Origin of the sequence: Chitinivibrio alkaliphilus ACht1 (genome assembly GCF_000474745.1) — a bacterium.
Classification (GTDB): Bacteria; Fibrobacterota; Chitinivibrionia; order Chitinivibrionales; family Chitinivibrionaceae; genus Chitinivibrio; species Chitinivibrio alkaliphilus.
Window position 1 is genome coordinate 57,672 of sequence record NZ_ASJR01000003.1, and the last position, 110,176, is coordinate 167,847.

General features: G+C 47.4%; 100 protein-coding genes and 1 pseudogene (1 of these 101 running past the window's edge). 62 read left to right on the forward strand and 39 right to left on the reverse strand.

Features of this window, described 5'->3' with window-relative positions:
- The 3 genes from CALK_RS02080 to CALK_RS02090 form a co-directional block, all read right to left on the reverse strand.
- Nucleotides 1-491 carry the beginning of a fatty acid desaturase gene (locus CALK_RS02080; RefSeq protein ID WP_052569159.1) on the reverse strand. Its footprint begins 553 nt before the window's first position, so 491 of the gene's 1,044 nt are visible here — the first part of the coding sequence; the start codon lies at nucleotides 489-491; its stop codon lies off the left edge, out of view.
- Nucleotides 492-602: 111 nt separating this feature from the next.
- On the reverse strand, nucleotides 603-1,115 hold the full coding sequence (locus tag CALK_RS11915) for a nucleoside 2-deoxyribosyltransferase (RefSeq protein ID WP_022635985.1): 513 nt from the start codon (nucleotides 1,113-1,115) through the stop codon (nucleotides 603-605).
- Nucleotides 1,112-2,452, reverse strand: a complete 1,341-nt coding sequence (locus CALK_RS02090) for a hypothetical protein (protein WP_162146689.1) — start codon at nucleotides 2,450-2,452, stop codon at nucleotides 1,112-1,114. Before CALK_RS02090 ends, CALK_RS11915 begins: the two co-directional genes overlap by 4 nt.
- Before the next feature lie 156 nt (nucleotides 2,453-2,608).
- Between CALK_RS02090 and CALK_RS02095 the strand changes: the two genes are divergently transcribed.
- The 4 genes from CALK_RS02095 (at nucleotide 2,609) to CALK_RS02110 (ending at nucleotide 8,939) form a co-directional block, all read left to right on the forward strand.
- On the forward strand, nucleotides 2,609-3,226 hold the full coding sequence (locus CALK_RS02095) for a TetR/AcrR family transcriptional regulator (RefSeq protein WP_022635988.1): 618 nt from the start codon (nucleotides 2,609-2,611) through the stop codon (nucleotides 3,224-3,226).
- A gap of 9 nt (nucleotides 3,227-3,235) precedes the next feature.
- Nucleotides 3,236-4,387: an efflux RND transporter periplasmic adaptor subunit gene (locus tag CALK_RS02100; RefSeq protein WP_022635989.1), complete on the forward strand. Its 1,152-nt coding sequence runs from the start codon at nucleotides 3,236-3,238 to the stop codon at nucleotides 4,385-4,387.
- Nucleotides 4,380-7,535, forward strand: a complete 3,156-nt coding sequence (locus tag CALK_RS02105; RefSeq protein WP_022635990.1) for an efflux RND transporter permease subunit — start codon at nucleotides 4,380-4,382, stop codon at nucleotides 7,533-7,535. Before CALK_RS02100 ends, CALK_RS02105 begins: the two co-directional genes overlap by 8 nt.
- Before the next feature lie 120 nt (nucleotides 7,536-7,655).
- Nucleotides 7,656-8,939, forward strand: a complete 1,284-nt coding sequence (locus tag CALK_RS02110) for an efflux transporter outer membrane subunit (RefSeq protein WP_022635991.1) — start codon at nucleotides 7,656-7,658, stop codon at nucleotides 8,937-8,939.
- A 36-nt stretch (nucleotides 8,940-8,975) separates the two neighbouring features.
- On the opposite strand, the gene serS is transcribed toward CALK_RS02110, so the two are convergent.
- Nucleotides 8,976-10,250 (reverse strand): serine--tRNA ligase, encoded by a 1,275-nt coding sequence (serS, locus tag CALK_RS02115; RefSeq protein WP_022635992.1) that lies wholly within the window; start codon nucleotides 10,248-10,250, stop codon nucleotides 8,976-8,978.
- 154 nt (nucleotides 10,251-10,404) lie between these two features.
- Between serS and htpG the strand changes: the two genes are divergently transcribed.
- The 5 genes from htpG (at nucleotide 10,405) to argC (ending at nucleotide 17,988) form a co-directional block, all read left to right on the forward strand.
- Nucleotides 10,405-12,285, forward strand: coding sequence for a molecular chaperone HtpG (gene htpG, locus CALK_RS02120; protein ID WP_022635993.1), 1,881 nt, complete (start codon nucleotides 10,405-10,407; stop codon nucleotides 12,283-12,285).
- A gap of 89 nt (nucleotides 12,286-12,374) precedes the next feature.
- Nucleotides 12,375-13,202, forward strand: coding sequence for a BUD32 family EKC/KEOPS complex subunit (locus CALK_RS02125; RefSeq protein ID WP_022635994.1), 828 nt, complete (start codon nucleotides 12,375-12,377; stop codon nucleotides 13,200-13,202).
- 120 nt (nucleotides 13,203-13,322) lie between these two features.
- The gene (locus tag CALK_RS02130; RefSeq protein WP_081697947.1) at nucleotides 13,323-14,447 is read left to right on the forward strand and encodes a FlgD immunoglobulin-like domain containing protein; all 1,125 of its coding nucleotides are present in this window, start codon (nucleotides 13,323-13,325) and stop codon (nucleotides 14,445-14,447) included.
- Between the two features lie 26 nt (nucleotides 14,448-14,473).
- Nucleotides 14,474-17,035, forward strand: a complete 2,562-nt coding sequence (locus CALK_RS02135) for a glycoside hydrolase family 2 protein (RefSeq protein ID WP_022635996.1) — start codon at nucleotides 14,474-14,476, stop codon at nucleotides 17,033-17,035.
- Nucleotides 17,032-17,988: an N-acetyl-gamma-glutamyl-phosphate reductase gene (argC, locus tag CALK_RS02140; protein ID WP_022635997.1), complete on the forward strand. Its 957-nt coding sequence runs from the start codon at nucleotides 17,032-17,034 to the stop codon at nucleotides 17,986-17,988. The genes CALK_RS02135 and argC overlap by 4 nt, the downstream gene beginning before the upstream one ends.
- On the opposite strand, the gene CALK_RS02145 is transcribed toward argC, so the two are convergent.
- Nucleotides 17,989-18,738 carry a right-handed parallel beta-helix repeat-containing protein gene (locus CALK_RS02145; protein WP_022635998.1) on the reverse strand — a complete coding sequence of 250 codons (750 nt, stop codon included), beginning with the start codon at nucleotides 18,736-18,738 and terminating at the stop codon, nucleotides 17,989-17,991.
- Between the two features lie 325 nt (nucleotides 18,739-19,063).
- Here CALK_RS02145 and CALK_RS02150 point away from each other — a divergent pair, with 325 nt between their 5' ends.
- From CALK_RS02150 to CALK_RS02175, 6 genes are all read left to right on the forward strand, one after another.
- Nucleotides 19,064-20,635, forward strand: coding sequence for a glycoside hydrolase family 19 protein (locus CALK_RS02150; RefSeq protein ID WP_022635999.1), 1,572 nt, complete (start codon nucleotides 19,064-19,066; stop codon nucleotides 20,633-20,635).
- Nucleotides 20,636-20,934: 299 nt separating this feature from the next.
- The gene (locus tag CALK_RS11920; protein ID WP_155851767.1) at nucleotides 20,935-24,369 is read left to right on the forward strand and encodes a S8 family serine peptidase; all 3,435 of its coding nucleotides are present in this window, start codon (nucleotides 20,935-20,937) and stop codon (nucleotides 24,367-24,369) included.
- 180 nt (nucleotides 24,370-24,549) lie between these two features.
- Complete coding sequence (locus CALK_RS02160; RefSeq protein ID WP_034636396.1) at nucleotides 24,550-25,017, forward strand: L,D-transpeptidase; 468 nt, start codon at nucleotides 24,550-24,552, stop codon at nucleotides 25,015-25,017.
- Nucleotides 25,001-26,374 carry a glutamate ligase domain-containing protein gene (locus CALK_RS02165; RefSeq protein ID WP_022636002.1) on the forward strand — a complete coding sequence of 458 codons (1,374 nt, stop codon included), beginning with the start codon at nucleotides 25,001-25,003 and terminating at the stop codon, nucleotides 26,372-26,374. Before CALK_RS02160 ends, CALK_RS02165 begins: the two co-directional genes overlap by 17 nt.
- Entirely contained in the window at nucleotides 26,364-26,882 is a 519-nt protein-coding gene (locus CALK_RS02170; protein WP_022636003.1) for a hypothetical protein, read from the forward strand. The genes CALK_RS02165 and CALK_RS02170 overlap by 11 nt, the downstream gene beginning before the upstream one ends.
- 17 nt (nucleotides 26,883-26,899) lie before the next feature.
- Nucleotides 26,900-27,640: a lipoyl protein ligase domain-containing protein gene (locus CALK_RS02175; protein ID WP_022636004.1), complete on the forward strand. Its 741-nt coding sequence runs from the start codon at nucleotides 26,900-26,902 to the stop codon at nucleotides 27,638-27,640.
- Here the strand turns inward: CALK_RS02175 and CALK_RS02180 are convergent, their stop codons facing one another.
- From CALK_RS02180 to CALK_RS02195, 4 genes are read right to left on the reverse strand one after another with little or no spacing between them, the layout of a single operon-like run.
- The gene (locus tag CALK_RS02180; protein ID WP_022636005.1) at nucleotides 27,641-28,270 is read right to left on the reverse strand and encodes a hypothetical protein; all 630 of its coding nucleotides are present in this window, start codon (nucleotides 28,268-28,270) and stop codon (nucleotides 27,641-27,643) included.
- Nucleotides 28,267-29,397, reverse strand: a complete 1,131-nt coding sequence (locus CALK_RS02185) for an aminotransferase class I/II-fold pyridoxal phosphate-dependent enzyme (RefSeq protein ID WP_022636006.1) — start codon at nucleotides 29,395-29,397, stop codon at nucleotides 28,267-28,269. Before CALK_RS02185 ends, CALK_RS02180 begins: the two co-directional genes overlap by 4 nt.
- Nucleotides 29,394-30,152 carry a methyltransferase domain-containing protein gene (locus tag CALK_RS02190; protein WP_022636007.1) on the reverse strand — a complete coding sequence of 253 codons (759 nt, stop codon included), beginning with the start codon at nucleotides 30,150-30,152 and terminating at the stop codon, nucleotides 29,394-29,396. The genes CALK_RS02185 and CALK_RS02190 overlap by 4 nt, the downstream gene beginning before the upstream one ends.
- Nucleotides 30,149-30,907 (reverse strand): hypothetical protein, encoded by a 759-nt coding sequence (locus CALK_RS02195; protein ID WP_204365295.1) that lies wholly within the window; start codon nucleotides 30,905-30,907, stop codon nucleotides 30,149-30,151. The genes CALK_RS02190 and CALK_RS02195 overlap by 4 nt, the downstream gene beginning before the upstream one ends.
- Before the next feature lie 98 nt (nucleotides 30,908-31,005).
- Here CALK_RS02195 and CALK_RS02200 point away from each other — a divergent pair, with 98 nt between their 5' ends.
- Genes CALK_RS02200 through CALK_RS02225 form a run of 6 tightly spaced genes read left to right on the forward strand, consistent with a single transcriptional unit; the run spans nucleotide 31,006 to nucleotide 39,487 of the window.
- On the forward strand, nucleotides 31,006-34,626 hold the full coding sequence (locus CALK_RS02200) for a tetratricopeptide repeat protein (RefSeq protein WP_022636009.1): 3,621 nt from the start codon (nucleotides 31,006-31,008) through the stop codon (nucleotides 34,624-34,626).
- Complete coding sequence (locus tag CALK_RS02205; protein WP_022636010.1) at nucleotides 34,627-35,322, forward strand: Crp/Fnr family transcriptional regulator; 696 nt, start codon at nucleotides 34,627-34,629, stop codon at nucleotides 35,320-35,322.
- Nucleotides 35,300-36,073: a PASTA domain-containing protein gene (locus CALK_RS02210; RefSeq protein WP_022636011.1), complete on the forward strand. Its 774-nt coding sequence runs from the start codon at nucleotides 35,300-35,302 to the stop codon at nucleotides 36,071-36,073. The genes CALK_RS02205 and CALK_RS02210 overlap by 23 nt, the downstream gene beginning before the upstream one ends.
- Entirely contained in the window at nucleotides 36,054-37,886 is a 1,833-nt protein-coding gene (locus CALK_RS02215) for a tetratricopeptide repeat protein (RefSeq protein ID WP_022636012.1), read from the forward strand. The genes CALK_RS02210 and CALK_RS02215 overlap by 20 nt, the downstream gene beginning before the upstream one ends.
- The gene (locus CALK_RS02220; protein ID WP_022636013.1) at nucleotides 37,883-38,452 is read left to right on the forward strand and encodes a hypothetical protein; all 570 of its coding nucleotides are present in this window, start codon (nucleotides 37,883-37,885) and stop codon (nucleotides 38,450-38,452) included. Before CALK_RS02215 ends, CALK_RS02220 begins: the two co-directional genes overlap by 4 nt.
- Nucleotides 38,453-38,467: 15 nt before the next feature.
- Nucleotides 38,468-39,487 (forward strand): PorV/PorQ family protein, encoded by a 1,020-nt coding sequence (locus CALK_RS02225; protein ID WP_022636014.1) that lies wholly within the window; start codon nucleotides 38,468-38,470, stop codon nucleotides 39,485-39,487.
- Here CALK_RS02225 and rodA read toward each other — a convergent pair.
- The 10 genes from rodA to CALK_RS02275 form a co-directional block, all read right to left on the reverse strand.
- Nucleotides 39,484-40,746: a rod shape-determining protein RodA gene (rodA, locus tag CALK_RS02230; RefSeq protein ID WP_022636015.1), complete on the reverse strand. Its 1,263-nt coding sequence runs from the start codon at nucleotides 40,744-40,746 to the stop codon at nucleotides 39,484-39,486. The two genes, CALK_RS02225 and rodA, sit on opposite strands and share 4 nt — an antisense overlap.
- Entirely contained in the window at nucleotides 40,743-42,902 is a 2,160-nt protein-coding gene (gene mrdA, locus CALK_RS02235) for a penicillin-binding protein 2 (protein ID WP_022636016.1), read from the reverse strand. Before mrdA ends, rodA begins: the two co-directional genes overlap by 4 nt.
- A gap of 4 nt (nucleotides 42,903-42,906) precedes the next feature.
- Nucleotides 42,907-43,380 (reverse strand): rod shape-determining protein MreD, encoded by a 474-nt coding sequence (gene mreD / locus CALK_RS11925; RefSeq protein WP_022636017.1) that lies wholly within the window; start codon nucleotides 43,378-43,380, stop codon nucleotides 42,907-42,909.
- Nucleotides 43,381-43,391: 11 nt separating this feature from the next.
- Nucleotides 43,392-44,222, reverse strand: coding sequence for a rod shape-determining protein MreC (gene mreC, locus CALK_RS02245; protein ID WP_022636018.1), 831 nt, complete (start codon nucleotides 44,220-44,222; stop codon nucleotides 43,392-43,394).
- 11 nt (nucleotides 44,223-44,233) lie between these two features.
- Nucleotides 44,234-45,271: a rod shape-determining protein gene (gene mreB / locus CALK_RS02250; RefSeq protein WP_022636019.1), complete on the reverse strand. Its 1,038-nt coding sequence runs from the start codon at nucleotides 45,269-45,271 to the stop codon at nucleotides 44,234-44,236.
- 136 nt (nucleotides 45,272-45,407) lie between these two features.
- Entirely contained in the window at nucleotides 45,408-45,779 is a 372-nt protein-coding gene (locus CALK_RS02255; protein WP_022636020.1) for a YraN family protein, read from the reverse strand.
- Nucleotides 45,776-46,813, reverse strand: a complete 1,038-nt coding sequence (locus CALK_RS02260) for a serine/threonine protein kinase (protein WP_022636021.1) — start codon at nucleotides 46,811-46,813, stop codon at nucleotides 45,776-45,778. The genes CALK_RS02255 and CALK_RS02260 overlap by 4 nt, the downstream gene beginning before the upstream one ends.
- A 2-nt stretch (nucleotides 46,814-46,815) precedes the next feature.
- The gene (gmk, locus tag CALK_RS02265; protein WP_022636022.1) at nucleotides 46,816-47,385 is read right to left on the reverse strand and encodes a guanylate kinase; all 570 of its coding nucleotides are present in this window, start codon (nucleotides 47,383-47,385) and stop codon (nucleotides 46,816-46,818) included.
- The gene (locus CALK_RS02270) at nucleotides 47,382-47,648 is read right to left on the reverse strand and encodes a Trp family transcriptional regulator (RefSeq protein WP_022636023.1); all 267 of its coding nucleotides are present in this window, start codon (nucleotides 47,646-47,648) and stop codon (nucleotides 47,382-47,384) included. Before CALK_RS02270 ends, gmk begins: the two co-directional genes overlap by 4 nt.
- Complete coding sequence (locus tag CALK_RS02275) at nucleotides 47,645-48,196, reverse strand: RNA methyltransferase (RefSeq protein ID WP_034636337.1); 552 nt, start codon at nucleotides 48,194-48,196, stop codon at nucleotides 47,645-47,647. Before CALK_RS02275 ends, CALK_RS02270 begins: the two co-directional genes overlap by 4 nt.
- Nucleotides 48,197-48,271: 75 nt before the next feature.
- On the opposite strand from CALK_RS02275, the gene CALK_RS02280 reads away from it, so the two are divergent.
- The 4 genes from CALK_RS02280 to CALK_RS02295 are packed head-to-tail and all read left to right on the forward strand — an operon-like array spanning nucleotide 48,272 to nucleotide 51,180.
- Nucleotides 48,272-49,078, forward strand: coding sequence for an apurinic/apyrimidinic endonuclease family protein (locus CALK_RS02280; protein ID WP_022636025.1), 807 nt, complete (start codon nucleotides 48,272-48,274; stop codon nucleotides 49,076-49,078).
- Between the two features lie 12 nt (nucleotides 49,079-49,090).
- Nucleotides 49,091-49,774: a tRNA (adenosine(37)-N6)-threonylcarbamoyltransferase complex dimerization subunit type 1 TsaB gene (tsaB, locus tag CALK_RS02285; RefSeq protein WP_022636026.1), complete on the forward strand. Its 684-nt coding sequence runs from the start codon at nucleotides 49,091-49,093 to the stop codon at nucleotides 49,772-49,774.
- Nucleotides 49,749-50,528 (forward strand): hypothetical protein, encoded by a 780-nt coding sequence (locus CALK_RS02290; RefSeq protein WP_022636027.1) that lies wholly within the window; start codon nucleotides 49,749-49,751, stop codon nucleotides 50,526-50,528. Before tsaB ends, CALK_RS02290 begins: the two co-directional genes overlap by 26 nt.
- Nucleotides 50,521-51,180, forward strand: a complete 660-nt coding sequence (locus CALK_RS02295) for an endonuclease III domain-containing protein (protein WP_022636028.1) — start codon at nucleotides 50,521-50,523, stop codon at nucleotides 51,178-51,180. The genes CALK_RS02290 and CALK_RS02295 overlap by 8 nt, the downstream gene beginning before the upstream one ends.
- Nucleotides 51,181-51,247: 67 nt before the next feature.
- On the opposite strand, the gene cobA is transcribed toward CALK_RS02295, so the two are convergent.
- Genes cobA through CALK_RS02325 form a run of 7 tightly spaced genes read right to left on the reverse strand, consistent with a single transcriptional unit; the run spans nucleotide 51,248 to nucleotide 58,030 of the window.
- On the reverse strand, nucleotides 51,248-53,194 hold the full coding sequence (gene cobA / locus CALK_RS11930; protein ID WP_022636029.1) for a uroporphyrinogen-III C-methyltransferase: 1,947 nt from the start codon (nucleotides 53,192-53,194) through the stop codon (nucleotides 51,248-51,250).
- Nucleotides 53,169-54,092 carry a glutamyl-tRNA reductase gene (locus CALK_RS02305; RefSeq protein ID WP_022636030.1) on the reverse strand — a complete coding sequence of 308 codons (924 nt, stop codon included), beginning with the start codon at nucleotides 54,090-54,092 and terminating at the stop codon, nucleotides 53,169-53,171. The genes cobA and CALK_RS02305 overlap by 26 nt, the downstream gene beginning before the upstream one ends.
- Nucleotides 54,085-54,537: a precorrin-2 dehydrogenase/sirohydrochlorin ferrochelatase family protein gene (locus CALK_RS02310; RefSeq protein WP_022636031.1), complete on the reverse strand. Its 453-nt coding sequence runs from the start codon at nucleotides 54,535-54,537 to the stop codon at nucleotides 54,085-54,087. The genes CALK_RS02305 and CALK_RS02310 overlap by 8 nt, the downstream gene beginning before the upstream one ends.
- An 8-nt stretch (nucleotides 54,538-54,545) precedes the next feature.
- Entirely contained in the window at nucleotides 54,546-56,129 is a 1,584-nt protein-coding gene (locus CALK_RS02315) for an elongation factor 1-alpha C-terminal domain-related protein (protein WP_239638438.1), read from the reverse strand.
- Complete coding sequence (locus CALK_RS13170) at nucleotides 56,062-56,382, reverse strand: GTP-binding protein (protein ID WP_022636033.1); 321 nt, start codon at nucleotides 56,380-56,382, stop codon at nucleotides 56,062-56,064. Before CALK_RS13170 ends, CALK_RS02315 begins: the two co-directional genes overlap by 68 nt.
- Nucleotides 56,383-56,406: 24 nt before the next feature.
- Nucleotides 56,407-57,315 carry a sulfate adenylyltransferase subunit CysD gene (gene cysD, locus CALK_RS02320; protein WP_022636034.1) on the reverse strand — a complete coding sequence of 303 codons (909 nt, stop codon included), beginning with the start codon at nucleotides 57,313-57,315 and terminating at the stop codon, nucleotides 56,407-56,409.
- Nucleotides 57,316-57,328: 13 nt separating this feature from the next.
- On the reverse strand, nucleotides 57,329-58,030 hold the full coding sequence (locus tag CALK_RS02325) for a phosphoadenylyl-sulfate reductase (protein ID WP_022636035.1): 702 nt from the start codon (nucleotides 58,028-58,030) through the stop codon (nucleotides 57,329-57,331).
- A 178-nt stretch (nucleotides 58,031-58,208) separates the two neighbouring features.
- Between CALK_RS02325 and CALK_RS02330 the strand changes: the two genes are divergently transcribed.
- Nucleotides 58,209-59,075: a hypothetical protein gene (locus CALK_RS02330; protein WP_022636036.1), complete on the forward strand. Its 867-nt coding sequence runs from the start codon at nucleotides 58,209-58,211 to the stop codon at nucleotides 59,073-59,075.
- Between the two features lie 40 nt (nucleotides 59,076-59,115).
- Here the strand turns inward: CALK_RS02330 and CALK_RS02335 are convergent, their stop codons facing one another.
- The 4 genes from CALK_RS02335 to CALK_RS02350 are packed head-to-tail and all read right to left on the reverse strand — an operon-like array spanning nucleotide 59,116 to nucleotide 62,260.
- Nucleotides 59,116-59,352, reverse strand: coding sequence for a hypothetical protein (locus CALK_RS02335; RefSeq protein WP_022636037.1), 237 nt, complete (start codon nucleotides 59,350-59,352; stop codon nucleotides 59,116-59,118).
- Nucleotides 59,353-59,365: 13 nt separating this feature from the next.
- Complete coding sequence (locus CALK_RS02340; RefSeq protein WP_022636038.1) at nucleotides 59,366-60,379, reverse strand: ATP-binding cassette domain-containing protein; 1,014 nt, start codon at nucleotides 60,377-60,379, stop codon at nucleotides 59,366-59,368.
- A complete protein-coding gene (locus tag CALK_RS02345; RefSeq protein ID WP_022636039.1) occupies nucleotides 60,366-61,073 on the reverse strand; it encodes a GTP-binding protein in 708 nt (235 codons plus the stop codon). The genes CALK_RS02340 and CALK_RS02345 overlap by 14 nt, the downstream gene beginning before the upstream one ends.
- On the reverse strand, nucleotides 61,070-62,260 hold the full coding sequence (locus CALK_RS02350; protein WP_022636040.1) for an ABC transporter substrate-binding protein: 1,191 nt from the start codon (nucleotides 62,258-62,260) through the stop codon (nucleotides 61,070-61,072). Before CALK_RS02350 ends, CALK_RS02345 begins: the two co-directional genes overlap by 4 nt.
- Before the next feature lie 127 nt (nucleotides 62,261-62,387).
- Here CALK_RS02350 and CALK_RS02355 point away from each other — a divergent pair, with 127 nt between their 5' ends.
- Entirely contained in the window at nucleotides 62,388-63,062 is a 675-nt protein-coding gene (locus CALK_RS02355) for a Crp/Fnr family transcriptional regulator (RefSeq protein ID WP_022636041.1), read from the forward strand.
- A gap of 15 nt (nucleotides 63,063-63,077) precedes the next feature.
- Here the strand turns inward: CALK_RS02355 and trxA are convergent, their stop codons facing one another.
- From trxA to CALK_RS02370, 3 genes are all read right to left on the reverse strand, one after another.
- Nucleotides 63,078-63,389, reverse strand: coding sequence for a thioredoxin (gene trxA, locus CALK_RS02360; protein WP_022636042.1), 312 nt, complete (start codon nucleotides 63,387-63,389; stop codon nucleotides 63,078-63,080).
- A 212-nt stretch (nucleotides 63,390-63,601) separates the two neighbouring features.
- Entirely contained in the window at nucleotides 63,602-66,271 is a 2,670-nt protein-coding gene (locus tag CALK_RS11935; RefSeq protein ID WP_022636043.1) for a S8 family serine peptidase, read from the reverse strand.
- Between the two features lie 135 nt (nucleotides 66,272-66,406).
- Nucleotides 66,407-67,105, reverse strand: a complete 699-nt coding sequence (locus CALK_RS02370) for a 6-phosphogluconolactonase (RefSeq protein WP_022636044.1) — start codon at nucleotides 67,103-67,105, stop codon at nucleotides 66,407-66,409.
- Between the two features lie 74 nt (nucleotides 67,106-67,179).
- Here CALK_RS02370 and gnd point away from each other — a divergent pair, with 74 nt between their 5' ends.
- The 11 genes and pseudogenes from gnd to CALK_RS02420 all read left to right on the forward strand — a co-directional run bounded on the left by gnd (nucleotide 67,180) and on the right by CALK_RS02420 (nucleotide 78,498).
- Nucleotides 67,180-68,637 (forward strand): decarboxylating NADP(+)-dependent phosphogluconate dehydrogenase, encoded by a 1,458-nt coding sequence (gene gnd / locus CALK_RS02375; RefSeq protein ID WP_022636045.1) that lies wholly within the window; start codon nucleotides 67,180-67,182, stop codon nucleotides 68,635-68,637.
- Nucleotides 68,638-68,646: 9 nt separating this feature from the next.
- Complete coding sequence (gene zwf / locus CALK_RS02380) at nucleotides 68,647-69,990, forward strand: glucose-6-phosphate dehydrogenase (RefSeq protein ID WP_022636046.1); 1,344 nt, start codon at nucleotides 68,647-68,649, stop codon at nucleotides 69,988-69,990.
- Nucleotides 69,991-70,002: 12 nt separating this feature from the next.
- Nucleotides 70,003-70,485, forward strand: a complete 483-nt coding sequence (locus CALK_RS11940; protein ID WP_022636047.1) for a thioredoxin family protein — start codon at nucleotides 70,003-70,005, stop codon at nucleotides 70,483-70,485.
- Entirely contained in the window at nucleotides 70,445-71,077 is a 633-nt protein-coding gene (locus CALK_RS11945) for a rhodanese-like domain-containing protein (protein ID WP_022636048.1), read from the forward strand. The genes CALK_RS11940 and CALK_RS11945 overlap by 41 nt, the downstream gene beginning before the upstream one ends.
- Nucleotides 71,077-72,219, forward strand: a complete 1,143-nt coding sequence (gene sfsA, locus CALK_RS02395) for a DNA/RNA nuclease SfsA (protein WP_022636049.1) — start codon at nucleotides 71,077-71,079, stop codon at nucleotides 72,217-72,219. Before CALK_RS11945 ends, sfsA begins: the two co-directional genes overlap by 1 nt.
- An 83-nt stretch (nucleotides 72,220-72,302) precedes the next feature.
- Entirely contained in the window at nucleotides 72,303-74,654 is a 2,352-nt protein-coding gene (locus tag CALK_RS02400; protein WP_022636050.1) for a T9SS type A sorting domain-containing protein, read from the forward strand.
- Between the two features lie 14 nt (nucleotides 74,655-74,668).
- Complete coding sequence (locus CALK_RS11950) at nucleotides 74,669-75,454, forward strand: glycosyltransferase family 2 protein (protein WP_420806136.1); 786 nt, start codon at nucleotides 74,669-74,671, stop codon at nucleotides 75,452-75,454.
- Nucleotides 75,451-76,254 carry an MBL fold metallo-hydrolase gene (locus CALK_RS02410; RefSeq protein ID WP_022636052.1) on the forward strand — a complete coding sequence of 268 codons (804 nt, stop codon included), beginning with the start codon at nucleotides 75,451-75,453 and terminating at the stop codon, nucleotides 76,252-76,254. The genes CALK_RS11950 and CALK_RS02410 overlap by 4 nt, the downstream gene beginning before the upstream one ends.
- On the forward strand, nucleotides 76,254-76,925 hold the full coding sequence (pyrE, locus tag CALK_RS02415) for an orotate phosphoribosyltransferase (RefSeq protein WP_022636053.1): 672 nt from the start codon (nucleotides 76,254-76,256) through the stop codon (nucleotides 76,923-76,925). Before CALK_RS02410 ends, pyrE begins: the two co-directional genes overlap by 1 nt.
- A 73-nt stretch (nucleotides 76,926-76,998) precedes the next feature.
- Nucleotides 76,999-77,193, forward strand: a pseudogene (locus CALK_RS13330) (cellulase N-terminal Ig-like domain-containing protein); the annotation flags it as partial.
- Nucleotides 77,194-77,223: 30 nt separating this feature from the next.
- Nucleotides 77,224-78,498: a glycoside hydrolase family 9 protein gene (locus CALK_RS02420; protein ID WP_275574361.1), complete on the forward strand. Its 1,275-nt coding sequence runs from the start codon at nucleotides 77,224-77,226 to the stop codon at nucleotides 78,496-78,498.
- On the opposite strand, the gene CALK_RS02425 is transcribed toward CALK_RS02420, so the two are convergent.
- The 3 genes from CALK_RS02425 to CALK_RS02435 form a co-directional block, all read right to left on the reverse strand.
- A complete protein-coding gene (locus tag CALK_RS02425; RefSeq protein ID WP_022636055.1) occupies nucleotides 78,482-79,618 on the reverse strand; it encodes a sensor histidine kinase in 1,137 nt (378 codons plus the stop codon). The two genes, CALK_RS02420 and CALK_RS02425, sit on opposite strands and share 17 nt — an antisense overlap.
- A gap of 203 nt (nucleotides 79,619-79,821) precedes the next feature.
- Nucleotides 79,822-80,670, reverse strand: coding sequence for an ATP phosphoribosyltransferase (hisG, locus tag CALK_RS02430; protein WP_022636056.1), 849 nt, complete (start codon nucleotides 80,668-80,670; stop codon nucleotides 79,822-79,824).
- 22 nt (nucleotides 80,671-80,692) lie between these two features.
- Nucleotides 80,693-80,956 carry a phosphoribosyl-ATP diphosphatase gene (locus tag CALK_RS02435; protein WP_022636057.1) on the reverse strand — a complete coding sequence of 88 codons (264 nt, stop codon included), beginning with the start codon at nucleotides 80,954-80,956 and terminating at the stop codon, nucleotides 80,693-80,695.
- Nucleotides 80,957-81,118: 162 nt separating this feature from the next.
- Between CALK_RS02435 and CALK_RS02440 the strand changes: the two genes are divergently transcribed.
- The 10 genes from CALK_RS02440 to CALK_RS02485 all read left to right on the forward strand — a co-directional run bounded on the left by CALK_RS02440 (nucleotide 81,119) and on the right by CALK_RS02485 (nucleotide 92,895).
- Nucleotides 81,119-81,514, forward strand: coding sequence for a toxin-antitoxin system YwqK family antitoxin (locus tag CALK_RS02440; protein ID WP_022636058.1), 396 nt, complete (start codon nucleotides 81,119-81,121; stop codon nucleotides 81,512-81,514).
- A gap of 18 nt (nucleotides 81,515-81,532) precedes the next feature.
- Nucleotides 81,533-82,423, forward strand: a complete 891-nt coding sequence (locus CALK_RS02445) for a homoserine O-acetyltransferase/O-succinyltransferase family protein (protein WP_022636059.1) — start codon at nucleotides 81,533-81,535, stop codon at nucleotides 82,421-82,423.
- Between the two features lie 9 nt (nucleotides 82,424-82,432).
- The gene (locus tag CALK_RS02450; protein ID WP_022636060.1) at nucleotides 82,433-83,872 is read left to right on the forward strand and encodes a UTP--glucose-1-phosphate uridylyltransferase; all 1,440 of its coding nucleotides are present in this window, start codon (nucleotides 82,433-82,435) and stop codon (nucleotides 83,870-83,872) included.
- Between the two features lie 79 nt (nucleotides 83,873-83,951).
- Nucleotides 83,952-86,063, forward strand: a complete 2,112-nt coding sequence (locus CALK_RS02455; RefSeq protein ID WP_162146690.1) for a RelA/SpoT family protein — start codon at nucleotides 83,952-83,954, stop codon at nucleotides 86,061-86,063.
- Between the two features lie 158 nt (nucleotides 86,064-86,221).
- Nucleotides 86,222-86,494 carry a co-chaperone GroES gene (locus tag CALK_RS02460; RefSeq protein WP_022636062.1) on the forward strand — a complete coding sequence of 91 codons (273 nt, stop codon included), beginning with the start codon at nucleotides 86,222-86,224 and terminating at the stop codon, nucleotides 86,492-86,494.
- Nucleotides 86,495-86,530: 36 nt separating this feature from the next.
- Complete coding sequence (gene groL / locus CALK_RS02465) at nucleotides 86,531-88,177, forward strand: chaperonin GroEL (RefSeq protein ID WP_022636063.1); 1,647 nt, start codon at nucleotides 86,531-86,533, stop codon at nucleotides 88,175-88,177.
- Between the two features lie 126 nt (nucleotides 88,178-88,303).
- Complete coding sequence (gene grpE / locus CALK_RS02470) at nucleotides 88,304-88,912, forward strand: nucleotide exchange factor GrpE (RefSeq protein ID WP_022636064.1); 609 nt, start codon at nucleotides 88,304-88,306, stop codon at nucleotides 88,910-88,912.
- 23 nt (nucleotides 88,913-88,935) lie between these two features.
- The gene (gene dnaK / locus CALK_RS02475; protein ID WP_022636065.1) at nucleotides 88,936-90,876 is read left to right on the forward strand and encodes a molecular chaperone DnaK; all 1,941 of its coding nucleotides are present in this window, start codon (nucleotides 88,936-88,938) and stop codon (nucleotides 90,874-90,876) included.
- Between the two features lie 100 nt (nucleotides 90,877-90,976).
- Nucleotides 90,977-92,134: a molecular chaperone DnaJ gene (gene dnaJ, locus CALK_RS02480; RefSeq protein ID WP_022636066.1), complete on the forward strand. Its 1,158-nt coding sequence runs from the start codon at nucleotides 90,977-90,979 to the stop codon at nucleotides 92,132-92,134.
- Between the two features lie 194 nt (nucleotides 92,135-92,328).
- Nucleotides 92,329-92,895 carry a hypothetical protein gene (locus tag CALK_RS02485; RefSeq protein WP_022636067.1) on the forward strand — a complete coding sequence of 189 codons (567 nt, stop codon included), beginning with the start codon at nucleotides 92,329-92,331 and terminating at the stop codon, nucleotides 92,893-92,895.
- Between the two features lie 160 nt (nucleotides 92,896-93,055).
- On the opposite strand, the gene CALK_RS02490 is transcribed toward CALK_RS02485, so the two are convergent.
- Entirely contained in the window at nucleotides 93,056-93,763 is a 708-nt protein-coding gene (locus CALK_RS02490; RefSeq protein WP_081697955.1) for an aminotransferase class III-fold pyridoxal phosphate-dependent enzyme, read from the reverse strand.
- Between CALK_RS02490 and CALK_RS02495 the strand changes: the two genes are divergently transcribed.
- The 13 genes from CALK_RS02495 to tpx all read left to right on the forward strand — a co-directional run bounded on the left by CALK_RS02495 (nucleotide 93,714) and on the right by tpx (nucleotide 106,331).
- Nucleotides 93,714-94,619: a mechanosensitive ion channel family protein gene (locus CALK_RS02495; protein WP_022636069.1), complete on the forward strand. Its 906-nt coding sequence runs from the start codon at nucleotides 93,714-93,716 to the stop codon at nucleotides 94,617-94,619. The two genes, CALK_RS02490 and CALK_RS02495, sit on opposite strands and share 50 nt — an antisense overlap.
- 153 nt (nucleotides 94,620-94,772) lie before the next feature.
- Nucleotides 94,773-95,654, forward strand: coding sequence for an RIO1 family regulatory kinase/ATPase domain-containing protein (locus CALK_RS02500; protein WP_022636070.1), 882 nt, complete (start codon nucleotides 94,773-94,775; stop codon nucleotides 95,652-95,654).
- A 272-nt stretch (nucleotides 95,655-95,926) separates the two neighbouring features.
- On the forward strand, nucleotides 95,927-96,106 hold the full coding sequence (locus CALK_RS02505; protein ID WP_022636071.1) for a hypothetical protein: 180 nt from the start codon (nucleotides 95,927-95,929) through the stop codon (nucleotides 96,104-96,106).
- Nucleotides 96,107-96,391: 285 nt separating this feature from the next.
- Complete coding sequence (locus CALK_RS12755) at nucleotides 96,392-96,583, forward strand: hypothetical protein (protein WP_022636072.1); 192 nt, start codon at nucleotides 96,392-96,394, stop codon at nucleotides 96,581-96,583.
- A complete protein-coding gene (locus CALK_RS02510) occupies nucleotides 96,534-96,977 on the forward strand; it encodes a nucleotidyltransferase family protein (protein ID WP_034636345.1) in 444 nt (147 codons plus the stop codon). Before CALK_RS12755 ends, CALK_RS02510 begins: the two co-directional genes overlap by 50 nt.
- 136 nt (nucleotides 96,978-97,113) lie before the next feature.
- A complete protein-coding gene (locus tag CALK_RS02515) occupies nucleotides 97,114-97,614 on the forward strand; it encodes a GNAT family N-acetyltransferase (protein WP_022636074.1) in 501 nt (166 codons plus the stop codon).
- A gap of 212 nt (nucleotides 97,615-97,826) precedes the next feature.
- Nucleotides 97,827-98,648 carry a TIGR02147 family protein gene (locus CALK_RS02520; RefSeq protein ID WP_022636075.1) on the forward strand — a complete coding sequence of 274 codons (822 nt, stop codon included), beginning with the start codon at nucleotides 97,827-97,829 and terminating at the stop codon, nucleotides 98,646-98,648.
- 4 nt (nucleotides 98,649-98,652) lie between these two features.
- Nucleotides 98,653-99,795, forward strand: a complete 1,143-nt coding sequence (locus CALK_RS02525; protein WP_022636076.1) for a hypothetical protein — start codon at nucleotides 98,653-98,655, stop codon at nucleotides 99,793-99,795.
- Nucleotides 99,796-99,901: 106 nt separating this feature from the next.
- Nucleotides 99,902-102,505: a cellulase N-terminal Ig-like domain-containing protein gene (locus CALK_RS02530; RefSeq protein WP_022636077.1), complete on the forward strand. Its 2,604-nt coding sequence runs from the start codon at nucleotides 99,902-99,904 to the stop codon at nucleotides 102,503-102,505.
- A gap of 182 nt (nucleotides 102,506-102,687) precedes the next feature.
- Nucleotides 102,688-103,845 (forward strand): Re/Si-specific NAD(P)(+) transhydrogenase subunit alpha, encoded by a 1,158-nt coding sequence (locus CALK_RS02535; RefSeq protein ID WP_022636078.1) that lies wholly within the window; start codon nucleotides 102,688-102,690, stop codon nucleotides 103,843-103,845.
- Nucleotides 103,846-103,870: 25 nt separating this feature from the next.
- Nucleotides 103,871-104,194 (forward strand): NAD(P) transhydrogenase subunit alpha part 2, encoded by a 324-nt coding sequence (locus CALK_RS02540; protein WP_034636444.1) that lies wholly within the window; start codon nucleotides 103,871-103,873, stop codon nucleotides 104,192-104,194.
- A complete protein-coding gene (locus CALK_RS02545) occupies nucleotides 104,191-105,645 on the forward strand; it encodes an NAD(P)(+) transhydrogenase (Re/Si-specific) subunit beta (protein ID WP_022636080.1) in 1,455 nt (484 codons plus the stop codon). The genes CALK_RS02540 and CALK_RS02545 overlap by 4 nt, the downstream gene beginning before the upstream one ends.
- A gap of 185 nt (nucleotides 105,646-105,830) precedes the next feature.
- Nucleotides 105,831-106,331: a thiol peroxidase gene (gene tpx, locus CALK_RS02550; protein ID WP_022636081.1), complete on the forward strand. Its 501-nt coding sequence runs from the start codon at nucleotides 105,831-105,833 to the stop codon at nucleotides 106,329-106,331.
- 31 nt (nucleotides 106,332-106,362) lie between these two features.
- Here tpx and CALK_RS02555 read toward each other — a convergent pair whose 3' ends face one another.
- Entirely contained in the window at nucleotides 106,363-108,039 is a 1,677-nt protein-coding gene (locus CALK_RS02555) for a hybrid sensor histidine kinase/response regulator (RefSeq protein WP_022636082.1), read from the reverse strand.
- 2 nt (nucleotides 108,040-108,041) lie between these two features.
- Entirely contained in the window at nucleotides 108,042-109,202 is a 1,161-nt protein-coding gene (ercA, locus tag CALK_RS02560; RefSeq protein ID WP_022636083.1) for an alcohol dehydrogenase-like regulatory protein ErcA, read from the reverse strand.
- A gap of 295 nt (nucleotides 109,203-109,497) precedes the next feature.
- Between ercA and CALK_RS02565 the strand changes: the two genes are divergently transcribed.
- Nucleotides 109,498-110,176, forward strand: a 679-nt coding sequence (locus tag CALK_RS02565; RefSeq protein WP_034636349.1) for a glycoside hydrolase family 5 protein, incomplete at its 3' end; no start/stop codon positions are given.

Consider the following 110,176-nt stretch of genomic DNA (forward strand, 5'->3'; position numbering starts at 1 on the left):
ATTTCCCATAGATAGTATGGACCTGCCCCAAGGGGAGACCAATAGATTCGGTGTAAGACTTTTTTTACCGGAGAGTAGGATCGATATTCTTGCGGTGATACGGGTTGCCAAATAAAGTCTGCCCCAATCTTTGCTGTATGTCCATGGTGTACACGGTTGTGACCGTATACCCACTGTCCAAAGGCATGGAGAGATGGTATCATTGCAAGCTGGCCTGCGAGGTAATTCTTTCGTTTTCCCTGCAAAAAAGAGCCGTGAGCGGCATCATGACCCAGCACAAACAAACCGCTGATGGTAAGCCCCGTAAGAATCCATAGGGGGATGAGCAGAGCAATGTTTTCGGTGTTCCATAAGAGCACCACCAGAAGAATATAGAGACTGATATCACGAAGAAGATACGCAATGCTTATGTGCTCTCGGGGTTTTGTCAGATGTGCAGGAACATGGGTACGTGCTTCACGTAGTTTACTATGTCTACTCGTTTCAGTCATAGATCCTCCAAGGGGGTTTTTATATAAAATATATAGAGCGGAATCCATAGTCTACTTTTTTGGTAGTCTATAAAAAAATGGCTCTGCTTTGAACTGCAGCTGTGGGCGGTGTCAGGAAAAAAAACGCTGGAGTATTTCAGAAAGGGCGCGTGGGAAATTGGTATAGAGATCTCCCTGTGATACCACGGTGTGGTTGGTGGCAGCTTGAGAGATCATGAGATTTGCCGGCAGGGAAAAATCTTCAATGAGAGCATCTTGTGCATCGCGGAGAGGGGAAGAAGAGCACCCCACAATCTCTTTCACGGTGTCTGCATAGGTGCCGGAACGGTTTGAGTAGGTATAGATATCCTTTTTCAAGGCTGCGGCTACGCCAATCTCAAAGGCGGTTCCGTCATCCACACAGGCTCCTCTGAATGGGGTGATGTCGGCAAGAATAAGGTCACATTGATAGAGGTGTGACATGTTCTCTGCAAAGATGCGTTTTGCCGTTGGTGAAGAAATGCTGCCGTCTCCGGGAATACGCGGATGGATGGAAAAGGAGGGGCAGAGCTCTTTGATTGTGACGACAAAGTTGTCATAGGAGGGGTGAAAGACCAAGGGACCGGCAAAATAGACTGATTTCATAATACCTCTTTTGGATATTTGATATGCGGCGAGGTACTCTTTTGGATTCGTTCATATTCTGCAAAAGCCTTTTCAGCACGACGATGAAATCCCGGTACGGCTTTTTGGGGAGAGATGTCGTATATTTCAGATCTCTGAATCCATCGGTATGTTTCATAGGTGAATGGATCGAGTTTTTCCTGAGAAACCGCGTTTTTTTGCACCCGGGCAAGAAACATCACTCCCGGAATTGTTTTTTGCTCCCGATCCATACTGAAGGAGTAGGTAGCCACGGGGGGGTATTCTCCGTGCAGGGGGACGAGGCTAATGCCGAAGTCGTCACGGTATCCTTCTTCAAGGGATTGCTCAATACTTTTATAGAGTTGTAGAGAGCTGCAACCAAAATCCCATTTTGCTTCTTGAATATTTTTTCCAATGAGCAGCTGGTTGTCTTCATTGATACAGAGTGCAACCAGATGAAGTTCCGAGAGTCGTTCAAGGGAAAGGGAAAAATCTGACTCTTGGGGGTTATTGTTCCTGTATTCAGCAATACCCTCTGCCAACTGAGTCAGCTCATCAGTTTTATGAAGATCTGAAAATACTTTTTCCAAGTCGGCAATATTGTTTTTTTGCGGAATATCATGGCAGAGAATTTTCTGTGCCAGGGGAGAGGTGAATTGTTCATCATAGAGAAACATCTTGTCGAGTCGGTTCCACTCTTCGTGGTACCATACAATCGGGTAGCGTCGGCCTTGCCAGACACCTTTTAAAGGTTCATAACTCACTATTTTCATATTATCTGCACAAAGAGCATTTTCCTTCTGACGCAACAAGAGCGCGGCAAGACTCGCTCCAACCACGAGCTTTCCTTGGTAGGCAAAGGTTGCCAGACGAAAGCCAATATCAATATGTGGTCCGAGAAAGTCCAGGGTTATTTCGCCCCGTTTTACGTTTTTTATCAGATAATTTTCTTCACGGGTGGTAGAGTTAAAATCTCGCTGTTCGCGCATGCGGGCGGCCCACATGACGCTTTTGACAGAGAGCACGCCGGCCGTGGTGCTGTGGGTATTGACAAAGGCAACAGATTTTTGTAAAATCGCATACACTTTTTGCGGTGCGTCATGGAGTAGCTCTTCATCGCGGAGGGGCAGATAAAATAAAATTTCATCTCCCACCATCTTCCAATCTCTGCACTGGGGAAAATATGCCTTTGTTTTCAGTCGGCAGTAATCAAAAAATTGATTAAACAAGGGAGGCCAGTGGGGGTCTTGTAGTTTGAATGCTGTGGAATTTACCAAATCAAAGGAGAAAAAGAGATAGGTTCCTCCAAGATTTTGATCAATGGGGTTCATCTGCACCACGCCTCCTTTATGAGTTCAAAGGGGTGCAAGTAAAATATATCGGTGGCGGAGTAAATAGACGGGGTTCTTTTTTTCTTGTGCATCAAGAATTTCTGCAGGTGCTGTTTTTTCCCAAAATATATTTTGATCATCTGTTTAACAGGTGATGGTCCTATGAAAAACATGACTGCTGCAGCTATCTTTAGGGCGGGGAAGGATCTTTTTCTGTGTCAAGGGTATGAAAAGACCACTGTTCGTGAGGTGGCAAAACGTGCCGGGGTGAACCCTGCCTTAATCAGTTACCACTTTGGATCTAAACGAAATCTCTTTAAACAAGTGTTAATAGAACAGTTTTATGATTTAAAACGGGATTTTCAGGATACCATTGTACAGGAAGATACAATTTACGGAAAACTTGAGGCCTTTATTCGGGTACATAATGCGCATTTGGAAAAAAATAGCGGTGGATACCGTTTTATGGTGCGTGAGTTGCATTTCTCCCAAGATATTATGGAGGAGTGTCTTCGTAATGATTTGCGGGATGAGTCAGATTTTTTTCATACCTACCTTGTTACAGAAATAGAACATGCCATGGAAGCGGGGCAGATACGTTCACTGTCCCCCATACATCTTCTTCTTCACATTATTAGTATGAACGTTTTTTACTTTATCACGGGGAAACGGATCTTAGCCCGTTTGTGTAAAGTTGATACCGATATCGATCAGTATGAGGGCCAACGAGTTGATGAGATTGTTGACCTGATACTCTGTAGTCTTCGACCAGAAAAATAAGGATTTCCTATGGAAAAAATACGTATTATTGTACAAAAATTGTGGAAAAATGCTATTCCCGTTCTGATTGTTCTTGGGGCAGTGGGTTTCTTTGTGCTCATGGTGGCAACGCGGAGAACACCGCCATCACGTGAAGAGCACCAGGAGTATCCTGAAGTTACGGTGCGTCGTTTTGAGAAAACACGCGATCCGATCCCGCTATCTACAGAGGGAGTCGTAGCGCCGAATCGGCGGGTTGATATTTCCCCCCGTGTGCCGGGAGAGATCTCCTATGTTGCTCCACAGTTGCGTACGGGAGAACCCCTTGAAAAGGGAGATGTCCTCTTTCGACTTGATCCGCGGGAGTATCACCTTGATCTTCGAGGAGCAGAGAGTCAGGTACAAACTGCCAAAACACAACTTGCCCGTGAGCAGGAAGAAGGGGAGATTGCCCGTGAGCAGTGGGAGCTTTTTCAAGAGCGTTATCCCGAGGCAGAAGCAGGAGGTTTGGCGCTTCGCCACCCTCAGATTGCTCAAGCTCAAGCGGATTTGAAAGCAGCAAAGGCAGCCCTTGATCGGGCTCGACTGAATCTTGAGTGGACCGTGATTCGTGCTCCTTTTCGGGGATTTGCCCAGGAGCTTCTCGTTCACGAGGGACAAGTTGTAAGCTCCACTCCAGTGGCAACTTTCTACGAGAGTGATACTGCTCGTGTTTCTGTTCGCCTCTCGTCTCGGCAGAAGGGGCTTCTCAACTTGAAGACAGGTGATTCTGTTGCAGTATACACGGATGATTCTGTTTTAGTGAATAGATCTGCCACGGTGGCAGGGTGGTCACGCTCCCTTGATCCCCGAAGCAGGTCTCTAACGGTTGATGTGGCTCTTCCCGATCCTTTGGGTATTGATGCCGAAGGCGAGATTCCCCTCGAATCATTTGTGCGGGTGGTTTTCTTTGCCGTGCAGGACGAAGGGTATTTCCGTATACCACGGGACGCACTTGTAGAGGGGAAGTATCTTCGTCGTGTGGTTGACTCAACCCTTGAGTTTGTTCCTGTTTCCGTAATACAGTGGGATAAAAATGACGCCCTTGTTCGAGGGGATTTTACCGAAAATGACCCGATTGTTGTTGGCTCTTTGGACTTTTCTCTTGAGGGCATGCGAGTAGAGGCGGTGGAGTATGAATAAATGGATTGACTGGATGGTAGAAAACCACGTCACCGTCAACTTACTCATGCTTCTTATTATTGTTGGCGGGGCCTTATCGTATCTCACTCTCCCTCGGAAAATATTCCCTGATGCGGAGATTCCTGTTGTTACTGTTACCGTTCCCTACCCCGGAGCTTCACCAGATCAAATTGAGCAATCTGTTTTGACGGTTTTTGAAGATGCCTTTGTAGGTATTTCCGGGGTACGACGCATTAGCAGTACTGCCTCAGAAGGCGTCGGTTCGATTTTTCTTGAAATAGAAGATAACGTTGAGAGTGATCAGGTGCGCACAGATGTTACTGCGGCCATCGATCGCATAGAAACGATACCCGAGGATAGCCGTGAACCTCGTATTTCGGTAATGGAGATAGAAATACCTGTTATGCAGCTGGGTATTTATGGTGATATGAGTGAGCAGGAGCTGGCTGCCTTTGGGGAACGGATGGTTCGTGATCTTCGTGGCCGTTCAGGCATATCCCGGGTTGATCTTTTTGGTGTGCGTGAGTATGAGATGAGTCTTGAAGTTACGCCACAGAAATTGGAGAAATACAATATCTCCTTTGAGGAGATTGAGCAGGCAGTACGTGGAGCAAGCCTTGATTTGCCCGGTGGGAAAATATCCTCATCCCACGGTGAAATAACGCTTCGAACACGTGATCTTTCCCAAACAGCCCGTGACTTTGAGCGTATTATCGTTCGTTCGTGGGATGACGGGTCACATGTACGGGTTGAAGATCTGGGTACGGTCATTGACGGGTTTGCCGATGTGAACCTGTATACCGGATTTAATGGTAAGGATGGTGCCTTTGTGGTGGTTTCCCGTGTGGGTGATCAAAGTGCTCTTGATATTGCTCAGGAAGTGAATTCTTATGTTGAAGAAACACGGGCTCGCCTTCCCGAGGGAGTTGAACTTATTGTATGGGAAGATTTTGCTGAAGTATTGCAAGATCGTCTTGGCTTGCTCTTAAAAAACGGTGGTTTGGGCTTTATCCTCGTGCTTCTTGTGCTTGGCATATTTCTTGATATTCGTCTCGCCTTTTGGGTTGCCGTTGGCATGGCGATCTCTTTTATGGGGGGATTATGGGCCATGACGCTATTCGGGGTCTCCATAAATGTTATTTCCCTCTTCGGTTTTATTATGGTCTTAGGGATTGTGGTGGATGATGCCATTGTTATCGGGGAGAATATCTTCCAAGAGCGAGAGCGAGGTACGCCGCCTGTCCTAGCTTCAAAACGAGGAACAAAAAGTATTGCCATTCCGGTAGTATTTGCCGTACTTACCACGGCGGCAACTTTTTCTCCGCTACTTGCCGTGGAAGGGGTTACGGGACGTATTATGTATTCGGTTCCTGTGGTGGTGATTTCGGTACTCCTTTTCTCTCTGTTTGAGTCCTTATTCATTCTTCCCGCCCATCTGTCTACTCTCCGTGAAGAGAGCACCCGCGGTATTTTTCGTATCTCGCAGGAGTTTAGTCGGAAGGCTGATCGAAACCTGCGTGGGTTTATAGAACGAATTTATGTGCCCCTTTTGCAAAAGTCAATGCGATGGCCTTCTCTGGTAATTGCCCTATCTGTAGCGATTCTTATATTTTTTATTGCCCTTATTGCAGGTGGGCGTGTTGCGGTGCAGCCAGGTATGGGAAACCGTGAAGGAGTGAGTTTACGCGTGTTTCTTACTATGCCCCAAGGAACCTCTTTGGAGGGAACCCGCGCAATGACAGACACCTTGCTTGGGCGGTTTGATATCCTGCGGGAGGAGTTTCAAGATTCTCATGATCGGTATGCCTCCTTCGACGAACACATCTTGGTAAGTATCGGAGAACAGCCCAGTCGCGGTTCCATGGGAGGGGATGATCCCACTATTGCGGAGATAAATATCTTGTTTCCAACGGGAGATGAGCGAGATTATTCTCTTGAGCCCTTGCAGAATCGATTTCGTGAAATAACAGCGGATATTCGTGGGTATGATGAGTTACAGTTTAGTACCGCCTTGGGAAGTGGGCAGGATGATATTAATATCAGCCTCTCCTTTCCCGATGATGACGCCTTGCTTTCAGCAGTGCATCGCCTTGAGGATACCCTGTCGCGATACGATGGTGTCTTTGATATCTCCAATAATTTTGAAGGTGGTGCGGAGGAACTCTCTTTGCGTCTTCGTTCTTCGGGACGATCCCTCGGGCTCACTCAAGCAGACCTTGCTCGACAAGTTCGTACCGCCTTTCATGGCTCAGAGGTACTTCGTGTTTTACGGGATGAACATGATATTCCCTTTATGATTCGGTATCCTGCTGATATACGCGGGGAAGTGGGAACCATCCATTCCATGAAAATATCGACGCCTGCGGGAGAGCGTGTGCCCATCACGGAAGTTGCTGATATTGTCCATGATCGTGGGTATAGTTTTATTAATCGGGTCAATCAGAACAGGGTTATTACCGTGACTGCTGCAGTGAATACCTCCGTCAGCAATCCCGGAACAATAACCCGTGAACTTGTGGGATATATTGAAGGAGACATGCAACAGACCTATCCCGGTTTAGAACATGTTATCGGCGGTCAACAGGAAGATAGTGACCGCAGCCTTGCCTCCCTTGCCATGGCCTTTATTGTCGCCATGTTTGTGGTGTATGCCTTATTAGCGATTCCCTTTAAATCGTATCTTGAGCCTTTTATTATTATGTGTGCCATACCTTTTGGAGCCATTGGGGCTTTTATTGGGCATATTGTCTTGGGGTATGATTTGCAGTTTATGAGTATTTTTGGTATTGTTGCCCTCTCCGGTGTGGTGGTAAATGATTCTCTTGTCTTTGTTGATTATGTGAATCGTCAGATGTGCCGTGGGTTGGATGTTCGTTCTGCAATTCTTGCTGCGGGACGAAACCGATTTCGTCCCATTCTCCTGACAACTCTTACCACCTTTGCTGGTTTGTTACCCATGCTTTTTGAAACAAGTTTTCAGGCGCAAATGCTTATTCCTATGGCAATTAGTCTTGGTGTGGGCATCCTCTTTGCTTCGGCCATAACGCTCTTTCTTGTGCCTGCATATCTTATCCTACTTGACTGGATCCGGACTCTTTTTTCCATACAACGTGTTTGCCTTGGGGAGGATACTCATGAAACGCATTAATAATCTTCTCTATGCCCTGCTGCTTTTTCCTTTTCATGTTCCTTAGCACCTCCGGCAGAAGAGGTTGACCACGGCTTTGATATACCTGATTCTGCGGTGTATTATGTTGAAGGTGACTACATGCTTCCCGTGGATGACCTCTTTGAAGAGCCGTGGTGGTATGCCTTTGAAGATGAGGCTCTTCGAGATCTTATAGATACGGTTTTGGCTCAAAATTTGAATATTGAGATTGCCCATAAAAATATGGAAATTCTTGGTCAGCGTCTTCGCGGGGTAGAATCGAATCTCTTTCCTCGAATAGAAGCTCAAACGGGATACCGACGGGGAAAGCAACCAGAGCCGACTTTTTCTCCCACTGAAGGGGTACAGACTGAATTGGATGATTTTGAAAACATATCTCTCGGGGTGGAACTATCATATCTTCTTGATGTGAGTGGACGAGTACGCCTTGGCAGACAAGCGTTTAGAGAGAATATTGCAGCCAGAGAAGCGGAGGTTCGTTCTCTCTACAGTGGGATCATTATGCAGACCATAATTCAATGGTATAGTTATGGAGCAGCCCTTGAGCAACTTGCCATAGCTCGGGATCAATATGCGTATGCTCAGGAGCAAAAGATCTTGCAAAAGCGAAGGTATATGGCTGGTTTGGGAGATCGGCTCTCCTTTGAACAGGCACGCAGTGCGTACTACGGTGCTGGGCAAACAGTGACAGATCTTACCCAAGATCGTGACCTTGCTGCCATGAATCTTGCCCTCTTGAGCGGAGATTATCCCCGCAGTGACCGTGAAAAGCCATCCCGTTCTTTTACTGCCGTGGAACTTCCTCCTGTCCCCGCGGTGGTGCCTTCCGATCTTCTGCGTCGTCGTCCTGATATTATTGCGGCAGAACACGAGCTTGAGCAAGCACGGTTAGAGGTTGGGGTGGCCCGCGCAGATCTTTTTCCCACGGTTACACTCAGCGCGTCATACTCACAGGCGACCGACGAGTGGGGTGATCTATTCTCTCTGGCAGATTTTACACGTTCCCTTGGGGGGCAGGTCGTGCAGACACTCTTTTCGGGGGGAGAAATACGGAGCTCAATTTCTGAACAAAAGCTCTCCTATGCTGCGTCAATACTTGAGTATCGGCAAGTAGCACTTGATGCATTTGGGGAAGTGGAAGAAAACTTGGCACGTCTACACACTGCTGAAGAAAATGCGACTCGCTTGGCAGAACAGGTTTCATCTCTTACGGAGATATATGGAGAAACGGCCCTTCGTTATATGCGGGGGGTGATTCCCTATGATGGGTATGTCGAGAGTAGAAATGCTGCGGTGGAACTTGAGATGGCCGAAGTAGGGATGACCTTACAACGTATTATTCTTCGCTTAGAACTAATGCACTCCATGGGAGGATTGTGGTAAGAAAGGACGGAGTAGATTCCGTCCTTTTGCGTATCCTTAGGCAGGTCGTATTCCTGTCGAACCGCCCATGTATGGCTGGAGTACTTCCGGTATACGTACTGCACCCTCTGCGGTTTGATAGGTTTCCAGCAAAGCAACGAGTATGCGCGCTGTTGCCAAGCCAGAGCCGTTGAGCGTATGAACATAGGTGGGTTTCTTTCCTCCAGCCGGTCGGTAGCGCATGTTCATGCGACGGGCTTGAAAATCTTCAAAATTACTCACCGATGATACCTCAAGCCATTGCTGTTCCCCTGGCGCCCAAACTTCCAGGTCGTAGCATTTGGCTGCTGCAAAGGATAGGTCTGCATCGCAGAGAGTGAGAATACGGTAGGTCAGCCCCAGTTTCTTTAGGAGTCGTTCCGCATCTGCGCGAAGCAGCTCTAACTCTTCATAGGAAGTTTCCGGCGTGGCGAGTTTCACCATTTCCACCTTGTCAAACTGATGTAAGCGAAGAAACCCCTTTGTATCTTTCCCGTAGGATCCAGCCTCGCGGCGAAAACAAGCTGTGTAGGCACACATCTTTTTTGGAAGATCCTGTGCGGCCAGTATTTCATCGCGATAAATGTTGGTAACAGGAACTTCCGCTGTGGGAATTGCATAGAGCCCGTCTTCGTCAACATGGTACATTTGATCTGCAGATTTGGGTAACTGCCCCGTTCCGAAGGCACTTTCTGCCGTAACTAAATACGGGGGCTGTACTTCTTCATACCCCGCAGTAATATGTTCATCAAGGAAAAAATTTAGCAAGGCACGATTAAGCCGTGCTCCTGCGCCGGTAAGTAAAGGAAACCCGGATCCGCTAATTTTAGCACCCCGTTTTAAGTCAAATAAACGGAGGGATTCCCCAATTTCAAGATGATCCTTGGGGGTAAAAGAGAAGGAAGGAAGCTCGCCATACACTTCAGAAATAGCATTGTCAGCTTCACTGGCTCCGTGTGGTACGGTTGTATGAGGCATATTTGGTACGCGGGACAGCTCTTCGCGCAGGGTCGACTCGAGGTTGTGCAAGGTTGCATCGTACTCTTTTATACGAGCCGCCACATCTTGCATGGTAGCAATACTTTCCGTGGCATCTTCACCCGCTTTCTTTTTGCGCCCAATCTCCTTAGAGGCCTCGTTTCGTTCTTTTTTGAGCTGTTCAGCTGAAAAAAGGGTTTCGCGAATCTCTGTATCGAGGGCAAGAATACGATCTATATCGGCCGCATCTTTCTTTGTTTCACAATTTTTCTTTACCGCTTCGTGGTGCTCGCGAATAAACTTGATATCAAGCATGGAGATTTCCTTATCTTGGTTATGGGTTACGTGAAAAAAATAATAAAAAGTACAATGGAGGTGTCCAAATATTCTCCAAAACCCCATGGGAGTTGTATCGGAGAGAAAAATAACGTATTTTTGGCACATTATACCATAAACGGAGGTGATTTTCATGGCTGAGAAGATGGAATTTAAGAGCGAAGCGAAACAGCTGTTAAACCTGGTAATTCACTCACTCTACAGCAATAAGGAGATATTCCTGCGGGAATTAATCTCCAATGCATCGGATGCGCTCGATAAATTGCGTTTCCTCTCTCTTACAGAGGAAGGGGTATCCGTAGATCCTGAATCGTTGCGCATAGAAGTTCGTTCTGACAAAGAAAATAAGCGTATTACCATTAGCGATAATGGTATTGGGATGGATCGGGATGATCTGATACAAAATATCGGAACTATTGCCAGTAGCGGCTCAAAGGCGTTTTTAGAAAAGCTGTCTGGGGATCAGAAAAATGATTCCAACCTTATTGGGCAGTTTGGGGTCGGTTTTTACTCAGCCTTTATGGTTGCAGGAAAAGTTGAGGTTGTATCAAAGAAAGTTGGTAATGATACAGCGTATCGCTGGAGTTCTGAGGGAGATACTACCTTTGAAATTGAAGAAGCGGGGCGTCTTGAGTCCGGTACAGACATCATTGTTCACCTTACCGACGAGTATGCTGATTATGCAGAGAATTGGAAATTGCGTTCGATAATCTCCAAGCATTCAAACTTTGTTGCCTTCCCCGTAATGCTTGAAAGCACAGATGAAGAGAAAAAGGGTGAGCTTGAGCAAATAAACGAAACAAAGCCTCTTTGGCTTAAGGATAGTAAAGAGGTTGAGGAAGCTGATTACGAAGACTTTTTCTCCTCTGCCTGCGGTGGGTTTGGAAAACCAATGAAAACCATTCATACCTCTGCCGAAGGGGTAATGTCATATAAGTCACTTCTTTTTATTCCCCAGTCACTTTCTCCCTTTGAGATGAATAATATTGAGCGGAAGCATGGAGTAAAGCTCTATGTTAAACGTGTATTTATCGATGACAACGTAAAGGATATCATTCCAGAGTACTTCCGCTTTGTTAAGGGTGTTGTTGATACGGATGATCTACCTTTGAATGTATCTCGGGAGATGATTCAGGAAAACCCTGTTGTGCGGAAAATCGGTAAGGCCTTGACAAATAAACTCTTCTCTGAAATTAAAAAGATGGCAAAAAAGAAGCCTGAGGAGTTTTCAAAGTTTTGGAACGAATTTGGACAAATCATCAAGGAAGGATTGCACACGGATTACGAAAACCGTGAAAAACTTCTTGAGATTGTGCGATTTAACTCTACCGCTGGTGATTCTGCAGAGTATCGTACCTCCTTTGACGAGTATGTGGAGCGCATGAAGGAGGGACAGAAGCATATTTACTACCTGTGTGGTGAAGATTACGAAAGCCTGTCAAACAGTCCTCATTTAGAGCTGTTTAAGCAAAAAGAGATTGAGGTGATGTTGCTTACGGATCCCATTGATCAGTTTGTCTTCCCCGGCCTTGGTACTGTCAAAGAAAAAGAGTTAAAGTCTGTTACGGCGGGAGATCTTGACTTGGGAGATCTTGACAAAGATGAAAAGGAAAAGGAAGAGCAGGAAGAAAAACGCCTGAAAAAATTTCTGGGTCGTGTAAAAAATATTCTTGATGACTCCGTTAGCGATGTTAAAGTAACCACTCGTCTTACAGATAGCCCCTCCTGCCTGGTTGCTGGTGAAGGAACCATGAATCCTCAGATGGAGCAGATGATGCGTGCCATGGGGCAGGAAGTTCCTGAGAGTAAACGTGTCCTTGAGCTTAATGGGACACACCCCATTGTAAATAGCTTGAATGAACTCTATAAGAATGATCCTCAGGGAGAGTCTCTGCAAGAGTGGGTGACCTTACTCTATGAGCAGGCTCTCATCGCAGAGGGAGGAAAGGTTCCTGATCAGGGAGCATACCTTCGTCGTGTAAATGGGCTCTTACAGGATGCATTGAAAAAATAAGCGTTCCAGAGTATATCCTCTCCGCTCCTTTACAAAAAGGGGCGGACTTTTTTTTGTATAGAAACAGCTATTCCACAGAAGGAGATGCCATGGAGGTGTACGACTCTTTTTTGAAAGAGCAGCTTTGCTCTCAGGAGATTGGGGTTGCGTCCTACGAGCTTAATCAGCGACGAGTTTGGGTGAAGCGAGCCTTAAAGCGGCACCCCTTCTGGGTGTATTTGCCCTTTTCCTTTCTTGGACACTTCCTGCGTGTGTCTGCCTTAACCCCTGTCTCCAATAGGGGGGGGCGTCATGCCATTGCCACGGAGGTACGCCGATTACGTCAACTGGGTGCAAAGGGCATTTCAGTGCCTACTATTCTTGCATCCTCTCCCGATGGCATTCTCCTTGCAGATGTGGGGCAAACTCGTGGTGGGGAGGTTCAAAATCTACGTACGGCCATGAAGAATGCCACCTCTGAGACCGAGATACTTGCGTGTATTGAATGTGGTGCCCGAGGGATTCGTTCCGTCCATGCACAGGGAGAAGTGCTGAGTGAGGCCTTTGCAAGAAACATTCTTCTTATAAACAAAGAAGACGTTTCCTTTATCGACTTTGAAACAGATCCACAGGAGTATCTATTCTTTGCTGATGCTGTTGTTCGTGATTGGACCTGTTTTGCCTTTTCCGTAATGCGTGGATTACAGCCTTTTCCAGAGGCGGAAGAGGCAGGGATGGAACTACTCTATTCAATTATTTCAGAAGAGCAGAAACAGGTATGTGCTACCATGGATAAACTTGGTAGAACACTTCCTGTGCTTCTTCGCTTCTTCCCCCTTGGTCTTTTGGGTACAGAGGGAGTTCGTATCGGGCGCCTTTCTACGTTCTTTTCATATTTTCATAGTCGGTATGGGGCTACACACTCTCTCGAGAAGTAGATACGAGCTGAGCAAAGAGGCGGGTTTTAGCCGGTTCCTTCGGTTTATACAAAAAAGATGCAAAAAATTGTGTATATTATATACTAGGTGAAGAATAACTACACCATTGGCAGAGGGGTTATGAGTTGTGGCACGATAAAAGGAATGTCTTCTATATGGGTATTGGTGTTTCTGCTTTTCTCCATTTCTCATGGGGAGAAATCAGCTCTTGTCGGTGATTTTACCGGCGATGGCCTTGTAGGGGCGGCAGATTTTTCTGTTCTCTATCGTGAGTGGCATACCTTTACTTCCACAGGACGACTTCGTTCAGGAGATGAATTAGCTCCGCTTCGTTCAGAAGCGACCCTGCCCTATACGCAAGAAGATGTGCGTGCCCAGGGACGGTTTGACAGCCTTGATATTGCGGTGTTTAAATCCATGTGGCAGTGGAGTACCCGCGAAATATCCTTTTCTCCACCTCCCACCTCGGGCGCTTCTTCACTCTCCATATCTCCTTTAAAAGATGGGCAGGGAGAACGTTTGTTTGTTGAATTATATGGAAAAGAACTTCCTCCTACAACGACAATACAGCTTTTTTATCCCGCAGAGGGTGCTTTGTCCTTGCGAAGCTGTATTTCTGCGGAACTTCTTGAGGGATCTCAGGCAACACCCCTTGTGTGGGAGAGTGTGTCCCGTGACGGAACGTTTGTACTCCTATCATCCCTTCGCATCGACACAACTTCGCCACTTTCCGGAACGGGAGATATAGCCGTCTTGGAGTTTGCGTTCCCCAAACAAGACGCCACCGAAGGAAGAGATTCCCTTTGGTATGCCCTGTATGACTCTACGGGAACTTCCTATGAATCAAACTGGCTTTGCGTCAAAGATCTATTTTCTTCGACCGCTGCATCTATGGATGTTCTGGTGGGGCCAAACCCTGCAAAAACTGCAGACACACCCTTTGGTGTACGTTTTGCGACGGATCCCCATATATCCTACGATGGAGGAGTTGTTTTTTCTTTTGTTCTTGGCGATAAAGCGCCGCCGCACACTGCCCATATCCGCATCTATGATGCTACGGGTACACGCCGTGTTTCCAGCAAGAATAGTCATAATACTGCAGGTATCCATAGTATATATTGGGATGGCCGTACTGCTTCGGGACGTCCCTTACCACCAGGGGCCTACAAGGCTATCATAACACTTTCCGGAGAGTTAGGGACGCACACCTTTGAACGGGTTGTGGGTATCCGCGAAACAAACTAACTGCTTTTTTACAAAGGTATGTATGTATGAATTATACAATTACGGACTGGCGTATTTCCATGCCCGGCGAGACAGGGTTTATTCCTGAAGATGTTGCATCTCTCTCCTTTGATGTTTCTCACTGGGTGCCTGCCAAAACCCCCGGAACAATTGTTGGCCATTTAAGTGAGGCCGGGGTATATGCAGATCCTTATATCGGAACGAATATGCAAAAACTGCCTGGGTATAAGGCGGATAAGACGACTCATTTTGCATTTCATGCCATGCCAAAAGATTCCCCCTTTCGTCACCCTGTGTGGTATCGAACAACCTTTGATGTGAGTGATGATAAGGCGCGGAACCGACGATATTTCTTACATTTCATGGGAATTAATTATCGTGCGGAGGTTTGGGTAAATGCAAAGCGAGTGGCAGGCACAGCATATCTATGCGGAAGTTATCGTCGGTATAAAATTGATGTGACGCGATATGTAAAACGATACGGAACGAACTGTCTTGCTGTTCAGGTATGGCCTCAGCGGCCTGATGATCTCGGTATTACCTTTATTGATTGGAGTCCTGTTCCACCGGATGATTCTGCCGGCATATGGCAGCCGGTTCATGTGGCTGAGAAAGGTCCCGCTACTTTGGAAGACCTTTTCCTTGACTATACCTTGTCAGATTCCTTTTCCGTGGCAAATCTATCGCCACGGGGGCGTATTCAGAACCATTCGTCCAAGCCATTTTATGGTCGAGTAGAGCTTCGTGTTGGAGCACATACTTTTCTCACAAAGCCCATTGAGCTTGCCCCGTATGAGGAGCTTTCTTTTTCTACAGATCTTTTTACTGTCCCCTGTGTGGTGGAACAACCTGAGTTGTGGTGGCCGTGGGATATGGGAGAGCCTGTGCAGTATCCGGTCTCCTGGGTGTTATATGAGACGCCGCAGGAAAAAGTAAGTGATGAGGCCGCCTTTTCTGTGGGATTTCGCCGTGTTACGGCACAGATAAATGATCATGGTGCTTTTCATATTACCGTCAACGGTGAAAAGGTGCAGATACGTGGAACAGCTTGGTCACCGGATTTGCTTCTTCGGCAGTCGAAAAAACAGGATGAGATTGATACGGCATATGTGCGGGCCATGAATTTGAATACAATACGCCTTGAAGGTAAACTTGGAAGTGATTATTTTTGGGAACAGTGCAATCTTCGTGGTATTCTCGTCTTGGCAGGCTGGGCATGCTGTACGCATTGGGAGCAGTGGGAGAAGTGGAAGCCCGATGACTACGGTGTAGCAGAGGCGTCCTTACGAGATCAGCTCCGCCGAATACGGAACCACCCTTCGTGTATTGCGTGGTTTTATGGGAGTGATTTTCCCCCCATACCTCCTGTGGAAAAACTCTATCTTCGGGTCTTGAATGAAGAGTATCCATCCTTGGTACATGTATCAAGTGCATCAGCCCATACATCTTCCCTCACGGGAGAAACAGGTGTCAAGATGTCTGGACCCTATGGATATGTCCCTCCCGCCTATTGGTACGATTCTGCTATGTCGGGGCATGCCGATTCCTTTAACACTGAAACTGGACCGGATGCGTCTTTCCCGCGGTATGAATCTGTTTGTAAGATGATACCCGATGCTTCTCAGCGCTATGTGGGATCCCCCGCGTGGAATCATCATGCGGGGCTTGCCTCCTTCATGGATACGGAGGTGATGAATTTGGCGATTGAGCGAAGATATGGGGTGTCACGGGAGGACTTACCCCGTTTCCTTGAGGCTGCACAATGGTGTGCCTATGAGGCATGGCGCGCTATGTATGAAGCATACAACCGGGAGTATCCTCGAGGTACGGGGGTGATTAGCTGGATGCAGAATGGTCATTGGCCCTCCCTTATTTGGCAGCTCTATGATTATTGGAACGTGCCGACGGGTGGTTTTTTTGGTGCTCAGAAAGCGTGTGAATTGCTTCATTGCCAATACTCCTATGATGATCACTCTATTTGGGCGGTAAACGCCGGACGATCATCCTTCCCTACTCTTACCTGTACTATCACGATATGTCGTGTTGACGGTACGATTTTTCATACAGAGAGTACGTCTTTCCATCTTGATTCATACGAACGGAAAGCCCTCTGTACCCCGCCGCTTCCTTCGGAAGAAGAGTTGTTTTTTCTCCACCTTACCATGACTGGTGAAGAGGGGGAATATTCCCGAAATGTCTACTGGCTTTCCACAGCTAAGGCAGATACATTTGTGCAGGAGCGAACCAAAGAGACGTGGTTTTACCAGCCTCTTGCCACGTGGAGTGACTTTTCTTCTCTGCAATCCCTTCCCCGTACGCAGGTTGTGGTTCGCCATCTTCCCGAAGAGAGAGCTGGTGGGGTGGTGCGTCTTACAAATAGCGGTTCGACTCCTGCCTTTGCAGTACAGCTTGATTTACAGACCCATGAAGGAGAACTTTTTGCTCCCCTTATTTGGAGTGATAATTTATTGACCCTGCTCCCCGGAGAGAGTCTCGAGGTTTCCTACCACTTCCTTGCAGATGATTGTCCCGAGGAGCCCGTATGCTTAGTTTTGAGTTCACCCAATAGTGAAAGCGAGATAGAATGAGAAAGCGAGTGTTTATTGATGGACAGGTCGGTACTACGGGCCTGCAGATACACGAACGGCTCAAAGAGCGTTCTGACATAGAAATTGTTGAGATAGATCATGAGCTGCGTAAATCTAAAACGGAGAAAGCGGCGATACTTAATTCGGTTGATCTTGCAATTCTCTGTCTTCCCGATGAACCCGCTCGTGAAGCCGTAGCGTTACTTGATTCTCATGCACACACGAAAATTATTGATGCATCCACAGCCCATCGTACTGCACCAGGCTGGACCTATGGCTTCCCAGAGCTTGATTCCTCTTTTCGTAATGCCCTTCGTGAGAGCAGGTTTATTTCAAATCCCGGTTGTCATGCAAGTGGTTTTATCGCCTTGATATATCCTCTTATTTCCGATGGCATTCTTGGTATAGAGCAGTGTCTAAGCCTTACTTCTCTTACAGGATATAGCGGTGGGGGAAAAGGATTAATTGCCGAATATGAAGAACAACGTTCGGAAAGTCATGCAGTTCCACCACGACCTTACGCCTTGAACCTGTCCCATAAGCATCTTCCTGAAATGCAAGGGCATACCGGGCTGATCCACGCGCCTCACTTTTTTCCTGTGGTGGGAGATTTTTATCGTGGCATGTTGGTATCGGTGCCACTGTTTCTCCGGGATTGCCACCGTTCTGTATCGGTGAAAAATATCCGAGAGATTTATCAGGAGTATTACGACCAAGAACCTTTTATGAAAGTGTATGAGGAGAACAGTGACTCTGTATTGGAAGCAGGGAAATTTCTTTCTCCCACGGCCTGTAATGAAACCAATACTATGGAGCTGTTTGTATATGGCAGTGAGGAGCAGGCCCTGCTCATGGCGCGGTTTGACAACCTTGGAAAAGGTGCCAGTGGTGCCGCTGTTCAAAATATGAATATTGCCCTTGGACTCGACGAACAGGTTGGCTTAATCTCGTAGCTATTCCTCAGGTGGTGAGAAGGTGATGCCATACTCGGGATGGCTACTGCTTTGGTAGTCACGTCGTCTTCGTCGCAAGGAGGTAATGCGGAGCTGTTCTGCGCGTATTCCTGCAGAGAACGATGTATCGGGAGCAGGGGATGCCACGGATCGCTCCACCTCCACGGTGCCCGGTGTGGCCACCATGCCTGTTGCAAAAAAGAGACTCGTGCTCACGGTGGGGGTTGCTTCTCCCGCAATATCCATGGCGCCCTGTGTATTTCGGATAAAGGAGAGGTTTTGGGCGGGAGGTGCCGTGCCAATATCTTCACCCTTAATGCCATGTCGCCCGTTATTCACAAAGGCGGTGTTGTGTACATGCGGCAGGTGATGAATGGAAATAATACCGGAAAGACGATTGTTTTCGATAATACAGTGGGATATTTCCACGCCTTCATGGTGTACCAAAATGCCATTGAGCCCACCCGTAATGGTGCTTCCGGAAATGGAGCTATTCCGATTCATGGTGAGAACAGGATCACGGTTTGTGCCGACAATTTCTGTGGTGTAGGGATTCTTACCTCGTACATGTATGGCCGGGGGAATTGTAATTGCTCCTCGGTAGGTTCCAGGGGCAAGATGCAGGGTATCGCCGGGGTTCATTTGCACAAACGCTTTTTCTAGGGATTCACCGGGGGATATATGATGGCCGGTGCCGGCTATGACCGTTGTGGCATATACGAGAAGGAATAGAATACTACCTTGTTTCATCGGGTGCTCCTGTGATATAGGTTCACATGTTCCTACAGGTAGTAATATATGTTTCTGTTTTGCTAAAATGACGACCAAGGGTGCTTTCCACATAATTGCTTTGAACTTTGTTTTTGCACTTCCGAGGCTTGTGAAAAAGAATCGGGAAAATGTGAATTTTCTCATTTTTATGGTAAAAACAGTAGCTGCTTTGTAAAAGCTTGTTCATTCTTCTCTTCTAATAATGAGTTGTGGTTTTCTTTTGGTTTGGGTATATATTATTTGTAGGTGATGGAGGGCTGTTCCACCATCTCAGATGACAATTTACCGTATTACTGGGGGGACTATGCGATATAGCCGCATTGTAGTGGGTGTTCTTTTTTGTGTATACACGACTGTACATGCCTTAAACATTATTGATAACGGAGATGGTACGTATTCCGTACGGAAGTCTGAGCTTCTTGCAGAAAAGCATGAGCAGATGGCTGACCCATTGTACGATGAAGTGAAAGAGACTGTCCGTACTATTCCAAACGAAGAGGTAGAACGCATAGAACCTGGTCGTACAGATAATCCGGCTAATGTTCGTCGCGTTGAGGAAATCGTCACGCCGGAGATTTGGGAGTATGTGTTTCCCCGACGGGCCGATGAGTACACTTATACCGGGTTTCTGCAAGCCGTTGGCAAGTTTCCCGCCTTTTGCGGCGACTATGATGATGGACGGGATGCCGAAGAGGTATGTCGTCGGGTGATTGCCACTTCCTTTGCCCATTTTGCCCAAGAAACCGGTATGGGCTGTGATTATACTGCGCGAGAAGAGGACTTACCCCGGTGGCGACAGGGGTTGTACTATGTCCGTGAAATGGATCATGAAGAGGGTGATGGTGGTTATAATTCGGAGTGTAGTGAGGATAATTGGCAAACTGAGAAATGGCCGTGTGGTGTGGATGAGTCGGGAAACTATCTGGGATATTTTGGACGGGGAGCAAAGCAGCTTTCGTATCATTACAACTATGGTCCTTTTTCAGAAGTGATGTTTGATGGCGATGCAACGGTGCTACTTGATAACCCCGGTCTCGTTGCAGATACATGGTTAAATCTGGCTTCGGCAATCTTTTTTTATGTCACCCCGCAGCCACCAAAACCGAGCATGCTTCATGTTGCTGATGGTACGTGGCAGCCCAACGAGGTGGATAAAGAGCAAGGGATAAAACCAGGCTTTGGTGCTACAATTAATGTTATTAACGGTGGGGTTGAGTGTGGCCATGGTGAGCGAGCACAGGCGGTAAACCGTATTCGGTATTATCGTGAATTTGCACCGCTCTTTGATGTTCCCATTGCAGAAGATGAGGAGCTTGGGTGTGAATCCCAAAAAGATTTTATCGTCGGTGGTGCCGGTGCCATGCTTATTCAATGGGAAGATGATTGGGAGTATCGAGAGGAGCGAGATATGGGAAACTTTCGATGCCAGCTGGTGGGATATCAGACACCGGAGTCTGCTTTGGTAGAAGGGGATTATCTGCGCTGTGTCATGCGGCATTACGGAGATATACTTACAATTATTGATGATGATGAGGTGCCTATTACGATTATCGATGATCGGGTGGAAGATGCCTATGGCAAACGAGGGATTGCCTTCCTGGAGAACCCTGTTTCTGTTGATCAGGGTGGTGCTTCCATTATGGTCGTGACAGAAGCTCCTGCAGAAATTCGTTTGGCAATTTATGATGCCACGGGAAACCTTCTTGATGAGCAGGATGATCCCCGTTCATATGCGGAGGCGGGATTGTTTCGATGGGATTTGCGAGATCATCGCGGGCGGTTGGTTCCGTCTGGGTCCTATGCGGTCATAGCAGAAATCTCTTTTGAAGATGGTCGTGTAGAACGATATAAGCGTGTCTTAGGTGTTCGTCGATAATCATCACATGCGTAGCGGGGGACGTGACAGTTCCCCTCCCTTCAAGAATCGGTTTAGCAAAGTCATGTTTGAATAGTTTGCAAAAATGATTCATACGAGGGGAAAAGAGAAGTCTTTGTACTGAATTATACGAAGATCTCAGGGGGGTGAACCATTTCTTTGAGGGGAGTTTTCTTGTTCACTGGCATAGGCAAACCCTTTCTTTTCACGATTTCTTCTTGTTCTTTTTTTATCAATTGCTCCTTTTCTCTAACGGGGCTATTTTAGAGGTATGTAGAACACAAATCTTTGGTGGGTTTATGAAGTATTTACACATGAGAGCATGGTTTCATGCTCTGAGTCGTCGCAGCTTTGTTTTTATTGCCCTGTTGGCTTTTAGTATCTTTGTTCAGTTGCAGGGGGCTCCCCGCAGAACTGCTGAAGTGCCACCGGTTGTACTCTCAGAAGTGTCAGATTCGGCCTATTACCCTGGGCGTATCCGCATTAAAGTGCGCGAAGAAGCACAAAAACTCCTCCAAAAAGAACCGCTTCGTACGGTGGATCACGGGGCGGTTCAAACGGGTATTGCCGATTTGGATGTCCTCAACGAGTCCTTTGCGGTATCACGATATAAGCAAACCTTCAGTGGCCTTGCTGAAGCAGCTGCCTTGCGGAGCCCTGCCGTGCGCGCACGCCATGAATTATGGGGGTTTTATCGTTGGTATGACCTCACTCTCAGCGATTCTGCATCGGTTATTTCAGCGGTAGAATCCTTTGCACAGCACCCCGATGTTCTAATTGCCGAGCCTGTCTATCGAATTGTACGGTATGGAGATGAGTCGCGCACCTGGCGTCCAAATGATCCAGAATTTACAAATCAATGGCATTACCACAACACGGGGCAAAATTTCGGTACTGTGGGAAGTGATATTTCGCTGAAAGAGGCATGGACCATAGAACGAGGGCATGCAGATGTTCTTGTTGCTATTATAGATGATGGGGTTGACCATAGCCATCCTGATTTACAGGGAAACATGTGGGATGGGATTGGAAAAAATTTTGCTGATGATCATACCGATGATATTATTCCCGGAAATCACGGTACCCATGTTGCGGGCACTGTGGCAGCTATGAATAATAATGGTATTGGTGTTGCAGGAATTGCCGGAGGTGATGAAACTGAGCGTGGAGTGACCCTCATGGGGTTACAAATTCTCGGGGGAGAGGAAGAAGCCTTTGGCGGTGGCGGGGTCGCCCCTGTTTTTGCAGCAGACAACGGTAGTGCCATATCTCAGAATAGCTGGGGATATGATGCGCCTGACGTATACAACCAAGCCGATCTCGATGCAATTGACTATTTTAATGAGCATGGTGGGGGAGCGGTGATGAATGGTGGTATTTCTATTTTTGCCGCCGGAAACGATGGCGAGAAGGCAGAGTATTATCCCGCAGCATATGAAGCAACTCTTTCTGTGGCAGCTACGAACAACAAGGATGAACGGGCCTCCTACTCAAACTATGGTGAAACCGTTGACATCTCTGCTCCCGGAGGTGGTTTTGGTCATCGTGTGATCAGTACGGTTGCCGGTGGCGGATACGGAGGAATGCAGGGAACTTCCATGGCCTGTCCCCATGTCTCTGGTGTTGCTGCACTTGTCCTTTCAGCTGCGCATCGTAATGGCGTAACCTTGGATTCAGAAGAGTTGCGCACAATTCTCTTGGAAACCACTGATCCGATTGATGATGAGAACCCTGACTTTATCGGAATGTTGGGAACAGGGCGTTTAAACGCGGCCGCAGCATTACATCGGCTTCAGGATGAGTATCTTCCTGATCTCATTGCTCCTGCTTTTTTTACTGCCTCTTCCCCTAATGTAGAGCGAGTTGAGCTTGCGTGGGAGAAGAATTCTGCGCAGCATGATGTGCTGATACTCCGCTCTGAAGACGCAGTGTTCGGTACTCCCGAAGATGCGTACTCCTATGCGCCCGGTGACTCCCTTGCTGGTGGTGGCGTTGTTGTGTATACTGGAGGTGGCACAGAGGTTGTTGATGAGGGGCTTCAAAAAGGAACAACCTATTACTACCGTGCATTTTCTGTAGATTCCGAGGGGGGGTACTCTCAAGCCTGGCAAAATGCTTCTGCCACAACATGGCATTTTACCGAAGCGGGAACAGCGGATGATCCTCGTATTATTGATAGTGAAGATAAATTGAAAGCCTTAAGTTCTTTTTCTCGCTACTGGGATGGTCACTATCGTCAAAAGGGTGATTTAGACGTGGCTGGAACGACAAAATGGAACGACGGTGCCGGCTTTATGCCCATTGGGAGTGAGGAGACACCCTTTACCGGAGCCTATCACGGTGGAGGTCATCGACTCGTAAATCTCACGATTGATGCCGGACAAGATTATGTTGGATTCTTTGGGTTTATCAAAGATGGGTATGTGGACAGTCTTGGTATTGTTGATGCCGATATTTCCGGTGGGAGCCAAACCGGGGCATTGGTCGGAAGTCTCCGTGGAGGAGAAATATACAGCTCTTTTACGACGGGGAACGTATCAGGTGCAATATTAACGGGTGGTTTTGTGGGAGGTGCCCACGATGGAAGTCGTATAGAAAACTCATATGCCAAAACCAGTGTGACGGGTTCTCAGTATGTGGGTGGGTTTATAGGCTCTGCACAAAAAGTAGAGTTGGAAAATGTCTTTTCCACCCAGAGTGTCGATGCAGATTTTGGAGCTGGAGGATTTGCCGGGACTGCTGGTAATGAGGCTATAGCTACTGCCGCATACTGGGATATGGAATCTTCCGCTGTGGCTACCTCAAACTTAGGTGAAGGAAAAACCACTGCGCAGATGACTGATTCTGAAACCTTTGACGAGTGGGATACAACCCAATGGATGCTGCCGGGAGAGACACACGAAGGCTACCCCTTTCTTCTGTGGGAGGATAAGAATACAATTCTTTTCACGGAGATTGAAGAAAAGGTGTTCGGCGATCTTCCCTTCATGCTTTCCGTATCTGCCAGTTCCGGTTTGCCCGTTTCTCTCTCCCTCTCTCGGGATGATGTTATCTCCCTTGACGGGACGGAAGTAACTATTTTGAATGCTGGGGAAGTAGATATTATTGCTACGCAGGAGGGGGATGATCTGTACGATCCTGCTGAGGAAGTTCGCCAAACCTTCACAGTACTTCCTGCACCGGTGAAAATCGAAATTCGTCATACCCAACAGACCTACGATGGGACGCCCCGTTCTGTATCGGTATACACCGAACCTGAAGATATTTCTCATAGTATACGGTACGACGGTGAAGAGAATGCTCCCTTTGAGAAGGGGACATACGAGGTTGTCGTAGAAGTGACGGAGAAAAACTATATTGGCGTGGATACTGCAGAGCTTCGTATTGAGGCAGAAACGGAGATTATCCATGTTGATACCATTGGGGACACACCGGGCAGAGCGGGACTATTTCCGGTGAAAAACCCCGCATCTCTTGCGGATGAACAGTTTAAATTTGCCCTCACTGCTCCTGAAGCAGTTACTGCCTCCATTCGTATTTTTGATGCCTTGGGTAATCTAATTGATACGCAGGAAGATCCTTCACCACAAGGATCGGGACATCTCTTTTCATGGGATATGACAAACCGTCGTGGTCAGCAAGTTGGTCCCGGAACCTATGTTATTATTGCCACCGTAGAAACAGAAACGGGGCAGGTACAACAGTTTCGTGAGGTTATTGGCCTACGGAAATAATGCGATCTATTGTTAGGGAGAGATTCTCTGTTGATACGGGGGGAGGCGATCTCCTCCCGTTTTCCTTTTCTGCCCCTTCTAAATGTAGGGCCCCCAACATATATTTATCAAAAACCGGTAGGTAGTATGGAACCCCATGAGAATACAAATTTGCATACCCCGTGTCGAAGTCACTCTCGTATGGTACTTCTGAGGCCGGCGTCCTTTTCAGGTGCTTTGTATGTTTCCGGCAGAAGAGTATTCTCCTTTTCCCTTTCCGCAGGTCGCGCAGGTCGTGGAGAAGAGGAGGGGTCGGGGAAAACTCCCCGGGGCTTGCATACCATTGCTGAGAAAATAGGCGCCCATGCACCGGAGGGGATGCGATTTGTCAGTCGCCTCCCTACGGGAGAAGTGATACATGATCGGGAAAGTCATGGTGGAGAAAACTATATTCTCACTCGAATCATTCGTCTTGCGGGATGTGAAGAGGGAAAAAACAGGGGCAACGGCGTGGATTCATTTGCACGATATATTTATATTCACGGCACTAATAAAGAGACCTTCGTGGGTAGCCGTCACTTTTCTCATGGATGTATTGTTATGAAAAATTGCGATATCATATCTCTGTTTGAACGTGTTGAGGAGGGGGAGTATGTCTATATTGATTGAGGGGGTATCCTGTTCTCGCCTTCATTTTGCGGGAATCTTTGGGGTAGGAATGAGTGCTCTTGCTCAGTATCTTGCACCGCAGCTTTCTATTAGCGGATCAGATCGGGATTATGGGAAACCACATCGTGCTGATATGGCAGAGAAATTACGCTCGCAGCATATTTCCATTACTCCGCAGGATGGGTCTGCCCTTGTGCCCGAAGTGGATGCCCTGGTTGTCTCCACTGCTGTGGATGAAGATACTCCTGACGTTCAGGCGGCTCGCCGGCTGGCTATTCCCGTGCTTCATAGATCTCAGGTTTTGGCCGCCGTGGTACGGGCAAATAAAACTATTGCAGTCACGGGAACTAGTGGAAAATCAACCGTATCTGCGCAAATTTTTCATATCCTTCAGTGCTGTGGGTACGCCCCCTCCTATATTGGTGGAGCAAATCTTACAACACTTGTCAAAGAAGGCCTGGTGGGCAATAGCTACCGGGGTAGTTCTTCTATTCTTGTCATCGAGGCCGATGAGAGTGATGGTACGGTGGTTCGTTATCATGCCGATACCTTGGTGGTTCTCAATGTATCCCGGGATCACCGTGAGGAAGAAGAGGTGGTATCCCTTATGAACACCGCTGCACGGCAGGCTCGTCACGTGGTGGTCCCCCATGGTGATGATCGTCTGAGGGAGATTGGAAACATAACCTTCGGGGCGTTCTCTGAAGCTGATTTCTCTGTCTCCCATGGGCAGTTTTCTCAGGGGGCATATTCCTTTTGTATTAACACTGAAACTGTTTCCATGTCCATACCAGGACGATATGTTGCAGAAAATTGCGCAGCAGCGGCAGCGGGGGTTTCTCCCCTTGGAGTACCTCTTAAAAGAGCATTGCAGGCTCTTGAAAGCTACGGTGGCATAGAACGACGATTTGATATTATTGGGACAGATCCCGTAACGGTTATTGATGATTATGCACATAATCCGGATAAGCTCAAAAATGCCATGGAAGGCGCGCGTTTTTTTACGGCCCCCCTCACAGTAGTGTTTCAGCCCCATGGCTATGGCCCCTTGCGGTTCCTTTTTGAAGATCTTCGCCGTCTCTTCGAAGAAGAGATTGGACAGGATGATTCTCTCATAGTTCTTCCGGTGTTTTATGCCGGAGGACGGGTTGACCGCAGGGTTACATCACAAGATCTTGCTAAAGCGCTTGATCGATCGATTCGGGTATATGCCCCGCGAGATAAAAACGAGGCCCGGAAAATCATCTGTCGCACGGTTTCAGCAGGAACGGTGCTTGTTGCTGGAGCACGTGATGTTCACCTTTCTGATTTTGCACGTGGTATTTATTCTTCCCTTCGAGGTAGTCATGACAAATAATACTTCCTATCCAGATCTTCTCATTCCCCCATTCTGGGGAAATAGTGATATTCTTACCCTTACCTGTGCAGAAACGCCGTGCCGTGCGCTGTACGCATTTTTTCCTCTCTTTCGGGAAGCAGGAAAACTCGTTGTTATGGATGCCTTGGAGCCGGGGCGTATTGTGGCAGAAATTGCAGAAACAGAGCACAATCGTACTGTACTTCATCGTTTTTCACCTGAATCTGATGTTCTTGCAATTGCAGCTGCTGCTGTTGCCCCTGAATTTCAGTTTCCGTGTCGGGAGATAGGGGAATTTCTCGGTAGAGAAATTAGACGGGGGCTCCAGTTGCCTGATACCCGTGGGGAGCTTTTATATTTAGGGGAACATCCCCTTATGACCGGAGAAGAACTCTCCAGTCTTGAACGGGAAATGACCTTTAAAGATCGTCTCGGCATTACTCTTCCCCGTGATGCTTCTCGCGCCGGAGTGTTTTTCTTTGTACATAATTCACAGCCCCAGGCCTAATACTACGGGGGAAGAACGTGTGTTTTCAACAGTTATCAACATCGCCTGTTGATACATTATTTCCCGCGGTATGCAGAGAAGAGTATGCCTGTGATCCACATAGAGCAATGGAGCGGGATACAGAGCTTCTTCATGAATCAAACCGCTCGGGGTATGCCCAATTTCGTGTGTATACTTGGGCTCATCCAACTCTGTCATATGGGCGGTTACAGAAAAAAACAGATCTTGATATCTCTGCCATGGATGGGGCAGGAATATACTGTATACAGCGTCCCACAGGGGGGCGTGCTCTGTTTCATGAGGGAGATCTTTGTTTTTCCTTTGCCTTGGGAAGAGCTCTTTCTAGGGAAGGTCGACTGAATCGAAAGAATGTGTATCACATGGTGTCTCACCGTATTGTGTCCTATCTTACCGCCCTGGGAATTTCCGTTCAGCCCTTTTTACCAAAAACGACCACTCATCGGGCTGGGGTAAGCTGTTTTCTGATACAAAACGGGTATGAGATTGGAAGTACAGGAAAAAAATGTGTGGGTATTGCCCTTGCCATTTCGGCAGAGGGGATTCTTTTACAAGGTAGTATTCCCCTTACCCCATCGTATGAGAAGATTGTTGCCTACGTAGTGGGATCAGAGAAAGAGAAGCAAATCTTTTTGTCTCGTCTACAGCAAAAAACCGTCTGTCTTGAAACCCTTCTTGGACGGCCCATATCTTCCCGTTCTGTCGGAGCTGGACTCTGCCGTATCTTTGGGATAGGGTGATTACAAAAGGGTATACATTATGTCTATATGGTGGGGGGCTTTGTGCACCGTACAGGGAATATCCAGATGGTGTGCCAAGTCCTCTCCTGCACGAAGAGGAAGTATTCGATCTTGATTTCCATGGTGGAGTGACGTGATGCGGCTTTTTTCTGGCAGGGAGTGCATCTCCACAGCCGCAAGAAAAGAAAGTCCCTGCATCAAGGTGTTTGGTGTGTAGGGACACCCCTCTGGTGGCGATGTAAATCCACAGTTTATATAAAAGCGACGAAGGGTTTCTTTTGGCTGATATTCCATGGTTTTTTGCATCTTTGCAAGAATACGGGGTGAAACTCCCGGAGCATTCTTTCGAGCGATGAATGAGCGTGTTGCAGCAAAAAGATGAATTTCTGGAAAAGAGAAAAAACGTGCTGCAGCAAGGGCAAAGAAGCTTCCGCTTGACCATGCGACCAATCGATGATCTGTATAGGGGGCTAGAAGTTCAGCGGCTGTTTCTTCCCATGAACCAAAACTGTTGTTCCCGGCAAGAAGGGCCATATGAGTTGTTGTATCAAACCACGCAGTGGTTGAAGAAAGGGGGTGGGGAAGATGCGTTTTATGCACAGCCCATCCCGAAAGAAAGAGTGTTTTCATGGTGAAAACCTCCTCAGAGACTCGACGAGATAGTCCATATCAGTGTATGAGCAGTTGCTTTTGAGAGATATCCGTACGCGGGAGCTATTTTCCGGTACTGTGGGAGGGCGTATGGCCGGAGCAAGAATGCCTTGTCGGCGTAGATGTTGAGAAAGAGCCAGGGCCGCGGCGGCGTTTTGGGTCATGAGGGGGATAATATGGGTTTGTTCTGTGCTATTACCATAGGCGAGTGCCGATATTTCCCGATGAAAATAGGCCGTACGATCGAGGAGCTTTTTGGTTTGACGTGCATTGGTCATAACAAAGCGGAGGGCTTCCATATTCCATCGGAGCACTGAGCAGGGCAGGGCCGTTGAGTATATAAGGCTGCGGGCTGTGTTAAGAAGGTAGGAGCGTATGAGCGATGATCCGCCAAAAAAACCACCACATCCTGCCAAGGCTTTACTAAAGGTTCCCATGTGGATATCAATGTCTGATTCGGTTCCCTGTTGCTCCATAATTCCCCGGCGATGTTTTCCATATATACCGGTGGCGTGTGCTTCATCAACCATGGTGAGAGCGCCATATTTCTGGGCCAGTTCTGCCATGGCTGCGGTATCTGCCATATCGCCGTCCATACTGAAGAGAGAATCGCTCACAATTATTTTATAGGGAGAACGTCCCCTTTGCAACCGTTGTTCCAAGTGGTGGTAGTCTCTGTGGCGATAGCGGATATGTCGAGAGCCTGAAAGAATAATTCCGTCTACAATGGAAGCATGATTGAGACGGTCGGAGTATATCTCCACATCTCGGCCTCCCAGGGCTTGCAGTATCCCTGTATTTGCCGCGTAGCCGGAGTTAAAGAGCAGGGCGGCGGGAAGGTTGAGAAACCGTGTAAGTAAGGATTCTATTTCTTCAAAGAGGGGAGTGTTTTCATATACCAAGCGTGAGGCCCTATTCCCCGAGAGGCTTTCGGGAGATCGTTTACACGATGAATGAATTTCATCGCACTCCTCCAGGGAGAGATAGCTGTTGGTAGAGAAGTTTAAGAGGCTTGAACGGGGACGGGGAGGAATTTTTCGCAGACTATCCGTTTCTCTTCGACGGGCAAGGCGTGTTTCAAGACGTTCATAGAATGGTATAGTCATAGGCGAACCACACTTCTGATGTAGGTGTATCGGTTAATATACGAACGTCCCCGGCGTGCTCGCCGTCCATAGGCGGAAAGAAAGTCCATGAGCCGAGCCCGGGAAAGGGGAGGGCTTGTATGGGTTGTTGCGCCAATCTCAGAGAGCGATCGAAGGGCTTCTGCAGGAGAAGAAAACCGATCTTCATATGCATGAATTGTATGAGAGGTAACGGTTCCCAGAGAGGCGAGTATGTGGTGCTGCTCCTCTGGCGTAAAGTATCGCACGGGTGGTGAGAGATTAAACTCGCGTTGTGTTTCACGCAGGGCCTGTAAGGTTGTATCTCCCAAGTTGTTTACCACCAAATAGCCCCCCGGTTGTACAAGCGTGCATGCCTGTTTGAGCACCTCAGTAGGATCGTGTGCCCAGTGAAGAGCCGTAGAACTTATGAGCAGTGCAAGGTGGCGTGGAGAAAGGGGGAGGGTGTCCATGGAAGCGCAGATACACTGTTCGGCATACGCTGCCCGGAGCAGGGAGTCATAGGCAATGTCAAGAAGTATGGGGCGTAGGGGGATATTATGCCGATACAAGGCTTCCGAAACAACTCCGGGACCACTGCCTAGATCGAGGCATGGTCCAGAGGGAATATGGGGAAGAATCTCCTGTAGTTGGTGCGATATGAGGTCATCTATGGCTGCTTGCTGAACCCGGGCGTAGGTGGCATAGCTATGCGATTTTCGAGAGAAAAAGCGGGAGATTCTTTGGCGGGGGGTCATGGGGTTGCAGCGCGACTCCAGCGAAGAATCTTAGGAGCGTTGGTCCGGAGCCACTCCTGCCATCGTTCGTAGTAGGGAAATTGTTGTTCCCGCTGTTGAAATTCCCGATGATGCACCTGTCTTCGTCCTCCTTTTTTCCGTGGAGGACAGGCTATATGGAGCATCTCGTGATAACATACAGAAAGAAGGGCATAATAGGGCACACTGGGGTGATTATACAGCCCGGCAATGGTGATGAGGTGGTGGGTTTGTCCGTGCGTATCGCAAATCTGCATGTGGCTTGAGGTTTTACTGCCAAAGCGCCCCCACCGCATGTAGGATGAAAGTGTTCCTGAAAAATAGCCTTGATTGAGCTCGGCAAAGGCGGCGTAGAGGTCATAGCGTGTTCCCGTAGCATCGTAGAAACGTCGCTCCGGCATAGCAACACAGGGGTATGATAGTTGCGTATTCGTATTCTGTAAATACCCCCAAATTACATCTTCAATTTGGCGAAGATTTCGTCGTTTTTCCGGAGAGAGGGCTCCTTTCCTCAGGCCTGCGCCAATGAGGGCATCACTCCATGTGAGCAGGGCTTTTTTTATGGAGACGGGGGCTTTATACAGAGGGGAGGGAAGGGTGAGGAAGAACTGTTCTTTTTCTTGGGATATACGCCAGGTTTTCTTGAGCCTTCGATTTTCCACCACATTGATATTGCTTGTGTTTCCTAAAAGCTCGGTAAAGCTTTTTTCATCGTATATTGGTAATGTTCCCTGCACAGCACCTCTCTTTTCGGAATAAGAAAATATTTTTTGTTCACCTTGAATAAAACTATTATTTTCTCTATGGAGTTCTTTTACGAATGTTAGGGTCATCCATGAAGTCTATCCCCCTGTTTTTTTTCCTTCTTTTTGTATTGCTGTCCGCCTCTGTTTCAGCACAGGATGCATCATCATTTCTTAATTTTGGGAACCGTTTTTACAACGATTCTCTCTATGATCAAGCCCTGGAACAGTATAACCGGTATATCCAACATGGCGATGATCTGCCCGATCGCGATCTTGTCTTACTGCGACGGGGGCGTATTTTGTCACGTCAACAGCAGTATGGGCAAGCCATTGAAAGCTATTCACATCTTATTCGTGAAGATGCGTCTTCGGTGTATTATCGTGACGCTCTGTATGAACGGGGACGCTTGTACTTTGACCGGGGAGAGTATCGCCGTGCGGCCGCAGACTTTGATATTGTTTCTTCGCGCTTTGGGGGGGCATCTCAAGGCCGGCGTGCCCAATTCTATCTTGCCCGGTCTCTTGAAGAGAGTGGGGTTCATGACCGAGCCAAAGAAACCTACGCCCGGTTTCTCCGAAGTCATCCAGAAGATCGTCGTGCGGGAGCAGCTCGGGTGGCCTTGGTAGATCTTTATATTGATCATGGTGAGTACAACGATGCACGTGCTCTTATGAGAGCGGCAGAGGACTTCGATCAGGATGATCGGAGTACCTTCGCCTTACAGAGTAGGGTCGCCCATATTCACTACCGCACCCGTTCTTATGATTCCGCCCGTACAATGTATCGAACACTCTTTACCACAGCTACCGACACATTCCCGGGAGCATCTCAGGCCCTACATGAATATGCGACGATTCTTGTGGATCTCAATGATGTTGATAAGGATGAGGCGAAGATCCTTGAGAATGCAATGGAGCAGTTTATTCCCGATATAAAAGCGCTTTCTGCAGAGGACTATTTTCTCTTTGGACAGGTTTTCCTTGCGGGAGAATTTTTATCACGGGGTATCCCCTTTCTTGAAGAAGGGCTGTTACGCTATGATGATATCGATTCGGCACAGGTGTATTACCATATGGCCCGTGCTATTGCACGGCAGGGAGACAATCTTCGCAGTGTAGAGTATCTGCGTCTTATTGCTCCCCACCATGGAACACTATATGCGGAGGCTCAGCTTCGTATTGCCCAGCTCTATGCTCGTAGTGGACTTTTCTCAAATGCCGTAAGCTATTATCGTTCCTATGCGGGACTGGCAGATGCATCTCACGTCGATCGTGCTCTCTTTGCCATTGCTCGTATTTATCGTCAAGAGCTTTCTTCTTCAGCGGCGGCCCTGGCTACCTATGAAGAGTTAATTCGTACCTACCCGGAAAGTCCCTATGTAGAACGGGCTTTCCTTGAAACGGCCCAAATACAGCAGGAGCAGGGGCGGTATGAAGATGCTCGTAATACCTACGAACATTTAGGAACGCTCTTTGCAGATACAGAGACGGGGCGTACAGCGCAAAAATCAGCAGAATATCTTGAACGGTTTCGCATTGTTCAAACTGATCGGGCTCTTTATGAGCTGACAAGACAACTCTACGGCTCCATGGCCGATCAGCCCGATATTCTTCGAGGAGCCTATATATACAGTACATACCTTAAGCGTTTTGACGATGCCGTAGATTTAGTAGGAACGGCCCTTTCAGAAGGGAATCTCTCTCCGGATGAAAGAGAGGATGCGCTCTTTTTAAAGGCAAGCCTTTGGGGAAGTATCTATGAGAAAATGACCTTTGAAGGTGCTTCACAGAGTGCAGATCTTGCTTTACAACGGGCCTTTGCTATGTATGATACGCTTCGTTTTGAAGAAGAAAACGAGCCCCGTGCCGCTCGTGCACAGTTTAAAAAAGCACGTCTTGTAGATAGTCTTCCCCTGTATGAAGAGTATCTCTCCCGGTTTCCCGAGGGTGAACATCTTGGTGCGGTTCTTGTGCGAAGCGCAGCCTTACTTCTCAAAAAAGGCGAGCGGGGAGATACCACTCATGATCAGGCGCGTGCCTATTATCGACGAGCCTTTGAAGAAGGTCGTCCTGCTCAGCAGGGCACGGCCTTGGTCTTTTTGATAGAAGATCATCTTCATGAAGGTGAGTATGATTCTGCTCAGGTCTATCTGACCCATTTAGAGTCCCTTGATCTGGGAGATTCCCAGCAGAGAAGTATCTGGTGGTATGGGGGTGAACTGGCTCTGAAAACAGGGGACTATGAACAGGCAGCACGTGAATACCAAAAGATACTTGATCACTACCCTTCCTATGGTGGTGCAATGCGTGTTCGTTTACGTTTTGCTGAGGCAAAGATGCGGCGGGAACATATTTCTGCGGCACAACGAGCCTATACCCGTGCGTTTCATGAAGCTGCCACAGATACCATGCGTGCTCAGGCGTTATATGGAATGGTTCGTACCATGCGCTTACAGGGTGAAGTGAATACTGCCATAGAACAGGTAGAACATCATTTAGAAGCCTCCCCGAAACTCTTCACGGCATATGCGCCGCTGTTGTATGAACAGGGTCGACTCTATGGTCTCTCGGAAGAACGGTATGCTGCTGTAGGGGTCTATGAGTCATTTCTGCAGAAAACAGAGGCCGAGAAACATCCCCTTCGTACAGCTGCCATGGAGGAGCTCGCCGGGCTCTTATATGAGCTTGAAGAGTATGGCCGGGCTACGCCGCTGTATGAAGAACTTCGTCATGGAGCACAATCCTCGCAGGATTCGCTTCGCTTTGAAGCGCGCTATCTTTCCTCAGCCATTCTTCATGGCGATATGGAAGAGGTGAGCCGTGAATATCGCAGTTTTCGCCGGGGAAGTGGGGCGGATCATGATGAGTATTTTGCCAAGGTTGTTTTTGCCGAAGGGCTTCGCGCTTTTCAAGAACGAGATTTTCGCCGAGCACAGCGTCGGTTTTCCTATGTTGAAGATCGTATTGATCCTACATCGTTCACGGATAAGGCTGTGTATTATCAGGGGTTCTTACAGTACGAAAATGAGGAATACTCCGATGCAATTTCTCATCTTCGCTCATTTATTAAAAACTATCCGGCAAGTTCCATGATTCACCAGGCCCGCTTTGTTATTGCCACGGCATTTCTTCGTCAGGAAGAGTATGTTCGAGCAGGAACATACTTTACAAAAGTAGCACAGGCCGAAGATGCAGATGATGACCTTGTGTTCCGGGCCCTTATGAATGGTGCCATGGCGTGGCAACGAGCTTCTCAGTGGGAGCAAGCCGGCGAGGCATACAGCGCGGTGTTGCGTGATTTTAGTGAGAATATTCAGCCGGGAGAATTTTATCTTACCACGGGGTTTGCGTGGTATCAAGCAGGGCGAGTTGGTGTTGCCCTTGACTACTTTAAATCGGCTCAGGAAGAAGTTACGGGTAGCGATAGGGCTGAAGTTGAGTATTGGATTGCCATGTCGCATAAAGAACTTGGCAATACGGCTCGTGCCTTAGAGCTGTTTCTGAAAATACCCTATACTCATGGGTACGAAGGAAAATGGGGTGTAACAGCGGAGTTTCAGGCGGCACAGATGTACCATCAGCGTGAGCAGTATGATCATGCACGAAGACTCTATGAGAGCGTTGTTCGACGAGAAGGTTCTTCCTCCGGCATGGGAGCAGATGCCCATGAAGCTCTCTCTGATCTTGAGACGGTTTCCCAGGATCGCTAAATGGCGTGTGAACGGGTTGAGAAATTTGTTAACTTCATGATGACCCTTCCCATGTTTCAGGCCTTGGAGTTTTGGCAGATACGTTTGTTGTACAACGATGTGAATATACGACGCTTTGTGCAGGGAGAAATGGTTGTCCATGAGGAGGATCCCTGTAGCAAAAACGGTTTCTTTATTATTTTTAGTGGACGGGTTAAGGTCTTTAGTGTTGATGATAAGGGAGAACAGATTTACGCAATCCTCGGAAAGGGTGATTTCTTTGGGGAGATGTCCATTCTCGAGGAAAAACCGCGGAGCGCATCCGTGGCGGCTTTACATCCCTGTGAAATATTTGTATGGGACTGTCGTGCTTTTATTCGAATGCTTGAGAAGTATCCCTCAATTTCTCTTGCCTTTATGCGAATATTAAGTGAGCGTCTTCGCCGTGCCAATCGGAGAATCAATAATTTTTCTTTTATGTCGGCTCGGGAGCGTCTCATTGTATATTTGCGGGAAGAGGTGCATCGTCGTGGTATTCTGCAAGAAGACGGTACGTACCTCATTGAAATACCTCCTCAAAAGGCGATTGGTTCAACCATGGGAATCGCTCGGGAGACGGTTTCGCGAGTGTTTGCAGAGTTTGCAGAAGATGGTATTATTATAAAAAAAGGTTATAAAAAGGTGTTGGTTCCTGATGAAACGTTATTACAAATTTGAAATTTCCCGAATGAAGTTTTGGACCGTTGTGGTTCCCAGCTTCATTGGCCTGTGTCTTGTGGCGGTGGCTCTTTCCTATTACCTTATAAATAGCGTAATTATGCCTCGACATATTGACCTTTCTGCTCGTAATATTGTGGAAGTTCCTTCCTTAGAGGGCATGTCCTTTGCTGATGCACGGCAGGAGTGTTATAACTTAGGGCTTCGTTTAACCGTATCTGCTCAGGAGTATAACGATACTATTCCGCAAAATGTGGTCATGCGGCACACCCCCGAAGAAGGTGAGCAAGTAAAACGGGGACGAGTTCTCTCTGCTACGGTCAGTCGGGGCAGTGAGATTGGTACGGTCCCGGAGATCGCAAATCTCCCCTTTGGTCCTGCACGGACAGAATTGCATAGTGCTGGTTTTCGAAATATCACCCGTGAAAGTGTTTATAGTGATGAAATAAACCAGGGGCGCGTTGTTTCTGTCACTCCTGAAAGCGGGTTACAGGTATCGAAGGAACAATCCATAACGGTGGCCATCTCCAAGGGAGCTCGGGCCAGCTCTGCGACAATGCCGAATGTGGTGGGAGAAATGTTTTCAACGGCTCGTGATGAGATTGTTTCGCGCGGTCTTGAGATTGGGTCGGTAGAGTATGAAGTTGTGCAAGATCGTCGTCCCGGTATTGTGCTTCGTCAATCCGTATCGCCGAACCGAAGCGTAGATTTAAATACAAAGGTGGATTTGGTTGTTACCGTTACCGAATAGGTTTTTCTATATACTGCTTTCGCTCCTTCTTTTTTCCTGCGCCACGGTGCGTGACACCGCACGGGATGATGATCGTCGTGCAGCCCCAAAACAGCTTCGTGACAGTGTCGATTTGCGGGTCTCTTCATATCTATTTGTTGAAGCAAAGAATATGGAACGCCGAGAGCGATATTACGAAGCATTTCGATTTTATAAAGGGGCCTTTTCCTATGATCCCTATTCTGAATATCTCATGGATCTTCTGCCGGAATATGCGGTTCAGCTGAATCTGCCCGAAGAGGCCGTGAACATTATCTCTCAGGGAAAAGGGCGTGGTGATTGGTCCGATACAATAGTTCGACAAGCCATGGGTATTTATCGAAGAACTGCTGGGTATGAAAAAATACCTCAGTTTTTTGAATATCTTGAAGAGCCACACTTCTATGACACCCTTGTATATCTTGATGCTCTGGAAAAAACGGCTCGTCATATGGAAGCCATAACAGTGTACAAGAAAATTGCTGAGTCTTCTACAATTGACAGTCTTGTCAGTCTTCCTGCGGATGATCCGGGACGGGTTAATCCACGTGATTTTGATATACAGATTGGAGACCTCTATCGTCGGGAGGAGCTCTATGATTCAGCACTCGTCTATTATGAAAAAGCTCGAACGGAAGAAGAAACACGCCTTCCGGCGTTGCGCGGTATTGCCTTGTCGAAATATTTCATGGGAGAAAATATTCCTGAGGCGGTGGCACGAATGGAAGAGGTGTATGCTGAAGCTTTGGAAGAGTCAGTATATTTTCCGGTGCTCATGGAACTTCTCGCATGGCATTATGCGTCTGTTGAACAAGAGTATGTTCGTGCTGTAGAAATACTCACTCCTCTCTATCAGTATGTCCTTTCCCGTGAAAATAGAGATTTACTTGTGTATTACGGTAAAGCCCTTGTTCTTTTTATGAACAGTGCTGAGCTGTTTGAACAAAGCGAAAATCTTCTGACAGAACTCCGTACATATTCAGATACGAATTTTTATCTTCTGCTTTATTCAGGAATTACCGCTACATCACTTGGCAAGGTTGAAGAGGCAGAACGGTGGTTTAATCGCGCCTTTTCCACTGAAGATGTATCCACGGAAGATCTTCTTGGAGCGTATCGCTATGCGATTTGGAATGCCGTTGCCATGGAGCAAAACGAGTTGGCCCATACCTATATTTATGAGATGCTTGACCGATTTCCAGGATCGCCCCATGCGTACTATATCGCTGGTGTTGCTCAGATGCGCATGGGGGAGTATTCCACAGGCGTAGGTTGTTTTGGCCGTGCTGCCGAGCTTTCAAAGGATGATTTTTCTGACCTCTATTTTTCAGTCCTCTTTCAAAAAGCTGTTGCCCATGATAGTCGGGGAGATTTCTCTGCGGCCGAAGAAATTCTTGAGGAAATTATTGCGCAAGACTCCACGCAACATCTTGCTGCGAATTATCTCGGATATTCCTGGGCAGAACGCGGCGAGAATTTGGATAAGGCCTTGCGGCTTTTGGAGCTTGCTCTCTCACAAGAGCCAACCAACGGCGCATATCTAGACTCGTATGCCTGGATTTTATATCAGAAGGGGGAGTATGAAGAGGCCTTAACCTACATTACAAAGGCAGTTCGGTATCTTGATGAGCACTATGTCGTCCATTATCATACGGCGGATATTTTGGTGCAGTTAGGGCGATATGATGAGGCACAAACCTCGTACGAGGAGGCCTTGCGTTTGATACCTGAAGGCAAAGAGGACGATCGTCGTTCTATTACAGAAAAATTAAACACCCTCAAGGATCGCAATTGAAAGTAGTTTTCCTAGCAGGGGTGCTGCTTGCTTTGTTTCTCGGCTGTGCACCACGCTTTCAACGAGGGCCCATAGAGCGTGAGGGAGAGTTGAAATTAAGTGGGTCCTTTCTTCTGCGCACGGAAGAGACGTATTACGAAGGTACCCTGGCAGCCATTCGTGATTCAGTTCAGACAAGTGTACATTTATACTCAAATTTCGGGGTTCGTTACCTCTCTGTTATTGCACAAAATGACTCCGTTACCCTTGACATGCGGGGGCATGAGCCCGTGAGATTTCATGGGGAGAGTCGGGCGGTCTTGGGAGATTTTCTTACCTTTGATCTCTCATATACTGAGGTGGTACTTCTTCTTACTGGCTACATCCCCCCTCGTTTTGAGGATTCGGCCCAGCTCCCTGATGGGGTTCGTGCATATTCCCGTGAGCGATTTGGACAACGTATTGAAGGGTACGATTTTATGTATGAGGGGATGAAGATAGCCCTCTCCGATCCCGATGCGTATCATTTTACAGAGATTTATGTAGGAGTAGATAGCAGCAATTATATTACTATAAGCTATAATTGACGCGTTGAGGTTTCGGTGAAAACGACTCTACTCATATATATTCTTTTTTTCTGTGCATATCAAGTAGATGCGCAGGGAAGCAACGTTTCATCTGGAGCGATGTTCGAATATCTTCTTTCACCAGGCTATTCTGCTCGCTCACGTTCCTTAGGAGGTGTTCACTCACTTCTTCTTACGGATGATCCCTCAGCTCTCTTTCATGCTCCGGCTCTGTTACCTTCTTCAAAGCAGCAGCAGGGAGCAATAACCTACGAGCCATATCTCCTTTCTATGGATCGCTACGCCCTTGGATATACCCAACCTATTTCAGATTCTCTTGTTGTGGGGGGAGTAATACGCTCTGTAAGTCGTGGGAGCATTAATGCCTATGATGAGTTCGGTACGCCCCTTGATATCTCAATTGCTCCTTTTGGAATATCCCTTTCCGCTGTGAGTGGATATGCCTTTTCAGAAGATTTTTTTCTGGGGAGCGCGATACATCTTGCCCACGACCATCTAGCCCCCTCTTCAGACTATGTTTCATCCACTGTCTCAGCCACGGCACTTCTCTTTGATGCCGGGCTTCTTTACCGCATCTCCGGGGCGGCGCATTTGTCTTCGGGCGTACGACACATAGGATTTATATTGGATGATCATGGTGAGCAGGGCAGCAGTTCACTGCCGGCGTCGCTGTATGCGGGGATATCTGGGGCTATTCGTAATGAGCTGCTTTCTGTGTGGTATCTTGAGGGGGAGTATTATACTGTGGGCGATTTGCATATAAAAACTGCAGTAGAACTTGTTTTTCCTCAATATCTTACTGTGCGGAGCGGTATGCGCTTTACCCCGCAAGATGTTGAAAATCTATTTGAAACAATCTCTGGTGATCGGCCAGTGCGTGCCAAATATTCGAAGAAGACCGTAGATCTTTTTTCTCTCGGAGCAGGCCTTGCCTTTCCTATTAATACGGCCCTAATCACTGTTGATATGGCTGTGACATTTCATACTGATGCCCTTGATCCTACTACAACTGTGACCCTTGGGTTTGCCCCTTAATAGTTAGCTCGATCTCCCCGTGCATTCATAATAAGTCCTACAAGTAGAGCCATGGTGAGCGTAAATGATCCCCCGTAGCTCAGAAAGGGCAGGGGTAATCCAGTCACCGGCATCATACCTACCACCATGGCGATATTTATGATAACGTGAAAGGCTGTCATTGAAGCTGCCCCCACGAGAAGGATATTGGCAAAGCGGTTTCTGATATTACGAGTAGAAGAGAGAGCTCGAATAATAAGCAGGAGATAGAGTATAAGAACGAGGGCGCTTCCTACAAGGCCAAATTGTTCTCCCAGTACCGCGAAAATAAAGTCGGTGTGTGCTTCTGGAAGATATTGCAGGTTTACTTGAGAACCTTGAAGAAATCCTTTTCCGTATTCCTGTCCCGAGCCAAGGGCTATCATCGATTGAATCACCTGATACCCTGCTCCACGGGGGTCTGCCTGTGGGTTAATAAAACTCACCACACGCATTTTTTGATAATCTTGGAGGACATTATTCCACACTAAGTTTGTCATGGTAGCGGCAATGAGTGAGAGGGAGAAAGAGAGGATCATTATTTTCAGGGGAGGGCGTAAAATACGAAATGACAAAAGGTGGATAAACACAAATATGCCCCATGGAATAGATGCCCAGAGAGAAAAGTGGGTATCCCCATCGGCGTAGAATGAGAGAATAAGGGGAATTGCACTCAGAACCAAGGAGATACAAGGGGTAATAAGATAGAAAATTTCACCGAGACTCATGCCTGCCCAGTAAAACATTGGCAGGGATATGGAAAGAAAAATAAGGGCTGTACCGAGATCAGGTTGTTGCATTACCAATACGAAGGGGATTGTAATAATAATAGCCGGAACAATCATTGTGCGTAGTCGATACAAGGAAACATCTCGTTTTGTGAGGTAGCGGGACAGCATGAGAAGCAGGCCAATTTTAGCAAACTCTGATGGCTGAATACGCAATCCGCCGAAGACAAGCCAGCGCGCAGCACCCATAGCCGCTTCACCAGAAAAAAGAATTGTAATAAGGAGGAGGATGGTGACAACGTAAAAGAGATGGGCACTTTTGTAGAAAAATGCCGTGGGAATACTCACGGTGATAAGTATGAGTAAAATCCCCATAATACCCCACAGAATCTGTTGGTTGAAAACATGAAAACTTGCGGAACTGTACACAAGGGCAAGACCAATAGTCCAAAGAATAAGGGCAATGATAAACAGAAAAACATCAAATTTGCCCGTAAGAAAATACGATTTCATTGTGCCCATTCCTTTCCATCCCAGTCGTCGTAGTCTGTGCGTATAGACTCTCCTTGGGGTGTTTCTGTAAAAAAGTAGTCAAACACTTTTTGTGCAACCGGAGCGGCGTTTACACCACCGCCTCCGGCATGGGCAAGAAGTACCGATACCACAATGGCGGGTTCATCGAGGGGGGCGGCCGCAACATATACTGCATGATTTTCACCGTGCGGGTTTTGTGCCGTTCCGGTTTTTCCTCCTACGGGGATTCCAGAAACTCGCGATCGCCAGCCCGTACCACCCGGAACATGTACCGTTCGCCACATTCCCTCCTTAATTGATTCTATGGTAGAGCTGTCAAACGGGAGGGGGCTAATGGGGGTTGGTGGCGTTGCTGTAATAAAGGCATTTTCGGGAGAACGGATTTCCTTAAGCAGATGTGGTGCGTAGAGGCTATCCTGCCCAGAGAGCGATGCCGGTATTAAGGCCATTTGTAAAGGGGTGAGATCTTGTGACTGCCCTATGGCCATATTGAGTAGAAGCCCTCGTGTCCATCTCCATCCGGGACCACGGTTGGCGTGGCGGAGGTTGTGGGCGATACTCCCGGATAAATATCCACGTGATTCACCGGGGAGGTCAATGCCCGTGCGATCACCGAGAGAGAGGGGACCAGCGAAATGATTAATCTGTTCATCCCCAAGAAGAAGGCCGAGTTGATAGAAGTATACATTGCAAGAAGTTTTTAAGGCATCTTCCAGGGAAAGTCTTCCATGCCCTTGCCGATACCAGCAGCGGTAGTAGCGGTTTCCAAAACGCATGCCACCGTCACAGGATTTATCCATATACCCCCCAGGGCTCACCACACCTGCTTCCAAGCCGGCAAGGGCGGTAATGAGTTTGAAGGTTGATCCTGGAGAGTAATTGCTTGCAATAGCTTTGTTTATTAACGGCCGGCGTGGATTATGCTGTGCCTGTCGCCACTCTTGCCCCACAATTTTTTCTGCCAAAGAGAAGGTGTTAGCATCAAAGGATGGGTTACTGTACATGGCTAATACTTCGCCATTTCGAGGATCCATGGCAACCACTGCCCCTTGGAGGGTATCATCAAACTGTTCAGCAATAATGCGTTGCAGTTCTGCATCAATGGTGAGGTAGATATTATTTCCCGGTGTTGGAGCAATGTAGGGCATACCCTCAACGATGCCCAGACGAGTTCCCCGTGAATTTCGCTCTACAAAGGCCCACCCTTTTTCTCCCATGAGGAGTGTATCATAATAGGCTTCAATTCCGGATTTGCCAATTTGATCACCGCGATGATACTCATAGTCTGAAAATCGCGTCAGTTCTTCCTGATTTATTTCAGATAGATAGCCGAGTACATGGAAGAGTTTTTTTCCATAGGGGTATTCTCGTCGGGATTCTATTTCGATAGAAATACCGGGAAGTAGGGTACTATGTTCTTCAAGAATACTGACATATTCAAGAGATATATCTTCTGCTATCATTGTTTGAGTACGAGGGCTTCTTCGTGCATGGGCGAGTCGCTCATCCAAATAGGTTGTATCAAAAAGAGGGGATCCATGAGAGTCTGCGATGGTAAGAAGGCGTTCACGTATTCGTGTAAAAGAGTTCTGGGAAAAGGCTTTGCGCATGCTGTATTCTGTGGGATGTGTTACGGAGAAAAGACTATCCAGTATTGTTCGTGGAAAGAGTGGGGAGCCATCTTCATCTTTCATGGCAGTGAGGTACTCATAGAGTCGGTGAGGGGTTTGTTCTTCCACAGGGAGAGTAAGGGTATGAGTTCGCAGGGATCGTGTAAGAAGCTTTCGGGGAAAAAAGGGTTTTGACTCGGGGGTTTTCAGATGCGCAAGTTGTGTAAAAAGATCTTTTTCACGGGGGATGTGTGCCGGAGTAATGTAGAGAGAGTAGGAGGGGCGGTTTTGGGCAATAATGCGCCCCATTCTGTCATAAATAAGACCTCGTTCAGGTCGTAACATTTCTCGCGAAAAGCGATTTTCCTTGGAAAGACGAAGGTATTTTTCTCCTAAATGAATTTGAATATAGGCAATACGTACAAGGAGGAATGCGAAAATAAGACTGAAAATTACAATTAATACCTTGGACTTTGAAAGCCGCTCAAGATAGACCCCATCGATGGTATCTTTACGTAATTCCACAGACCTATCTTCTCCTGTGTGGGGTGAGATAGTGGGCAGCAAAGAGTATGAATGATGACAGAATTGCTGTATACAGAGCACCGGGGATTCCATTGGCCAGTATGGTTACCGCGGAGACTCCTTCTGTTTCAACAGAATAATAGATAAAGGAGTGGAGGAGAGAGGCTATCACTAAAATACTAATTTGAAAGACGGGACCGGGGTTTAATTTCTCCCGTGAAAACAGCCCTACAAATCCACCGAGAATACTATTTGCCAGGGCATTTACACCAAGGGTTCCTCCTGAATAAAGGTCGATAATGAGACCGACAAAAAAACCGACCCAGATGCCGGCAAATCTTCCATGTTCTATGGTAAGTATAAAAAGCAGTATTAGTACCGCATTCGGGTACACTCCCGCAATTGCTATTTGAGAGATGATTGTTGCTTGTAACACAAGGGCAAAGCAGAAGTAGAGGAACCATTTTAGAAAGAGCATACTAACCTCATTTACTCTTCAGATTCAAGATGTTTTATGTCTTTACTAAAGGGGGCCCACCGGCTTTCAAGGGATATGACATTGATAAAGCGGAGGTTGTGCAAGTCTGCAAAAGGACGTATCCATATACGTTGGTAGAGGGGGTTTTCCGCTTCAGCAATGTCTGTAATCGTTCCCACAGGAAGATAAGGGGGGTAAATGCCTCCAAGGCCGGAAGTGACAATCGTATCTCCCAGGGTGAGGTCACGGGCATTACTCACATCGATGGAGAGGTTCAGTCCGTCATTTGATTTCAAAATGCCAATTGCTCCCGATGCCTCGTGGAGTACACTGAGTTTTTCATCGGGCATACGCATAAGTTGTACACGAGAACAATTAGAAAGGGCCATGGATACTTTTCCCACAACACCGTGATGGTCTATGACGGGCATATTTTCTCGCACCCCCTGTTTACGACCGATGTTAATGGTCATGGTGCGATGAATAGGGACCGGCTCATAGGAGATTACCTCTCCTTGAATGAGTTCGTAGGGAATTTCCTCTGCAAGGTGCGTAAACTCTCGTTGTAAACTATCGGTGCTAATGGTGTATTTTAGATTAGAGTACTGCATCTGCAGTTGCGCTACCTGTTCAGCCAAGAGTTCATTTTCAGCAAAGAGATTACGAATCTTGTTTGTGTGGTTCACCGCCGATTCAATGGGGAAGAGAATCGTTGTGAGAGTCGCCGTAATCTGCTGTTGCTGGGTCTCTCCTGAGTTAATGAGCATCCACGATATAACCACCGTTACAAAAAGGGAAGATCCATTTTTATGCTCAAGGAGAAAGGAGACTATCCAGTGCATGAATCTCCCCGTTATCGTTTATTTCTGCTGCTATTGAGAAGAACATCCTTGTAGAGGGCTTTGTTTTCAACCACCTTCAAGGCACCGCGAGCTACACAGGTCATGGGGTCATCTGTACCGCATACGGGGAGGTTTGTTTCCTGCCGGATACGTTCATCTAATCCACGTAATTGAGATGAGCCCCCCGTAAGGACAATGCCTTTATCCAAAATATCTGCTGAGAGTTCTGCCGGAGTTCTTTCAAGGGCACTCAAAACTGCTCGTTCGACCTTTGCAACGGGCTCCTTTAAGGCATCCCTGATTTCTTCGGATGTGATTCTCATGGTTTTGGGAATACCGGCGACCTGGTCTCGTCCACGTACTTCCATTTCCAACTCTTGCTGGAGTGGGTAGGCAGATCCGATTTTGATTTTGACCTCTTCCGCAGTATTCTCCCCAATAATAAGATTGTAGGTTTTCTTGAGATACTCCACTATTGCTTCATCAAATTCATTGCCCCCAACTTTTTCCGAAATATCACAGACCATTCCCCCCATGGAAATAACTGCGATTTCAGAGGTGCCTCCACCGATGTCAATAATCATATTTCCTGAGGATTCTAAGACGGGAATCTCCATGCCAATCGCGGCTGCCATGGGTTCGGCAATTAGGTCAGCTTCCAGTATGCCTGCTTGTTCGGCAGAGTCAATAACTGAACGCATTTCCGCCTTCGTAATGCCCGAAGGTACTCCAATGACTGCACGGGGTCGAAAGAGTCGATTGGTTTGTACTTTCCGAATAAAGCGACTCAGCATTTCTTCTACAAGGTCAACATCAGCTATCACCCCGTCTTTCATGGGTTTTATTGCTTCTATTTTGCCGGGCGTTCGACCAAACATCTTTTTTGCTTCGCGGCCAATGGCAAGAGGCTCTCCGTTAGAGCTGTCAATGGCAATTACGGATGGTTCGTCAATGAGCAAACCACGCCCTCTTGCATAAATAAGTGTGTTTGCCGTACCCAGATCTATGCCGAGGGCAGTTCCGGTAAAAGAAAAAGAGAAGATGCTCATATTTTTACTCCGTTATCTAACTGTTTTGCCCGTTGTTATACACCTAAAATAGTTTTTATTTTGTTACCGTTGCAGAAGAATCAATATTTCTCGAGATTCTTTTTTACTACTCTTGTCTGACTCTATCCTTTTTTTCTCACTTTGCAAGCATAATCCTGTTCTTACGAAAAAAAACGTTCTTATAATGAGTGATTTTTCCTGCGGATATGGTGATAACATCGATCCGTTCGGGGGAAGGAGCATGGTGTTTTTCTTTCACATAGCGCTCAGCCGTTCGGCGGATTCGTTCAAGCTTTGCCGGGGTTATTTTATCTTCGGCAAGCCCCACTTTTTTACTGCGGAGCAACTTCACTTCAACAAAGACAAGGCGGTTTTCGGGGGAAATTGTAACAAGATCAATTTCTCCAAATCGATCTGCCCAATTACGGCATATGATTCGGTAGCCCCGCCGTAACAAATACGCTGAGGCTGCATCTTCCCCGGACTTTCCGGTCTCACGGGTATTCATTGGACAATAAGATGTATTCCCAAGAGAATAAGAAGGATGAGAGAAATCCACTGCTGTCGCAGCGTATAGTACCAAAAGGATGTGCTGAAAAGGGGGTACACAAAGGGGTCTACCTGAATTTTGCCGGTGGCGGCACCGCGTCGATCTCCCATACGTCGATCCGTAATTCGTCGATTTATCGGAGTATCCTCTTTTTCTGGTTTCGCATATACACCGATATGTTCTTCCTGTTCAACCGTATCAAGATCATTTAATATTTCACCCACGGAGGAGTAGCGCTCTGTGCGCCCCTTTTTTAGACATTTAAGAATAATGAGTTCTAATCGTTGTGGCATGTTCTTGCGATGTCGTGAGGGGTGCTGCGGAATATCATGAACGTGGCTGTATACAATAGACAGTGGTTTCTCTCCGGAGAAGGGGACATCTCCTGTGAGCATTTCATAGAGAACTATGCCGAGGGAGTAAATGTCGGTACGATAGTCAAGGGGGTCTCCCGAGGCCTGTTCTGGTGACATGTACTCAGGAGTGCCCACGGCCATTCCGGCTCGGGTTATTTTTTCCGTAAATAACTGGGCAATGCCAAAGTCTGATATCTTACACACGCCAGACGAATCAATTAAAATGTTTTGCGGTTTAATGTCCCGATGGACGATTTTTCGAGCATGGGCATATTGAAGGCCGCGGCAGATCTGTTTTGCATAATCAATAACAAGCTCTATATGAAGGCCTTCAGCAGGAATGGCTTGGTCAAGTGAAAATCCGTCGATGTACTGCATGGAAAAATAGGAGAGACCATTTTCCTGCCCATAATTGTAGAGGGAGACCACATTGGTATGATCGAGCCGTGATATTGCCTGTGCTTCAAGGTGAAACCGCTGCCGCGCCGTAGGATCTTTTTCGCCACGATCAAGGAGCACCTTTAGGGCAACTTTACGCCCAAGCGGTTCCTGTATGGCGCTATACACATCTCCCATGCCCCCTTTACCGAGATGTTCGAGGATGGTGAAATCTCCTACTTTTTTCAGAGCCGGCATACTTAACCTTTATTCAGGGTTATTATTTTTTCAACCTTCCGTACTGTCTCTTCTAAGACATCATTAATAATATAATACGTGTAATTGCCGGCGTGGCGTGCAAAGTCCGTTTCTTTTTTTGCGTTCTCCAGGCGGATACGCAAGGCTTCCGGAGATTCCGTATCCCGCATTTGGAGTCGTTTTTTAAGTTCTTCAAATGAGGGAGGTTCGATAAATATGCCAATGCTGTTTCGGTAATGTTTATCCAGCTGAACTTTTCCCTGAACGTCAATATCCAGAAGGACGGTTTTGCCTTCTTCTATCATCTTATCGATAAAAAAACGAGGCGTGCCGTAATAATTGCCATGAACTTGCGCCCACTCTATAAAACCGTGGCGTGCGACCTCAGCTTCAAATTCCTTAGGAGTGTAAAAGAAGTAATCAACCCCATGTTTTTCTCCGGCTCTGGGTGCGCGCGTTGTTCCTGATATGGAGTATACCAAGTGGGGAAGCCGTTTTTTAAGCTCTCGAAGTACCGTGGTTTTTCCTGCTCCTGAGGGGGACGAAAATACGAAGAGCTTTCCCTGTGTCATGCGAGTGTCCTTTCCAGAAATTTTCGTGATATTGAGTTTGGATCTTTGAGTATCTTGTTTCCTCGGGTTACCTTGCAGAGGCTGATCTTTAAGTCCTTGGCAATTTTACGCTGCGTATCGCCACGGTGGAGTCGTTTTATGAGCTCCCACCTGAGCAGTAGGGTTTCTTGTTCCTTGTCGGTAAGGAGCTCGCTGAATAGTTGCGGGATCTCCTCAGGGTGAGTTTGTTGGAAAATTTCTGCAAATTCTTCGAGAGACGTCATGGGGTATTCCTTTCTGTAAAGACCTCCATTTTTTCAAGGATGGTATATCCCAGAACGGAGCATGCCGTAGCAACGTTCAGGGAGTTTTTATATCCAAATGTTGGTATTTCAATAAGCAAATCACACGCTTTTAAAACGGGCTCGCTGATTCCGAGGGCCTCGTTTCCAAGAATAAGGGCAACCTTGCGAGGGGGGCGAACCTCTGTGTAGAGGTGGGAGTGGGAGGTTGTTTCTGCTCCCCAGAGATGAATGTCCTGTGCGCGGCAATGGGCAACAGCGTCCATGGTTGTAGGAAAATGCCGCCATGGTACGTAGTCGATGGTTCCCAGAGAGGTTTTTGCAAGTTTTGTATGGGGGGGGTAGGCGGTGTAGCCACAAAGAAAAAGCTCTGCCACTCGCATGGTATCGGCTAAGCGAAAAATCGCACCGACATTGAACGCACTTCGGAGATTATCCAGGATTATATAGAGGTTGTGACGTGGCAGAGCACGATACTCTTCTACGGGGATATCTACATCAAAGGTACGAACTGTGAAGTTTGTTTCCATATCACCTTTTTTTAATGCCACGGGAAAGCCCTTTCATGTTATATTTTGTATAAAATATGTTATCAAAGGAGTAAGATGGGAGCTCAAAAAATTGGGGTTGCCACCTCGATATATAAAGACTGTGGTTTTGATTCTCAGAAAACAATTGATTTTGTTCGTGAGACTGGTCTTTCTTTGGTGCAGTTGTATATGAATGAAGAGTTGGAAAAAGATGCGGCCGAGACGGAGCGTCTGCGCGACCTCTGCTCTACTGAAAAAATAACACTTCTCTGCCATTCTCCCTACGACCTTAACAAAGCAGTTTTATCGCACAGTAGGCATATTGCATCTCTTAACAGAATCTTTCCAAGAAATCAAAAAAAATACGTGGTATTTCATTTTGATGAGACAGCCTCGGTGGATGATGCTCTGTCAGTTATGGAGATTCTCAACAATAATGGGATAACGGTCTGTTTAGAAAATTACTTCCGGTTTCATGACAGAGATAGTCTAGTGAGTAATATTACTCTCTATACCCGGCTTATCCACCGTGCTGCGGAATTAAAACGGGATTTTGTTCCTCTAATAGATATCCCCCGTTTTTTCATAGCACCCTTTGCGGTGTTTGATCCGCTCTTTATTTGCGAACTTGTTTTAAATAATATTGCCTATGCACGAAAAGAGATTTTCCTCCATCTCATTGATGTAACAGATACTCGTCAACGCCGTGAAGATTGGTGTCCTGTAGGAGAAGGGATTCTTTCCTATGATACGATTTTTACCCTGTTACAGCGATATGCCATATCTGTTCCCTACACAATCCTCGAATATGAAGAGGTAGAGCCGGCCTTAGCAAGTTTGCCGGAGGTGTCTCGTTTGCTTAATATTCTTCATGTGGAATAAGAAGGAGGAGTTGTGATTTGGAGCTTGGGAATTGATACCTCATCTATTGCGTTGAGCGTAGGACTTTACAAAGATACCGCCCCCTTTTTAAGTAATACCCGGTATGAACAGCACGGCCACTCGCGACATATTGTTGCCATGGTGCGTTCTCTTTTTTCTGCAGGTGAGCTTTCAATGGCAGATATTTCCCGAGTGGGCATTACTACAGGGCCGGGGTCTTTCACAGGGCTTCGAGTGGGAATTGCCTTTGTGAAGGGACTCTGTATGGAGTCAAACACGCCCATTTATTCCTTCAATACCCTGGAGATAATAGCCAACTCCCTCGGGTGGTTTTCCGGTGTCCTTGGCATCGCCCTTGATGCGCGGCAAGATCATGTGTTTTTTGCTACCTACACACGGGAAGGAAGCACCATTGTTCCTGTGCAGGCACTAGAACGTATTCCCGCAGACAGCTTCTATACTGCCGCTAAAGCGTGTGATACCGTGGTCTACGATACCATGGGGTTTACCCGTAGCACTGTTTTTAGCCCGCTGCCGGATATCACCAATACTATCGATCTTGCCCAGTTGCATCTTTCACGTGGCCTTGGCGTGGCAAAATGTGCCGCTGGTACTCAGAGATCACCCCTGTCATCTCTTGAAGTATGCCCAGATTATATGCAGGAATCCTATGCAGAAAGGAACCGCCCTCGGTGATTTTTTCGTTGCTATTTTTCTTTTTTTGCTTGGGAATCTTTACGGTGGAGAGGAATCTGTTGAAACCACGGAGGTGGCGTATCACGGCTTTCACCTTGGTGCTGGCTGGCAGTTTGGTTCTTGCGACATAACCGCTTCTTGGGTGCGTGCATATACAGACGTGGGAGAGAAGCGTCTTGATTCATTGCGTGAAATGGAAGCCGGCAACTATCGATTACGTTCGTTACAGGATCCGGGGAGTCATGCCAATAGTTTTTCCATATCTCTGGGATATACCTTTCATATTGATTCACTACAGGCTATTTCCGTGAGCGGACTGTACGGTTTTAGCCGTAAAACCCTCTCTTATGAAATTCGCGATCTTCTTGATACCTCGTTTGCATTGCATGAGGAGTATCGTCTCTGGCATCATCGGGGCGGAGTACGAGTCCGTTTTTTTCACGGGTTTCTCCCGGAACTTTTCTCTATTTCAGGTTATGAGCAGGGTGGTATTTCTTTTTCAGCAGGACTCCGTACGGATCTGTTTTCTCACGGAAGTCGTTCTCTTGGGTGGGGGGGGCTTTGGGGCGCTTCTCTCTATGGGGTGCGTCAGAGCAATTTTGGATCTGCTCGAAGAATATCCCTCGGCTATGAAGGGGGACGAACGATCTCTCAAGGATCTCTGGAAAAGCTTATCCCGGGTAAGGATGAAGCTGGGGGACATTTTTTTCATACCATGATACTTCATGTGGAGGTCTTTTTAACGGATGAATAAGGAAGAACGACTTGCTCGTATTTATACCTATCTTGAAAGGCTGTTCTATTCCCATAAAATGCCTGTTATTGACCTTATGAAAGTGGGAGGTGAGTCTCCATTCCGCCTTCTCGTTGCAACGATTTTGAGCAGTAGAACAAAAGATGAGGTGACCTCTCAAGCAGCAGCGCGGCTCTTTGAGAAAGCTGATACCCTTGAAGCGTTGGCGCGTCTTTCTGAAAGCGAAATAGCTCAACGTATTTATCCCGTGGGGTTTTATAAAACAAAGGCACGACATCTTAGAAAATTGCCGGAGGTTGTGTTACATCAGTTTGGAGGAATCATTCCCCACACGATGGACGAACTTGTGTGTCTTCCTGGGGTTGGTAGAAAAACAGCTGCTCTTGTTGCGGCCACGGCTTTTGATCAAGATACAATTTGTGTTGATACCCATGTGCATCGTATTACAAATCGTCTTGGCTTTGTGAGCACGAAAACGCCGGCTGAAACAGAGCGTGCTCTCATGGAATATCTCCCTGTACAGTATTGGAAAAAGACGAACGCCTATTTTGTTTCTTTTGGACAGAATATCTGTCGGCCCGTGGGGCCACGGTGTACGGAGTGTTCCTTACAGGATTTATGCCCATATTATGCGGGCAAAGATCAGTCATAAGAGGCGACTTCGGGGGGGGAAGCCGTTTCTCTTCCGCCGCATACTCTTCTTCCTTGTTTTGCTTTTTTTATAATGTGTGTTTCCTCATGGGCCATCGTACGATGCGGGAGGAGGGTACTCCCTGGTTCATAAGATGCTTCTTTGTGGGATCGCCGTATACAAGGCAGGTGCAGTGAGAGGGTATTTCTGTGTAGATATCAAGAAAGGCATCCACGGTACTGGCGGAGGTAAAAAACAGTGCATCAAAGCGGGTCAGGGATATCTTTGGCTGGGTGCGAAAAAGAGTGTCATACACGGCAAGGGGATATACCTTCTCAATGCTATGGAGGATATTGTCTGAACGATTTGAGCAGGGGTACAGCCACGATGCGGCATCGCTTCTTATTATTTCCTCGGCAAGATGCTGAGAATCGGCCACGGGGGGGATGTAGTCAACGGATATGTTTCGGCGCTGCAATTCATGAGCTGTATGGGGCCCCACGGCAGCTACACGTACCTTTGACGGGATGTCCCAGCGGGAAAGGTAGTGTTCCACGCCCCCGTGGGAGGTGAAGAGTATTCCCTCAAAATCAACTGACGGAAAGGTTGCCCTGCGCGACTGGAGCTGTATGAGAGGATAGGGGCAGATCCGGCGGGGAAGATAGACCCGCTCCGGTGAAATTCCCGTAAAAAGAATGCGGGGAGATTCTTCTACAGAGGTGGCACAGGGGCCGGCGATATAGATTCCCGGCGGGCGAAGCTCAATCTGAGGAAGGGCTTCCACGGTGGTGTGTTCAATTTGTTCGTCAGGCCAGGCGGTGCGATGGACCGCCACAACGGGATCGGCGGGATCAAGGCCGCGGCGAAGAAGCTCTGCCTTCACCTCTTCAGGACGGGAGGTACCCATAAATACAGCCTGGGTTGTCCGATGCTTTTCTTCTTCCGTGGTGTTTTTCCCGTAATGAGCGGAAAAGGCGGCAAAGCCGCCGGCGGTTTCACGAAGGGTAAGGGGTATACGGGCCGCAGCGGCGGCTGCCTGAAAAGAACTGATTCCGGGAATCACCTCACAATGGATATGTTCCCGTCGGGCCGCCCGTATCTCCTCCCCACCCCGTGAAAAAAGCAATGGATCTCCGCCCTTGAGGCGCACCACCCGTTTTCCCCTTCGTGCTGCTGCAAGGAGCCGCGCTGTTATATCCTCCTGGGGATGCGAATGTTTTCCCTTTCGCTTCCCAACAAAGACAGTCTCACGGGTACAGTAGTCCAGGAGACGGGGGTCAAGGAGGGCGTCGTAGAACACAATATCTGCACTTTTCAGGGCAGAAACGCCCCGCAGGGTGAGGAGGTCCGGTGCACCGGGGCCAGCTCCCACAAGGGTGATACGTCCCAGATTTTTACGGCTGTCATGTTCGTGAAGGAGTGCAAGGAGCGGATAATTATTCTCACGGCAGACAAGGCCCAGTTTCCCCTGCAGGGGATGCGTTTTAAGGGGAAGCCGTTCTGTTATAAGATCTTTTTTCCCCAGGCGAAGAAGGGCACACGTTGCGACGATTATGGCATCAACCTCTTCCCGCTCAAGATAGGCAAGACGCTCTTCTATGGAGCCGCGGATGGATACAATCTCAAGGTCGGGACGCAGGGCAAGAATCTGATCGCGGCGGCTTTGGGAGCTGGTGCCGAGGCGAGCCTTTTTGGGGAGTTTTGCAAGGGAGAGTCCGGAGCGGCTCACCAGGGCATCCGATGAGTCTTTTCCCTCTGTATGAGCCCCAAGGACAAGGCCGGAGGGGAGTTTTTCGGGCATATCCTTGGCCGCATGAGCTCCTATGTCAATGGTTCCCTGCAGTATTTTTTCATCAATATCGGCGGTAAAAAAATCGTCCCGCAGCCCTGACGTCATAAGGGAGGTTGTTTTATCCCGGTCGCCGGGGGAGTCAAACCAGTGAGGTTCCCATTCCACGTGCGGGAAAAGGGCGGATATCTCCTCTACCTGAGCCCGGGCAAGGGGGCTTTTACGACTTCCGATTCGTAGCTTCATGATAGTGGCCTCCGTAGAAGAGTTGACGGGTAAAACAGGAGCGTTCGAAGGCGGCGTATTCCTCATCAATAATTTTCATGGCAGGGAAAATCTCTTTTTGCCGTTGTCCAAGGGAGTGGGAAATCTTTTCCTCCACATCCTCTGTGTTGTAGAGGGTGTAGCTGTGGCCGGTTCCAATTTCCGGGGGAATATCCCGGGGAACGGCAAGATCAATAATCAGGCGGTGCACCCTGTCCCGGGGGAAATCTTCCGGGGTAAGGAGGTAGTGCGGTGCCCCTGTTGCCGAGACAATAACAGTCTGTGCGGGAAGTATGGTTGCAAGATTTTTGAGGGGAACCCACGATGCATTATAGGTGCCGCAAAGGGGGAGGGCATGTTCCTTTGTCCGGTTGCAGAGGGTGAGGAAAAAACACTCACGGCGAAACAGATGGGCCAGAATCTGCCGGGTTATATCCGTTGTACCCACTACGAGAAACCGATTTTCCGGCCTGAGGAATCCCGTTTCCTCCATTACTTTCAGTGCTCCGTGGGCATGGGAGATGGCACCCCGGGAGAGGTTGGTTTCCCGGCGTACGCGCTTTCCCGTCCGCAGGGCTGCCTGAAACAAATGATGGAGTCCCGGTGAAATATATCCCTCCCGGACAGCGCTCATGTAGGCACGTTTTACCTGCCCCTGGATGTGATTCTCCCCGATAAGGGAGGATTCCAGACCGGCAGTTACCCTGAACAGGTGGAGCGCCACTTCTCTGGGGGCTCGTCCGGTTCCCCGATAGAGCTCCACGCGGTTGCAGGTATGGAGAAGAACATGCGGCCCCGTGCACAGCGGCTGTATCTGGTGCAGGAGGTCTTCCCGCTCTTCCAGTGTCAGAAGCTGGTCACCGCCGATCTTCTCAATCATTCCTTCCCCCTGCGAGAAAATCCCTGATGCGATTTCGCAGGGCAATGGATGCCCGCGGATTTGTTGCGTTTGAAGTGACCCCCACACTCATTTCCCCCTCGCGGTACAGGGCAGGAGAGACAAAGTCACAGTGGGAAGGGTCGTCCACCACATTTACCAAAATCCGTCGTTGCTGTGCATCATGGCCGATTTGCTGGTTTTTGCTGCGATCGTTTGTGGCTGCATAGACAATATGGGCTCCCTGAAGAAGATCAGGGTGATATTCCCGCTGCTCATGCCAGATAAGGGGAAGCTGGCGAATTTCCCCGCATACCTCCCGGGCAAAGAGCTCCACAGAGGCCTCATAGGCACAGAGGGTGCGTGCCTTTTGCAATGCCACGGATCCGCCGCCGATAATAACAACCCGCCTGTTTTTGAGATTGAGTCCCACCGGAAGATATGCCATTACTTCTCCTAAATAGTGTATTCCGGTAATATATCTTCTTCCTTCAGCTGTTCATATATCCTTATGACAGCCTTGTCTACGGAGATATCCTCAGGGAGGATCAGGTTGATTTCTTTACGGGGGAGGGGCGTGTCGCCGCAGGAAATGACGAAAAACTCATGAGGTGCTGCAAGGTGGCGCATCTGTTTCAGGTCGTAGGCATGAACCAGATCCAAGGGAGTGATAAAAATAAGACCTGCATCGGTGAGGATCCGGGATAGCTCCCCCAAACGACGGATATGTTCATCCCTGTTAAAGGATGCATCCTGCACATCAGAATCAAGGCCGCCCTTTATATTTGACATGCCGAGATAGTAGGGAGCAAAGCCGGCGGAAAAAAGGTATTTTTCAAGGGCCCGGGCTATGTCCCGCTTTAGCCCCCTGTCTGTACCAATACACAGGACCGTTTTTCCCCGATGGCCATACCGCGCATGGCGTTTTTTTTGTGTTACCAGCCCCGTTTCCCAGAAGAATTCACGACGCTGAACATGTGCCTCCAGACTTTCGTCACCGGTGTCGTCAAAGCTCTTTCCCTCCAACACCATACCGGCTGCGACAGTACCATGATGGAGGGGATCGATAATTATAAATGCGCCGGTTTGAGGGTTTTTGCTGAAGGGGTCAATATATATCGGCTGGGTGGTACTGAGGCGGATGCGACCGATTCCGTTGAGGGGGAGGGAGTTGGCCTCTTCTTTCTCCAGAGTGTTTACATTCACGGCATAGACAAGGGAGTCCACCCGCGCTTTTATGGTACGTCCGCAATGGCGAAGCAAAACGGGGGTTCCCGGGTGAAGGGGGGATTCACTCATCCAGACGGTGACCGCTTCAAAAAGAGAACGTACCTGTGGGGGATTGTGGGGATGTACCAGCATATCACCGCTGCTGATATCAACCTCATCTGAGAGGACAAGGGTTACGGCCTGACCGGCAAAGGCTGAATCCAATGAGCCGTCGGCAGTAACAATTTCCTGTACCGTGGTTTCCCGGCGCGAGGGAAGGACCTGTATTTTGTCTCCCCGGTGTATCGCGCCTGAGGCAACAGTTCCTGAAAAACCGCGAAAATCAAGGGTTGGTCGGTTTACATACTGCACGGGGTAGCGGAAATCCGTAAAATTTTCCCCCTTATGAACGGGGACTTTTTCCAGACGTGGCAAGAGAGGTTCATCCGTATACCAGGGGGTATTGGAAGACGGGTTAACCACATTGTCGCCCTTGAGGGCGGAAAGGGGTATAAAATAGATGTCTTCAAAATCCATCTCCCGAGAAAACTCCTCAAAATCTTTGCGAATACGTGCAAAGACCTCTTCGGAATAGTCCACAAGATCCATTTTGTTTATCGCCACCACCACCTGTTGTATACCCAAAAGAGATACGATAAAGCTGTGGCGTTTTGTCTGAGTGATTACTCCCTTTCGGGCATCAATCAAAACAACGGCAAGTTTTGCCGTGGATGCCCCCGTTGCCATATTACGGGTGTACTGTTCATGTCCCGGCGTGTCGGCAATAATAAATTTTTCGTGCCGGAGTGGAGAAGTAGCGGTAGGCAACATCAATAGTAATTCCCTGTTCGCGCTCGGCCTTTAATCCATCAAGGAGCAGGGAGTAGTCAAACTCTTCGTCCCCCTTATTTTCGCGGTTTTTGCTTTCCTCCCCCAGCTTAGCCAACTGGTCGTCATAGATTAGCTTGCTGTCAAAGAGCAGGCGGCCAATGAGGGTGGATTTTCCGTCATCCACGGAACCGCAGGTGATGAAGCGAAGAAGGTCCTTGTGTTCGTGCGTATCAAGAAAGGTGTCGATATTCATGGTGTATCCTCTTTACCGGTTGATTTAGAAGTATCCTTCCCGTTTTTTCTGCTCCATGGAACTGTCTCCATCATGGTCGATAACCCGTGTGGATCGTTCGGAATCACGGGTTTCCATCATTTCTGCAACGATTTTTTCCACCGTATCTGCCTCAGACTCCACCGCCCCTGTCAGGGGATAGCACCCCAGGGTTCTGAAACGGACTTTCTTCATGTGGACCTCCTCCCCTTTCCTGAGGGGAAATCTCTCATCATCCACCATAATGAGGGTGCCGTCACGTTCCACTACGGGGCGCTCCTTTGCAAAATAGAGGGGGACAATCGGGATTTTTTCAAGGCGGATATACTGCCAGATATCAAGCTCTGTCCAGTTTGACAGGGGAAAAACACGGACGCTTTCCCCTATGTTGAGTTTGCCGTTATAGATATTCCACAGTTCGGGACGCTGATTTTTGGGATCCCACTGGTGGTGGGTATCGCGAAAGGAGTAGATACGTTCCTTTGCCCGGGACCGTTCTTCGTCGCGGCGCGCGCCCCCAAATGCACAGTCGTAGCGCCCCTTATTCAGTGCCTGAAGCAGGGCCTGGGTTTTCATAATGTCGGTATATTTTCTGCTTCCCAGTGTAAAGGGGGTTGCTCCCATTTCAATGCCGTCGCGGTTGATGTGTTCCAAGCATTCCAGACCGTTTTCTTCGCAAAAGCGATCACGGAAGCTGATCATCTCCCGAAACTTCCAGGTGGTATTTATATGGAGCAGTTTAAAGGGGATTTTTCCCGGATAAAAGGCTTTTTGCGCCAGGCGGACCATAACCCCTGAGTCCTTCCCAATGGAGTAGAGCATGACAGGGTTTTCAAACTGGCTGACGGCGTCACGAATAATATGGATGCTTTCTGCTTCCAGTTGTTTCAGCTGGCTGAGGGAATAATCGGTCATAGCCTTTCCTTTCCTATTGTTTATGCAATCCGCACTCTTTGTGCTCAGGATCTTCCCACCACCACCGTCCGGCACGGATATCTTCGTCGGGGCCTATGGCGCGGGTACAGCAGGCACACCCAAGACTGCGAAACCCCTTTTTCTGCAGGGGATTAAAGGGTATATTCTCACGGTGGATAATTTCCCACACCTCTTGTTCGCTCCATTCCAAAAGGGGATTGATTTTCCATATATTCCAGTTATTGTCCCATTCGACGCGTTTCATAGATGTCCTCGTGGGGGCTTGCTCGCGTCTTAGGCCGGTAATCCAGCAGTCTGCCGTGTAAAGAATTTTCTTCAGGGGTTCTGTTTTCCGTATGCGGCAGCACTCCTTACGGGCTTCCACGGAGGTTCTGAAAAAATTGGGCCCCTCCCTGGCAATAACCGGTGCAAGCTCTGCTGCATCGGGAAATCCCACTTCACAGGAGTAATTATATTTTTGCAGGGTATAATCCATGACATCGTAGGTCTCCTGAAAAAGGCGTCCCGTATCCAGGGTGAAAATCCGGGCATTTTTCTCCTGTGAGAGAAACATCCAGGTGAGAAGCTGGTCTTCAATGGAAAAACTGCTGGCCAGGACAAGCCGTTTCGGCGAAAATGTTTGTAGTGCCCAGGTAAGGAGCTCCTCTGTTGTGAGTTTTTTTGTGTCTGCTTCATAGGTTGTGGGTGTACTCATAACCAAATCCTTATAAAATACATGTGCAAGATATACATTTGTGGTTTTTATGTCAACTTTTTTTTAGAGTTTGACAGTATTAAAGTGATTCTAATATCCATAGCACGTTTTTTATTGTAATTTTGGTTTTTATAGTACTATCTATGCACTTACAAATAACGTATCAGTGAGGTTTCTCATGTATATTACGATGATAGCGGTTGCAGCAGTGCTCATGGCTATGACGTCTCTCTATGGTGAAGAACGGTATTATGACTGGATTCATGATCAGGAGGTGGGGGTTTCACAAGATCCTTCTAACCCGATTGTATCGGATATCCAGATTGATCTGCAGGATTTTGATTTTTCTCAGCGTGAAGTAGATTTAGGAACCGGGGTTGAGTTTACCTTTGGAGAGCGTGGCACCTCTCTGACCATTCCCGTACGCTATGCTCCTCTCTGGGCCCCGGGGTTTAGTTTGCAATCCTATATTCCGATTATCTTTGGCAAGGAATATATAAACGATGATTTGGAAGAAGATACTAAGACCGGTTTGGGAGATATCTCCTTACGAGTTACCTATTTTCAGATTCTGGCAAACAACCTGCATATTGGTGGGGGTATTGGTACTATGTTGCCCACAGGCGAAGACTATATCCTTGGTGCAGGTACATTTGGGTTCAATACAAACCTCACCATTCATTATCCAACGCCTCAGGGGTTGCTTACGGCATCAGCCTATTATAGCTGGCGACTTGATGACGATATGGAGTATGAGACTTTTAAACACCCGTCCATTTGGAGTTTTAATCAAGGGTATAAGCATTTTATCTGGCAGGGGTTGTCTGTTTCTGCGGTATCCAAGGTTAGTATGCTTGTGGGAAGAGACTCATGGGGAGACGACGACAATTTTGTTTTTTGGGATCTCTCACCGGTTATGGCATATGAAACACAGATTCCTCTTGTAAATTCTGTCTATGGGCGGGCACAATTTCCCGTGGCAGAAAGCGAAGATTGGATTGAACGGGATCCTTCCTTTCATATTGGGTTTAACTCATTCTTCTAAGGATGAACGCCGGGGTAATTCCCGGCGTGTGAGTAGCACTCTACGGTGCTATGCATACAATTGCAGAAGCGTCATGTCCATGACACGGTGTGACGGCATGAATAGCTCCGCAGGAGGGGCATGGTGTCTCATACCGCTCAAAGAAAATCTTTTCGCCACACTGCTTACACGCGATATGTAGCGGCATGGGAAGATAGTGATTTGAAAACCCCATCATCCGAACTTTTTCTACCACTTCGATATTTTCTGCAAAACTTCCTGAACATCCTTCGTGCATTACATACTCCTTTTTAAATAATACATTTTGTTAAGCGTTCTCCCTGTCGCAGCAGTGTTCGCATTCGCTGTATGGCAGTATCTACGGCTTGTATTTCTTGCAACACCTGTTGTTCGGCAGCATCGGTGTACATGCGTTGGGCAATGCCTCCGTTTCGTATGACGAGACGCACATCTCCCATAAGTGCAAGAAGGGGATCGTGTGTAGCCATGAGCACAATCTTTTCTTTTGAGAGAAGCAGGGATAGCGCTTTCTCACGATCTATACCGGCATTCTCAATTTCATCAATTAAGACAATGGGAGAGCTGCTCAATATGGCGGTGTCTGCAATCATCAAGGCACGAGACTGTCCCCCAGAAAGACTTGTAATTGGGGTGGTTTTGTCAAATTCCTCTCCTGCCAAATTATTTGCTTCTGCGATAATAGACGTGACTACCTTTTCCTTTTCTGTTATGAGGCGGCTTTCTGCGTGAAGGGTTATAAATTCTTCCACAGAGAGATCCATAACAAAGTTCATATTTTGAGAGAGTTGGGCCACCATCTTATGCGTGTGAGAGTAGCGCCACTCCATTTTTGGCGGTTGCCCATTTATTAAGAGTGACCGTCCCGTGGGGGTATCACCCTGGGCGAGCCACTCAATATCTGCGAGAAGACGGCTTTTGCCAGATCCTGTGGGGCCCACAATAGAAATTATTTCTCCCTTTGAAATAGTAATTTCATCAAAGGATTCGGGGTGGCCGCCTTTATCTCGTCCCGGAAGAAGCGTTAGGGTATCCAGGGAAAAGCTGTCGGTATCAAGAAAGGCCGCCATCTGTTCCAGATAGGTTTCTGCATCGGTCATAAGCGTTTCTTTATTTGTTCCCATATCTTCAAAAAAATCGGGATCTTGGTGTGCAAGATAGTCTGCAAGTGTTTGGGTCGTGTTGGGAACTTGAGGAAACAGTGCGGCAAAATACTCCTCCATGAAGGGGTAGTGCTGCAAAAGATCACTTAGGGGGTATGTACGAAGGGCATTATGAGGTTTCATAGGGGTCTCCAAGGGTTATTTTACGAACATTGCCAAGTTGATATTGATCTCCAATCTTTTTTTCACCGAGACAGTATGAGCACAGGGCTGAGGGCATAGGGTAACGAAGCTCCTCTTCTTTTACCGTAGAGATATTACGTTCCTTTTCCTGTAAAAGATGTCCCAGCTCGTAGGCACCCTGCCCCGTGAGGCCATTTACGTGAAGAATGAATGCCGTAGGGTTGACACGACTGACTCGAGCAGCAAATACTTCTCGCTCTGCTTGCGACACGATATCTCCTTTCGTGATAACCACAATGTCTGCACTTTTCAGCATGGGACCTATTTTATTGGGTGTATTAATGCCGCTGAGATTATCGATAACACATACTGCAGATATGTTTTTTATATAGGGAGAGCAGCGATTACACAGTCCGGCTGACTCTGTTATTATGGTCTCAAAGCCGTGTGTGATTCCCCACTGAACCGATTCTTCAATATTGCTGACAAAGTAGTGGTCGGGGCAGAGAGAGCCAGAAAGTCCTTTTCCCACAGGAATCCCCCGTGATTTGTACAGGGCCTCGTCGTCAGTGCTGAGACAGTCAAATTTGACAACGCCCACGGCATTTTTCTTTTTTCCCATTTGTTCAATCGTTTTAATAATAACAGCTGTCTTACCCGATGATGGCGGTCCTGATACGGTAATGAGATTCATTGAGAGCTCCTTTTTGAATACTCGTGATAAAAAAGTTCCTCAGCCCGGGAGATTTCTTCTCCCATGTTTTTAGTACGCAGGAAATCCCAACCAACCCAGAGAAAGGGGGCTTTTTCCGGTAGCTTATTCTCAACATCTGCATGTAGAGACGGAAAAAGGCCCTTATGTGCAAGTATCTCTCCTACTTCTTTTGATCCAAAAAACTCTACTATCTGGTCAGCCTCTGGCGGCATATCCCTGCGAGACAACATGAATATAGGGCTTAAAACAGCACCATCTTCTGGCCATACAACAGTTACAGTTGAGAGATTTTGGACCGTCTTGGTAAAGAAGTAGGGCATAATTGTAACGGCAGGTTTTGCCATTTTTCGTTGTGCCGATTTTACCATTTCTGATGGGTGCATATCCTGTTGCATTGCCCGTCCCAGTTGTCTTATAGCGTCGGGGCCATAGGCTTTTGTGAGGGAGAGAAGTATGGCATTGAATAGATCGAAATCGCCCACGGGGAGAGAGATAGAACCGGCAAACTCCGGAGCAAGTATGTCCTTCCATGATCGCGGAATATCTCGACCGGCAAGCTCTTCACAGTTTACCAGAAATACAGCGGGAACACCGGAAAGAATGGTGTAATTTCCTTCTGGGTCTTCCATGTCATATTGCGCAAAGGCGGGATTTTTACGTGTTCGTTTGAGACGGTCAGAAAAGACCCCTTCCGTGCGAAACCGTCCAATCTTATTCGTATCAAAAAACAGGTCAAAACCAGCGGAAATGAAAAGATGTGGGAGCTCTGTGGCGCTGGATCTTTGGGATATATTCTCAGCAATCCAGGATGTTCCCATACTTGCTGGTTTTAACTCAGAATGCAGAGTGAGCCCCGTGGTTTTCATGAATTTTTGAGCAAAGGTATCATAGGTTTCCATAAGAGGGATTTTTACTGGACAGGGGAGTATTCCCACAAATTCAATATCTGCGTCTTTATCAGAGGACGAGCGGAGAGTTTCAGTTTGAAGAGTTGCTAGAAATGCTTCTTCGTCGATTCCCTTTGTTTTTAGAATAGCTCTCAAGGATATTTGTGAACCGAACTGAGCCAGTTTTTCCTCCTGCACGAGGGCTTTTAGCCCTACGGAAATAAGGGCTTTTTTATTTCTGGATGCATCTGAAGTAGATGCGCTACGGGGTGTGTACAATCAATCTTCATGGTATCTCCTTTGGTATACGGGTCTCTCTAATATAGCACAAAAAGAAACTCTCTGATGTAACATCGGTTACACATTGTATATATTTCTTATGGAAGGGATCAACATTGGAGGTGGCATGGCAGAGACGTCTATTTTACAATTTTCTCCCCTATTTAAGGGGGTAACAGAGGAGGAGATACTTCTCTTGCTACAGCGGTTTCCCTACCGCATGCATGACTATAAGAAAGAGCAACTGGTGTTGTTAGCAGATACTCCATTGAAATATCTCCATATTGTTGTATCGGGAAGCGTGCGTGGGGTGATCCCCCATTTTTCTGGTGATTCAGTATATGTTGAAGATATTACTGCTCCCAATATCTTGGCTCCGGCATTTCTTTTTACACAGGAGGCCTTGGTTCCCGTTGATGTAATTGCAAATACAGATGTCCGGCTTTTAAAAATGAAAAAGACGACCTTTCTTACCCTTCTTCAGGAAGACAGCCGTATCCTTACTAATTTTCTTTCACTGATCTCCCACAAGGCATTGTTTTTGCGCAAAAAAATGGAGTTTCTCTCCCTCACAACAATTCGACAGAAACTCTCGTACTACCTTTTGAAAAAGTATGAAAAAGAAGGGGAGGTGATTCATATCTCTGAATCGTTGGAAAAACTGTCGCGTATGTTTGGTATTGCTCGTCCTTCCTTGAGCAGAGAGTTGAAGTATCTGAATGATTCAGGAATAATAGCCCGAGAAAAGAAACGGGTCTGCATTCTAAATTCTCGGGCTTTACGTGCATTTCTTGATGCGTAGGGGGGCTTCTGTCGATTACACCTGTAAGGCATCCCGATAGGTTTGCTCACTTTTGACACCAACAAATTGTTCTACCTTCTTACCATTTTTGAACACAAGTACCGATGGTATTGAGGTGATATTATACTCTCCTGCTTTTTGCGGGTTTTCATCAACATTCAGTTTTACTACCTTGGCAGCTCCCTCCGTCTTTTCTGAAAGGCTGTCAATGATTGGGCCAACCATTCGACAGGGGCCGCACCACGGTGCCCAAAAGTCAACTAACACGGGAAGATCAGATTCTAAAACTTCTGCCGTAAATGTTGCATCACTTATCTCTTTTGCCATACTCGAACTCCTTTAAAATGGGTTTACACCGATAAAGCATGTTTCATGCCAAGGCCTCGCCCCTTCTTTTACAGGCTTGTGGTTCTTCCGGATGATGCATTTTGTATATATGCAACATCCTGCACTGTTGTTGTGTGGGAAGGTGTCGAACAGGAGAGAAAGAAAAAGAGGAGGCATTCCTCCTCTTTCGTATGGTGCGAAAGGAGCCTTCCTTACGGAAGACGTATTTGTTGCGTCTGTATAATTCCAGCATCGGTCATAATGCGAAATAGGTAGACTCCCGCAGGAATGTTTTTCTCACGTAGATTGAGTGTGGCAGTGCCTGGGGAGGCAATCTCTGCTATACGCCTTCCTGTGACACTGGTAATATGAATCTTCACTGGCTCATCGAGGGTGAGATGAACAGTTCCCTGTGAAAAAAGTATGCCCTCTTTGGGCCGATTTTCGTGTACAACGGGAGTAGGATCTTCCCATGAAGGGTCTGCGAAGAAGTTCATCTGAAGTCCTGAGGCATACCCCGGGTTGTTGGAACCTTCATAGGTAGAGCGGGTTGTAAACCTGATATATCGCGCTGGAGTACGGGGAAAGCCAACTGTGACAATATCTCTTTTTTCACTCCAATCAAAGGCCCCCACAGATATGGTGTCCCAAGCGGTGCCATCTGTACTTCCTTCAAGAAGATATTCGTGTATTAGGCTATTTGTACTCTCATCAAGACGGGGGGTATGGGCAAACCCCGTTGCACCGTACAGGGTATCAAGATCAAAGACGATGGTATGCGGGTGGCTTGGAGCAGGATCAAACCACTCGCCGGTTGAGCTATCAAGCCAGGCGGTGTGCCACCGTGTCGCCGTAGACATATCAAGAAGATTTGTTGCGTAGGCTTGTTCTCCATGGGTTTCTTCACTGGAGACAGACTCTATGGAAATTGTTTCCTGATCTATAAGGACCATATCTTCTGCTAAAGTTGTCTGAATAAGAGAGAATTTCTGGGACGTATCAGCACTGTTTGCGGAGGTAATACTCAAGCGGTACCCCGTAGCAGTGGGAAGTTTTTTATCAATATCCCATTCGTACTCTTGGTTTGGAGAAAGGTCTGTTTCAATCGTGTCTAATGTTCCAGTGGGATGGATGAGTATGAGGTGGATTGAATCATCAATGTTGGTGCTGCTCCATTGAATTGTGTGCGAGGTCTCGGTGGCGAACATGCGATCTTGCATGGTGGTTTCAAGGGAGAGCTCTTCTCCTGTATAGGAAAAATGGGCTTCTACATGTTTGTTGTCGTTCACTACCAGGGTTGTCGGACTTTCATCGCCGGAGAGATCGCCTGTCCACTCTGTAAAGGTGTAGCCCTCATCTGCTTCGGCTGTGAGAGTGACCACAGAGCCGGAATCATAGCGGGATTTTTGAGGATCCATATCTACAGTACCGTTTTCTGCTGTGGCATGAAGGGTGTATCTGGGGAGTGTGCCGTGCTCGTTTTCGAGCCATTCAATGGCAGCTTGCACATTAGGCTGTGGTACTATGTTTTCCGCGCCCCATCCGCTTCCTTGGGCTGTTCCTGTTTCTATGAGCAGTTCCCGCATTTCCTGCGGCGTAAGAAGAAGGTCCAGTTCGTTTTTTGCAAAGGATTGCACTGCCACCACTGCCGAGGCTACAATGGGAGTTGCCGAGCTGGTGCCGGAAAAGCTTCCCGTATAAGTTGCATGGGGGCCCCCGTTGTGCAATGCACCGTATCCTGTTGTCATAACACTCCAGTCACCCCAACCCTGTAAATTAACACGGCTGCCATAGGTGGAAAATCCAGCACGATTTCTGCCTTGAATGGTTCCGGCCCCAACAATAATTGCTCCGTTGTCTCCACGGGCATTGTATGAATTGTAAAAGGGGTCATCCAGATTTTCCCCACCATTTCCTGCAGCAGCAACAATAATAACGCCTGCATCGGAGGCTTCCTGGGTAATATCCCAAACAGCTTGGTTATAATCTGCGGGGACAAACTCCCCCCCCTGTCCACCGGTTTGCATTTCATAGAGAAACACATCTCCTGCGCGAAGACGACGGAGCCCTTCTGTAATTCCTGTAACCCGGCCATGGCGAATTTCGGATATGCCGTAGAAGGTATCAACCTCATGAACCATACCGGTAACGCCAAAACCGTTGTCGTGGGCCACCATAACACCAGCAACGGCGGTGCCATGATCGTCATTGCTGTTGTCCGTAGTTGAGATAAGTTCAACAAAATTGTCTGCCGCCAGATCTACATGGTCGTAGTCAAACCCCCATTCGATATCGGCAACGCGCACTCCTTGTCCATAAATTCCGCGGTTCCATGCGTAATCAATATTAATACCGATAGTGTCGTTTCCGTGATTGTATTTACGATAAAACTGCCGCCAAGTAAAATCGGGGATGTTCTGAGGCGATTCTATTGCGGGAGGTGGTGGAGGGTCTACCGGCTCAAGGGCTGTGTATTCAACAAAGGAGAGCTGTTCAAACTCTTCAGCCAAATCCAGCACTTCTTCGGGTGTGAGTTCTTCAGCCTCACGAACATAGACCATCCCTCGAAAAAATGAGAGGTCTACCCTATTCTGTGCCGGGGGTGGTGTTTCACCCCTTCGCATTATCTCTTGTTCTTGCGGGGTATACCGAACAGCTTGATCGTAGGAAAAGGAGTCGATAAAGGTGTTTTTCTCTGGAGAGATAGTTCGAAGACGGGAAAAGTAAATCTTGTCTTCATCCACATCCCATACATAGTCGGGGGAAAATTTCACCAGGAGCCGGTATGCATCAACACCGGGAGTAAGGCTGTTTTGGCCAGAAAGCGTACCGCTATATGCAATTGACGACACCCATGCAAGGGTGAGTAGAAATTTGAACATGGACCCCTCCGTTCAAAAAAATATTTATACATAAACTATATAAAAAGGAGAGATTTTTCATATTTTTCCTCCTGTGCCGGGTGTCTCTTCTCTCTAAAAGAACGGTCTTCTGCGTTTTTTATTATGGGAAGAGGGTCAGCGCGACCTTCCGCGAAGGTTTTTATAGTACTCATAGAGCGCTTCGTCGAGATGTACGTGAGTATCTGTCCGATTTAGTAACACTTGCACAAAGGGTTTTTGGGGCTGTTTCTGTAGGAGCCACTCAACACAGCATTTTTTTTGTGTACCCGTAATTACCATATGAATTGTGCGCGCGGCAAGAATTGTTTTAAACCCCAAGGTGATACGCGTGCGGATGCCTCGGGGACTTTCTGTTGCGAGAAAGGGAGAGGTGAAATTTTGTGCGGCGGGGGTGCCAGGAAAGATGCTTGCACAATGCCCGTCATCTCCAACCCCGAGAAAGACCGTGTCAAGACGGGGAATTCCCTCCGTATCCATGCAGGTGTTGCAGAGACGCTCATAGTCTGCAACACTTTGGGGGTGATTCTGTGCAACATCGGGGCGGTTACAGGGAAAAAAAAGAGTACGGCAGGCTTCTCCCCAGTTTGATTCAGGGGAGGCGAAGGGGGTAATCCTCTCATCGACGGGGAGGAAGAACAATCCGTCTAAGGCAGGGGCCAGACGGCGCCATGACGTACAAAGGGCTGCGTAGGTCGATCCTCCGGAAAGGGCAACCCGTTGTTGGAGAAGGTCAGGGATAAGTTTTTTTGCTAAGGTTGGTATGCCTTGAAATGGAACGATATTTGCTTCTTCTATATTTCTTGACGTATTCATGGGTAGTACCTTTACGCGTTGGTGGTATCGATATATATAATATATGGTGTATGGTGATGCACAAGGAGAGAAATATGGAAAAGAACGAACTGTATGATATTGCGGTGATTGGCCTTGCCGTTATGGGGCAAAATCTTATTTTAAACATGGCAGACCACGGATACCGTGTGGTTGCTTTTAATCGAAGCAGAGAAAAGGTGGAGTCGTTCATAGATGGTCCTGCAAAGGGGTACGACGCTATTTATGGCGCCCGTTCTTTGGAGGATGTCTTTGCACGCCTTGCACGTCCCGCACGAATACTACTTATGGTTCGGGCTGGTGATGCGGTTGATGCGCTTATTGAACAGCTTCAACCCTGGCTTCAGAATGGGGATGTTGTGATTGACGGGGGCAATGCTAACTATGAAGATACGGTTCGTCGTGAGCGGACGCTCTCTGAAGCGGGGATTCACTTTATGGGGGTGGGTATCTCCGGTGGTGAAGAAGGCGCGCGTCGGGGCCCATCCATAATGCCCGGGGGGGATTTAGCAGGATGGCCCCATGTAGAAGATTTGTTTAAGACTATTTCTGCAACTGCCCATGATGGGGCTCCTTGCTGTGAATGGGTTGGTGCATCTGGGGCGGGGCATTTTGTAAAAATGGTCCATAATGGTATTGAGTATGGAGATATGCAGTTGATTACCGAGGCGTATCTTTTGTTGAAATATGGTTTAGGAAAATCAAATGAAGAGATGGCAGATATATTTGAGGAGTGGAATACTGGCGAGTTAGATAGTTATCTTATTGATATTACAGCGGATATCTTGCGTTATAGCACAGATGAAGGTCCGCTTATTGATACGATTCTTGACGCGGCTGGTCAAAAGGGTACCGGTAAATGGACGCTTATGAACGGAGCAAATATGGGGGTTCCCCTCACTCTAATAGGAGAAGCTGTTTTTGCTCGTTCTCTTTCGGCGCGGGTTGAGGAGCGGCATGTGGCTGAAGAGGCATACGGTGTTCCTGGCACCGCCAATCTGCGTGGGCAAATTAGTGTGGAGGATATTCGTCGTGCTCTTTTTAGCGCAAAGGTTATCTCCTATGCCCAGGGGTTCATGCTTATCAACACGGCAAATGTGGAAACAGGATGGGGGATCGATCAAAGCACCGTGGCGCTTATTTGGCGTGGAGGGTGTATTATTCGGAGTGTTTTTCTCGATGATATCTCCCGGGCCGTAGGCCAAAATCATCAGCCGAAGAGTTTGCTTACGGCACCGTATTTCCGTGATATCCTAAGGGAATACCATGGTGCGTGGCGTCGTGTCGCTGCAGCAGCCCTTCAGTCCGAACTTCCCATCCCAGCCTTTGCTTCAGCCCTTACATTCTTTGATGGATATCGTCGCACCCGCGGTGGGGCTGAGTTAATTCAGGCACAGCGTGACTATTTTGGAGCCCACACATATGAGCGCCGAGATCGTCCGCGGGGAGAGTTTTTTCATACGGACTGGACCGGTCATGGCGGTGCTACGGCATCATCGTCCTATTCGGTGTAAGGAGGAGCTGTGGAATATCGTCAAAAGAACCAGGATGTGCCGACGGCCGTTGTTATTTTAGGGGCTTCAGGAAATCTTGCACAGAAAAAGCTGATACCCGCCTTGAGTATGCTCTTTCAATCGGGAAAACTCCCGCAAGGTTCGGTGGTGGTAGGTACTGGCAGAAGTGATCTTGGGCACGAGGGGTTTCGCCGTCGTGTGTCCTGTTGTGACTCATTTAAACAGCGGATGTACTATCACCAAGGGATGGCGGGGCTTAAGGCGTATGTGGAGGAATTGGGAGATTTTTCGAACATAGTGATCTTTTTTTCCCTGCCCCCCCATGTCTATGAAAAAAATATTGCAGAGTTGTATGCAGAAGGGTTTCGTGACGGGGTGAAGGTTGTTTTGGAGAAACCCTTTGGGTATGATACCGACTCAGCTCGTCGGTTAAACCGCTTTATTCATTCATACTACGCTGAGGAGCATGTGTATCGTATTGATCACTATCTTGCCAAAGAAGCGGTACAGAATATCCTCGTGTTTCGCTTTGCAAATATTCTCTTTGAACCCTTGTGGAACAGCACCTATATTGATTCTATACAAGTCAACTGCTTTGAAGATATTGGCGTAGAAGGACGAGCAGGGTATTTTGATTCAGCAGGAATTGTGCGTGATGTTGTGCAGAATCATTTGGCGCAGCTTCTTTCCCTTATTACCATGGAGCCGCCCCTTACCTTCTCAGCCGAGGATATCCGTACTCAAAAAGAAACCATTTTGAGAAGTTTGCACATAGAACAGTATGCGAAATGGCAGGCAGAAGAGTATCTCCACGAGCCGGGGGTTCCCGCCTCTTCCACCACAGAGACGTATGCCGAACTTCAGTTGTCTGTTAATACCCTCCGTTGGAGTGGCGTCCCCGTATATATTCGGGCGGGGAAGTACATGGATCGTAAGGGGACAGAGATTGGTGTTCGCTTTAAAAAACTACCACCTCTGTTGTTTAATCGAGATGCAGCCTTGTCTCAGAATCAGATCATTTTTAAAATTCAGCCTGCTGAAGGAATTATTCTTGATTTGGTAAATAAAACCCCCGGTGAAAGCCATCTCATGAGTGATACGACCATGCGTTTTTGTTATGGTGAGCAGTTTCAGCAAGAGATTTCAGAGGCGTATATAAAGTTGCTTTCCGACACCATACAGGGTGATAAAACCTTGTTTTTAAGTGCTCACGAGGCTGAGGTGTCGTGGGAGAAATTTGACCGTTTGTTACAAGATACTACCCTGAAGGGGAGATATTCGGCAGGAACTATTCCTCCGTCGTCTTTGGGGGTTGAATGGATAGATTTTAAAAAATATGAACAGTATTGTTGAAGGAGTAGTGTTATGAAACTACTTATTTTTACCATGATTTTTCTTCTTACCGTGAGTTGTGGTGGTGATACACCAGAGGTAGATCAGGTCCAGGAGTCGTCTGCCGAGGCGATTCAAGAGGTGTCATCTTCTGAGGTGGCTCTGCATGAGGTTGCATCGGCCCAAGAGATGGAGACGATTATGGAAGGCTCGTCGGATCATCTTGTGGTACTTAATTTTTATGCAGATTGGTGCGGGCCGTGTCAGCAGTTGGCTCCAGAGTATGAAGCCCTTGCCCAAGAGGATACAACGGGCACGCAGTTTTATCGGATAAATATTGATGACCATGGTTCTCTTGCTCAAGCCTACGGAGTTCGCGGTATTCCCTTTACCGTATTTGTCTATGAGAACGACGTTGTTCATACGCTTCCGGGCTTGAATCCACGAAGGGATTACGAAGAGGTGGTGAATCGCTATGCGCCAGAAAAAAAATGTTATAAGTGGCACCGTGCATAAGGGAATACGTCGTATTCGGGTGGATGCTCTTGATGAGAGCGGGATTGGTTTGTATCGGGGGGACAGTGTGCAGATCTACGGAGACCTGTTTGCCCGTGCGAGTGCTATAGAGAGTGAGTTGTTTTCTCATGAGGAGGGTGATGCCCCCGATTTTACAGAGGGCGTTTCTTTTACTGCTCGCGATACAGGAAGATATACTCTCCATATTGTGCTGGACACAAACACTTCTGTCAAGCTCCCTCTTCAGGTGTTGCCCTTTCAATCTACTGAACAAACGCGGTATCGAGAAATTTCCTCTGCGGAGATGGAACAGTACCGCCGCCAGGGAAACCCCGTACTTGACGTGCGTACGGAACAGGAGTTTTCTCGGGAGGCTCTCTCCGGGGCGATTCATATTCCCCTGCATGAATTAGAGCAGCGCATCCATGAGCTGCACGGCTATGAGGATGCGCCGATCTTGGTGTATTGTCGATCGGGAAATCGATCTACCGTGGCAGCTAATATTCTCTTGTCCCATGGGTTCTCTGCTGTGTATAACCTTGAACACGGCATTATTGAGTGGCGTCGGGATGGTAGGGAGGTTGTGCCGTAATGTATTTTACCAAACCACTTTCTGAAGCAAAATTCCTTTCACGTCCCAATCGCTTTGTAGTGAATATACTCATAGAAGGAGCCTCTGCAGGTGCGTCTCTTCCTAACCCCGGGAAGCTGGGAGAGCTTTTTTTTCCCGGGGTAACCCTCTTGGTCTATTCCATGGAGGGAAGAAAAAGCACCTACCCATGGAGAGTTGCAGCCGTAGAAACTCTCCACGGAGAGATTGTTATGCTTGATACCCAAGTGACCAATCGTGTTGCAGAGTATTTGATTACGCAGAAACGTATTACGGGGCTTCAAGGGTGGTCTCTTGTTCGACGGGAGTTTCCCCTTGGCAAGAGCCGCTTTGACTTCCTTCTTCGTCGGGGGGATCGACACATGCTTCTTGAAGTAAAGTCATGCACTCTGTTTCACGGAGAGACCGCCATGTTTCCCGATGCGGTAACCAGCCGGGGAAGCCGTCATGTCTCAGAGCTTGCTGAATATGCTCAACACGGGTATGACGCGGCAGTGCTTTTTATTGTGCACGGTGGGTATATTCGCCGGTTTTCTCCTGAGTTTCATACTGATCCCGTCTTTGCTCAAACCCTCTATGAGGCACGTATGCACCTCCGTATTTTTGCAGAATCCATTGGGTGGGATCGATCATTACGTCATATCGTTTCCCAGCATTCTCTTACAGTCGATTGGCGTGGGTATGAAACTCACGGTAAAGATTCAGGCATTTATGCCGTTGTTTTGGAAAATAGGGAAGAGCAAAGTGTTGCCATTGGTGCCATGGGAACACGTGTGTTTCAGCCGGGCTTTTATCTCTACATAGGGTCGGCAAAAAACGGGCTTACGGCACGGGTTGCTCGCCACCAGCGAAAACGAAAGAATAAGCACTGGCATATTGATTATCTTCGTGATGCCACACGGGTGGTGCAGACCTTTCCCATTCGTATCCGGGGTGAGAATGAGTGCTTCTTTGCCCAGGACGTTTCTGCCCTTGCTGATGAAGAGATTCGTGGTTTTGGGTGTTCAGACTGTTCTTGCAGGAGTCATCTTTTCTATTTTAAAGCCTCTCCCATACAGAATCCGTCTTTCCAAGAAATACTCCTAAGGTATCGCATGGAGCACGTCTTCGCCTCTCTTTCATAATGTAGCCCTTTCTTGTATCGTCAAGATATTGTGGTGGAGCGTTAATTATATTATAAGACGGATTCTTCGATAGAAGGAGAGGTATGAAATTTACCATCTGTATCTGTCTGCTCTGTCTTTTGTGTAGTGTCTCGGCACGTAACACTATTTTTCAATATTCCGCGTCTACACAGACCACGGAAGCCTATGCACTTACAGACTCGACGGGGCTGCTTGCTACATCGGCAGGTGTAGCACGATATATTCATGATTCCGTTGTGCTGGAGCGCTCACCCCGTATGAAAGATGTTCGTATATCCGCCATGACCCGTGATGACTCTGGAACTGTTTGGCTGGGGTCAGCTGGCGGATATGTATACCGTACAGATGAGCGTCTGCACGAGGTAACTCCCTATGGTGATTTGACAATCTTAGGTGAGAGCCGTGTTCGGCAGTTTCTGTTTTATGAATCACTCATGTTGGTGGCCCATGATAATGGTCTCTCTCTCTTTGATCGCGAACAGGAGAGTTTTATACGCACTGCCACGGAGTTTGGACAGGATGTTGATGGTGACCCCATTGCAGGGGCTGTGTCACAGCTCTTTATTGTGGACGATACACTCTTTGCTCTTTCGGGAAATAGTTTAGTGTACTACGAGAATCTTTCTGAGCGGGTGCGTTCCCTTGCTTTTTCTGATCCCTCTCAGTGGGAGTATCGTGAGCTTACGCCCCCGTTGGAGCTTGGGCAACGGCTTTTTTTTGCACCAGATGAAACCTTCCTTCGCTTCCGTGCACCGGCGCGATTCTTCGGGGATCATTTCTTTTCTCTCTCAGAGCTATCACTCTTTTCTTTTTCTCCCCAGGGAGATACCATTGAAGAGTACTCGTTTCACACAGAGGCCGAGGAGCATCGTTTTGATAGTCTTATCACCCTTTCCCCCGGAGTAGATTCCCTTCTTTTTTTAGGAACAAACCGCGGACAGTTTTTGATGTTTAATACTCTCTCCGGTGAAACAGAGCACGTTCTCTCCGTGCCGGGGCTTCGAAAAAATGATATTTGTCGTGTGTTTTTGGCTCGTGATGGAGCACTCTGGATGTTGCCCTATCTTGCCCAGTATCGGGAAGAATGGGGACATCCTGCAACGCCCAATCAGATTGTTCGCATGGCGGGGGATTCTCTTACCTATTACGGCCCTCATACGGAGGGAATTGGTCTTTTGGGCCGTTCAGATACATTATCAGCCATCACAGAGGATACGTCCGGTATTCTGTATGTGGGCAGCCCGAGTGAGCATGTTATTCGGTATCGTAATGGTGCGTGGGAGCGGGTGCTTTTTGACGCAAATTATGAGGAGCCTCCAGTGGTTACCACTGATAATTCGCATCCCCGTGCTCGAGACTGGATGAAAATAGATCGCATGCATGTGGATCAAAAAAACACCCTATGGGGAGTCAACTGGCGTGGTCCCAATAGTCCTTCTCAGACGCCCTATGCATGGGCATGGAATGAAGAACGCGATTCCTTTCGAACCTTTGGGGTTGCCCCGGATTTTGCGAACCGTACATCAGCATATTATCTTGCTCCGGGGGCAGATACCACCATGGCGGTGTTTTTTAATAACTCCCGGGGGAGTTTTACTGTTCTTGATGGACGTCTTTCTGTCTTTGATGAATCGCGCCCCTACGATGATATTCGACGTGATTCCAGTACGGTGGGAGCGCGCGTTTTTGATGTAGCCTCGCTTGCCTCGGGGAGTATTGTTGCAGCGACGCAGGACGGAATTGGCAGTATCCGTTATACTGAAGAAGAGACCGTACAGGAATTTCTTCGCATTGACGAAGGAGCCGCAACAGCTGTTGCAGTGGGACGAACCATGCATGAGGAGGGGCGTTCTGTAACAGATATATGGGTGGGAGTTCGTGAGCAAGGTATTTTTCTGTTTGGTTTGTATGAGTATGTAACTCCTGACGGAGAGTTTGACCGCTTTGAGTTGCGTCGAGAAGAGAGTTTCTCGCCGATTACTTCCCGCGAGGGGCTTGGGGCATCTACGGTGGAAGATATGGTGTTTGATGGGGAGGGGAATCGTCTCTGGGTGGCCACTCTCAACGGGGTAAACCGAGTTGAAATATATCGGGATACCCGCCCACTTGATGAACATAGTTCTGAAACCCTTCGCATGTATCCTAACCCCTTTATACGTAGCGATCATAAAGAGGTGACCATTGCTGGAGTGAGTCGAAATTCGTATGTTGATATCTATACGGAATCAGGCCGTTTAACAGCTCGCTTGACTCCCTACAACTCTGCTCTTTCCGATACAACTCCTGAAGGGATTATTCAGTATCGGTGGCGTCCTTCAAGCTCACTACCAGCAGGAGTGTACATGGTTGTTGTAAAGGATGGCCGTGATGATAATACAAAGGTGGCAGTATCAAAACTTCTCATACTTCCCTAGGCCCCATCAGTGTTATTATTCCCACCAAAAACCGGCACGCCCTGCTTCAGCGGGCTGTTCAGTCGGTCTTTTCTCAGCGCTTACTCCCGCAAGAACTGCTTATTATTGACGATGGTTCTGTGGATGGTACGGCTGCATGGGCTGAGCGTCTCTTTCATCCCGAGGTTTCTTGTCGATATATTTCTTTAAAAACATCTCGTGGAGGAGCAGCAGCACGTAATTACGGTATTTCCGAAGCGCAGCAAACCTATGTCGCCTTTCTTGATGATGATGACTGGTGGCATCCAGAGAAACTCTTTTGCCAATATGAACGCGCCCTTTGGGACGATAGCCCCGATCTTATTTATACAGGGGTTCGGGTTATGGAAGATGAAAGCCACGAGGTTCGGCGAGTACTGCATATACCGCACTGTATGCCTCGAACCTCAATTCTTTTGTATAACTATGTAGGAATCACTTCAACAGTTCTCATTCGACGCACGCTTCTTATGCAGGAGGGGTTTGATTCGCGCCTGCCGGCATTGCAGGAGTATGATCTCTTTATTCGGCTTATTCGACAGGGTGCGCATGTAGCAGCAGTACCTTCCCATCTTGTCTACTATGCCCATCCTGCCAAACACGATGGTGTTTCTACGTCCCTGCGAGGTTTTTTTAGTGCTGCAAAGATTCTTCTGCGGAAGCAACCACTTCTGCTCCCCCGTTTCTTTCAGTTTTGCGGGCTTATACGAATTTGTGCGCAGAAAATTCGTGTGTCTCACCGGTTCCGTGGCCATCTGCGCGGAAAAAGGAATGCCCTATGAAAACCGCTCTTACCTTTCTTGGCACTGGAACATCTCACGGGGTTCCCACCGTTGACTGTATGATGGAGGGGTTTGTTCGCTGCCCCAAGGGAGTGTGCCAGGAGTCTGCTGAGGACCACCGACATCGCCGGTTACGCTCCTCTCTATTTGTGAGATACGGAGAGACAGCTGTGCTTATAGATGCCACACCTGATTTCCGGGAACAGATGTTGACCCAGAATATATCTCGCATGGATGGAGTTGTCATAACTCACAAACATGTGGATCATATCCTGGGTATCCCTGATCTACGTTCCTATTCAAAGGCCCGTTCAGAGGGACTTCCCATATATGGTTCGAGTGAAACAATTCAGGCAATTCGTGAGAGTTTTGCGTACATCTTTGATCCTCATACCGTTGTCGGTGGGGGCATACCGCGTTTGCATGAAGAGGTTGTTACAGAACCTTTTTCCGTGGGAGAAATTCTCTTTGAGCCGATCAGGGTGGAGCATGGTGCATGCAGGCAATGCTATGGATATCGGTTTAATGATATCGCCTATCTTCCCGATATGAAAGCCTTTTATCCTGGTGAAGAAGAAAAAATTCGTGGTGTACGCCTCTTAATTATCGATTGCCTTCGTACGGAGCGTCCCCATTCAACTCATCTTATTTTACCTGAAGCTATTGCCATTGCTCAGAAGGCGGAAGCAAAGAATACTCTTTTTACTCATATGTGTCATGGAATACATTATAAGCATGATCAAAGGTATCTTTTTCCCAATATGGATTTTGCCTTTGACGGATTATCATTGGAGGTATAATGGAAGCGTATAAGAAGGAATTTATTGAATTTATGGTACGAGCAGGCGTTCTTACCTTTGGAGACTTTACCACAAAAAGCGGGCGTAAAACCCCCTACTTCATTAATACGGGAAAATATAGTACCGCCGAAGAGATACAGAAGCTTGGTGCGTTTTATGCCCGTGCCATTGCAGCTGAATACGGTACGGATGAAGCCTTTGTGCTGTTTGGCCCTGCCTACAAGGGTATTCCCTTGGTAGTAACCACTGCGGTTGCCATGCATCATGCTGGACAGGAGGCGTCATTCTGTTTTAATCGAAAAGAGATAAAAGATCATGGTGAGGGCGGTAGCCTTGTAGGGCATAGCCTCAAACCGAATGATCCTGTACTTATTGTGGAAGATGTTACCACGGCGGGAACCTCTATTTATGAGACGGTGCCGCTCTTGCGTTCGGCTGCTCCCATATCGCTTCGAGGCTTGATTGTTTCTGTGGACCGTATGGAAAAAGGGTCTCGTGGTGTTACAGCCTTTGAGGAGCTTCGTCAAGAATTTCACATGGAGACTCGTGCCATTGTTACCATAGAAGAAATTGTTTCCTATTTGCATAATCGCGTCATTGATGGTACGATTTACATCAACGATGACATGAAAGAGCGCATTGCAGAGTACCTTCGTATGTATGGTGCATAGACGCGTGTTTTCCTGAAGGAGATGGTATGGAATTTCGCTATAATCAAGCAGGCTTTGTTCCGGGGGAACAAAAACCGTATACCTTGTGCATACTGAGCCAGCAGAGCAGTTTTCGGGGCCTTTTTACCTCTGTTCTGAAGAGGATGGAGCTCCTGTGTATGAGGGGGAAATTACCTCCACCGCGGGGTGTTCTCAGGGTATCATCTCTGCAGTTTCGGTCTGTGATTTCTCTTCGTGGGAGACTCCCGGAAGATATTTTGTTTCAATTCCCGGCGTGGGTGGCTCGCCCGTATTTAGTGTGCAAAAAGAGGCTGCCTGTGATCACCCTGCGGAGGAGATACTTCATTTTTTCCGTTCTCAGCGATGTGGTGTTGCCACGCCGCTTCATGGGCCATGTCATCAACATGACGGATCTAAAGAGCATCCACTTACCGGCGGGTGGCATGATGCAGGGGACTATCTGAAATTTGTGGTAACAACCTCCTTTGTTACCATAGAAATGCTCTCTGCGGTGTTGGCAAAGAACAGCACCGAAACTCGTCTTGCTGCATCTGTTCTCAGAGAGGCTCGAGTGGGGGTTGAATGGTTGCTGAAGATGACTGACGGATACGCTGATGGCCGGTTCTATTATCAAGTGGGGCATCCCGACGATCATCGATTCTGGCGTTTGCCCGAGGCCGATCGTACGGGACAGGAGTATCTGCGTACTGCCTATGCGGGGTGGGGAAAAAATCTCAATGGCTTGGCTATTGCTGTGTTTTCCATGGCAGCTCGTGCCTTTGTCGAAGATGACCCTGATTTTGCTGCATGCTGTGGCACGCGGGCAGAAAAGCTGTGGGAGTTACGTGATTCTTTTCCCGATGTACAAAACACAACGCCGGAATCATTTTATACTCAGAGTGACAGTAAAGACTCCATGCTTTTGGGGGCTGTGCAGCTCTATATTCTGACAGGGAGGGAAGAGTTACTTCCTGTTGTTGATAACCTGTTGAAAACTGTTGAAAACTATAATATCGGCTGGGGTAATGTGGGGTTTCTTGCCCTTATAACAGCATTTGAAGCAGGAATTGATCGTTCTTTTTGTACTGAAGTACTCCAAGGATGTGTGGAGAATCTTGCCAAGGTTGCCAAGCGTTCGCCCTTTTGTCGTGCCTCTGAATTGGTGTGGGGAAGCAGTGCTCAAATAGCTGCAGATGCACAGAAAATTTTACTGTACGAGGAATGCACCGGTGACAGAACCTTCCGTTCACTTGCAATTGCACAGGTCGATTATCTCCTGGGGGCAAATCCGTGGGGGGTTTCTTTTGTTGTGGGAGTAGGGTGCAAATATCCCCGTTTTGCTCATTCTCAGCTCAATGATCTTGCGGGTCTACAACGAGGGGCTGTGGTGGGAGGTCCAGGGCTGCGCCGTGATTGGGAAAAGTTCTTGAGCCTCCCCGCGGGATATACGGATGTTTATGGGCCGTATCAAGGGGCAGAAGTATTCTATGACTGGATTGGTGATTACTATACCAATGAGGTTGCCATTGATTATGCCGTGCCGCTTCTTGCAGTATTTACACTTCTTCAGTAGCATCCGTAGGGGGGTGTGTTTTCAGGCGTATGCGAAAGGTTGTTCCCTCATGGGCGGAGCTTGTAAAAGAAACGGTGCCCTTTAGAATTTCTTCCCCGAATAGTTTCATTGAGTAGGTTCCAAGACCTCTTCCATCACCTTCTTTGGTGCTAAAGCGACTGGTAAAAATGCGTGGTTGTATGGCTTCGGGAATGGGTGTCTCATTCCATACGGATATCTCTACTTCTGTTTTGGAATGGGTTGCCGTAACCCGAACGGTTTGTTCTTCCTTTGTTCCCTCCAGGGCATTGATAATCATATTACTCACTACGCGCTGGAGCAAAAAGTAGTCTGAGTAAAAAGAGAGATCTTTCTCTGGAGTATCAAAGCGGAGGTTTCTTTTTTTTGCAAGGGAATGGGCGGCATATGTGTTGTGTAATTGTGTGAAAAGTTGGCTCAGATGTATCAGTTCTTTCTTCGCCGTATAGAAAGAACGACTCTTTTCCATAAGCAGCTTTTGTACTTCAAATTCCGCAAGGAGATTCTCCGAACTTTGACGAATAATGTTAGCAATTTCATTGGTATGCATCTGCTGAGATAAGAGTTGTACTCCCCCCAGTATCCCGTTTAGGTGATTTTTCATATCATGAAAAAAGGTCTTCTCCAGAACAGATCTTTGTTCATGGGCGGTGATATCCTGAATAAAGAGCAAAACAAAGGTGTGTTTCTCGATGGAGATGGGGTGCGTGCTGACTTCCATAATTATATCTGAGCCAATGCTGGTATGTTTTGCACGGATACTGCATTTCTCTGTTCGTTTTTCCCCCGTCCTAAGACTTGCCATGGTGGCAATGGCTGCACCACAGCTTTGGCAGGCTGTACCGGTGCCGCATCCTTCAGGGGCGTCTGGTTCAAATTGACACTGCATGAGTTCACCGAGGCGAAGCCCCAAGGCTTCTTCCGGGTTGGGTATGCCCGCAAGGGTCAGGAGTTCTGTATTTACGGCAACGATCTGACGATTATGGTCAAGAACTGCAAATACTCCCTGAATTACACGCATAAGCTCGGATATGACCGGATTGCGGTTTAATAGTTGGATTTCATTTTTAATTGTACCCGGGTGTTTAAATAAGTGTCTCATGACGTATCCTTTTCACAGACTAAATGAATCGATACCTCATTATACCATGAACAGTTTTTTTTCAACCCTACGTGCTGGTTTTATCTGCCAGATAGAACATTTTTTTAGAACAGGAGCAGGGGCATTTCGGTTGTATTGCAGATAGAAAAAGTGCCGTCTTTGCGAACGGCACTTTATGCGCTCTTATTTTCCTCGAAAGATATTTAGATGCGGCAGGTTTTAATTTCCGAGACGAATATGCCCCGGGCACCGCGATCGTAGAGTTGGTCGATAAGAATATTAATACCTTTCTTCTTGACCATTGATTTTACTGCCACCCATCCATCTTCTGTGAGGGGGGAGATAGTTGGGGCCTCCACACCAGGGGTTAACTCCGTCAAGGTATCCAGTTTTGCTCGGGGGGCATCGTATTCAACAAGCACGTAGGAGCGAGCTCTCAAAATGCCTTCAATTCTCGTCATGAAGGTGGCGATATCACTATCTTTATCTGCGTGCGACGCTTTGCTGATTAATATCGCTTCGGAGTGCATAATGGGGTCGCCAATCGTTTTAAGGCCTGCTTCTTTGAGGGTTTGCCCCGATTCAACCACATCAGCAATGGCATCGGCCACATCGAGCTGGATTGAGATCTCTATGGCTCCACTGAGAGGAACAACCTGTACGGTATTGCCTCGTTTTGCCATATCTTGCTCTACTAAGGTTGGGTAGGAAGTGGCAATACGTTTATTATCAAGGTCATCCGGGGTAATATCGAGGTGTGCCGGTACGGCATAATAGAAGCGTGATTTTCCAAAATGAAGGGGAAGCAGTTCGTGGTACTCCCGCTTGCTGTCTATGGCAAGATCACGACCGGTAATACCAAGATCAACAATGCCGTCATGGACATAGGTGGCAATATCACGGGGACGGAGGTAATAAAATTCTATTTGATGGGTTGTATCACGTACAACCAACTCGCGGCTTCGGCGCTTACATGCATATCCCGCTTCTTTAATAAGCTGCACACTTTTCTCAGAAAGAGACCCCTTATTGGGGATCGCTATTTTTACCATGATACATCCTTTCTATAATATATTAGAGATAGCGGTAGACGTCTTCAAGGGTAAGATCATTGGCTATCAGCAATACCTGAAGGTGGTATAAAAGCTGTGAAACCTCTTCAGCGGTTTTCTCTTTTCCCTCATATTCAGCAGCCATCCATACTTCTGCAGCTTCTTCTACAATTTTTTTTCCGATAAAGTGGGTCCCCTTATTGTACTCTGCAACCGTACCTGACTGGGGGTCTTGAGCTGCAATTTTTTTTTGCAATTCTGTAAAAAGTGCTTCAAAGCGTTTCATTTCGTATCCTTATTTATGGTAATTCTACGCTAAAATAATTTATGCTCCGGATGATACTGAAAAAACCCTTCCTTTACTCTTCACCAATGATACTATTGCCCCCTTGAAATAATCTAATTATATTCATGGTGTTACAATTTTGCTCAAAAAGGAGTTTCTTCTATGAAGAGCGTTACCGTGATATTTTGTCTGGCCCTTCTGCTTTTTTCATGTGGAGAAGATCCCCGAGACTCCCTTTCATATGACGACCGAGGTATGCGTGAAGTTGCTGCTCAGGATCTGGAATTACGAGATAGTCTTCAATACGTTCGTGGCGAAGACAGCCCTTTCACGGGGGTGGCTGTTGAGTTTTATGAGAGCGGTGCCGAGAAGGTTCGAGCGGATGTCGTGGAAGGCGTCTACCATGGCCGTACGGTTTCTTTTTATGAAGAGGGCGGTGTTGAACTAGAGGGGACCATGAAAAATGGGGAAATTCATGGTGAAGTTGTGGTCTATTTTGAAGAGGGGTATGTACGGGACCGGCTTCTGTATGAGCAGGGAGAATTGGTAGATCGATAAGAGTGAACGGAGCTGAACGTGACCATTATAATACCTGATGATTATCCGTCGAAAAAGGCCTTGGAGGATCGACGAATCCTCTGTATTCAAAATGCCAATGCCTTAAAGCAGGATATCCGTCCATTGCGGATTGGTATTTTGAATATTATGCCTGAGGCGGAAAACTACGAATTTAATCTATTGTTTCCCTTGGGCCGATCTGTCTTGCAAATACAGCCCATTTGGATAAAGCTGGATAGCCACACCTATGCCAGTTCAGATAGCCAACACTTACAACGTCATTATCAACGTTTTTTTGATGCCGTAGAAGAAAAGCATCTTGACGGGTTTATTATTAGCGGCGCTCCTGTGGAACAGATTCCCTTCACGGAGGTACACTATTGGCAGGAGCTACAGGAAATTATGGCATATGCCCGGGAGAATATCGTATCAACCTTGGGTATTTGTTGGGGGGGGATGGCTCTGACAAAATATTTGGGCATTGAGAAGCGACTCTATGAGAAAAAGCTTTTCGGTGTTTTTGAGACACATAATATTGCTCAAAATCATCCAATTACCGGAGAAATGGATGATATTTATTGGTGTCCCAACAGTAGATATGCCGGGTATGAAGATCGGGATCTTGAGCACGCGCGTGATGCAGGAAAAATTGATCTCCTTGCCCATTCCCCCGAAGCTGGGTATTTGATTTACGAATCGTCGGATCATCGGTTTCTTATGCACTTGGGACATTTTGAATACAATGCAGATCGGTTGGTAGAAGAGTATCGACGGGATCTTGAGAAGGGGGTTGTCATTGATGCCCCGCTTAATGTTGATTTACACCACCCGGTAAATCGATGGCGAACCCATAACCTAGAGTTCTTTTCAGAGTGGATTCGCTATGTCTATCTTACCACAGAGTATTAGGGAGAGAGCATGACAGAGAGTTTTGGATGTACAGAAAAAATGCAGGCGGCAGGGATCGACCAGCGAATAATAGACCTATTTCATCAGCAGCTTGAGAAGTTACACCGCGGAGATCGGGGATATATTCTTGAAGAGGATCTCACGCCGGTGATGTCCGGGGAGATCCCTCGGTCAGAAGATCTGGGGTCCTATTTATCCGTGGGGCAGGAGGCGCTCTCGCGATGCGCCGTTATTAAATTAAACGGTGGTTTGGGTACCTCCATGGGGTTACAGGGGCCAAAGTCCTTTCTTCCTGTGAAAGGGGAGAAGCGTTTTATTGATATCGTGATTGCGCAGATAGAGATGCTTCGTCAGCAATACGGTCAAGAAATTCCCCTTATATTTATGAATAGTGCCGTGACGGATGCTGAAACCCGTGCTCTTGTCAAGGAGCATGCGGCTTTGCGTGAACAGGCTGTTTCTCCCACATTTGTACACCATAGTCATCCAAAGGTTCGTGTTGATACACTTTCAGCAGTAGACACAGATACACCTGATCTAGAGTGGAATCCCGCAGGCCATGGTGATGTCTATGCGTCACTGTATGTTTCCGGGCTTCTTGATGCCCTCCTTGACAGGGGAATAGATTTGGCATTTATTTCAAATATCGATAATCTGGGGGCAACCCTCGATCCTTCTATTCTCGGGTATGTCGAACATCAGCGAATTCCCTTTCTCATGGAAGTATGTCATCGTCGTGAGATGGATAAAAAAGGTGGGCATATTGCGCGAAGTACGCACGGATATTGTCTCCGGGAGCGTGCGCAAACCCGGGAGGAAGACCTTGCTGCCTTTGAAGATATTAATCGATACTCCTATTTTAATTCAAACTCCCTCTGGGTAAATCTTCGTCAGTTGCGTGAGTATATTTCTTCCCATGGGCTTCCCCTATTGCCTCTCATTGCCAATGAAAAGCATCTTGACCCGCGGGACGAGTCAACTCCCAAGGTGTATCAAATAGAAACGGCCATGGGTTCTGCCCTTTCTCTCTTTTCTGATAGCGTTGTTTTGGAAATTCCCCAAAAACGCTTTCTTCCCGTAAAGAAAAATAGTGATCTTCTACTGCTACGGTCTGATCGCTATCATGTAGACACAGAAGACCGGTATTGTGAAGAGCCGGGGGTAACCTCGCACATTACCGTAGAGCTTGATGAACGGTATTATAAAAAATATGATGACTTTTGTGCCAGGGTCCGTCGTATTCCCTCCTTACAGAAATGTCGTCGTTTTTCCGTAACAGGGGATGTGGTGTTTAAGGAGAATGTGGAATGTATTGGTGAGGTTGCCTTTACTAATTCCACCTCTGAACCGCTGATTATTGAGAATCGGGTTATAAAAACGAGACAATACAAAAATAAGGAGGGGCTCCCCTCCTTATTTTCCCCATACCAGCAGGGCTGGACGGGATGACGATGTTTGGATGTGTACTCATACTAAAATCTTTTATCTATGAGTGCAACCTTTTTTTGAAATAGGAGTGATGCTGGATATGGAAAGATCTTTCTTAGAGTCTCTTTTCCCTCCACAACGGCGTGTAAGAGTGGAGTCATATCTTCAAGATATCCTGTCAGATGTACAATGGACAGAGGTGGTTGAGGTACATCAGGAGCTTGCCACTATTTTGTCTCGTTCGATTCCCGCTGATGACGTCTCTCGAGAGGCTGCATTTTGGGTAAGCCTCTTTCCACACAGCAGTTCTCAAACAATTCCGCATGATCTCTGTCCGTCTCCCGTGCGTGAGATTGTCATGGGAGCACAGCGCATTCTCCGTCTGGAGGCGGGCTCCATGGAGTATCAGCTGGAGAGTTTTATCCGTCTTATCTTAAATATTTCCGATGATCCACGCACAATTCTCGTTGTGTTGGCAGAGCAGTTGCGTTTGATGCGTATTTTTTCCCGTCTTTCTTCGGAAAAACAACACCATGTTCTGTTATGGGTCCATACTGTTTTTACGCCCATAGCACACCGACTTGGTCTCTATACGGTGAAAACAGAGCTTGAAGAGCGGTGGCTCAAATACTCAGATTATGAAACCTATCGTTCTATCGCAGATAAGCTAGAGGCGAAGAAGGACGAACGGGAAGCCTTTATTCGACGGTTTATTGCTCCCATTCGTCGTATCATGAAGAAGAATAATATTTCTTGCGAAATAAAGGGGCGGTCAAAATCTATCTACTCTATCTGGAAGAAGATGCAGAAGCAGAATGTGGATGTAGATGGGATTTATGATAAGTTTGCCATTCGAATTATCATCACAGACCAGCCGCGGGAAAAAGAAAAAGAGATGTGCTGGAAAGTCTATTCTCTGGTTACGGAAAAATATCGTCCCTTTCCCAAACGTCTTCGGGATTGGATATCCTATCCCAAGTCCAGCGGGTATGAGTCGCTTCATATCACGGTGGTTACCGAAGAGGATCACTGGGTTGAGGTGCAAATTCGTACCGATCGCATGGATTATATCGCAGAGAACGGCCATGCAGCCCACTGGCGGTACAAGGAAGGGGGAGCGCGTACGGGGGATTCTGACCAGATCTATCTTGCGCAAATGCGTTCAGCCCTAGAGCATCCCGATGCGTTGGAACATGCAGCCCATGGACTTAAGGATGCTTTTTATTCGCGGGATCTCTATGTATTTACTCCGGCTGATGAATTGGTTCGTTTGCGTGCTCGGGCTACGGTGCTCGATTTTGCCTTTGCCATTCACTCAGATTTAGGGTTCCGTTGTACGGGGGCAAGGGTTAATGGGGTATATGTATCAATTCGCGAAGAACTCAAAACAGGGGATGTGGTAGAGGTTCTTACCTCAAAAAAACAGCATCCCACGCAAGAGTGGTTGGAGTTTGTGCAGTCTCCCTCTGCACTGTCGCGTATTAAGCGATATCTTCGCGAACAGGAGCATCGTCATGCTGAAGAGGGGCGGGAGATAATTCGCCGAAAATTTAAAGCCTTGGCGGTACCCCTTACGGATGCAACCTTACGAAAGCTCTGTGATGCTTATAATTGTGAAGATACGGTGGAGCTGTATGATCGTGTTGGGGAGAAGAAAATAGATCTGCTTTCTCTCAAAAAATCTTTTTTCGCTCATGATAAGGACTCCGGTGCTGGAGTAGCTGCTCCCAAGGAAAGCCGCTTCCACGGTCGACAAGATAATTCTCTTGTTATAGACAATGCGCTTGATCAGGTTCAGTTTACCCTTTCCAAATGCTGTAACCCGGTTCGCGGAGATGAGGTTTTCGGGTTTATAACGGTTAATAAGGGGGTAACCATCCACCGCATGGATTGTCCCAATGCGGCGGGATTGTTTAAAAATGCACCGCATCGAATTGTCTCTGCGCGGTGGAAAGAGGAGGATACGGCCCGTTTCCTCAAGGAGCTTGTGCTCTACTGCTCTGGGGAAAATGAGTGGGTCATATCTCAGGTGACAAAGCGGATAAAATTGACTCCTCAAGTGCGTCTTATCAAAATTCATATGAATGACTCCCTCACTCCGGGGGTAAGTACGGTGGAACTATCTCTGGAAGTTCCTCACGCAGATACCTTTACACAGATTGTTGAAGAATTTCGCCGTATGGCCGGTATTGGTTCTGTATACCTTCCCTAACTGTTCTGTTTTGAAACACATGCTTTTTTAAGAGCCACTACTGTTTCACTCTGCATCCTTTTCAGAGATATATGAGGCAAATAGTAGTTTGGCACGATCATTGCTTTCATTTGGCACAGTACGAGTGTTACCTTAACCTTTATACATAGGAGTTATGTATGGCAATCAAACCTCTCGGTGACAGAGTTCTTGTCAAATCACTTGATTCAGAAGAGAAAACTGCCGGTGGGATTTATATCCCTGACAGTGCAAAGGAAAAGCCTCAGGAAGGGGAAGTTATCGCCGTTGGCGGAGGAACAAAGGATGTTGAAATGACTGTTTCTCCTGGTGATAAGGTTCTTCACAGCAAGTATGCAGGGACTGAAATCAAGCATGGCGGTGAAGAGTACATGATCATGAAGGTTGATGATATTTTAGCAGTAGTTGAGTAAGAAACACAAGAGATTATACAAAAGGAGAAGTAGCGAATGGCAAAGCAAATAGCATTTGATATGGACGCACGTGATAGACTCATGGCTGGTGTGGATAAACTGGCAAACGCCGTTAAGGTGACCCTTGGGCCAAAGGGAAGAAACGTGGTTCTCGATCGCGGTTTCGGTGCACCCACAGTAACAAAAGACGGCGTGTCTGTTGCTAAGGAAATCGAACTGGAAGATAAATATGAGAACATGGGTGCAGAACTCGTAAAAGAGGTTGCCTCAAACACCTCTGATGGTGTCGGAGACGGTACTACAACGGCCACTGTGTTGGCACAGGCTATTGCTCGTCATGGGCTTAAATATGTAACAGCCGGTGCAAACCCCATGGATCTTAAGCGGGGTATTGATAAGGCACGGGAAGCCCTAGTGACAGAGCTGAAAAGCATGGCAAAACCCGTGAAAGGGAAAGAAGAGGTTGCTCAAGTTGGTACTATCTCTGCAAACAATGATAAAGAGATTGGTGAGCTTCTCGCTGATGCCATGGATAAGGTTGGAAATGATGGTGTGATTACTGTTGAAGAAGCCAAGTCTATTGAAACGTACTTAGACGTGGTAGAAGGTATGCAGTTTGATCGTGGCTATCTTTCTCCCTATTTTGTTACTGATCAAGATACCATGGAAGTAGTTCAAGAGAATCCCTACATTCTTATTACCGATAAAAAAGTAAGCGCCATGAAAGACCTTCTTCCTCTTCTTGAGAAGACTGCGCAACAGGGCAAAGAGCTTCTTATTATTGCAGAAGATGTTGATGGAGAAGCCTTGGCAACATTGGTGGTAAATAAGATTCGCGGAACATTGAAAATTGCTGCTGTGAAGGCTCCTGGTTTTGGTGATCGTCGTAAGGCCATGCTTGAAGACATTGCGGTACTTACCGGTGGAACCGTGATTACGGAAGATGCAGGGCTAACCCTTGAAAATGCAACCATTGACATGCTCGGAAGCGCAAAGCGTGTTCGTATTACCAAGGATGAAACCACAGTAATTGAAGGAAGTGGTGATCAAGGGAAGATTCAGGCTCGTGCTGATCAAATTAAGAAGCAGATTGAAGACACCTCTTCAGACTACGACCGTGAGAAGTTGCAAGAGCGTCTTGCAAAACTCGCCGGTGGTGTTGCTGTCGTAAATATCGGTGCTGCCACTGAAACAGAAATGAAAGAGAAGAAGGCACGCGTTGAAGATGCTCTTCACTCTACCCGTGCTGCGGTACAAGAGGGGATTGTTCCCGGTGGTGGTGTTGCCTTGGTACGTGCGGCAAAGGTGCTTGATTCTCTTGAAGTAGAAAATGATGATCAGAAAAGCGCCGTTGAGATTGTTCGCCGCGCCATTGAAGAGCCCCTTCGGTTTATCGCCTCCAATGCAGGTGAAGACGCTTCAGTGGTACTGAATAATGTGAAACATGAGAGCGGAGCCTATGGGTTCAACGCATTCTCTGGTGTGTACGAAGACCTTGTGCAAGCTGGTGTTGTTGATCCTGTGAAGGTAACACGGACAGCCATAGAGAATGCAGCGTCTATTTCTGGACTTATTCTTACTACGGAGTGTTTGGTTACGGATTTACCAAAAGATGACGATGCACCCGCAGCTCCTGCCCCTGGTGGTATGGGTGGTATGGGTGGCATGGGCGGCATGATGTAGTCTGTGTTCTGAATAGTAGGAGAGACAGGTGTGGCCTGTCTCTCTTCACACGATCCTCTTGTGGGTCGTATGATGAGAGACACGGTTTTGTAGAATAGAAACATATGGAGTAAGCAAGGAACCCCTATGAAACAGGAAGATATGGTGCAGGATAATCAAGAGAAGCAGGAAGAACATGTCCCTGAGGAAGAAGTTCAAGAGTCGTGTGATACAGCACAGGATGCTGAAGAGGTGAATGAATCAACCTCAGATCAGGGAGAACATGATGAAACTTCTTCGGAAGCGGAGGCTCTAAAAGAAGAGTTAGAAGCTCAGCGCGGTAAGTATATGCGTCTCATGGCAGAGTTTGAAAACTTTAAACGTCGTACCGCTCAAGAGTATGAAAAACGGATTAAGACAGCAAACGAAAAGCTCATGGCTGATATTATTGATATTCGTGAAGACCTAGACAGAGCCTTGAAGACTGAAACAGAATCACAGGAGTCGGAGTCTTTCTACGATGGTATCGCCATGATTTATAAACGGTTTACCCAGCAGTTGGAGGCGCACGGGCTACAGGCGTTTGGCGCTGTGGGTGATCCCTTTGATCCAGCGGTACATGATGCCATGATGAAGCAGAACAACGATGAAATACCTGAAGGCCATGTCGTACAGGTTTTTAGTCAGGGATACAAGTTAAATGATGTTATTATCCGTCACGCTAAGGTAATAGTCTCCGACGGTGCTGCTGAGTAAGAAATTTAAAATTGGAGGAAAATATGGGTAAAATTATTGGTATTGACTTAGGAACAACGAACTCATGCGTCGCCGTTATGGAGGGGGGAAAACCCGTGGTTATTCCCAATGCAGAGGGCGCTCGCACTACACCCTCAGTGGTTGGGTTCTCAAAGGATGGTGAACGACTGGTTGGTGATATTGCACGGCGACAAGCGGTGACAAATCCTACAAACACTATTAGCTCTATCAAGCGATTCATGGGCCGACGTCATAGTGAAGTTGCTTCTGAAGAGAAGACCGTGCCGTATGAAATTACCGGTGGTTCATCGGAGTTGGTAAAGGTAAATGCGGCAGGAAAAGAGCTCACCCCGCCCGAAATATCTGCCATGGTACTGCAAAATTTGAAAAAAGCAGCTGAAGATTACCTGGGTGAAGAGGTGACTGAAGCTGTGATTACCGTTCCGGCGTACTTTAATGATGGGCAGCGGCAAGCTACAAAAGATGCAGGAAAGATTGCCGGACTTGAAGTAAAACGGATTGTAAATGAGCCCACTGCAGCTGCTCTTGCCTACGGTCTTGATAGCAAAAAGAATGAGACCATTGCAGTATATGACCTTGGTGGTGGTACCTATGATATTTCCATCTTGGAGATTGGCGATGGTGTTTTTGAAGTAAAATCAACCAGTGGTGATACCCATCTCGGTGGTGATGATTTTGACAAAGCTCTCATTGACTACATTGCGGATGAGTTCAAACGGGAAAACGGTATTGATCTGCGTGATGATAGCATGGCCTTACAGCGGCTGAAAGATGCGGCGGAAAAAGCGAAGAAAGATCTCTCATCCACCACGACAACTAATGTAAATCTTCCCTTTGTTACGGCTGATCAATCTGGGCCAAAGCACTTGGACATTACCGTAAGTCGTGCAAAATTTGAATCTCTCATCGAGGATTTGGTGAATCGGACCATTGAGCCCATGCGTCAAGCCCTTGCCGATGATGATCTCGATGCTTCTGATATTGATGAGGTAATCCTTGTGGGCGGTTCTACTCGTGTGCCCATGGTACAGCAAAAGGTAAGTGAATTCTTTGGAAAAGAGCCGGCAAAGTCTATTAATCCTGATGAAGTAGTCGCTCTCGGTGCGGCAATTCAAGGGGCTGTTCTTGCCGGTGATGACAGTGTAAATGATGTTCTTCTTCTTGATGTGACTCCACTCTCTCTTGGTATTGAAACCATGGGTGGGGTAATGACAAAGTTGATTGAGCGAAACAGTACTGTTCCCGTAAAGAAAAGTCAGATCTTCTCAACTGCGGCTGATAATCAGCCAGCCGTGACAATTATGGTATATCAGGGTGAACGTGAAATGGCAAAGCATAATCGCCTTTTGGGGAAATTTGATTTAACTGATATTCCTCCTGCACCGCGTGGTGTACCGCAGATTGAAGTAACCTTTGATATTGACAATAACGGTATCCTCAATGTTTCTGCCAAGGATAAAGGCACTGGAAAAGAGCATAATATTAAGATTGATAATGCCAGTGGTCTTTCTGAGGAAGAAGTTGAAAAGATGAAGAAAGATGCGGAAGCAAATGCAGAAGCTGATAAGCGTGAAAAAGAAAAGGTTGAAACCAAAAATACGGCAGAGCAGTTAATTTACCAGACGGAGAAAGCATTAAAAGATGCGGGTGATGCCCTTGTTGATGATGCGAAGAAGCCTGTGGAAGAAGCCCTTGAAGATCTGAAAAAGAAAAATGAAGGTGATGATATTGCAGCCATTAAGGAAGCAACTGAAGCACTGACGCAGTCTGCCCAGGCGATTTACCAAGCAGCTGCCCAGCAGCAGGAAGCAGGGGCAAACGCTGGTGCTGATGATGCGCAGACCACCACCTCCGGTGAAGCTGCCGGATCGAGTGATGCTGGAGCGGAAGCAGAGGATGCAGACTACGAAGTGGTCGATGATGATGAAGACGAGAATAAATAAAAGACCGTTCTTTTTCATTTAATAATGAGGGCATTCGTGCCCTCATTTTATTTTAAGAGAGCTGTTTTTCAAACGCCTATTTTCGAGCTGAGGTTAATGCATGAGTAAACGTGATCTATATGAAGTTCTTGGGGTATCAAAGGATGCGTCCGAAGGAGATATAAAAAAAGCATACCGAAAACTTGCAGTGAAGTATCACCCGGATAAGAATCCCGGTGATGAAGAAGCTGCGGAGAAGTTCCGGGAAGCGACAGAAGCATATGAAATATTAAAGGATTCTGATAAACGAGCGAAGTATGACCAATTTGGTCATGCCGCCTTTGATGCGAACGGCGGTGGCTTCGGTGGTGGCGGTTTCGGTGGCTTCGGTGGCGGTGGTATGGATCTTAACGACGCCTTGCGCGCCTTCATGGGTGATTTCGGTGGAGACTCTTTTTTCGGTGATATCTTTGGCAGTGGTCGTCGAAGACGAGGTGCTGCAGCGCAAAATCGAGGAAAGGATCTCCAAATATCTCTTCCCCTAACGCTTCAGGAAATTCACGATGGATGTAAAAAGACCATAAAAGTAAAACGTCAGGTTTCCTGTGACAGCTGTAACGGTACGGGGTCTCGTAGCGGAAAAAAGATGACCTGTACTACCTGTGGTGGAAGTGGTCGGGTGCGTCGGGTGCAAAACTCTATCTTTGGGCAAGTGGTACAGGAAGCAGCGTGTTCTGCCTGTTCCGGTACGGGACAAACCGTGAGTGACCCTTGTTCCTCCTGTAGTGGAAGTGGTCGCGTGTTGCAAGAAACCAAAGAGACCATTTCAATACCTGCCGGTGTTTCCGAAGGGAATTATCTTACCGTAACAGGTAAGGGTAATGCGGGGTTAAATGGTGGTGGATATGGTGATCTTCTTGTGGTAATCAAGGAAAAGGAGCATTCCATATTTGAACGTCATGGCATAGATCTTATTACCAGTATGGATATTACCTTTTCTGAAGCAGCCTTGGGCACTGAGAAGATTATTCACACCCTTGCGGGAAAACTGAAACTCAAGGTGTCTCCGGGAACACAATCAGGAAAGATTTTGAAAGTTTCCGCCAAGGGGCTTCCTGTCCTCAATCAGACTGGGCGAAAAGGAGATCTTTTGGTTCGTATTGTTGTCATGACCCCAAGGAAGCTCTCACGAGAAGAAAAAGAGCTGTTTAAGCAATTAAGTGAATTAGAAGAAAAACCAAAAAACATTTTCGAAAAAGTGAAAGATGCGTTTTCATAGTACGCGCATACTTCAGTTGTAAAAGGGAAGCTTATCATGGCTTCTCTTTTTTTGAGAGATTTTGTTCTGTCACTTCCGATATAGAGTTGTATTTCTAATACAGAGAGCTTTGGCGTTACATTTCTTGCCCAGTTTCATGATATCATTGATAAAAAACATATATTGTGAGATTACGGTAGTGCATGGAGGTTTGTATGAAAAAAAGCATGTTTTGTATATTTTGTATTTGGGTTTCCCTTTGGGGGACGCCTCGTACGTGGGGGGGGCGTGCTGGTGGCGGAGTGCGCTATGATGATATGCGAATGTGTGTTGCCACTGACTCTGGAGTGGCGGGTGGCCCCATGGCTGATATTGCAGTAACAGCCGGGTATGAAATATCCGGGGATAAGCTTCTTCGTTTGTCTGTGCCCCTTATGCGTCCCCTCTTATTTGGACTCCGTTTTGATATGGTTCAGTTTGAGCCGGATATTACTCTTGAATATTATCGAAATGTAGATGAATCATTGAAGAGGTATTTTGGCCCTGGAGCAGGGGTCAGTCTTCATTACGGACCAGATTACTCTTCTGGGACAGGGGACGATCGTGGTGATGACTTCTGGGCGGTGGGACCATATTTCTCTTTTGTAAAAGGGGTGAAATTTATAGACTCTAACTCATCTCTCGGACTGCGCGGTGCTTACACGCCCCTTGTTCCTCTGGATTCAGATCGCTCTGTAGGCACGGTTCTCTCTATTGCAATTGAGTATGGTAGAACCTTCTGATACGTTGAATTTGAACCAGTTTTTTCTGGTCATATTGGTTGGTTTATTCCTTAAGTAGTGTATCCAGACGAAAGGCAGGAGCTTTCGTACCGCTGTTTTGTATAAAATTTTAGCTTACCTGGTAAATACAGGGGGGCTTATTTGAACCTGTGAGGTCCACTCACAGGTTCCATGAAAATTCGTCTACACACTGTATCAGGGTTTCCATATCAGCGTCGGTATGTGCTGTGCTGATAAAGGCTGTTTCGAAGGGAGATGGGGGGAGAAAGACTCCTCGTGAGCGGCAGTGATTCCAGAAGCGGGAGAAGGATTCCCTGTCTTGTTTTCGGGCCTGTGCGGCATTTTCCACAGTATGGGTACAGTGAAACAGGGTAAAGGCACTGCCGCAGCGGGAGACATAGGCCGGTGCCTTTTTTTGCATTTCACACACAGCGGCAGCTGTTTTTGTTTCCAGCTCGTCGTAGATATGTCTGTGGGAGTCTAGCCATGATAACACGGCAGTTCCGGCAGCCACGGCAAGGGGATTGCCCGAAAGGGTTCCCGCTTGGTATACGGAGCCCTGTGGGGCCAGATATTCCATAATATCCGCCCGCCCTCCAAAGGCGGCAGCGGGAAGGCCGCCGCCCATGATTTTGCCGAGGCAGGTAAGATCCGGCTTCAGGGAAAAAAGCTCCTGTGCTCCCCCCGGAGCCACGCGAAACCCGGAAATTACTTCATCAAAAATAAGGAGTGCTCCCGCATTCTCCGTTTCCCTCCGCTGAGAAACAATGTATCTTAGAATATAATTGGGAAAAGAATAGGAGCAGTAGGATAGTGTTATGGATATTTCTGCAGTATTAGAGGATGTTTTCGGGGGATTTATCAGTATCTGGACCCTTGAGCTCTACAGCAGCGGTGGGGTGACGATCAGAATGCATCAGTTTATTATTGCTGCGGCGGTGCTTATCTTGGGGCTGTATATCAGCAAAAAAATCAGTGTCCATGCGGTGGAACAACTCATGAAAACAGAGGTGATGACGCCCTCTGTTGGTGCCACGCTCAGGCGGTTTCTGGGCTGGTCTCTAAATCTCTTCTTTTTTCTCTTTGCTCTCTCCATAGCGGGAATTCCCCTTACATTTTTTACTGTTATTGGGGGTGGTCTTGCCATCGGTATTGGTTTTGGTGCGCAAAACACCATAAACAATATCATCTCCGGTATTATTCTTCTCTTTGAAAAACCAATCCGCACAGGAGATATTTTGGAGTTGAACGGTGGCATGGAGGGGCGGGTTGTACAGATTGGCCGCCGTGTTGTTCGGGTGCGACGTGTGGATGGGGTTGATATGATTGTCCCTACGTCATTTTTTCTTGATCAGATTGTTATTAACTGGACCATCTATGACAATGCTGTTCGAAGCAGTCTTTCCGTTGGGGTTGCCTATGGTTCAGACGTGCTTTTGGTACGGCGGTACCTGGAACAGATTCTTCGTGACAACGACAAGGTTCTCATGTCTCCCTCTGCGGAAGTACTCTTTACCGATTTTGGTGACAACTCCCTGGATTTTACCCTCATGTTCTGGACAAAGGTGCGTAGACCCATCGACCGACGCCGGGTTGAATCTGATCTTCGCTTTGCAATCTGTACCCTCTTTCAAAAGGAGGGCATAACTATCGCCTTTCCACAGCGGGATATTCACTTTGATACCCCCCTGGAAGTACGGCTCAACCGAAGTAAAGCCACATAGCCGCCGTATTACGAAAAAAAAGAGTGTTGTACGGGGTATCTTTTGAATTCCTTTTTTTTGCATGGATGAGCTCTTTGTAAGAAAGAACATATAGGGGCAATACTCCTCCATTACTTCATATATTTTATAGTATCTAAATATTCGGGGAGGCCTGTGAGAATTCCGGCAAAACTCAAACCACTACTTGAAGAAGGCTATATCAGCAACGTTGTGCAAAATCTTAAAAGCGGCAAGGAAGCCGATGTGTTTTTAGTAGAATCGCGGGGAGGCCTGTGCTGTGCAAAGGTGTACAAGGATCATACCGCACGAAGTTTCCGCAGTCATGCCTCCTATGAAGACGGGCGAAAAACGGGAAACAGCCGCCGTGACCGTGCCATGCGGAAAAAAAGTCGCTATGGTCGTGCGGTGCATGAACAGGAGTGGCATCAGGCGGAGGTAAACGCCCTTTCCCGCCTCCATGCCCTGGGAATATCTGTGCCGGAGGCTCACTTTTTTTTGGACGGGGTTCTTGTCATGGAGGCCGTCTTAAATAAAGAGGAAAATGTCGCCTTGCCCCTGATACGGGAAGAATTTACCCCACAGGAGGCCGCCCTTTTTCACGTCCGTCTTATTCGGGAGTGTGCTGCCATGCTGTGTGAGGGGATTATCCACGGAGACCTTTCCCCCTATAATATTCTGCGCGGAGCAGAGGGACCGGTGATTATCGATCTGCCCCAATGGGTTGATGCGGCTCAGCATACGCGGGCGCGGGAATTTTTTCTTCGGGATGTGCACAATGTCACCAGTTTCTTCAGCACCTTTCATCCCCCCCTTTCCTCCTGCAGATACGGGGAAGAGATGTGGGAGCTCTACACCCGCGGGGAGTTGTCCCCCCGTTCACCCCTTACGGGAGAGTGGAAGGATGATCGTACGGATATAGAGATGGGAGACACCCTCTTTCTTATTCGCCATGCCGAAGCAGAAGAGATGGAGCGTCGGGAACGTCTGGCCGCCCGGCTTGAAGGGCGGGAAGATGCGGGGGAGTATAGAAATTAGTTTCGGTATGTTGTTATTTGTGGGGGAATCATATCTTGTGTGGTAAGCATTGAGGTAAGGGTATTGGCAGGATATATTGATTTTTGTCGGATTGATCGAAGAGGCCTGTTATGTAAAGGAGCAAAGTCTGGACTCATGGTATTCATGTAACGTCGTCTGCTAAAATATTCGCCATGTACCGTATTTAATTCATTTATATTGGGTATATGGTGTTCCCGTTATATCTTATATCGTCCTTTTTAAAAAGAGATAGTTAACGCCAGGAAGCGGTTATGAACTTTACAAATATGACTCAATTTGACAGAGTGAAGAAAGCTTTTTCAAAGAGGTCTCTGGATTGGGGAAAGGTTTCTGTGGAGACAAATGATAATGCAGAAGTGCGGGAATTTCTTATGGGGTTACAGGAAGCATATAACCTTACCAGGAACAACAGCACCGGCAACTTCTCTTAATTGAACGTATTCAAGATTTTAATGTGCAGCAATATAGCCGAAGATCAAAACATCTCTATTCCTTTCATATTCCACGCTGATTCAGGAGATCCATTGCCCCATTTTCATAAATAAATGTATACGGGAGTTGGGGGATTGTATAGGTTTCCTATTTTGTCTACAGAGGAATGACCATACTTTCTGAACGCCTGCATAGATCGGAAAAAATAGACATGTAAAGTTCCATCTTTATCTCTTTTCGGGCTGATTGTATTATATCTTAAGATGATATATAAAGGAGGGATTTTGAAGCTGAATCGATCTGCCGTATCTCTTCGCAGAAGAGGAGAGAAATGTAAAGCAGAGAGTGTCCGTATAAGTAAAGAAGAGGCACTTCTCTATGTGTGGGATTTAACTCAGGAAGTATATTCATTAACCGGAGATTTTGATGCTGAATCACGATTACAAAGAGATGTTGTCTCTGTTACTCGAAAATAATGTCGATTTTCTTTTGGTTGGTGCCTATGCCCTTGCTGTACACGGTTTTCCCCGTGCAACCGGTGATATTGATATTTTTGTAAAACCAGATTCTGAAAATGCTCAACGAGTATTAAAAACCCTGGACGAGTTTGGTGCTCCACGTGATGGCCTTTCTGCTTCCGATTTTGAAACCCCCGGCATCGTTTTTCAGATAGGTGTTGCTCCCCGCAGAATAGATATTATCACTGAAATTGATGGACTTACATTTGAAGACGCGTCCAAAGGAAAAGATATTGTGGAGATTCAGGAATTGAAAATACCCGTGATTTCAAAGTTAAACCTTATTCGTAATAAAAGAGCAACAGGTCCGGATAAAGATAAAATTGATGCGGAAAACCTGGAGGGCAACTAACCGACTTGAGGGAATGCCCTTTTATGGAGGAGGTTGGTCTTTCGGTTTCATGAAAACTGTTGTACCATACGGGGATGTTTTGAATGGGAGACTCTGATTTCAGAAATCAAGAAACACGCATATGGGGGAGGTTAAAATGAGACAACCAATTATCACGGCAGAACATGTAATTCTACGGGAGTTTATCCCTGAAGATGCCAGGGAGGTTCAGGAGCTGGCTGGAAATTATACCGTTGCCAGATACACCCTGAATGTACCACACCCCTACGAAGATGGCATGGCTGAAAGCTGGATTTCCACTCACGCTGAAGGCTGGGAGCATAAAAAAGAGATAACATACGCTATTATTTTGAAAGATACAGGTTCGCTTATTGGTGCAATAAGCCTTATGAATATTACGGGAACAGAAGCAGAACTGGTATATTGGATTGGTGAACCCTATTGGGGAAATGGGTATTGTACTGAAGCTGCGGTGAAATTGATTGAGATGGCCTCTTCACAGTGGGGTATCGAGGATTTTTGGGCAATTCATCTTCAGAAAAACCCTGCCTCAGGGGCAGTAATGAAAAAAAATGGTATGCATAAGAGAGACACCCGTACTATTCCTGACCGTGATGGGAGTAATTGCCCTTGCTGACAGATATACCCTGTCCCTATCACCTGAAAGGGGCGTTGTGCCATAATCACATGGTGTTTTGTCACACATAATTGTCATACCCAAGGAGTCTTTGTCCGCATATTTTTTTGCTGATTCCGTAGACCAGTTGTTCCACAGAAATAGATTTAAAGGAGTATTTCCCCCTTGTTCCGGTGGTAAAATAATCGTATACTCATAATAAAGGATGTGCTGTGAATTCAGTTTTTACCTATACCGATTACCGTGATTTTCTCCGGGACCATTTTGAGAAGGCCAAGAAAGAGCATTCCCATTATTCTCTGCGCTATGTATCACAGAAGACAGGGGTTGATCCCAGTTTTTATGCAAAAATACTCAAGCGGGAAAAACACCTCGGTGACGACTCAGTGGAGGCGGTAAAGAGTATCCTCAATTTTACTCACTCCAATGAGGCGGAGTATTTTACCACCCTGGTTCATTTTACCAAAACAAAGAACAAGAAAGTGCGTGAACGCCTCCTTGATCACTTGCTCATGTTGAGAGAAAGTACTGCCCATCCCATTGATGATTTCTATTATTTTTCAAAGTGGTATATTATTCCCGTGCGGGAAATGCTGGCCGTGTACAATATCAGAAAAGAAGATGTTACACATCTTGGTAGCCGTTTCCTTCACCCCCTTTCAGAAGAAGAGGTTCGTGAGGCTGTGCATATCCTTGAAAATTTATCCATGATTGGCCCCGACAGCTCGGGGTATCTCAAACCCCGCAGGGACTTTGTTTCCACGGGGGATCAATGGCAGTCCCTCGGAGTGCGCGCCTTTCAGAAAAAAATGATGGCCCTGGGGTCAGAGGCCCTGGAGAGTACTCCCCGGGAGGAACGGGATATTTCAACCCTTACGGTAAGCATAGACACAGAGGCTTTGCCAAGAATAAAAAAGCGACTTTCCCGGGCGCGCAAGGATATTATGCATGTTGTGGGTGAGTGTGAAAATCCCGATCGGGTGTACCAGATTAATATGCAGGTGTTTCCCCTCACGAAGGGAGAGGATTCGTGATGCCATGGATACTGCTTTTTTTACTGCCCTGTTTGTATGTGCGGGGTGCAGTCTGGATGTTGCCGGTGGTACCGGTACGGAAACCACAAACGGGGTGGTGGTTGTGGCTGCTGACGGCGAAACACCGGTGCCCGGAGCAGTGGTTCACGAGGTGATACGCGCCGATTGGTACTCAGCTTTTTCCACGGAAGAATCTCCTATACACCGTGAGTATATTACCGATGAGGCAGGGATGTTTTATTACGATACCACCATACCTCCAGCCACCTATACAATTTTTGCCGATGAAGGGGGATACCGTACCAATAATTTTATTCCAGATACGGTGATACTTTCGTCGTATGTGTCCTGTACTCTCTTTGTTGATCCGGGAAGCAGGCTGGGTATTGCGGGGACTGCCCTTTATCAGGAAAGTAAGGGCATGGTGGTCTTTGGCACCCTTCCGCCGGGGGGATACACCTTTGTTGTTGCACCGAGAGGAGGGGATCCGGTCTTTGCAGATTTTTCTATTCTCTCCCTAGATACCTCTTTTGCAGCATCTCCATCTTACTCGGGACTTCTCTTTGAAGATTTTACCGGTGGGTTTTTGCAAAATCCCCTCGGTGAGGTAACACAGGGAGTTTTTTGGTATAGTTTCAGTGACAGCCTGAATAAATCCTATACTGCATCTGGCTGGCGGGTAGATTCCCTGTCGCCGGTGCGAGGAAATTCCCGGGTGGATGCACAGATCAGTGATGGAATCCTTCATACAGAGGTGTTTCTCGGCACAGAAGCAGAGGGGGCCTACGGAGGTGTCGGGGCGGCCCTTTTTTCAGAGGCGGGACGTGGATTTACCCTTACTCACATGGATACACTGGTGGTGCGTGCTCGTGGCGGTGGCCGTATGCGTATCTCCTTTCATTCGGAAGATATGAAAGGAAAATTTTTCCACCCCCTTGAACTTACTGCGGATTGGGAAGAGCGCCACCTTGCTTTGAGTGATTTTTCCTTCAGCAATGACGCTGATGCCGGGAAAAGCTGGGATGAGATCTCACGGAATATCGGGTATGTGGAGATGTTTTTTCTTGAAGAGGACCAACCCGCAGATTCTGCGTATTTTTTTGAGATTGACACCATCTTTTTTTCAGGGGTAGCTCTTCCGTTGTAGACCAGCTGTTCCACACTATCTTTCTCAGGATTTGTTCTATTCGGGCCGAAGGTTTTGTCTTTGTGTATCTTACGTCTGTAACGTTAATTGCAAAACCGGAGGTCCTATGAAGTTAGTGCTTATATGTTGTCTCTTTTTATTTTCAGTGGTGCAGGCTGCGCGCCTGGCATCGGTCACAGCACTTGATGAACAGATTATTATGGTCCACTTTGAGGATGGTGTGGTGGAGCGCCCTGATGATCCTGAGCAGGACCCCTACCCCTATGAAGGACATAAGCACCATGTTGACGGTAGTCAGGCCGTATATTTTGGCGACCCCCTCAACACTGAGGCGGCTCAAAACAGTGCCAACTGGCAGATATCCTCTGAGGATCATAGTGTCTACAGCAGTGAACGTGCTCCCGTTGAGATTCATCGAAAGAGTAAACTCAACGGTATGAGTATGGCCGGCTGGGATGGTAGTAATAACGATTGGGCCTATGATCATACCATGGAACACTGGCTTTACCTGCGCCTTCCCGAACCAATGGAGCAGGGAAAAACCTATACCATTTCGGTCGGGTCATCGCTCAACAGCGATCAAAGCAGCGTGAGTTTCACCTACGATATTTTTTCTGTCGTTTCAGAGGCCATTCATGTGAATTTGGTGGGCTACAAAGCATCTCCCTCTATCAAAGCGGCAGATCTGTACCACTGGATGGGTGATGGCGGTGGACGTGATTATTCCGATTTTGAAGGAAATACGGTGTATATCTATGATGTAGAGGCTGAATCCTATACCGAGGTGGGAACGGTGGACTTCTGGATGAGCAATCAGAGTGAGGGACATCATTACAATTTTATCGAATCCGATGTGTGGAATATTGATTTTACGGGATTTGAGACCCCAGGTCGATATCGCCTTGCCGTGGAAGGGATTGGGGCAAGCCAGAAGTTTACTATTCACGATAACATCTACTATGAACCCCTTCGCGTAAATACTTTGGGACATTTTTATATGCGTGTGGGTCAGGACAGCCCCGATATTGATCCCCGTCCGCGTCTTCCCCTCATGATACCGGAGGTCGATAATGCACGGGTATACGTTACCACCCTTCATCCCTACCATCCAAATTGGGATGAGGTGGGGGGTGATCGCTGGGATCAGCCCGGTACATGGTCGGACTATACCACGGGGGAGGAAAATCCCTATGGCTGGGGCGGTTGGTCCGATGCCTATGATTGGGACAGGCACGGTGAGCATGTACTCTCCATATGGGATATTCTCCTCCCCTATATACTCACAGAGGGAGCCCTATCCGATGATGATTTTGGACTTGCTGAAAGTGGAAACGGCATTCCCGATGTACTCGATGAAGCCCGCTTTGAGGTGGATTTCTTTTTGCGTATCCGTACCGCCGAGGGAGAATACAGCCATGGCCTTACCAATCCCTACGGTAATGATGATCTGCGCCTGTATCAGGCGGGAGGAACAGCCCTTTCGGCATGGTATAATGCGGTAAATGCGGCTATGATGGCCGAGGCGTTCCGTATTTCCGGCAATGATGAGCTTATGGAGGAGTACCGCGATTCTGCCATTGTCGCTTATAATTTTGCCCAGGATTTTTACGATAATCAGCGCCTTGATGACCGCTTTGCCATCATGGAGGGGCGGGATATGAAAATGACTGCTGCGGCCTTTCTATATAATATAACGGGGGATACCTTCTGGGAAGATGAGATGATCAGTGAAAACAGAATTACCTCTCCCACATCGCCCGTACAGCGTCATCAACAAGGGGATTTCAGTCAGCTCTATGCAATAGTGGCCTATGCAACAACTCCCCGGACGGTACACTACCCTGAGGTGCAGGAAAATATGCGGCAGGCCATAATCAACGAAGCAATGGAGCGGGAAGCCACACAACGAAATAACAGACCATCACGTCGCTCCTATGATGATTGGACGGGGTATTGGAAAAACGCAAGTGATGTTCAAAGGACAATCGTTGCGCATGCCCTTTCCACAGACCCAGTGCAGAAGGAGGAGCTTTTTGATGCTCTCATTCTGGAGGCAGACTGGGGCCTGGGCAGAAATCCCTCAAATTTTATTACCATGACCACCGCCTCCACCCCTCTGGAATCCATCCGCAGTGTTGAGGCTGCCTATACATCGGGATATAATGATGGTACACCGGGACTGCATCCGGGCCATACGCCCTATCACAATATGGACGATTGGGCTCCCGGCATGATAATGGGACGTCCAAGCTGGCTGGCAGAGCAGGGATACCCAGCGCAGGATGACTGGCCTGACGGTGAGCTTTGGTTTAACACAGATTATGTTTGGTCCCATTCTGAGTTTACCCTCCGCCAGACTATGCGGGGCAAACAGGCCCTCTATGGATATCTCTACGGAATAAGTAAAAACGATAACGGAACACCCATTGTTGGGGGTGGTAACCCGGAGAACTCTGCCCGCTCGAAGGGAAGCGGGTATCGGATTGTTGTCAATAATCGTGAAATACGCCTTGTTTCGCCTGCCAATGACGCTCAGGATGCATCTTTGCACATTATTGATCCCCGGGGGCGGATTGTGAAATCTGCACGCGGGGAGAGCCAAAACGGCAGTTTTGTCCTTTCCTCGAGAGGGGAGCTTTCCCGTGGTATGTATATTCTTCGCGGTCAGATGGGTGATGTTACCATTCAGCGGCGAATGGTAGTACAATAACGTATTGCTCACCAGGGAAGAGATGTAAAGCCGGCCTTTCGGGCCGGTTTTTTTGTGGAGGGTATATTAGAACATAAACTATACTTTAATTATATACTTTGTATTGACAGGGGAGACAAAAGGAGGTATTTTATTCTCAGAAATATGAATGTATTCACAAAAGAAAGTGCAAAGGAACTGTTATGAATATACTTGTCCTACAGGAAAAACATGCTGAGGAGCGACGTGTTGCCGTGGTTCCCGATCATGTTCCGGCTCTGGTGAAGGGGGGCAATTCTGTCCTTGTAGAGTCGGGGGCCGGTGCATTGTCCGGCTATGAAGACCGTGCGTATAGGGAAAAGGGCGCTCAAATCATTACGGATCGTCGGGGGGCGCTGAAAGAGGCCGATGTCCTTGTGGCAGTACGCCTTGGTGCTGCCGATGAATCGGATGGGGTGGATGTGAATCTCCTGAAAGAGGGCGCCGTGGTTATTGCCATGATGGATCCCTGGAAAAAACATCCTGCCTTTGATGCCATGAAGGCACGTAAAATCAGTGCCTTTGCCCTGGAATTAATTCCCCGTACCACACGTGCGCAGAGCATGGATGTTCTTTCTTCCATGGCCAATCTGGCGGGATATAAGGGGGTGCTCTTTGCGGCAGAGCTCTTGCCGAAGCTCTTTCCCATGATGATGACTGCCGCCGGAACCATTACCCCGGCAAAGGTATTTGTCCTTGGTGCCGGGGTGGCGGGGCTGCAGGCCATTGCCACGGCAAAACGTCTTGGTGCGGTGGTTTCAGCCTATGATGTCCGCCCTGCGGTACAGGAGCAGGTGGAAAGTCTCGGTGCGGAATTTATCGCCTTTGATGTGGGCAGTGCAGAAGGCACGGGAGGGTATGCGGCAGAGCTGACGTCGGAGCAGAAGCAAAAACAGCAGGAGCTCATGATTGACTATGTGGGCGGCGTGGATATTGTCATTACCACGGCGGCTGTGCCGGGAAAGCCAAGCCCGAAGCTTATTAGTGAAGAGATGGTTAAAAAGATGGCTCCGGGATCGGTTATTGTGGATCTTGCCAGTGAGCGGGGAGGAAACTGCGAAGTTACCACTCCGGGAGAAAAAAAGGTGGTCCACGGTGTTACCGTGTATGGTCCGGTGAATGTTCCCTCCACCGTGGCCCATACGGCAAGTCAGCTCTATTCCAAAAACTGCACCTCCTTTTTGAATCTCCTGCGTACTGAGGAGGGAGAACTGCACATTACCCCCGAAGATGATATTGTCGCAGGGTGTATGATCTGCCACAGGGGAGAGCCAGGGAATGAAGGTGCTACAGAGGCACTGGGATTTAAAGAAACATCGTGAGGAGATATCTATGGATGTATCAGCAATAAGTCAGTTTATTACAATACTCACCGTGTTTGTTTTGGCGGTGTTTGTCGGTTTTGAAATTATTACGAAGGTGCCCAGTTTGCTTCACACTCCGCTTATGTCGGGTTCAAATGCCATATCGGGTATCTCCGTTGTGGGGGCGGTTTTGGCCGTGGTTCTTTCCTCACAGATTACGGAAAATGAAGAGGTGCGCCTTGTTGCCCTGAGTTTCGCCTCCCTTGCCCTGTTCTTTGCTGCGGTGAATGTGGCCGGAGGTTTTGTGGTGACCCATCGTATGTTGCAGAAATTTAAACCGCGAAGCAAAGGGGAGGGACAAAAATGACTACTCAGGAACTATTCAGAATTATCGTGGATGGGGGATACCTTCTTGCGGTTATCCTCTTTATTGTTGGATTAAAGGGATTAACGTCCCCCAAAAGTGCCGTGCGGGGCAATATTATCGGTGCCCTTGGTATGTTGACGGCCTTACTCTGTGCCGGTGTTGACGCCTTTGTGCAGCTTCAGCCTGCGGATACCTCCGCGGTGGGAGCTCCCACCATTACCCTGTGGCTGGGGGGGACCCTTGTCGTGGGTCTTGCGGCGGGAGCCATTTTGGCGGTAAAAATTGATTTTAAAGAGATGCCGCAATTGGTGGGCCTTCTCAATGGATTCGGCGGTATTGCTTCAGTTCTTGTTGCGGCGGCGACGCTTTTGATTGTAACCACCATGGGAGAAAACGAGACAGTGGTCAGTGCCCTTGCCACGGCTTTGACGGGAATTATCGGTGGAGTTACCTTTACGGGCAGCCTCATTGCGTCGGGAAAGCTGAAGGGGGTCGTGAGTGATAAGCCCCTGCGTTATGGGGGGGAACAGGTGGTAAAAAGTGTGGTGGTGATTGCCCTGCTTTCCCTTGCCCTCTTTTTTGTTCTCGATATTTCAGGAGTAGAGAGGAATTTCCTTTTTTGGATATTGGTGGGTGGTTCTGCCGTGCTTGGTCTGCTTCTCACCCTGCCCATCGGGGGTGCGGATATGCCCATTGTTATTGCCCTTCTCAATAGTTATTCCGGACTGGCTGCCGCGGCGACGGGGTTTGTCCTTATGCCGCCCAATACGGTCCTCATTGTTGGAGGCTCTTTGGTGGGGGCCAGCGGGATTATCCTTACGAAATTGATGTGTAAGGCCATGAATCGTTCCCTTGCAAACGTTCTTTTCGGCGGTATGGGTGCAGTAGTGGAGGCGGCCAATGAAGATGAGGTCTACGAGGGAAAAATAAAACAGACTGCCGCCGATGAAGTGGCATCTCTCCTCAAAATCGCACGGCGCGTGGTGGTTGTTCCGGGATATGGCATGGCCGTGGGACGTGCCGTAACACCGGTGCGACAGCTCTATGAAGCCCTGGAGACAGAGGGGTGCACCGTGGAGTTTGGCATCCACCCCGTTGCAGGGCGTATGCCGGGGCATATGAATGTCCTCTTGGCAGAGGAGAGTATTCCCTACGACAAACTGGTGGAAATGGATAGGATTAACGGTTCATTCTCCAATACTGATGTGGTCCTGGTAATCGGAGCAAATGACGTCGTCAATCCCGTGGCACGGGAGAGTGGAACCCCCATTTCCGGTATGCCCATTTTGGATGTGGATCAGGCCGCCACGGTGATTGTGGTGAAACGCTCCCTTTCTCCGGGGTTTGCCGGCATTCCCAACCCCCTCTTTGCGGCGGATAATACCCTGATGTTTTTCTCCGATGCAAAGGCGGCCATGGAAGAGGTGTTGCAGGCGTATAAAGAGGTGTAAGCATTCCTCTTTGATGTAATGCAGGGACTGCTGTTTCTACGCACGGTCCCTGTTTTTTTGCACAAAAAAAGTTTACTTATTTAGTCAACAATCTCCCCATCTCTTTTTGCGAAGTATATCTTTATGTAAGATGCCTCCTGTGGAGACATCCTTTTTCACAAATACATATAAAGGAGATACCTATTATGGCTACAGTAACTTTTAAAGGAAAACCACTACATACTATTGGAAATCTTCCCGCAGTGGGAACAAAGGCTCCCGATTTTACCCTGGTGAAATCAGACCTATCAGAACTGCATCTTTCGGAATATGCCGGAAAAAAGGTGGTGCTCAATATATTCCCCAGTATTGATACGTCTGTGTGTGCAGCGTCGGTACGGGCATTTAATGCAGCTGCGGCTTCCCTTGAAAACACGGTTGTTCTCTGTGTTTCCGCAGATCTTCCCTTTGCTGCCGCCCGGTTTTGCGGTGCCGAGGGTATAGAAAATGTGGAAACCGGATCAACCTTTCGTTCCACCTTCGGCACAGACTATAATGTAGCCTTTGCTGAAGGACAGGTCTTCTCGGGGCTTCTTTCCCGGGCGGTAATCATCCTGAACGAAGCAGGAGAGGTGATATATACAGAACAGGTACATGAGATAGGAGAAGAGCCCGATTATGAGGCGGCTCTTAAGGCTCTTGAGTAGAAAATCGGGGCTTCCAAAGGAGCGTTTTAGCTTATTGGAAGTCCGTATCTTTTTGCTGGTTTTGCGAAATCGTAATTTCTCGTTGCAGTATTTCTGCAAGTTCTGATGTACGAAATGGCTTGTAAATAAATCCATTCACACCATTTTGGTGCAGTCGTTCTATCTCGTCTTCATGTGCAAAGCCGGAGGCAATAATAATGGGGGTTTTTTGCGATATTTTTCGTAGCGCATAAAAGGTTTCTTCTCCTCCCATTCGGGGCATCATCATGTCCAAAATTACCAAATCAATTGTGTTTTTCTGTCTATGAAAGAGGCTAAGCCCCTCTTCGCCGCTGGCGGCACTATATACGGTGTATCCGAGATTTTTTAAGAGAGATGCTGTGGTAATTCGTACAACTTCCTCATCATCTATGAGTAGTATGGTTCCTTTACGGTCGTACTGTAGATCAGGAACAGAAGCTGTCTTTGTTTCGTTTTGCTCTCTCGAGATGGGAAGGTAGATATGAAAGGCTGTTCCTGTACCAACCTCTGAATTGAGAGTTATTGCACCATGATGCTTTTGGACAACGTCATATACTGAAGCAAGGCCAAGCCCTGTTCCTTTTCCCGGATCTTTGGTGGTGAAAAATGGTTCAAAAATCCGTTCCTGCACAGTAGCAGGTATTCCGCATCCCGTATCTGCAAAGATAATGTGTATAAAAAGTCCTGGGGTAAGAGCAAAGGGAGATTCTCGACAATATCTTTCATCAAGGGTTTCATTTTTAAGTGTTATAGAGATTGTTCCCCCGTGAGGCATTGCATGGGAGGCATTTATCCCAAGATTCATAAATATATTCTGTAATGCTGTGTTATTACTTTTGATAGTAGTGTATTGTGCCACGTTGGTAAAACGAATTGATATGCTCTTGTGGACTGTATGTTGCAGTAGTACCTTGGTATCTTCCAGTATTTTTGCGCAGTTGATACTTCTTTGCTCATTTTGCCCTTTTCGAGAAAAGGAGAGGAGTCGTTTCGTCAGTGAGCCGGCTCGTTCAGCTGCTTTGATAATCAGGGAAACAAAACTTTGTGCCTCTGCTGAGGTAATATTTTCTAATTTCAACAGCTCAGCAGCTCCAATTATACCGGCAAGTTCATTATTAAAATCATGGGCAATACCACTGGCAAGCTGTCCTACAGCCTCCATCTTTTGTGAGTGGTAGCGTTGTTGTTCCTGCTTTTTTTGTTGTGTTATATCGCGAACCACGGCGAGCACGACCTCTTCTTCATACCAGAAAAAGGGACGCAAGGTCATCTCTGCATCAAAATATGCATCCCTCTTTGGTTGATATCCACGGCATTCAAAGCGTGCGGCGATTGCGTGTGGTACATTTTGTATTCTTTCGAGAAGAGAAGGGGGGTCATTTTCCTTTGCAGATACATATGAAAAAATTGGTTCATCTCGATATGTATCACGGTCTACTGCAAACATAGAAAACATGGCTTGGTTTGCTCGCAGTAACGTTCCATCATACCGAAGAATAATAATTGCATCACCCACAGTATTGAAGAGTTCTGTGAGGTTTTTCTCTGAGTTGCGAATTTCTTCTTTTGCTTGTTCCAGCTCCGCAATTTTTTTCTTAAGTTCAGGATAGTAACTCTTCCGATTTGATCGCTCACCAAATCCGATTATTCCCTGACGCATGGTATTCCAGTTATGACGTGACGCCATGCTTACAGAGCCTCCCGATAGAGTGTTTCAAGATCTCCCCGTGTGGGGGGACGAGGGTTGGTGGCATTACACGGATCAAGCATGGCCTTTTCTGCTAAACGTGGTATATCATCGAGGGTTACTCCACGTGCAGAAAGCCCACCCTTGATACCGCAGGCCACTTGAAGAGATTCTATAGAAGAAATTATTTTTTTTCGTGATTCTTCTTGGGAAAGACCCTCAAGGGAAAGCCCCATGGCGTCACCAATGCGGATACACTTTTCTGGTACCGTGGCAAAATTATAAGAAATGACATGGGGGACAAGAATTGCGTTGCACTCACCGTGAGGAAGATCAAGAAATCCACCAAGGCTGTGTGCCATGGCATGCACGCTGCCTAAGCTCGCATTGGAAAAGGCTAACCCTGCTTGAAAACTTGCAAGCATTACCGTATACTGGTGGGCAGTTTGTGCAACATCATTCACAAAATGAGCAAGGCTACTCGTAATGAGTTGTATTGCGTGGAGAGCATGAACATCTGTGATTGGAGAGCTCGCATTAGATACATAGGCTTCAATGGCATGTACGAGAGCATCGATTCCCGTGCATGCGGCCAAATATGGTGGCATGGTTTGTAAGGTGGTTGGGTCAATAAGGGCAACATCAGGAACAACGGTCTTGCTGATAATGGCTATTTTTACGTTTTCTGAAATATCATTAATAATGGCAAATTGGGATACATCTGCGGAGGTACCCCCCGTTGTGGGAATACAAATAAGTGGCGGCATTGGAATGGGCACCTGGTCTACTCCGGCATACTCGATAATAGACCCTCCATTTGAAACGATAATGCCAATTCCTTTTGCACAATCCAAGACTGAACCCCCTCCTACTGCAACAATGAGATCACAGTGATGATCTGTATATACGTGCGCTCCGGCCATCACTTCCATATCTCGAGGGTTGGCAGATATGCTATCAAAAAGAACAACTTCCATGCCAGCTTGTTCCAAAAGGTCTTGTATTTCTTGGCACCACCCCGCGTTACACACTCCTGGATCGCTTACTAAAAGGGTGCGTGTTCCGCCGTAGTTGAGGGCGTATTGGGTCACTAAGAGCCGAGAGTTCTTCCCAAAGATACACTCGGGGGCTACAAATTTTCGTAATTCCTGTTGTATCGACATGATAAATCCCGGGTATTTATGGAACCAGTAAAACCACAGAAAGAGTTTTTTATCTGCAGCATATACACTATCATAGTATCATATAGTATCCATTATTCTCAGAAAAAAACAATGATTTTTATCGGTTTTAAGAAATAGGTTCTGCATTGGTGAACCCGGATGCTTAGTACATTCTCTTCCTTGTTTTAGGCATGTGGCGTATTGTCTTGAAGGTTGACCCCTGGTATCTTATACTATACATAAACGATGCCACTGGGGCTTGCTGTTTAATTACATAACAAATAAGGAGATTTCCATGGTATTGGTGGGTGTATCGCTCTGTATATTGTTTTTCTCTGTACAATCAGCGGAACTCTCCTTTCTCAGCACAGAGGGGCAAAAAATTGTCAATCAGGAGGGGGATGAGGTGGCTCTTCAGGGGGTTGCCTTTGGTAATGAGGTCTGGACTGATGAGATTATTACCCGCACACATCACGACGAACGGGATTTTGCACGGGTAAAGCGCATGGGTATGAATGCCGTGCGTTTTTACCTTCACTATGAGACCTTCATAGAATCACGCTCTCCCCTTGTTTTCCGCGAAGAAGGGTGGGAGTGGCTGGAGGATAACATCAGATGGGCTGAAGATAATTCCGTATATCTGATTCTCAATATGCATGTTCCCCCCGGAGGGTTTCAATCAAATAATGAAGGTGCAAAGCTCTGGACAGATCCAGACAATCAATATCTTCTGACTGCCCTATGGTATGAAATAGCCAGACGATATACAGACGAACCGGTGATAGCAGGATTTGATCTGCTCAATGAACCGGTAGTAACAGACAGTATCGGTCAGTGGAAAAATCTTTCCCGGCGCTTGATTGATACCATACGGAGTGTCAACAGCAACCACATTGTAATTGTTGAAAATGTACTTGCAGTAGGAGATGATTATACAAAAAATGAGGTCATGAATTTTTTTGAAGTGAAAGATG

Coding starts and splice junctions, on each gene's coding strand:
- CALK_RS11940 (WP_022636047.1), top strand. CDS start 70,003: ATGAAACTACTTATTTTTACCATGATTTTTCTTCTTACCGTGAGTTGT.
- cysD (WP_022636034.1), bottom strand. CDS start 57,315: ATGACCGATTATTCCCTCAGCCAGCTGAAACAACTGGAAGCAGAAAGC.
- CALK_RS02190 (WP_022636007.1), bottom strand. CDS start 30,152: ATGACCCCCCGCCAAAGAATCTCCCGCTTTTTCTCTCGAAAATCGCAT.
- CALK_RS02110 (WP_022635991.1), top strand. CDS start 7,656: ATGCTTCCCGTGGATGACCTCTTTGAAGAGCCGTGGTGGTATGCCTTT.
- CALK_RS02330 (WP_022636036.1), top strand. CDS start 58,209: ATGTATATTACGATGATAGCGGTTGCAGCAGTGCTCATGGCTATGACG.
- CALK_RS11915 (WP_022635985.1), bottom strand. CDS start 1,115: ATGAAATCAGTCTATTTTGCCGGTCCCTTGGTCTTTCACCCCTCCTAT.
- hisG (WP_022636056.1), bottom strand. CDS start 80,670: ATGGTAAAAATAGCGATCCCCAATAAGGGGTCTCTTTCTGAGAAAAGT.
- CALK_RS02290 (WP_022636027.1), top strand. CDS start 49,749: ATGCAGAAAGGAACCGCCCTCGGTGATTTTTTCGTTGCTATTTTTCTT.
- CALK_RS02270 (WP_022636023.1), bottom strand. CDS start 47,648: ATGACGTCTCTCGAAGAATTTGCAGAAATTTTCCAACAAACTCACCCT.
- CALK_RS02485 (WP_022636067.1), top strand. CDS start 92,329: ATGAAAAAAAGCATGTTTTGTATATTTTGTATTTGGGTTTCCCTTTGG.
- CALK_RS02145 (WP_022635998.1), bottom strand. CDS start 18,738: ATGAAACAAGGTAGTATTCTATTCCTTCTCGTATATGCCACAACGGTC.
- ercA (WP_022636083.1), bottom strand. CDS start 109,202: ATGTCGATACAACAGGAATTACGAAAATTTGTAGCCCCCGAGTGTATC.
- grpE (WP_022636064.1), top strand. CDS start 88,304: ATGAAACAGGAAGATATGGTGCAGGATAATCAAGAGAAGCAGGAAGAA.
- serS (WP_022635992.1), bottom strand. CDS start 10,250: ATGCTTGATATCAAGTTTATTCGCGAGCACCACGAAGCGGTAAAGAAA.
- CALK_RS02345 (WP_022636039.1), bottom strand. CDS start 61,073: ATGAATCTCATTACCGTATCAGGACCGCCATCATCGGGTAAGACAGCT.
- CALK_RS02425 (WP_022636055.1), bottom strand. CDS start 79,618: ATGAGACACTTATTTAAACACCCGGGTACAATTAAAAATGAAATCCAA.
- CALK_RS02305 (WP_022636030.1), bottom strand. CDS start 54,092: ATGATTGAGAAGATCGGCGGTGACCAGCTTCTGACACTGGAAGAGCGG.
- CALK_RS02435 (WP_022636057.1), bottom strand. CDS start 80,956: ATGAAACGCTTTGAAGCACTTTTTACAGAATTGCAAAAAAAAATTGCA.
- mreD (WP_022636017.1), bottom strand. CDS start 43,380: ATGCTCTTTCTAAAATGGTTCCTCTACTTCTGCTTTGCCCTTGTGTTA.
- CALK_RS02160 (WP_034636396.1), top strand. CDS start 24,550: ATGGTACTTCTGAGGCCGGCGTCCTTTTCAGGTGCTTTGTATGTTTCC.
- CALK_RS02255 (WP_022636020.1), bottom strand. CDS start 45,779: ATGAATACCCGTGAGACCGGAAAGTCCGGGGAAGATGCAGCCTCAGCG.
- CALK_RS02275 (WP_034636337.1), bottom strand. CDS start 48,196: ATGGAAACAAACTTCACAGTTCGTACCTTTGATGTAGATATCCCCGTA.
- CALK_RS02505 (WP_022636071.1), top strand. CDS start 95,927: ATGAACTTTACAAATATGACTCAATTTGACAGAGTGAAGAAAGCTTTT.
- CALK_RS02410 (WP_022636052.1), top strand. CDS start 75,451: ATGAAAACCGCTCTTACCTTTCTTGGCACTGGAACATCTCACGGGGTT.
- CALK_RS02510 (WP_034636345.1), top strand. CDS start 96,534: ATGCTGAATCACGATTACAAAGAGATGTTGTCTCTGTTACTCGAAAAT.
- rodA (WP_022636015.1), bottom strand. CDS start 40,746: ATGAAATCGTATTTTCTTACGGGCAAATTTGATGTTTTTCTGTTTATC.
- CALK_RS02170 (WP_022636003.1), top strand. CDS start 26,364: ATGACAAATAATACTTCCTATCCAGATCTTCTCATTCCCCCATTCTGG.
- CALK_RS11945 (WP_022636048.1), top strand. CDS start 70,445: ATGCGCCAGAAAAAAAATGTTATAAGTGGCACCGTGCATAAGGGAATA.
- mreC (WP_022636018.1), bottom strand. CDS start 44,222: ATGCACTGGATAGTCTCCTTTCTCCTTGAGCATAAAAATGGATCTTCC.
- CALK_RS02105 (WP_022635990.1), top strand. CDS start 4,380: ATGAATAAATGGATTGACTGGATGGTAGAAAACCACGTCACCGTCAAC.
- CALK_RS02095 (WP_022635988.1), top strand. CDS start 2,609: ATGAAAAACATGACTGCTGCAGCTATCTTTAGGGCGGGGAAGGATCTT.
- CALK_RS02400 (WP_022636050.1), top strand. CDS start 72,303: ATGAAATTTACCATCTGTATCTGTCTGCTCTGTCTTTTGTGTAGTGTC.
- CALK_RS02325 (WP_022636035.1), bottom strand. CDS start 58,030: ATGAGTACACCCACAACCTATGAAGCAGACACAAAAAAACTCACAACA.
- CALK_RS02125 (WP_022635994.1), top strand. CDS start 12,375: ATGGAGGTGTACGACTCTTTTTTGAAAGAGCAGCTTTGCTCTCAGGAG.
- gmk (WP_022636022.1), bottom strand. CDS start 47,385: ATGACACAGGGAAAGCTCTTCGTATTTTCGTCCCCCTCAGGAGCAGGA.
- cobA (WP_022636029.1), bottom strand. CDS start 53,194: ATGAAGCTACGAATCGGAAGTCGTAAAAGCCCCCTTGCCCGGGCTCAG.
- CALK_RS02150 (WP_022635999.1), top strand. CDS start 19,064: ATGCGATATAGCCGCATTGTAGTGGGTGTTCTTTTTTGTGTATACACG.
- CALK_RS02460 (WP_022636062.1), top strand. CDS start 86,222: ATGGCAATCAAACCTCTCGGTGACAGAGTTCTTGTCAAATCACTTGAT.
- CALK_RS02315 (WP_239638438.1), bottom strand. CDS start 56,129: ATGTTGCCTACCGCTACTTCTCCACTCCGGCACGAAAAATTTATTATT.
- CALK_RS02440 (WP_022636058.1), top strand. CDS start 81,119: ATGAAGAGCGTTACCGTGATATTTTGTCTGGCCCTTCTGCTTTTTTCA.
- CALK_RS02165 (WP_022636002.1), top strand. CDS start 25,001: ATGTCTATATTGATTGAGGGGGTATCCTGTTCTCGCCTTCATTTTGCG.
- CALK_RS02370 (WP_022636044.1), bottom strand. CDS start 67,105: ATGAATACGTCAAGAAATATAGAAGAAGCAAATATCGTTCCATTTCAA.
- CALK_RS02135 (WP_022635996.1), top strand. CDS start 14,474: ATGAATTATACAATTACGGACTGGCGTATTTCCATGCCCGGCGAGACA.
- CALK_RS02450 (WP_022636060.1), top strand. CDS start 82,433: ATGACAGAGAGTTTTGGATGTACAGAAAAAATGCAGGCGGCAGGGATC.
- CALK_RS02205 (WP_022636010.1), top strand. CDS start 34,627: ATGGCGTGTGAACGGGTTGAGAAATTTGTTAACTTCATGATGACCCTT.
- CALK_RS11935 (WP_022636043.1), bottom strand. CDS start 66,271: ATGTTCAAATTTCTACTCACCCTTGCATGGGTGTCGTCAATTGCATAT.
- sfsA (WP_022636049.1), top strand. CDS start 71,077: ATGTATTTTACCAAACCACTTTCTGAAGCAAAATTCCTTTCACGTCCC.
- CALK_RS02455 (WP_162146690.1), top strand. CDS start 83,952: ATGGAAAGATCTTTCTTAGAGTCTCTTTTCCCTCCACAACGGCGTGTA.
- CALK_RS11920 (WP_155851767.1), top strand. CDS start 20,935: ATGAAGTATTTACACATGAGAGCATGGTTTCATGCTCTGAGTCGTCGC.
- CALK_RS02210 (WP_022636011.1), top strand. CDS start 35,300: ATGAAACGTTATTACAAATTTGAAATTTCCCGAATGAAGTTTTGGACC.
- gnd (WP_022636045.1), top strand. CDS start 67,180: ATGGAAAAGAACGAACTGTATGATATTGCGGTGATTGGCCTTGCCGTT.
- CALK_RS02355 (WP_022636041.1), top strand. CDS start 62,388: ATGGCAGAGACGTCTATTTTACAATTTTCTCCCCTATTTAAGGGGGTA.
- dnaJ (WP_022636066.1), top strand. CDS start 90,977: ATGAGTAAACGTGATCTATATGAAGTTCTTGGGGTATCAAAGGATGCG.
- trxA (WP_022636042.1), bottom strand. CDS start 63,389: ATGGCAAAAGAGATAAGTGATGCAACATTTACGGCAGAAGTTTTAGAA.
- CALK_RS02130 (WP_081697947.1), top strand. CDS start 13,323: ATGAGTTGTGGCACGATAAAAGGAATGTCTTCTATATGGGTATTGGTG.
- CALK_RS02260 (WP_022636021.1), bottom strand. CDS start 46,813: ATGCCGGCTCTGAAAAAAGTAGGAGATTTCACCATCCTCGAACATCTC.
- CALK_RS02310 (WP_022636031.1), bottom strand. CDS start 54,537: ATGGCATATCTTCCGGTGGGACTCAATCTCAAAAACAGGCGGGTTGTT.
- CALK_RS02340 (WP_022636038.1), bottom strand. CDS start 60,379: ATGAAACCTCATAATGCCCTTCGTACATACCCCCTAAGTGATCTTTTG.
- CALK_RS02200 (WP_022636009.1), top strand. CDS start 31,006: ATGAAGTCTATCCCCCTGTTTTTTTTCCTTCTTTTTGTATTGCTGTCC.
- groL (WP_022636063.1), top strand. CDS start 86,531: ATGGCAAAGCAAATAGCATTTGATATGGACGCACGTGATAGACTCATG.
- CALK_RS02180 (WP_022636005.1), bottom strand. CDS start 28,270: ATGAAAACACTCTTTCTTTCGGGATGGGCTGTGCATAAAACGCATCTT.
- CALK_RS02495 (WP_022636069.1), top strand. CDS start 93,714: ATGGATATTTCTGCAGTATTAGAGGATGTTTTCGGGGGATTTATCAGT.
- CALK_RS02185 (WP_022636006.1), bottom strand. CDS start 29,397: ATGACTATACCATTCTATGAACGTCTTGAAACACGCCTTGCCCGTCGA.
- dnaK (WP_022636065.1), top strand. CDS start 88,936: ATGGGTAAAATTATTGGTATTGACTTAGGAACAACGAACTCATGCGTC.
- CALK_RS02555 (WP_022636082.1), bottom strand. CDS start 108,039: ATGGCGTCACGTCATAACTGGAATACCATGCGTCAGGGAATAATCGGA.
- CALK_RS02545 (WP_022636080.1), top strand. CDS start 104,191: ATGACTACTCAGGAACTATTCAGAATTATCGTGGATGGGGGATACCTT.
- argC (WP_022635997.1), top strand. CDS start 17,032: ATGAGAAAGCGAGTGTTTATTGATGGACAGGTCGGTACTACGGGCCTG.
- CALK_RS02100 (WP_022635989.1), top strand. CDS start 3,236: ATGGAAAAAATACGTATTATTGTACAAAAATTGTGGAAAAATGCTATT.
- CALK_RS02525 (WP_022636076.1), top strand. CDS start 98,653: ATGGATACTGCTTTTTTTACTGCCCTGTTTGTATGTGCGGGGTGCAGT.
- CALK_RS02515 (WP_022636074.1), top strand. CDS start 97,114: ATGAGACAACCAATTATCACGGCAGAACATGTAATTCTACGGGAGTTT.
- mreB (WP_022636019.1), bottom strand. CDS start 45,271: ATGAGCATCTTCTCTTTTTCTTTTACCGGAACTGCCCTCGGCATAGAT.
- CALK_RS02295 (WP_022636028.1), top strand. CDS start 50,521: ATGAATAAGGAAGAACGACTTGCTCGTATTTATACCTATCTTGAAAGG.
- tpx (WP_022636081.1), top strand. CDS start 105,831: ATGGCTACAGTAACTTTTAAAGGAAAACCACTACATACTATTGGAAAT.
- CALK_RS02280 (WP_022636025.1), top strand. CDS start 48,272: ATGGGAGCTCAAAAAATTGGGGTTGCCACCTCGATATATAAAGACTGT.
- htpG (WP_022635993.1), top strand. CDS start 10,405: ATGGCTGAGAAGATGGAATTTAAGAGCGAAGCGAAACAGCTGTTAAAC.
- pyrE (WP_022636053.1), top strand. CDS start 76,254: ATGGAAGCGTATAAGAAGGAATTTATTGAATTTATGGTACGAGCAGGC.
- CALK_RS02335 (WP_022636037.1), bottom strand. CDS start 59,352: ATGCACGAAGGATGTTCAGGAAGTTTTGCAGAAAATATCGAAGTGGTA.
- CALK_RS02535 (WP_022636078.1), top strand. CDS start 102,688: ATGAATATACTTGTCCTACAGGAAAAACATGCTGAGGAGCGACGTGTT.
- CALK_RS13170 (WP_022636033.1), bottom strand. CDS start 56,382: ATGAATATCGACACCTTTCTTGATACGCACGAACACAAGGACCTTCTT.
- CALK_RS02530 (WP_022636077.1), top strand. CDS start 99,902: ATGAAGTTAGTGCTTATATGTTGTCTCTTTTTATTTTCAGTGGTGCAG.